This is a genomic window from Plantibacter sp. Leaf1, from assembly GCF_001421315.1.
Classification (GTDB): domain Bacteria; phylum Actinomycetota; class Actinomycetes; order Actinomycetales; family Microbacteriaceae; genus Plantibacter.
Genome location: NZ_LMJX01000002.1, coordinates 1049127 through 1162088 on the forward strand (window position 1 = coordinate 1049127; position 112962 = coordinate 1162088).

Below are 112962 nucleotides of genomic sequence, written 5' to 3' on the forward strand. Positions count from 1 at the left end.
AGCAGCTTCCGCTGGGCTGCGACCTCGCGCGAGGTGGCCTCGAGACGGACGGCCTCCGGCACCTCGGCGGTCTCCGCGAGCACGCGGAGCGTCTGCTGGAGTCGGATCGCGTTCCGCTCACTGGCGGAGAACTGACTGTCGCGCACCCATGAGGGCACCAGGTACACCAGCCACAGCATCGCCGCGACCAGAATGATCACCCCACCGCTCAGGAATCCGCCGTCCATGTTCATGACCGTAGCGGGTGGACGCCCGCAGACCGATCACCGGCGGGGTGTGTCCGCGGATGGATCTCCAAACCGACCGCCGTGCCGGCCCGCGGGGTCAACGCCCGGGGAAGGGTGCCGAAGCGGCGATGCGGTCCGTCTCGGGGATCACGCAGGCGTCCTTCGGGACCTGTCCGTCCAACCACCGGTTCAGGACCCCACCGGGGACCTCCTCGCGCACGAGCGCGAAGCAGAAGTGGTCGCGCCAGTCGCCGTCGATGTGGATGAACCGACGCCGGAGTCCCTCGTAGCGGAAGCCGAGCTTCTCGACCACGCGCAGGCTCGGCGCGTTCTCCGGGCGGATGCAGATCTCCAGGCGGTGGAGCTGCAGGGCGGTGAAGCAGTGGTCCGTCGCCAGGGCCGTGGCGATCGGCGTGGCACCGAGGCCCGCGAAGCGCTGCGAGACCCAGTACCCGATCGATGCGGACGCCAGGGAGCCGTAGGTGATGCCGGAGACGTTGAGCTGGCCGGCGAATTCGCCGTCGACCTCGATGACGAACGGGAGACCGGCACCGGAACGGGCGTGGTTCTGCAGCGACCGGATCGCCGCACGACTGTCGGCCGGAACGGGGCCGTAGGGGCTGGTGGCCTCCCACCGGCGCAGCCAGGCGCGGTTCTCCGCGAGCTCGCGCTCGAGGGGCCTCGCATCGCGGACCTTGATGGGCCGGATGCTGACTCGTCCGCTCCTCAAAACGGGTACGACCTGCACCACCTTGCCACCCCTCTCGCGTCCTGTGGCGAGCCTAGCGGAGCACTCCCCGGGTCACCGACGCAGCCGCGCCCCGACGCCCGCTTTCGCGGGCCCGGGGCGCGTCGTGCGTCGTCGGCCGTCCTCAGTCGAGGTCTCCGGCGAAGTCCTTGAGCCACGGCCGCAGCTCGGGACCGAGGTCTTCGCGGTCGACCGCGAGCTGCACGATCGCCTTGATGTAGTCGAGGCGGTCACCCGTGTCGTAGCGACGGCCTCGGAAGATGACCCCGTAGACACCGCCGGTGCCCTCGACGTCGGCGGCCATCTCCTGCAGCGCGTCGGTCAGCTGGATCTCGCCACCCTTGCCCGGCTCGGTGCGCTCGAGGATCTCGAACACCTCGGGCTTCAGCACGTAGCGGCCAATGATCGCGAGGTTGGACGGGGCGTCCTCCTTCGCGGGCTTCTCGACGAGGCCCGTGACCCGCACGACGTCGGCGTCGTCGGTCGCCTCGACGGCTGCCGCACCGTAGAGGTGGATGGAGTCGGGGTCGACCTCCATGAGGGCGATGATCGTCGCGTTCCGCTTGTCCTGCTCGTCGAGCATGCGCTCCAGCAGGACGTCGCGGGCGTCGATCAGGTCGTCACCCAGGAGCACGGCGAAGGGCTCGTTGCCGACGTGGCGCTTGGCGCGGAGGACGGCGTGGCCGAGGCCCTTCGGGTCGCCCTGGCGCAGGAAGTGGATGTCGGCGAGCTCGTTCGACTCGTTGACCTTCTCGAGGCGCTGGGTGTCGCCCTTCTTCGCGAGGTTGAGCTCGAGCTCCGTCACACGGTCGAAGTGGTTGGCGAGCGCGTTCTTGTTCCGGCCGATGATCATGAGGACGTCGGCCAGGCCGGCACTGACAGCCTCCTCGACGACGTACTGGATGGCCGGCTTGTCGACGACGGGGAGCATCTCCTTGGGCAGCGCCTTCGTGGCCGGGAGGAACCGGGTGCCGAGACCTGCTGCGGGGATGACTGCTTTGGTAACTCGAGTGGTCATAGGGGAAAACCTATCGTGTGGAGCCGGTGAAGTCGCCGAAGAGGGCCTCGAACGGGGGTGAAATCCCCTCAACCCCTGGACGAGGCGGCAGTTGTCGGGTAGGTCGCCGCGCAACGAGCCGACGCCGACGCCGAGCCGTTTAGAATGGGACCCATGACGAGCCCCGCAGAGCACGAGAAACGAGCGCTCCGCGCCGAGCTCCGCGAGCGGCGTGAGCTGCTCACCTCGCTCGAGAAGGAGCGGTCGACGACCGGGCTGACCGACAACCTCAGAGCCCTCGTCTCCCGACTCGGAGCGACCTCCCTGGCCTGCTACCTCGCCTCACCGAGCGAACCGGACACGCGTCCGTTCCTCCAGTGGGCCCAGGAGGCCGGCATCCGCATCCTCTTCCCCGTCACCCGCACCGACGGACTCCTCGACTGGACGATCGGCGAGGACGGCATCGAGACGGTCGGCTTCGCCGGCACGCCTGAGGTCGTCGGCACCACGCTCGGTCCCATCGCCATCAACGACGTCGATCTGATCCTCGTGCCGGCGGCGGCCGTCGACGGCAGTGGCATGCGGATGGGCTGGGGTCGCGGCTACTTCGACAAGACGCTCGGTTCGATGGAGCGCTGCCCACCCGTCTACGCGGTCCTCTACGACACCGAGATCCTCGACGAGGTCCCGAGCGAGATCCACGACGAGCCCGTCGGCGGCGCGGTCACCCCGAGCCGCATCATCGACTTCGACCAGGTCCGACCGCGCCGCTGAGCGCGCCGACCCGCCACATCCCAGGAGACCCCGTGCCCACCTACGCGTACCGCTGCACCGAGTGCGGCAATGCCTTCGACATCCAGCAGGCGTTCACCGACGACTCGCTCACCGAGTGCCCGGCCTGCTCCGGCAAGCTGCGGAAGCTCTTCAGCGCGGTCGGCGTGACCTTCAACGGGTCCGGCTTCTACCGCACGGACTCCCGCGCCGGTGCCGGCAAGGGGTCGAGTTCCATCCCCGCGTCCTCGGGCAGCTCGGAGAGCTCGTCGAAGTCCTCCTCGTCCGACGCCAAGGGCTCCTCCGGTGCGTCCTCGTCGTCGAGCCCGGCTCCCGCGTCGACTGGGAGCAGCTCGTCCTGAGCCGGTAGCGTAGCGAGGGTCCGTTCCATCCCCGATCATCAGGGAGACCCCCATGCTCAAAGGTTTCAAGGAGTTCATCCTCCGAGGCAACGTGATCGACCTGGCCGTGGCCGTCGTGATCGGGGCCGCGTTCACCGCGATCGTCAACTCGCTCGTCGAGAACATCTTCAACCCGCTGCTCGGCGCACTCTTCAAGGCCGAGAGCCTGAAGGACGCCTTCGTCGTCAAGATCCCGACGCTCGACGGGCAGACGGCCGACTTGCAGTTCGGCGCCTTCCTCGGTGCCGCGATCCAGTTCGTGCTCATCGCAGCCGTCGTCTACTTCGTCATCGTGCTGCCGATGAACCACTTCAAGCGCGTCACGACCAAGCCGACGATCGCGGACGAAGCGGCGGCTCCGAGCGAGTTGTCCCTGCTCACCGAGATCCGCGACGTCCTGAAGACCGGCACGAGCGCACCCCTGCCGCCCGCACGCGACGACACGACCGACGGCCGCTAGCCTGCAGCCTGGCAGTCCTGTCGACGTCCCGTCCCACTCACCAGTGGGGCGGGACGTTGCGTTGCAACTCGGCGTCGTTGCCACCGCCGCCGGCGGGTTTCGCCGGACCGCCCCAGGCCTCGTCGGTGTCCTCGGTGGCCTTCACCGGGCCGGCCGGGAGCTGTGGCGCCGGATCCGTCCCGGGAGCGCCGGGACGGATCGCCCGCCTCGACCCTCGCGGGCGGACGATTCGCGGCTCCTGATCGTCCTGCATGATCAGCGTCCGATCATCAGTGGCGTGGGACCTGCACGGCGATCGGCGCGGTGTCGAGGTGTTCGGTCGTCGTGAGCCCGAGCACGCCGGCGACGCGCTGGGCGACCGCCTCCGCGTCGGCGAACAGGTCGAAACTGTGCACGCGGACGTAGTGCCAACCGAGACGGCGGAGGACGTCGGGGCGGAGCCGCAACGACTCACGAAGGCTCGCGTCACCGAGTTCCTCGTCGCACTCGACGACGACGGCCCGGCCACCCCATGAGGCGACGAGGGCGAGCTTGCCGCGGTAACCCATGTCGACCCGCATCCCGAGCGTCTCAAGACGCGTGGCGAGGTCGACGAGCATCGGCTCGGCCTCGTGCGTCGCCTGGTCCTCGGAGGCACGGCGGGACGTGTCCGTGAGGATGCGGGCGAGCGCGAGGATGCCGTGCTGGATCCGGTTCTGATCGAGGTCCTCAGGACGCACGCAGGAGACGATCACCATGGACCGTCGGGCGCGCGTCATCCCGACCGCGAGCAACCGGTCGCCACCGGGCTGGCCCAGCGCACCGAAGTCCGACAGGACGCGACCGTGCGGCGTCAGTCCGTATCCGATCGAGAAGATGACCCGATCGCGGCTCTCGGCCACGGACTGCTCGAGCGTCAGGACGGTGAACGGTTCCGCGCGCTCGCGGAGAAGGAAGTCGGAGAGGTCGGCACGACGCGCGAAGGCGGCGAGGACGGCCTGCTGGACGCGCACCGCGTGCTTGTCGCTCGCCGTGACCACCATGAGCGACTCGCGCGGACGGTTCGACGCGTGCTCGAGGACGAGTTCGACGACCCGTTCGACCTCGACGTCGACGCTCTCGACGGCCCCGGTGACGGGGTCGGGCATGCCGAGTCCACCGGGCACGTAGTCGAGGCTCAGGCTGCCGTGCCCCAGGAACGAGCCCGCCCACGGGAGGGAGTCGATCTGGCCGCCGTAGAAGCGCTCGTTGACGAGCTCGGCGAGGTCCTCGCCGCCGGCGCGGTAGGACCGCGTCAGCATGAGGGTCGGGAGGACGGAGCTCAGCTGCTCGAGCGCGGACTCGCGGTGCAACTCGGCGAGGTCGGCGTGCGGCTCCGACGTCGCCTCCTGATCCGTCAGGCGGATCTCGAACGGGGACGGGCTCTGCGTGACCGGGTCGCCGAACGCGACGACCTGACGAGCGCGGCGGATGGCGTCCACGTTCTCGGCGAGCAGGGTGGCCCCGGCGTCGACGAGGAAGACGGCGTCGAAGGACGCGCTCTCCGGGATCCGCGGCACCTCGTACGGCGAGACGAGCCAGACCGGCGCGAGGACGCGTGAGAGCGTGGGAGCCGCCTGCTCGAGCTCGGCGGCTCGGAGCGGTCGGTCGCGCTTCAGGAGCGACCGGAGGGCCATGCCCTCGGTCGCGTGGTCGACGAGGCCGATCTTCCAGGTGTCGGCGAGCAGCGAGGCGAGCAGCTGACCGGAGGCGGAGGCGTGCGCTTCGTCCACGAGTCGGAAGTCGGACTCGAGGCGCTCGACGACACTCGTGTTCGCACCGAGCAGACCGCGGTCCTCCGTGAGGACGAGTTCGAGCAAGGACTGCCACCAGGCGAGTTCGAGCTCGTCGGCCAGGCGCGTCCGCGGCACGTGCCGCTGGGACAGGTCGATGATGAGTTCGCCGAGCCCCTGCTCACGCAGACCCGCGAGGATCGCGGTGCGCTCCTGGAGGTTGTGCAGCACCTCGGATTCGGCGGCGAGCTCGGAGATCGTCCGGACGAGGCTCGGGATGGCGAGGCGTCCGAGGCGGTCCGGGGTGTCGGCGATGCCGAGCGGCTGGTCGACGAGCTCGAGCTTCCCCGCGACCATGGTGTACGTCTGCTCGACGTCCGCGATGCCGAGCGGCACCTCCGGGGGCGCGCCGGTCGTCACGTAGCGCTGCCAGAGGGTGCGCTGCTGCTGGATCCTGCGGAGCGCGGCGTTCATGTCCGGCACGTGCGCGCCGGGTCGCAGGTACTCCTTGGCGAGCGCCTTGAGACGACGACGGCTGGCCGAGGACATGGCCGTCGAGTCCTTCCGTGGGCTCGTCGCGACGATGAGGTCGGCGAGCGAACGGTCGAAGACGTCGGGCTGGAAGCGGTCGAGCGTCTCGCGGATGTCGGCGAGGAGTCGGAGGTAGATGCCGAGTTCGTCGATCGACTCGAAGGGACGCATCTGCGTCTGGCCGATGAGTCCGTAGGCGCGCTCGAGCAGCTGCGGCAGATCCTTGCGGTGCAGACGCTTGGCGAGCTCGTGGGTCTCCTGCGCCTCGGCGGTCGTGTCGAACGAGGCGCCGTACCACGGCGAGTCGCCAGGACCGTATCGGAACTCACCGAGGGCGGCTGCGCCTTCGAGCGCCTCGGCCGCGCGAGAACGACCGGCGGCGAGCCCCACGAGCGTCTGGCGGTCGAGGCGGACGAGGGTTCCGGGCGGGTTCGGCAGCTTGGAGAGCTTGGAGAGCGCCTCGAGGGCGTCGATGACGGAGACCCGGAGGTCCGGGTCCTTCGCCTGCAGCGAGGTGCGGTAGTCGATGAGGACCCGACGCAACCGCACGAGGGCGTCGTCGACCTCCCCCACCTGCGGCGGGATCGCGCGCTCGTTCCGCGTGATCGCCTGGATCAGGTCGCGGCGGAGGGTCGACGGCGACGCGCACAGGCCGGGAAGTCCGACCTTCGTCAGCCGGTGGCGGATGCCCTCGAGGGTGGAGCGGCGAGGGCTCACCACGAGGACGCGCTTGTGCTGGGACGCGAGCACGCCGATGGCGTTCACGATCGTCTGGGTGCCGCCGGTGCCCGGGAGCGTGGTGACGACGAGCGAGTTGCCGGCGCCGATCTGCGCGATGACATTCTCCTGCTCCACGTCGGCGTCGAGCAGCAGGGTGTCGGTCGACGGCGGGCGGTCGTCCTGTCCGGGCGCGTCCACCGGGGTGAAGCTGCTGCGAACGAGACCGACGGCGCCCTCGTCGCCGGCGACGGCGTCGAGGATCGGGTGGTCGAGCTTCGCGGCGTCGTCCAGCAGCGAGTGCCCGACCGCGGCGAAGGACGAGACGAGCAACCGGGGCTGGACCGTGAACCATTCGAGCCCTGCGGCGAGCGAGCGGAGGCGGTCGATCACGGGCTGCGGCTTGAAGACGCCACCGGACTCGCTCAGGGCGACGAACTCGTCCGGGTCGAGGACGATGCCGAACTGCTCACGGAGCGCACGGACGAGCTCAGGGTTCGCCGTCGTGGTGCCGCGGAGTTTGACCTCGAAGTCGCGGCCGTATCGACGGATGGCGAGCGGCCGCAGGAGGACCGGGGCGCTGAAGTCCTCACCCTGGTGCGTCCACTGGGCCAGCCCGACGGCGAGGTGCACGGCGTCGATGCCGCGGACGGTCGCAAGCTCGATGCCCTTCGTGGTGATGCGGTCGGCGGCACGCTTCGCTCCGCGGAGGGCGATCTCGTCGCGGATGAGGTTCGACAACAGCGTCGACTTCCCCGAGATGAACTGCGGCAGGCCGCCGGGGTGGGTGGAACTCAGTTCGACCCGGGTCGTCGGAGCATCGACGAAGTGCAGCAGGGGCGAGGGTCCGCCGACCGTGCTGAGCTGCTGACGCCACGCGTTCAGCGCCGTGTCGACCACGCCCGCCGATGCCGCGACGGGACCCTCGCGGAGTTGCGACTCCGCTGCTTCCCGTTCGACTCCGGACGTCACGTCGCCGTCATCCCGTCTCTTCTCTAGCCGCCACACCCTTGCACCATACGTGCCAGGTAGGCGAAACGCCGGGAAGCAGTGCGGTTTTTCGTCGAGTCCGTCCAGGAATTGTGCGACGCGCGCGGCCGGCGTCCGTCAGGAGACGCCGAGGAGGCCGGAGAGCACCATCACCGCGGTCCCGCGCAGGACGATGTCCGAGCCCTGCTCGCTCATCCGGATGCGGACACCGCCGTGGAACTCGGTCATGGTCCGCGCCCGGACGGTCTCGATCGCCGCGTCCAACAGCACGCCGCCGAGCAGCTCCTCCGGACCGCTCACGACGATCTCCGAGAGGTTCAGGGCACCGACGATGGCGGCGAGCGAGATGCCGAGGCGTTCCCCGGCCGCCCGGAGGATCTCGTCGCGGCGACGTTCGACCTCCGCGATCGGCAGGCCACTCCCGTCGACCTCGTCGAGCAGTTGCCGGAGGTGCGGGACGGCCAACCAGGCCTCGAGGCACCCGCGCTTCCCGCAGGCGCAGAGGGGGCCACCATCGGTACCGACGACCACGTGGCCGATCTCGCCGGCCGCGAACCGACTGCCGAACAGCGGGTGGCCGCCGACGAGCAACCCGGCGCCGACACCGTTGCCGACGCTCACGAGCATGAGGTCGCCATCCGCCCCGCCGAAGCTGTACTCCGCGAGCACCGCCGCGTTGGCGTCGTTCGCGACGAGCACCGGGACCTGGGCGACCTGTTCGATCGCGCCCTGGAGGTCGACGTCCGTCCAACCGAGGTTCGGGGCGCTGCGCACCGTGCCGGTCATGTCCACGACACCCGGCGAACCGACGCCGAGTCCGAGCACCTCCACCGTCGCCTCGTCGACGAGGTCGGCGGCGAGCGCCACCGCCTTCGCGATCGCGGCCTCCCCCGTCGCCCCGTCGAGCGGCACCTGCAGCATCGTCACGATGTCGCCGTCGAGCGTGAGGACGGCACCGCGGAACAGCTCGGTGTCGGAGAGGTCGAGGCCGACGATCTGGAACTCGGCGCGGTTGATGTCGATGAGGGTGGCGGGTTTACCCGGGCGTGCGGTCTCCCGCAAGCCGACCTCGACGATGAGGTTGTCGGCGATGAGCGAGGCGACGAGATCGGAGATGCTCACCCGGGTGAGGCCGGTGGCACGCGCGATGTCGGCACGGCTCATGGCGCCGCTCGCGAAGAGCGTCTGGAGGACGAGCGCGCGGTTGTGGCCGCGGGCGTGCTCCGGCAGGACCTTGGCGTTCGGCCGCAACCGCCGGGCCGGGGTGTAGGGGAAGGACTCGATGCGCTCCGACGCGATCCCGCCGCCGTGTCCGAATCCGCCTGCAGTCATGCGATAAGTAAAGCAGGCTGCGCTTCATCGTGCGGCACCGCGATGTCACCCGATGGTCACCGACGCGTCTCCTCTCGGGCACCTCCGGGACCCGTCCGGCGCGGAGCATCGTGGGTGTGAGGATCGCAATCGTGACCGAGTCGTTCCTGCCGCAGATGAACGGCGTCACCCACTCCCTGCTCCGCATCATGGAGCATTTCGCGGACCGCGGTGACGAGGTGCTCGTCATCGCCCCGGGTGCCGGCGCCTCGACGCCGAGCCACCACGAGGGGTTCCGGGTCGACGGCGTGCCGTCGATCCCGCTCCCCCGGTACCGCAACGTGCGGGTGGCCGCGGGTGGTGTCGGCCGTATCACCGAGCTGCTGCGCGGCTTCCGGCCGGACGTCGTCCACCTGGCCTCCCCGTTCGTGCTGGGGTGGCGCGGGGTGCAGGCGGCCGAGCGACTCGGCGTCCCGACCGTCGCGGTCTACCAGACCGACATCCCCGCGTACGCCGGACGCTACGGGTTCCCGGTGGCGGAGTCGCTGCTCTGGCAGCACGTCGAACGCCTCCACGGCAAGGCGACGATCACCCTCGCACCGTCGCGACAGTCGATCGCGCAGCTGGAGGCGCACGCGATCACCCGCGTCCGCCTCTGGGTCCGCGGTGTCGACGCGGCCCGGTTCTCACCGGAGCGGCGCAGCGAGGCCTGGCGTCGGTCCATCGCGCCGAACGGTGAGCGGATCGTCGGATACGTCGGGCGTCTCGCCGCGGAGAAGCAGGTCGCCGACCTGGCGGTCCTCGGCGGCCTCCCTGGCGTGAAACTCGTCGTCGTCGGCGAGGGACCGCTCCGCGCCGCACTCGAACAGCGGCTCCCCGACGCGGTCTTCACCGGGTTCCTCGGCGGCGAGGAGCTCGCGGTCGCGATGGCGGGACTCGACGTCTTCGTCCACCCCGGGGAGTCGGAGACGTTCTGCCAGACGATCCAGGAGGCGATGGCGTCAGGCGTGCCCGTGGTCGCGACCGGGCGCGGTGGTCCCGTGGACCTCGTCGACTCCAGCCGGACCGGGTGGCTGTACGAACCCGGCAGGCTCGAACAGCTGCGCGGCTTCGTGCAGGACCTCGTCGGCGACGAGGTGAAGCGTGCGGCGTTCGGAGCTGCGGCCCGAGCCGGCGTCCTCCCGCGCAGTTGGAAGAGCGTCAGCAGCGCGCTCATCGGCCACTACAGCGATGCCATCGAACTCCACCAGGGAGCGCGGGCACAGCGCGGTGGACTCGACCCTCGGTCGCCGGTCCCCCGCGTCATTCGTCCGGGTAGCGGACGCCGATCTGACGCCTGACCTCGTCGAGCGTCTCCATGATCGCGACCGTCTCGGCCAGCGGCATGATCTCACCGGAGAGACGACCCTCCGAGACGAGCCGTTCGAGCTCCCAGGCCTGGAAGTGCATGCCGCGACCCTCGACCTCGGAGCGGTAGGTCTCGACGACCTCCCCGCTCGTGTCGAACACCCGGAACGTGGTCGCCGTGTACCAGACCCGATCGAACTCGATCCATCCCTCGGTGCCGACGATGGCGGCGCGGTTCGGGCCGACGGTGTTGCTCGCGGAGAGGGTGTTCGCCACTTGACCGTCCGCGTAGCCGAAGAGCGTCGCGACCTGCATGTCGGCGCCCGTGTCGCGCAAGGCGGCGGTCGCCTGGATCGACGTCGGGGTGCCGAAGACCGCCGAGGCGAAGGAGACGGGGTACACGCCGAGGTCGAGCAGGGCACCGCCGCCCAGTTCGAGGTTGTTCATCCGGTGCTGCGGGTCGTCGGAGAGCAGCTGTGTGTGATCGGCGACGAGGCTGCGCGGCTGACCGATCACACCGTCCGCGAGCAACTCGCGGAGGCGGATCATGTGCGGGAGGAACCGGGTCCACATCGCCTCGAGGACGACGAGGCCGCGCTCTGCGGCGAGCGCGACGACCGCCTGCGCCTCGGCCGCGTTGAGGGTGAAGGGCTTCTCGATGAGGACGTGCTTCCCGGCGTCGAGGGCGAGGACCGCCTGCTCGGCGTGGAACGGGTGCGGGGTCGCGATGTAGACGACGTCCACTTCGGGATCGGCGACGAGGGCCTCGTACCCGACGTGGACGTTCGGGATGTCGAACTCGGCGGCGAACGCGGCCGAGGTCTCGGCGGACCGCGAGGCGACGGCCCTGACGTCGAATCCGTGTCGGCGGAGGTCGGCGGTGAAGCTCTTCGCGACGCCCGCGGGGCCGAGGATGCCCCATCGCAGGCCGGCTGAGGAACCCGCGGCTGCACTCCCCGGGGATGGCTGGTCGGTGTGCTGATCCGTCATGGCTCTCCTTCGATGCGCGTTCCAGCAGCCTACTGGAGGGCGTCGATCAGGCCTCCGGGTTCGGGGATAGCCCTGCTCGCTCCAGCCGTGCTGCGCCGTAGGCTGAAGACTCGACCACGTCCGCCATCCCGCCGCGGACCCGGTCCGGCTGTTGGGGGAAGCACTGTGGGGGCAATCGAATCGAGCGGACGCCGACGCGCCGTCCGCAGCGCCCGGGCCGTCGCGCTCGGTGTCGCCGGGCTCCTCGCGCTGAGCGCCTGCGTCGCAGCGCCTGCAGCACCGCCGGTCACCGTCGTCGTCACCGAGCGGCCTGACCCGTCGCCGTCCGTCGCTCCCGTGCCGACCCAGACGGCGCGCGACGCCCTGCCGCCCGAGCCGGCACCCATCGTCCCGAACGCCCCCGCGGAACCGGCGGAACCGATCCCGGAGGGTCCGGCGTACGACCTCGGACCGCGCGACGGGGCGCTCGGTCCGGTCGTCTCGGACGCCGACGGCAATCCCGTCAGCTACACCGTGGTCGCGGGTGACGTGTTCTTCGACATCGCCCAGCGCTTCGACCTGCCGCAGCAGCAGTTGCTCCGGATGAACCCGTCGATCCCGGGGTTCGGTCTCGACATCTACATCGGCGACATCGTCAACCTCGATTGGACGACCACGCGCTGAGTGCCCGGCCGGCCACCGCCGGTCAGCCTGCCGCTCAGCCGAACGGGATCGTGCCGACGAGCACGCCCACCACGAGCATCACGAGGGACACGATCGCCGCCCGCCAGAGGACCTTCTTGTGGTGGTCGCCCAGGTTCACACTCGCGAGCGAGACGAGCAGGAGGATCGCCGGGACGAGGGGGCTCTGCAGGTGGACCGGCTGCCCGGTGATCGACGCCCGCGCCATCTCGACCGGTTCGATGCCGAACGTCGACGCGCTCTCCGCGAGGACCGGCAGGATGCCGAAGTAGAACGCGTCGTTGCTCATGAAGAAGGTCATCGGGATGCTGAGCACGCCGGTGATGACGGCGAGGAACGGCCCGAGCTCGTTCGGGATGATGTCGACGATCCAGTCGGCCATCGCCGTGACCATGCCCGTCCCGTTGAGCACGCCGATGAGCACGCCGGCCGCGAGCACCATGGAGACGACGCCGACGATGCTCGGCGCGTGGGCGACGATCTCCTTCGACTGCTGGGCCAGCCGCGGGAAGTTCACCAGCAGTGCCACCGCGGTGCCCACCATGAACACGTAGGGCAGCGGCATCAGGTCGACGACCAGCAGGGTCATGACGGCGATGGTCAGGACGAGGTTCACCCAGATGAGCCGCGGTCGGAGCGTGTCGCGATCGGGGTCGAGCATGGTGTCGGCCATCGCGGTGTCGTCGGGCCGCACCAGGGTGGCGAGGCGCCCGCGGGCACTGGTCGAGAAGGTGGTCGCCATCCCACCGGTGAGCGGGTGGTCGGCGGGTCCCGAGCCGGAGCCCGGTGCTGCGACGCCCCTCGGGTCCGCTCCGAGGAGGTCGACGCCGGCGAGTCGTTTCCGCTCGCCGAGCCCGAGGAACCAGGCGAAGACGAAGACGAGGACCAGACCTGCGGCCAGGGACGGCAGCATCGGCACGAAGATCTCCGTCGGCGAGACGCCCAGTGCGGAGGCGGCACGGACGGTCGGCCCGCCCCACGGGACGATGTTGAGGGTGCCGTTCGCGAGCCCGGCGACACAGGTGAGCACGACGGGGTTCATCCCGAGGCGCAGGTAGATCGGCAGCATCGCCGCCGTGGTCACGATGAAGGTCGTGGATCCGTCGCCGTCGAGGGAGACCGCGCCGGCCAGGAGTGCCGTGCCGACGACGATCTTGGCCGGGTCGTTGCCGAGGGCGCGGACGATGAACCGGACGAGCGGGTCGAAGAGACCGACGTCGATCATGATCCCGAAGTACATGATCGCGAACATGAGCAGGGCGGCGGTGGGCGCGAGGCTCCCGATGGCCTCGATGACCATGTCGCCGAGACCGAGGCCGGCACCCGCGAAGAGTCCGAAGACCGTGGGGACGATGATGAGCGCCACCATCGGGGTGAGGCGCTTCGTCATGATCAGCACCATGAAGGTGAGGATCATCGCGAATCCGAGAATGACCAGCATGTCGACTCCTTCGTCTGCGTGCACCGCGGTGTGCACGACGTGACCCGTCGCGGTGGCGCGCACGAGGCGCCGGCTGCTGCGGGTGTTCACGGAACCGTACGGGAGCGGCGCCGAGCTGTCTCGCTTGTGGGCGTTCGGCGCGGATCTGCCAGTTCCGTCGACTTCTGCGCGTTCTGCTCATCCGGTCGCCTTCGGCACCGTCACCGCGAGCGCCGTACCATCGGAGCCATGATCGGCGATGGAGCGGCGAGGCCGGAACGGCGGCGTGCCCGACGCTCGAGCTTCGCGGCGCAGGTCCTCGTCCTCCAACTCATCGTGGTCACGGCCGTCGTCGTGGTGTGCACCGGGGTCTACGCCTGGATGAGCAGCGAACGCCTCGTGCAGGAGGCCCAGTCGACGGCCTTGGCGATCGCCCAGAGCGTCGCGAGCGACCCGGACGTCCGATCGGCCGTGACCCTCGAGGCGCGCACCCCCGGGACGCCCGAGACCGCCGAGCTGCGGACCTCCACCCTGCAGGCGCTCGCTGCCGAGGTCCGTGCACGGACCGGCGCGCTCTTCGTGGTCGTCACCGACGAACGCGGGATCCGTCTGGCGCATCCCGATCCCGACGAACTCGGACGCCAGGTGAGCACGAGCGCCGAAGCGGCGCTGTCCGGCCGGGAGTCCGTGTCGTGGGAGACCGGGACCCTCGGTCCTTCCGCGCGGGCCAAGGTGCCCGTGTTCGCGGCCGAGTCGACGGACACCGCGGGTGCCGTCGTCGGCGCAGGCGCCGGGGAGGTCGTCGGAGAGGTCAGCGTGGGGTTCGCCCCGCAGCGGGTCTTCGCCGACGTCGCGCGGGAGACGACGCTGGTCGCGGGGGCAGCCCTCCTGGCGTTGACCATCGGCCTGGTCGCGTCCATGCTCATCCGGCGCCGACTGCGGCGATTGACCCTCGGCCTCGGCCCGGAGGAGCTCGCCGCCCTGGTGCAGAACCAGGCCGCTGTGCTCGGCGGCGTCGGCGAGGGGGTCGTCGGGGTCTCCCCGCGCGGGATCGTGACGGTGTGCACCGATCAGGCGGCCCGCCTGCTCGGCGTCGACGCGACCGTCGGACGCCCCTTCGCCGAGCTCGATCTGCCCGAGCGACTCATCGCCCTCGTGGCGGACGACGCACCCGCTCAGGTCCCGACCCAACTCGTCGTCGGCTCCCGGGTCCTCTTCATCGACGTCCGGACGGTGTCGCAGGACGGCGTGGACCTCGGCCGGGTCGTCGTCGTGCGCGACCGCACCGACGTCGAGGCGCTGACCCGCCGACTCGACGCCGTCGCGACGATGACCACCGCCCTCCGCGCGCAGCGGCACGAGTTCGCGAACCGTCTGCACGCGATCTCCGGCCTGCTCGAGACCGGTCAGGACGACGAGGCCCGTGGGTACCTCGCGAACGTGCTCGACCACGGCCCACTGCGATACCCCGTCCAGCACGCCGATCGACTCACGGAACCGTACCTGCAGGCGTTCCTCGGCGCGAAGGGGGTCGAGGCCGCGGAACGCGGGGTGCTCCTGACCATCGGATCGGAGACCCTCGTCACCGGATCGCTGTGCGATCCTGAGGACGTGACCACCGTCCTCGGGAACCTGCTCGACAACGCCGTCCGGGCCGCCGTCGCCGGTTCGGCACGACCGGCCTGGGTCGAGGTCGAGGTCCTCGACCACGGCTCCGAGCTCCACTGCTCCGTCATGGACTCGGGCGACGGCATCGTCCCGACCCCCGAGATCGGTGAGCGACCCCCGCCCGAGGAGCCCACCGTCGAGGATCCGGACGCGATCCACGGACAGGGGTTCGGTCTCCCCCTCTCCCGGGACATCGCGCGCCGACGCGGCGGCGAGGTGTGGCTCGCATCGCCTGGCGCCCCAGGCAGCCACGGCGCGGTGTTCTGCGCGCGCCTGCCGGGGACCGTGGATCCGATCTCGCCCGAAAAGAACGACGACTGATGCCCACCGAACTCACCGTCCTCGTCGTCGACGACGACTTCCACGTCGCCCGTCTGCACTGCCGGATCGTCGACGAACTGGACGGGTTCCGTGCCCTCCCGCCCGTGGGGTCCGCCGCGGAGGCCGCGCGGACCGTCGCGACGGAGCGTCCGGACCTCGTCCTGCTCGACGGGTACCTGCCCGACCGGAACGGCCTCGACCTCCTCGTCGACCTCCCGGTCGACACCATCGTCGTCTCGGCCGCATCGGACGGCGCATCGATCCGGAGGGCATTGCGATCCGGAGCGCTGGGATACCTCGTGAAGCCGTTCGCCCCGCAACTGTTGCAGGACCGACTCGCGGCGTACGCCCGCTTCCGGAACGTCCTCGGCGAGGCCGTCAACGCCGACCAGGAGACCATCGAACGGGCTCTGAGGATCCTCCACTCCGGGGACACCGCAGCACCGACGCGGTCGCGGTCCGCGACGGAGACGGCCGTCCTCGAGGCGGTGTCGGCCGTGGACGGCGAGCGCTCGGCAGCCGAGGTCGCGGAACTGGTGGGCGTCTCCCGCGCGACCGCCCAGCGGTACCTGTCGGCCCTGGCGGGCCGGGGCCTGCTCACGACGCAGCTGCGGTACGGAACGACCGGTCGGCCGGAACACCGCTACGCCCTCACCGACCGTTCGCGCTGACGCGGATCATGCCGGCGGCTGGGCGATCCCCCCACGACATCGCCCAGCCCGGCACGTGAACCAACTCTCCGCCGATGGATGACGACATGCCCCCGCACGTCCGTGATCCATCCGTCGTCACACGACGATCAGCAAAGTGAGTTAATCACCCTACTGATTCTAGAGTCGCGCTCCGACGAGGGCGTCAGGGCTATCCCCTAACGTGCGTTCAGGCTTCGGTGGCCTGCGGGTCGAAGGCCGCATCCAGGACGGCGAGCACCTCCGGCTGTCGGTCCACGACGATGACCGCCGTGATGAGCAGGCGCCACATGGCGTCGACGGCGTTCAGCAGATCGCTCCGACCCGTCAGCATGCTCGAGATCAACTGGGTTCCCGTGAAGAACGCCACGAACGACCGGGCGAGATCCGAGGGGTCCAGCGAGGAGCGCAGCTCTCCCAGCTCGATCGACGCCTGCACCTGCTGCTCGACGTTCGCGATCCACCGCTCGTGGAAGTCGGAGGTGGGAGCCTGAATCACGCCCTGCTCCAGCGACAGGCGGAGCCCCGCCCGTGCGATGGGGTCGGTGAGCAACAGTTCGGTGATCATCCGCGAGGCCTGCACGAGCGCACCGAACGGCGACGACGCCGTGGTCGGGGCGGTCAGGGCAGCGATGGAGCGCTGGCTCTGCTCGTTGATGACGGCGAGCGCCAACTCCTCCTTCGAGGGGAAGTAGAAGTAGAGCGAGCCCTGCGTCGTCCCCGCTTCGCGGGCGATGTCCGACAGGCTCGCCTGTCCATAGCCGACCCGGTCGAACATGCGCGCGGCACCTTCGACGACGGTCTGGCGTCGTTCATGACCTCGCTGCTGCTGTGGTCGTCGTTCGGGCATGTGCGTATCCTGCTTCTGTCATCCCCCGATTCAGACACCAGCGTAGCGACTCCGAGCTGGGAAGTCGGTGACGAATGCGCCGGAACGCAGGAACAAGTCGACCGACTTGTGTCCAGAGAACGCCCGGTCCCAGAGGGAAAGGACGCGCCAGGATGCCGACCGGGCCCGGCGGGCGCCACCGTCGCACCGACGCCCGACCCGCTCGTCAGCCCGTCGGGATCACTCGCGGCGGGTGACGAGTGCGAACCGCTCCCGAAGCTCGGGGGCGTCGGCGAACGGGCGCCAACAGAGGCCGTCGCCCTCGCGCATGGCCGCGACCGGCCGGAGTGCGACGAGTCGCTCGCCGAAGCGGAGCGCGTCGAGGAACAGGGTGTCGTTGCCGGCGTCGATGGTCAACGAGCGCGGGTACCAGCCGCGGGCGGCGAGTGCTCCGGCCAGCCACGCCGAGTACTCGGGGTCCTTGCCGGGCTCCGGGCGCAGTAGCTCCTGATCGGCGAGGTCGGACCAGTCGATGGCGTCCTTCTTGGACAGCGGGTGCGCGGCACGCATGACGACCCCGAGCGGCAGCGCCGCGATCTCCTCGGCAGCGAGCGCCTCGGGCAGATCGATGGGCAGGCGCACGATGGTGGCGTCGAGGCGCCCCGTGGTGACGAGGTGGAGCTGTTCGACCGGCTCGATCGCCACGGCGACGGCCGGCACGTCGATACGACGTCCGGCCTCGGACACCACGGCGTCCCAGGTCGTGGGTGGACGACCGACCCGGATGTGTCGCGCGGGGGACGCCGGGTCCATGTCGGCGACCACGTCGATGAAGGTGCGGGCCTTCAACAGGAAGCGCTGCCCCTCGCGGGTCGGACGGTACTCCTCGCCGAGCACACTGAAGAGCTCGACGCCGAGCGCGGCCTCGAGCCGCCGCAACTGCTGGGCGAGACTCGGTTGTGCGACGCCGAGCAAGTTGGCCGCCGCCCCCAGGGTCCGCGTGTCCGCGACGACGACCGCTGACCGCAGCTGGCGGAGCGTGATGGCGTCGCGTTCGAGTTGGCGGTTGAGGTCGTGCGTCATGCTTCGAGCCTACGGCGTGCTCGACGCCCTATCCGACAGCCGACCCCCGACGTGAGACCGCCTGAGTGACCCCAGCGCTCCGGGAGGGTGTCGCCGTTCGCGGGCCGTGCCCTGATGGTGCCCCTGGAGGGACTCGAACCCCCAACCCTTTCCTTAGGACGGAACTGCTCTTCCATTGAGCTACAGAGGCTGACCCCGTCGAGTGTAGCCGGTCGCTCAAGCAGCCGGCGCCAGGTACTGCTCCCAGTCGGGCTCCGAACGCTCGACACCGCGCACCATCCACTGGGACCCGTGCGGCGTCCCGGGCGACACACCCAGGCTCCAGTTCATCTCCGCCAGGGTGCGGTCACCCTTCACGTTGTTGCACCGCAGACAGCAGGCGACGAGGTTCTCCCAGCTGTCGACGCCTCCGCGCGACCGCGGCTGCACGTGGTCGATCGTGGTCGCCGCCTTCCCGCAGTACGCACAGCGATGACCGTCGCGCCGCAGCACGCCCCGTCGGGTGACCGGCACACGACGGGCGTGCGGGATCCGGACGTATCTGGTGAGGAGGATGACCGACGGCCGATCGTACGAGCCGCTCGCCGCCACGACGGGGTGCGAGGAGTCGATCTCGACGACGCTCGCCTTGTGGCTCATGACGAGCACGAGCGCCCGCTTGAACGAGACGATCGCGAGCGGCTCGTAGCCCGCGTTCAACACCAGTGTGCGCATACACGTTCCCTTCCGAAGGGCCGCGACGGCTGCCGCGACCGGTCGACGATCAAGACCTGCAGAACCACTGCGACATCGGATCGGGTCGTTTCCGGGCGACAAAAAAGGGCACCGTCGTCATGACGGCACCCTCTTGACCCACGGCGGAGCCGCGGCACGCTTGGCTGGAATGACGCAGCACGTAGAGGTCGCGACCGTTCGCGACCACCTGGCGGCATCTAGCGTGCATCAGCTCCTGAACCTCTCCGAGTTGCAGAGCACCAGATTAACCCACGAGGCCGGGATTTCCGCGGGTTCGGAGAGATTTCCTCTGCGCGCCATGTCGCCGTCGCCTTCGGGCGGTGTCCGCCACCCGTCGACGGTCGGTCCGTGGACGACGAAGGACCGCACCCTCCGATGGAGGATGCGGTCCAGGTCGAGCGCTCAGGATCAGCCGACACCCGGTGGGTAGAGGTAGAGCGCCACGGCGCTCGCGGCGATGGTCCGCGTGTTGTAGCTGTGGCGGGCCGAACCCCAGTTGTACTCCTCCAGGGTGACCGTTCCGTCGGCATTGACCGACTGGACGTACGCGACGTGGTTGTAGTTGAACCAGGCGACGGAACCGGCGATGGCGTTCGTCCCCTTGTTGTACTGCCAGGAGTCCGCCCAGCCGTACGCGCTGCTCGGGGGCAGGCCGTTCCCCCAGGTGAAGGCCCAGTTGCCGCTCGGCGTGCCCGCGTCGCGGTTCAGGCGCCAGGCGACGAAGTCCACGCACTCGCGGTAGTAGTACCGCAGGGGCGACAGTCCGCCGCCCTCGTCGTCGGTCGCCTGGTCGAACCAGGGGTAGTCGTCGCCGGACTGGCGCGCGCCGACCGTGATCGAATAGGTGGCGTCGCTGGCGGCGGCTGCGGCGTCGAGCTTCCGCTGACGCTCGGCCAGTTCGTCCGGGGTGGTCGCGGTGTACAGGTCGCGGGAGATCGGTGCGTCGGCGACCTTGTCGGAGGCGACGACACTCTGGGCACCGGAGGTCTTGAGCTGCTCCGACGCGGATGTGCCGTACTCCGTCTGGGCATTGCTGCTCGCCGCGTACGCGGGCAGCGCGACGGTTGCGAGCAACGCGGGCACCAGGAACGCCATCGTGGCGACTCCTCGGACCGAGCCGGGGCGGGCTCCGGTCGGCTTGGGCTTGCGGACGGCGATCGCCGGGGACACTGCCGTGTTCGGCTTCGGCTTGCGCGCGACGCGCTCGGCGCCGGTGCGCAGCGGCGCTGCGGTCGCGAGCGGGGAGCCAGACGTGGTGGAGACGGTGAACGACTGCTGGGGCGTCACCGCTGGAGCCGACGGCTTCGTCAGCGGTCGGTCGTCGAGGGCGATCTCACCGGTCGCCGCCGCGTCGTCGGTCTCCTCGACGAGTGCGTCGTCCAGGACGATCTCCGGGTGCTCTTCGACCGCTGCCTGCTCGGCATCGGCGGGAGTGGTGGCGGGCTCGGACGAGGCGGAGGACGCCTCCGCCTGCTTCGCGGCCTGCTCCTGGAGTCGGAGTTGCTTTCGGGTGAGGGGGACGTCCGGGGTCGTCTCGGCCTGTTCGGGGCCGCTCGCACCAGCTGCTGTCACGTGGATTCCTCCGGCACCCCGCATGAGCGACACGGATCACCGCAAGGCGATCGGCATGGCGCAGCCCCATCCGACGATTGATGTCGGTTCGTGTGGCCGAGGGACGGGCTAGGGGGTGCCTCGGTCGTCTTCCTCCGGCCAGATCATGGCCTGCAGGACGAGTGACAGCCTACGGGTTACCCCTCGGAAAGTCACGTTTCCATCACGGGAAACACGGCACATGAAGGGAATCCTCATGCACGTCTCATGCTCACGCCTTGGGGGTCTCCACGAAGATGTGGGTGGCGAGTTCGTTCGGCAGTTCGAGGCCGCCGTCGACACCGTCGATGGTGACGAGCACGTAGCCCCCGGCAGCGGCGAAGGTGCCGGTGCGCCCCGGCATGACGCCGGCCTGCTTCAGCTGGAGCAGGAGTTCGGGGTCCACCTGCGCGGGTTCGCCCAATCGGCGCACGGTCGCCGTGACCGGCTCCGAGCGTCCGTCGACGAGACCGACGATGTTGATGACACCCTGCGAGAACGCGACCGCAGGGCTGTCACCGAACTCGTCCAGGCCGGGGATCGGCGTGCCGTACGGGGACTCCGTCGGGTGGTTCAGCATGTCGAGGAGCTTGCGCTCGACCTGCTCGCTCATGACGTGCTCCCAGCGGCAGGCCTCTTCGTGGACGAACTCCCACTCGAGGCCGATGACGTCGCTCAACAGTCGCTCCGCCAAGCGGTGCTTGCGCATCACGTGCACGGCCTTGCGCCGCCCGGGCTCGGTGAGCTCGAGGTGGCGATCGCCTGAGACGACGACGAGTCCGTCGCGCTCCATCCGACCGACCGTCTGGGACACCGTCGGCCCGGAATGCCCGAGGCGCTCGGAGATCCGCGCACGAAGCGGGATGATGTTCTCCTCCTCGAGCTCCAGGATGGTGCGGAGATACATCTCTGTGGTGTCAATCAAATCGGTCATCGACGCCCTCCCTGCCCGATTGCACGTTCCCGGTAAGCCTAGTGCGCGGTGACGCCGTTCCAGCGCCAAGCCACTCCGCCCCGTGTGGACGTCTCCGCGCGGGGTCGCACGACGCCGCACGGCCTCCGCCTCTAGAATCGGCCTATGCCGGAGATCACGATTCCCACGTCCCTGCTGCCCGCCGACGGTCGATTCGGGTGCGGCCCGTCGAAGATCCGCCCCGAGCAGATCGCGGCCCTGGCCGATGCGGGCCGGTCCCTCCTCGGGACCTCCCACCGCCAGGCTCCCGTCAAGCAGCTCGTCAGCCGCGTCCGCGCCGGCCTGTCCGAACTGTTCCGCGCGCCGGACGGCTACGAGATCATCGTCGGCAACGGCGGCTCGACCGCGTTCTGGGACGCGGCCGCCTTCGGGTTGATCGAGCAGCGCAGCCAGAACCTCGTCTTCGGCGAGTTCGGCGGCAAGTTCGCCAAGTCGGCTGCGGCGCCGTGGCTCACCGCGCCGGACGTCCGCGAGGTCGCCGGCGGCTCCCGCGTCGACCCCGAGGCCGTCGAGGGCGTCGACGTCTACGCCTGGCCGCACAACGAGACCTCCACCGGCGTGATGGCACCGGTCCGCCGCGTCGCCGGCGATGCGGGCGCACTCACCGTGATCGACGCGACGAGCGCCGCCGGCGGCGTCGACTTCGACGCCGCTCAGGCGGACGTCTACTACTTCGCACCGCAGAAGAACTTCGCCTCCGACGGTGGACTCTGGTTCGCCCTCTGCTCCCCCGCAGCGATCGAACGCATCGAGCGCATCGCGGCCAGCGGACGGTACATCCCCGAGTTCCTGAGCCTCAAGAACGCGGTCGACAACTCCCGACTCGAGCAGACGCTGAACACCCCGGCGCTGTCGACGCTCGTCCTCCTCGACGAGCAGATCTCCTGGATCAACGGGAACGGCGGGCTCGCCTGGGCGTCGGCGCGCACGGCGGAGTCCTCCGGTGCGCTCTACGACTGGGCGGAGCGGACCTCGTACACCACCCCGTTCGTCACCGACCCCTCGCACCGTTCGCAGGTCGTCGTCACCATCGACTTCGACGAGGCCATCGACGCTGCACTCGTCGCGAAGACCCTCCGGGCGAACGGCATCGTCGACACCGAGCCCTACCGGAAGCTCGGTCGGAACCAGCTGCGCGTCGCGACGTTCACGGCCATCGACCCGGCGGACGTACGGCAGCTCATCGCCAGCATCGAACACGTCGTCGGCGCGCTCTGAGCCGTCCAGCCTGAACGCCGAACGGGCGGTCGCCCCCACTGGGGTCGACCGCCCGTTCGTCTGTCGGGATGTGGGTGTGGACTACTCGTCCTCGAAGCGATCGTCGTCGTCGTCGTCGTCGGAGTCGTCATCATCGTCGGAGTCGTCGTCCGACTCGTCATCGTCGGAGTCGTCGTCCTCGTCCGCGTCGTCCGACTCGTCGTCGTACTCGAGTTCGATGCCGTCACGATCCCGATCGCGCGGATCTCCGGACAGGGCGACGTCGTCCTCGTCGTCGAACTCGTCCGCCTCATCGCCGTCGTCGAGCGCCTCATCGGCAGCCGCCGCGGCCGCGGCCTCCTGAGCCGCCCGGTAGTCCGCGAGTCGCTCCGACCACGGGACCCACTGCGGCGCGAGCAGCGCGCCGTCGCCAGGCATGAGCTCCGTCTCGAGGATGTTCGGCTCGGCGTCGTCGGACGTCCGCGACAGGGTGACCGTCCAGAACCAACCGGGGTACCCGGGCATCGTGTTCGCGAACAGCAGCGAGACCACGTGGTCGTCGACCACGACATGGCCGGCGGGTTCGCCGACCGTGCTCACCGGCGTGATCGACTGCAGCGCCTCGCGAGCCAACGCGACGGCCGCGATCAGCGTCTCGTCGGGCACCGGCGGCGGCGCCGTTCCGTCGTCCTCGGACGCCGTCGGCCCATCCTCCACGGATGCCACGGTGCGCTCGGACTCCCCGATCGTCTCGTCGGGGACCGTCACCTCGTCGCCTGAGACCTGGTCCTCCGCGTCACGCATCCAGTTCGTCCGCGACCTTGCGCAGGACGGCAGCGATCTTCTTGCTGTGTCCGCTGTTCGGGTACTTGCCGCGTCGCAGGTCGCCGCCGATGCCGTCGAGGAGCTTCACGAGGTCCTCGACGATGATCGCCATGTCGTCGGCCGGCTTGCGCTTCAGCTTGACGAGGCTGGGCGGTGCCTCGAGGACGCGGACGGAGAGCGCCTGGGCGCCACGCTTCCCGTCGGCGATGCCGAACTCGAGCCGCGTCCCCGGCTTCACGCCGGCCGTGCCCGCGGGCAGTGCGGAAGCGTGCAGGAAGACCTCCTGGCCGTCATCGGAGCTGATGAAGCCGAAGCCCTTCTCCTCGTCGTAGAACTTGACCTTGCCGGTGGGCATGGGAACCTCGCTGTGTGTCGTGCGCAGAAATGCAGCGCCGTGCGGTGATCGCGCAGGAAGCACGATCGAGAGGACCATCGGTCCTCGGTCCCCAGCCTATTCGGTGCAGCAGCCGCGTGCCTCTATCCTGGGATCGTGACTGATGAGCAGACGCCGAGCATCTCGCGTCCCGAACGGATCCTGGCCTTCATGGTCGTGACGATCGTCGCCGTCTCGATCGCCGCCTTCGTCGCGGTCATGATCGGTACCGCCACCGGACTCGAGCAGGGCGATTTCGCCGTCGGTGCGTGGCCGGTCGTCACGATCCTTCCGCTCGTCGGGCTCCCGATCGCGTTCCTCATGCTGATCACGCTCATCATCGTGGGAGCCGTGCGCCGGTCCCGCGAGTCGCGCGGACCGTCGACGCGCTGACCACCATGGGCGAGGCCTTCGCGATCGCGCGCCGCCTCCGGGACCTCCCGGACGACGCGTTGCGCGGTCTGCTGGCCGACCGCAAGACCTCCACGGCACGCATCGGCGATTTCTTCGACCTCGCCGAAGCCTTGCTGGACGATGCGAGCGTCGCGCGACGGATGGCCCTCCTCGATCGCGACACCCTCGCGGTCCTGGCCGCGGCATCGGACGGATCGGATCGCCGGTCGCTCGCAGCACGGCTCGACCGCTCCGCACCGGAGGTGGAGGCCGCCGTCGCGCGATTGGAGGACGCCGTGCTGGTCGTGATCGACGAAGACGGCTCGGTCCGACCCGTCCGCGCCGTCGAGCCGGTGTTCGAGGGATGGGCGGCGGAGGGCCGGCCGTCCCGAGCCCAGCTGCAGCAGGTCTCCGCCCCACCCACACCGGCACGGACTCCGACGTCGACCGACACCGATGCCTTGGCGAGCGAACGGGCGGCCGGGACCGTCGGCATCATCGGCGAGAGCCTCCACGAACTCGACCGGGAACCCGCGCGACTGCTCGGCCGCGGTGCACCGTCCATGCCCGACCTCAAGCGACTCGCCGCCGCTGCGGTGAGCACCCCGGAACAGATCGAACTCGCCCTTTCCGTGGCATCGGACGCCGGGCTGACCGTCGCCGCCGGCGCCGCGATCCGATTGAGTCAGGGGGGCGAGGACTGGCTCGCGTCGACGACGTCGGCGCGGTGGTCGCGGCTCGCCACGGCCTGGCTGGAGGCGATCCCGGCCGCCCTCCGCGAGCGCATCCTCGCAGCCTACGGTCGCGACGCCACCGACCTCGTCGAGGAGCTCAGCTGGTGGTATCCCCTGGCCGGAGAGGCCGTCACCACCCCGACCCGCGCGGTCGAGGCGGCGGCCGACCTCCTCGGTATCACCGCCGGGGGCGTGACCAGCGGGTTCGGTCGACTCCTCATCGCGGGCGACCCGGACGGCGCTGCGGCGCTGCTCGCGTCGACGCTGCCGGCGGAGGTGTCGCAGGTCGTGCTCCAGGACGACCTCACCGTCATCGCCCTCGGCCCCCCGACCGCCGAACTCGACGTGCGCCTCAGGGCGCTCGCCGAGCCCGAAGGCCGAGCCCAGGCGTCGAGATACCGCATCACCCCCGAGAGCGTCACCCGTGCCCTCGCCGACGGCGACACGGCTGCCGGCCTCCTCGAGTACCTCGAGTCCATCTCGCTGACTGGCGTCCCGCAACCGTTGCGCTACCTCGTCTCCGAGGCCGAATCACGGTTCGGCCTCGTCCGGGTCGGCACGATCCGAGCCTCCGCGGACGCCTCGGCCGATCCGGGGCGCAGCAGCTACGTCCGCTCCGACGACACCGGACTGATCGCGGCGGTGTCCGTCGACCAGAGCCTCGTCGCCCTCGGACTCCGACCGAGCGACGCCAACCGACTCACCAGCCGGAGCGACGCCGCCACCGTCTACTGGGCGCTCCACGACGCCCGCTATCCGGTGGTGGCCGAGGATGACCACGGCGCTCCGCTCCGCATCCGTCGACAGCCACTCATCCGGACAGCCTCGACCAGCGCCAGCCCGGAACCGGGGCCGGATCTCGTGTCCCGGCTGCGAGCCGACGACCTCGGCGACACGAGCACCGCGTGGCTGGCGAAGCAACTGGAGGTCGCCGTCCGCGACCACACCCCGGTGACCGTCCAGCTCCAGCACGGCGAGCGCCGGTCAACCTTCACGATCGAGCCGGTGAGTCTCGCCGGAGGCCGCCTCCGAGGGCTCGACCGGGCTGCGGACGTCGAGCGGACCCTGCCGTTGGCCATGATCACGGAGGTCCGGGTCGCCGGTTGACGCGCGGTCACGGGGGTTCCACGCTGAATCCGCCGGTAGACTCGACCGTTATGTCTGATGGACCACTGATCGTCCAAAGCGACCGCACCGTCCTGCTGGAGGTCGCTCACCCGCTCGCCGAGGACGCCCGCCACGATCTCTCCGTGTTCGCGGAGCTCGAGCGCGCGCCCGAGCACATCCACACCTACCGGATCACGCGCCTCGGTCTGTGGAACGCGAGGGCGGCCGGGCACGACGCGGATCAGATGATCGAGACGCTGGAGCGCTACTCGAAGTTCTCCATCCCGGCCTCGGTGACCATCGACATGCGGGAGACGGTCAACCGGTACGGCCGCCTCGTGATCGAACGCTCCGAGGACGGCGAACTCGTCCTCCGCTCGACCGATCTCCCGATCCTGACGGAGGTGGCGGGCGCCAAACGCATCGCCCCGCTGCTCATCGGGCACCCGAGCCCCGACACCTTCCTCGTGGAGCCCTGGGCCCGTGGCGCGCTCAAGCAGGAGCTGGTGAAGCTCGGGTGGCCTGCCGAGGACCTCGCGGGGTACACCGCCGGGACCCCCCACCAGATCGACCTCGTCGAGGACGGTTGGCACCTGCGCGACTATCAGCAGCAGGCGGTGGACAACTTCTTCTCCGGCGGCTCCGGTGTCGTGGTGCTCCCCTGTGGCGCGGGGAAGACCCTCGTGGGTGCCGGAGCGATGGCGACGGCTTCCACCAACACGCTCATCCTCGTGACGAACACGGTGTCCGCCCGGCAGTGGCGGGACGAGCTGTTGAAGCGAACGTCCCTCACCGCCGAGGAGATCGGCGAGTACTCCGGGCAGGTGAAGGAGGTCAAGCCGGTCACGATCGCGACGTACCAGATCCTCACGGCCAAGCGGAAGGGCGAGTACGCGCACCTCGCGCTGCTCGACGCCATGGACTGGGGGCTCGTGGTCTACGACGAGGTCCACCTGCTGCCGGCTCCGGTCTTCAAGCTCACCGCCGAGCTGCAGGCCCGACGCCGGCTCGGTCTCACGGCGACCCTCATCCGCGAGGACGGCCGCGAGGGCGACGTGTTCTCCCTCATCGGGCCGAAGCGGTTCGACGCCCCGTGGAAGGAGATCGAGGCACAGGGCTTCATCTCCCCCGCCGCCTGCTTCGAGGTCCGCGTCGACCTCCCGCAGGCCGACCGACTCACCTATGCCGCGTCGGCCGACGACGAGCGGTACCGCCTCGCGGCGACCGCGCCGGCGAAGCTCGACGTCGTCCGGCAGTTGGTCGAGCGGCATCGTGGCGAGCAGATCCTGGTCATCGGTCAGTACCTCGACCAGATCGAGGAACTCGCCGAGACCCTCGGTGCACCGAAGCTGACGGGCGCCACCCCGGTCGACGAACGCGAACGGCTCTACCAGGCGTTCCGCGACGGCACCGAGCAGGTCCTCGTGGTGTCGAAGGTCGCGAACTTCTCGGTGGACCTCCCTGAAGCCACGGTCGCCATCCAGGTCTCCGGCTCGTTCGGATCCCGCCAGGAGGAGGCGCAGCGACTCGGACGCCTGCTCCGCCCGAAGTCCTCCGGACTCACGGCGAGTTTCTACACCCTCGTGTCCCGCGACACGGTCGATCAGGAGTTCGCCCAGAACCGGCAGCGTTTCCTCGCTGAGCAGGGCTACAGCTACACGATCCTCGACGCACACGCCCTGCAGACCGCCTGATCCTCGCTCTCAGAAAAGTCTCAAGAAACGTGCAGATAATGGAGTCATGACCGGACCCCGCATCCTCATCGTCGACGACGAACCGAACATCCGCGACCTCCTCACCACCAGCTTGCGTTTCGCCGGATTCGCCGTGCGAGCCGTGGGCAACGGTGCAGCCGCCATCTCCGCGGTGCTCGAGGAGGAACCCGACCTCATCATCCTGGACGTCATGCTCCCGGACATGAACGGCTTCGGCGTGACCAAGCGTCTCCGCAGCGCGGGCTACACGGCTCCGATCCTGTTCCTCACCGCGAAGGACGACACCGAGGACAAGATCACCGGGCTCACCGTCGGCGGTGACGACTACGTCACCAAGCCGTTCAGCCTCGACGAGATCGTCGCGCGCATCAAGGCCATCCTGCGCCGCACCATGCAGGCCGACGAGGATGCGGTCATCCGCACCGGCGAGCTGACGATGGACCAGGACACCCACGAGGTCCTCGTCGGCGACACCCCGATCGATCTCAGCCCGACGGAGTTCAAGCTCCTCCGGTACCTCATGCTGAACCCCAACCGGGTCCTGTCGAAGGCGCAGATCCTCGACCACGTCTGGGAGTACGACTTCAACGGCGACGCCGGCATCGTCGAGAGCTACATCTCCTACCTGCGGCGCAAGCTCGACCAGTTCTCGAGCGAGCCGCTCATCCAGACGAAGCGCGGATTCGGCTACATGCTCAAGGCCGGGAAGGCGTAGCCCCCACCCGATGGCCGATTCCCTGTCCACCTGGTGGAGCAGCGTCTCCCTCCGGACGAAGATCACCGGGGTGACGGTGCTCGTGCTCGCGTTCGGTCTGCTCGTCGCCGGGATGGGCACCACGCCCCTTCTCAAGGAGGTCCTGACCCAACAGGCGAACGACAGTCTGTTGACGGCGGCCAAGGGCAAGATCGTCGGCGAGATCTCCGAGGACGGTCAGCTCCAGCTGGACGCACCCTCGACGCTGTTCGTCGCGGTCTACGACACGAACGGTGAACTCCGGGCCTCCTCCGGCTGGGACGACAGCATCGCGCCCGAGCACCCGGCGCACCTCAGCGCGAACGACGTCGCGGCGAGCGGCAACCAGGTCTACACGACCACGAACTCGAGTGGCACGATCGTCTACCACGCGGTGTCCGTCCCGGTCACGCTCGACGGGTTCCGGACGGGAGCGGCGTGGGTCGCGATCTCCATGCAGGGCACCGACAACACGATCGCCACCTACCTCACCATCTTTTTCGTGCTCGGCGTCCTCATCATCGTGGTGGGCGCCCTGCTGACGCGGTGGTTGGTCACCGGTACCTTCGAACCGCTCCGGCAGGTGGAACGCACCGCTGCGGCCTTCGCGGACGGCGACTTCAGCCAGCGTCTGGCCGGGTCCACGCCCAACACCGAGGTCGGGCGTCTGAGCCGCTCCCTCAACACCATGCTCGCCCGGATCGACCGCGCCTACTCCGATCGAGGGAAGACCATCGAGCAGATGCGCAACTTCGTCGGCGACGCCAGCCACGAACTCCGCACTCCCCTCGTCTCGGTCCGCGGCTATGCCGAGCTCTACCGCATGGGTGCCCTGCAGACCCCGCAGGACGTCGCCCAGGCGATGGAGCGCATCGAGAAGGAAGCCATCCGGATGGGTGCGCTCGTCGAGGACCTCCTCCAGCTCGCCCGTCTCGACGAGACGCGTCCGCTGAACGTCGCTCCGGTCGACCTCCTGCCGGTCGCCCGCGACGCAGCCCTCGACACCACCGCACAGGCGCCGGGGCGCACGGTCCGGGTCGTCCGCGACGAGCGGATGATGTCCCTCGACCAGTTGACCGTCGAGCAGGGCGGCGAGGCGTCCGCTGCCGCCGAGACCCCTCCTCCGGCCGGTGCGACGGGCCCGATCTTCGGTGCGACCTTCAACCGTTTCCGTCGCCGGCCGAAGCCCTCAGGCGAGGCCGTCGCCCCCGATGCGAAGCCGGCCGTGGAACCCCTCACGTTGGCCGTCCCGCCGATCGTCCTCGGCGAGGAGAACAAGATCCGCCAGGTCGTCACGAACCTGATCGGCAACGCCCTGCGCTTCACGCCCGACGACAGCCCCATCGAGCTCGCCGTCGGCACCGACGCGCGCGCCGGCACGGCCAGCATCGCCATCGTCGATCACGGCGAGGGCATCCCTCCGCAGATCCGCGAGAAGATCTTCCAGCGCTTCTGGCGTGCGGACAGCTCGCGCACGCGGGAGACCGGCGGCAGTGGGCTCGGCCTGGCGATCGTGGCCTCGATCGTCGCCGCGCACGGCGGCACGGTCGACGTGACGGAGACACCGGGAGGTGGGGCGACGTTCCGCGTCATCCTGCCGCTGGCCCCGACCGCCGCGACGGCTCCGGTCGTCATCGCCGGCCCGCCGGCCTGATCCGCCCACCGCTGCCGACACCGCTCCACAGGGCCAGGCTCAGGGTGCCTGAGCGTCGGAACCGCGGTCGTCGCCCCGATGGCGTGAGCTGAACTCCTAGCGTCTCGGTAACGGCGGTGACCGGCACCGCCCGGACGAACGGAGTTCCCATGGCCACCTTCCAGGTCGACAGCGACGCGGTCGAGCACGCCTCCAACGCGGTCAGAGTGACGATCGAGCAGATCCAGAGCGAGGTCGCCCGCCTCCACGCCCAGCTCGCCGCTCTCGACGGTCAGTGGACCGGTGCCGCAGCGGCGGCCTTCCACGGCGTCGTGGAACGCTGGCGTGGCACGCAGCGGCAGGTCGAGGAGAACCTCGGCGAGATCAGCAGGGCGCTGTCCGTGGCGAGCACGCAGTACGCCGAGATCGAGCGGGCGAACGCGAGCATGTTCAGCGGTTGACCACCGCTCGGGTCGTCCGGCCCGGGACTCCGCTCCCGGGCCGGGCCCCGCGGGAACAACGGCGCAGGGCGCCTCCCGAAGGAGACGCCCTGCGCGTGTGCTGCTGTCGGACTTAGAAGTCCATGCCACCGGTCGGGTCGCCGGCCGGAGCCGGGTTCTTCTCCGGCTTGTCGGCGACGACGGCCTCGGTGGTGAGGAACAGGCCGGCGATCGACGCTGCGTTGAGCAGCGCGGAGCGCGTGACCTTCACCGGGTCGTTGATGCCGGCTGCGAGCATGTCGACGTACTCGCCGGTCGCGGCGTTGAGGCCGTGTCCGACGGGCAGGTTGCGGACCTTGTCGGCCACGACACCGGGCTCGAGGCCGGCGTTCAGCGCGATCTGCTTGAGCGGAGCGTCGATGGCGACCTTGACGATGTTCGCACCGGTCGCCTCGTCTCCGACGAGCTCGAGCTTCTCGAAGGCGGTCTTGCCGGCCTGGATCAGGGCGACGCCACCACCGGCGACGATGCCCTCTTCGACGGCAGCCTTCGCGTTGCGGACGGCGTCCTCGATGCGGTGCTTGCGCTCCTTGAGCTCGACCTCGGTCGCTGCACCGGCCTTGATGACCGCGACACCGCCCGCGAGCTTGGCGAGACGCTCCTGGAGCTTCTCGCGGTCGTAGTCGCTGTCCGTGTTGTCGATCTCCTTGCGGATCTGGGACACACGACCGGCGATGGCCTCGGCGTCGCCGGCACCTTCGACGATGGTGGTCTCATCCTTGGTGATGACGACCTTGCGGGCGCGGCCGAGGAGGTCGAGGGTGACGGTCTCGAGCTTGAGGCCGACCTCCTCGGAGATGACCTGACCACCGGTGAGGATGGCGATGTCCTGCAGCTGCGCCTTGCGGCGGTCGCCGAAGCCCGGAGCCTTGACGGCGACGGACTTGAAGATGCCACGGATCTTGTTCACGACGAGCGTCGCGAGTGCTTCGCCGTCGACGTCCTCGGCGATGATGAGGAGCTGCTTGCCCGACTGGATGACCTGGTCGACGATCGGCAGGAGGTCCTTGATCGCGGAGATCTTCTGGTTGGCGATGAGGATGTAGGGGTCCTCGAACACCGCTTCCTGGCGGTCGGGGTCGGTCACGAAGTACTGCGACAGGTAACCCTTGTCGAAGCGCATGCCCTCGGTGAGCTCGAGCTCGGTGCCGAAGGTGTTCGACTCCTCGACGGTGACGACGCCTTCCTTGCCGACCTTGTCGATCGCCTCGGCGATGATCTCGCCGATGGTGGTGTCGCCGGCGGAGATGGAAGCGGTCGCAGCGATCTCCTCCTTGGTCTCCACCTCCTTCGCGTTGGCGATGAGCTCGACCGTGACGGCCTCGACGGCCTTCTCGATGCCGCGCTTGAGGCTGATGGGGTCGGCGCCTGCGGCGACGTTGCGGAGGCCCTCGCGCACGAGCGCCTGAGCCAGCACGGTGGCGGTGGTGGTGCCGTCGCCGGCGACGTCGTCGGTCTTCTTGGCGACCTCCTTGACGAGCTCCGCGCCGATCTTCTCGTACGGGTCGTCGAGTTCGATCTCCTTGGCGATGGACACGCCGTCGTTGGTGATCGTGGGGGCGCCCCACTTCTTCTCGAGGACGACGTTGCGACCGCGCGGCCCAAGGGTGACCTTGACCGTGTCAGCAAGAATGTTCAGTCCACGCTCGAGGCCGCGACGGGCCTCCTCGTCGAAAGCAATGATCTTAGCCATGTGTGTTTTTCGTCCCTCCCGGACGTCATGAACGTTTTTAGCACTCAATGAGTACGAGTGCTAAGTCGATTCTGGCACTCAGGGGGTGGGAGTGCAAGTGAGCGTCAGCGCACTGAGCGAACTCCCGGGAACGGCCCGGAGACGACGAACGACGCCGCCCACCGGAGTGGGCGGCGTCGCAGGAATCCCGTGTCCGATGGGCGCTTACGCCAATCGGACGGCCTCGGCCTGGGGCCCCTTCGCTCCGGTGCCGACCTCGAAGACGACCGCCTGGCCCTCTTCCAAGGACTTGTAGCCGCTCATGTCGATCGCCGAGTAGTGGACGAAGACGTCCTGTCCACCCTCGTCGACCGTGATGAAGCCGAAGCCCTTCTCAGCGTTGAACCACTTGACGGTTCCGTTCGCCATTTCATACTCCCATTGCTGCGTGCTCACAGGCGTCGGCTGCTGCCGAACCCGGACCTGCCGTCCGGAGTCGGGACCCCGGCGGCCACCCTGCGCCAAAACGGACTCAGGGGCGAGTCGAGACGGGACGGGATGAGCGGCCAATTCCAGATCCTAATCCGGGGCGTTGTCCCGGATCACCCCGAAATCGACAATCGTCGCGGAGTATTACGACAACTCAACATGGAGGAAACACCCCGGAAACACTGGCCGGTCGGACGAGCCGACGAGCTCCGGCGGGGACGCTGCGCTCAGGCGGCCGGCTGGTAGTCGGCGCCGACCACGACGACGATGCGGAGGACGGGAGCCTCGCCCTCCTCGACGGGGATCGCGTACTGGTCCGTGATCTGGATCGGGATGCCGCCGAGCGCGTTCGCGATGGCGCGTGCCACGCCCTCCTGCGAGGGGTCCTGATAGTAGACGCCGCTCGCCGTGACGTCCTCCGTGCTCGCGTCGCTCGTCGGGATCTGCTGGGTGAACCCGGCGGCAGCGATCGCGGCCGCCGCCGATGCCGCCAGACCCTCGGTCGGCGTCCCGTTCAAGACGAGGATGCTCGCCGCGGGATCGACCACGGGCGCCACCTCCGTGGGCGTCGGCGTGGGCGTCGGCGTCGCGCTCGGGCTGGCAGCACCGCCGAAGAAGTCGATGCGGTCGTTCAGCCCGAACAGGGCGAAGGTGCCGATCCCGACGAGGACCAACGTCGCCACGACGGCGACCAGGAAGGCGATCCAGCCACGCCCCTTCGGCGCCGGGGCACGGTGCGCGCCGACGCGCTTGAGGTCCGGGACCTCGTCGAAACGGTCGGGCGGGAAGGATTCAGCCATGGTGTGTTCTCCGTGAGCTGCTCAGCCGTCGGTACGTGGAGCTGAAGCTCCTCGTGCCGAGAGTCGGGCGTCGCGGGTGCGCTGCAGCCGCTTGATCAGCATGGGGTCGTGGGCGAGAGCGGACGGCGAGTCGATGAGCGCGCCGAGCAGTTGATAATAGCGGGTCGGCGAGAGTGCGAAGCGGTCGCGGATGGCGGCCTCCTTCGCCCCGACGTGGCGCATCCAGTGGGACTCGAACTCGAGGATCTCTCGTTCGCGTTCGCTGAGGCCCGGGGCGGGGACCGACGCGTCGCCGCCGTCGGGCGTGTGCGATGCAGGCTGCATGCTCGACCCCCTCCTGATCGGTACCGTGCCGCGAGCCCGGGAGGACTCCGCCCGGACGATTCCTCAGTCTATTCAGCGGAGCGTCACCGAGTCGCATCCGGTCCGGCGCGGAGGCACGTTCACCGGGAAGGATCAGCGACTCCCCAGTGTTGAGCTGGAAGTCGGAGGCCGCAGGTACGACGCGGCCCCGCGCGTAGGATGACCGAGAACGAATGGAGCAGCATGACGTACGACGTGTCGAAGACCGACGAGCAGTGGCGCGAGGAACTCACGCCCGAGCAGTACCAGGTCCTCCGCGGAGCGGCGACCGAGCGGGCCTGGACGGGTGAACTCCTCGACGAGTCGCGCGCCGGCCTGTACACCTGTGCCGCCTGCAACGCCGAACTCTTCAAGAGCGGGACGAAGTTCGACTCCGGCTGCGGCTGGCCGAGCTTCTACGAGTCCGTGAACCCCGACGCGGTGCAGTTGATCGAAGACCGCACGCTCGGCATGGTCCGGACCGAGGTGCGCTGCGCCTCGTGCGGATCCCACCTGGGGCACGTCTTCGACGACGGCTTCGGTACGCCGACCGGGGATCGCTACTGCATGAACTCCATCGCGCTCAACTTCGCAGCAGCCGACACCGCTGAGCCGAAGGAGTGACGGAGCCCGCCGAGAGCCCCGTCCTGGCCGCCGTCGCCGGGCGGCGTTCGTGGTCGAAGGTCACCGACGTCGCTCCGAGCGACGAGGAGCTGCTGGAGATCATCGGCGCCGCCGGCCGTGTGGCCGATCATGGAGCCCTGCGCCCGTGGCGGGTCATCGCCCTCCGGGGTGACGACCGGGTGAAGCTGGGCCGGGCGCTCGCGAAGGCGGACGGCGATTCCAAGCCGTCGACGAAGCCCCTTCGTGCTCCCCTGCTGCTCGCGGTCGTCGTGAGCGTGAAGAAGTCGAAGGTCGCCTCCTGGGAGCAGGAGGCCGTGGCCTCCGGCGTCGCCCACATGATCAGCCTGCTGCTCGACGACGCCGGATGGGGTGTGTTCTGGCGGACCGGCGGCGCAACCCGCGCGAAGGCCGTCAGGAAAGCGCACGGCCTGCAGAAGGGCGAAGACCTCCTCGGGTGGCTCTACGTCGGCGGCAAGCCGGGGAACGGCCGGACCGGGCGTCGGAAGACGATCAACGCGAAGGCGCACTTCAGCCGGATGCCGTGATCCGCTCCGTTCAGGACCCGGCCGGCGCTGCGGGTCGACGGCGGAACCGAGCCGATGCGATCGCCACCGCCGCGAACGCGAGCAGCGTGCCGACGACGGTGGACACGTGGACACCGCTGTCGTCGGTCGGCAGGAAGACGTCCAGGGCGAGCGCGCTCAACGTCTGACCGGCGACCGTCCCGAGCCCGAGGATGAGCACCCCCGTGTGCTGGACGAGGAACGCCGCCACGGCGATGAAGACGCAGCCGATCGGTCCGCCGAGGTAGAGCCACCACTCCCCCGGTAGCGCTCCGGGCGGTGCGACGAACAGCGCGTGGAGCACCGCGGCCACCACGAGCACGACGGTTCCGACGATGAAGTTGATGAAGGTCGCCGCGAGCGTGCTCTGCGCACGCATCTTCACCCGCCCGTTGACCGCCTGCTGCCAGCCGATCCCGATCCCCGCGAGCAGCGGCAGGACGAGCAGGCCGAGCGGGATGCTCCCGCCGAGCTCTCCCGAGACCGCGACACCGACGGCGACGAGGGCGACGACCGCCCCGAGGACGCGCTGCACGGTGAACCCGACGACGCCTCCCGGGCCGAAGCCGATGCGGTCGAGCACGAGGCCGCTCGCGGTCTGGCCGGCGACGACCGCCACGGTGAACAGGGCCACCCCGAGTGCTGCCGCGGTGAGCCCCTGCGACAGCACGAGGAAGGCGCCTGCGCACCCGCCGAGGACCGTCCACCACGGCATCTCGCGACGACGCACCGCCGTCGCGACGGTCGCCAGGCCCCGCCTCCCGGTTCGGGAGACGGCCAGCCCGATGCTCAGAATGATCAGCCCGCCGCCGAAGGAGATCGCGGCGGCGGTGAAGCCGTCGCCGAGCCGCGCGCCGAGCTCGCCGTTCAAGCGGGCCTGGACGGCGATGAACGCGCCACTGACCACGGCGATCAGGAGTGCGAGCGATGCTGGGATGCGGTTCACGAACGGTTCCTTCCACACGGAACCGCCCGCCAGCAGCGCTGACGGGCGGTTCTGGGTTGGAGCCGACGACGGGACTTGAACCCGTAACCTACGCTTTACAAGAGCGTTGCGCTACCAATTGCGCCACGTCGGCCGACAGGGGCGAACCCCGGTCTGGACCATCCTACGATGGCGGCGGATCAGCCGTTGGTCGCGGGCGACTCGCTCGGGCTCGGCGACGGGGTGTCGGTCGAGTAGCTCTCGCTGGACACGGCGAGCACGAACGCGGCGAACTGCTCGGCGTCGGTCAGCGAGCCGGTGTACTGCTTGCCGTTCACCAGGATGGTGGGCGTCCCCTCGACCTTGGCGACGTCGGTGCCGGGCAGCGGGCCACTCCGGGCGCGGTCGGTCGAGTCCTTCACCCAGGACTTGTAGGTGCCGTCGTCGATGCAGGCGTTGATCTTCTTCTCACCGCCGGAGATGACGCCCTTCGCGATGGACTTCAGCTCCTTGTCGGTCAGGCCCTCGGTGTTCTCCTTGGGCTGGTTCTCGAACAGCGCGGTGTTGAAGGAGAAGAAGTCGTTCGGCGAGTACTGCGCGACGCAGGCCGCGGCGTTCGAGGCACGCAGTGAGTACTGCGTCCCGAGCGACAGGTTGCTCAGCGTGGCGAGGGGGTGCACCGTGTATGTCGCCGCTCCGGCCTCGAGCCACCCCTTGACCTGCTCGGCGTTCGTGGTCTCGAACTGGCCGCAGTAGGGGCACAGGAAGTCCTGGTAGACGGAGATCTCGACGCCCTCGGCCGTCGGGGTCTCCGTTGCGGCGGGCGTCTCGGCCGGTGCCGGCTCGGCCGCGTCGGTGGCGGTCGGCGTGGGCGTCGGCGCGTCGGCGGGCGCGCCGACGAGTTGCAGACCCGCACCGACGGTGAACCCGTCGTTCTGCGCAGCCGTCGGGACGGGGCCGGCGGGCTTGATCGACGTCACGATGATGATCGCCACGGCGGCGACGATCGCGAGCGCACCGAGCACGATGCCACCCTGCAGCAGCACGCGGTTGCGGCGGTCGCGCCGCTTCTGCTGCTCGCGCAGCACGCGTGCCTTCTCGCGGGCCGCGTCGCGGCGTTCGTTCTTCGTCGGTCGGTTCTGCGATCCAGCGCCAGACATTGATCCTCGTTTCGGGGGGATTGCGCTACGTAGACCCAGCAGCGCCAAACATATCAATCGTAGACCTGCCGCCTGGGAGAGGCCCAAACCAGGCAGGGAGGACGCTGTGCGTCCACCGAGAGACCGATCCACCCGGCACCCTTCCATTCCCAGGGGCCCATGGCATACTGGAACGGCGAGTCGGCCATCGTCGGCGGGCTCGCGTCCATTCACAACGGATCGTCCGGCACGTACCTGCCGGTGAAGGAGAACAACCATGGCGTCTGTGACGTTCGACAATGCAACCCGTTTCTACCCGGGCGGCACCCGCCCCGCGGTCGACAAGCTGAACCTCGAGGTCGCCGACGGCGAATTCCTCGTCCTCGTCGGCCCGTCCGGCTGTGGCAAGTCCACCTCGCTCCGCATGCTCGCCGGCCTCGAAGAGGTCAACGACGGCCACATCTTCATCGGCGACCGCGACGTCACCGACGTGCCGCCGAAGGACCGCGACATCGCGATGGTGTTCCAGAACTACGCGCTGTACCCGCACATGACCGTCGCCGAGAACATGGGCTTCGCGCTCAAGATCGCCGGCGTCGGCAAGGAGGAGCGCGCCACCCGCGTCCTCGAAGCCGCGAAGCTCCTCGACCTCGAGGACTACCTGACCCGCAAGCCGAAGGCGCTCTCCGGTGGTCAGCGTCAGCGTGTCGCGATGGGTCGCGCCATCGTCCGCCAGCCGCAGGTCTTCCTCATGGACGAGCCGCTGTCGAACCTCGACGCCAAGCTCCGCGTCCAGACCCGCACCCAGATCGCGTCGCTTCAGCGTCGCCTCGGCGTCACCACGGTCTACGTCACCCACGACCAGACCGAGGCGCTCACCATGGGCGACCGGATCGCGGTCCTGAAGGACGGCATCCTGCAGCAGGTCGGCACGCCTCGCGACCTGTACGAGAAGCCGAACAACGTGTTCGTCGCCGGCTTCATCGGCAGCCCCGCCATGAACCTCTTCGAGGGTGAGATCGCCGACGGCGGTATCAAGCTCGGTGGATTCATCATCCCGGTGGAGCGCGAGATCACCGACGCCGCCCCGTCCAAGAACGTCACGGTCGGCGTGCGCCCGGAGGACATCACCGTCTCCAGCAACTCCGGCTCCGGCATCGAGGTGACCGTCGACCTCGTCGAGGAGCTCGGCGCCGACGGCTACCTGTACGGCCACACCGAGGTCTCCGGCAAGCGCACCGACATCGTCGCTCGCGTCGACGGCCGCAACCACGCCCACATCGGCGACACCGTGTTCCTCGCGCCGACGCCGCACCACGTGCACGCGTTCGACTCGGCTTCGGGCGAGCGCCTCGGCAACAAGCCGGTCGTGTCCTCCTCGATCTAGTAGTTCCGCCGACGATGGTCGAGCGGTCGGTCTCCGATCGCTCGACCATCGTCGTTTTCGTCTGTCCCACGTCAGCTCGATCCCTCCCGAGGAGCGCATCGCACCATGTCCGGCGCATTGAACATCACCGCAGCCACCGTCGACCCGGCGCTGCTCGACCTGCCCTGGGAGCTTCCGCTCGAGAACTGGCCGAACGAGGCCATCGCGTCGCTGCCGAAGGGCATCTCCCGCCACCTGGTGCGGTTCGCGAACCTCTCGGGGTACGTGATCGCCGTCAAGGAGACCACCGCCGAGATGGCGAAGGGTGAGTACGACATGCTGCGCACCCTGCAGCGCCTCGACATCCCCTGCGTCGACCCGCTGGCGGTCATCACCAACCGCTCCGACCGGAAGGGCCGGGAACTCCCGAGCGTGCTCGTCACCCGGCACCTGAAGTTCTCCCTCCCCTACCGCGCGCTCTTCCAGGGGACGCTGCGTCCGGACACCGCGACCCGCCTGGTCGACGCCCTCGCCGTCCTGCTCGTCCGCCTGCACATCGTCGGGTTCTTCTGGGGCGACGTCTCGCTGTCGAACACGCTCTTCCGACGCGATGCGGGAGCCTTCGCCGCCTACCTCGTCGACGCCGAGACCGGCAAGCTCTACGAGGGAGGCCTGTCGAACGGACAACGTGAGAACGACCTCGAGATCGCGCGGGTGAACATCGCCGGTGAACTGCTCGACCTCGAGGCCGGCGGGCGGGCCGACGTCGAGCTCGACCCCGTGACCGTGAGCAACGGCATCGTCGCGGCCTACCGTTCGCTCTGGAAGGAGCTCACGGGGTCCGAGTCCTTCGACGCCTCCGAGCGCTGGCGCATCACGGAACGCGTGCACCGCCTGAACGAGCTGGGCTTCGACATCGAGGAACTCGCGATCAAGACGACCGACGAGGGCTCCACCGTCCGCATCCAGCCGAAGGTCGTCGACGCCGGACACCACCAGCGTCGGCTCCTGCGACTCACGGGCCTCGACGCCGGGGAGAACCAGGCCAGGCGTCTGCTCAACGACCTCGACGCGTACTCGGCGTCGTTCGGGAAGGACGGCTTCGACGAGGAGATGGCCGCACACGAGTGGTTGATCCGCGTGTTCGAGCCCGTCGTGAAGGCGATCCCCCGCGAGCTCCGCGGCAAGCTCGAGCCGGCGGAGATCTTCCACCAGCTCCTCGAGCACCGGTGGTTCCTCGCGCAGAACGAAGGCCGCGACATCCCGCTGGCCGAGGCGGTCGGATCCTACGTGAACACCGTCCTGCGACACCGTCGCGACGAGGCGACGATGATCGTGCCGCCCACCGAGGCGATCAGCATCCCCGCCGCCATGACCGGCCCGGTCGACTGGCGCGACCTCGTCTGACCGACGCCGCTGGCCCCGACGATCGAAGGCCCTGGGACGGTGATCCGTTCCCAGGGCCTTCGGTCGACGCGTTGCAGCGTCGAGGTACTGCCTACTCGGCGCTCCGTCGACGCGCGATCTCGTAGAGCGTCACGCTCGCCGCGATGCCCGCGTTCAGCGACTCCGTCGCAGCGGAGATCGGAATCGAGACCACCGCGTCGCACGTCTCGGTGACGAGGCGAGAGAGCCCCTTGCCCTCGCTGCCGACGACCACCAGGATCGGCTGGTCGGCGAGTTCCAGGCCGGGGAGCGACACGTCGCCGTCGCCGTCGAGGCCGATCACGAAGACGCCGCGCTCCTTGAACGCCTTGAGCGTCTGCGTGAGGTTGGCTGCCATCGCGACGGGCGTGCGTGCTGCCGCACCCGCCGAGGTCTTCCACGCCGAAGCAGTGAGCCCGACGCTCCGACGCTGCGGGAGGATGACGCCGTGCCCGCCGAACGCGGCCGTCGAGCGGATGATCGCACCCAGGTTGCGCGGGTCGGTGATGCCGTCGAGGGCGATGAACAGCGGGTTCTCGCCCCGTGCGATGACCTGGTCGAGCAGCTCCATGGGGTGCGCGTACTCGTACGGGGGCACCTTGATCGCGAGCCCCTGGTGGACGCCGTCGAACCCGGCCATGCGGTCGAGTTCCGGCCGCATCACCTCGAGGACGGGGATGCCGCGGCGGGTGGCGAGACTGAGCGCCTCCTTCACCCGGTCGTCCATCTCGATGCGCGTCGCGACGTACAGCGTGGTGGCCGGGATCTTCGCGCGCAGGGCCTCGAGGACGGAGTTGCGGCCCGTCACGACCTCGGACTCGTCGCTCGACTTCTGCTTGGTGCGGCCGTTCGTCGACGGTCGCCCGTTCTGGCCGGCCGGCTGCTTGGGCTTGCCGGTGCCGCCGGAGGCCGCGTAGCGCTCCTGCGCGGCCTTCCGCTTGCCGGCGGGGTGCCAGGCGCGGTCCTCGGCCTTGGGGGTCGGCCCACGACCTTCGAGCGCCTTGCGGCCGAGGCCACCAGTGCCCTTGGTGGGACCCTTCTTCGCTTTCTTCGGCCCGGTCGGGCGGGAAGGCTTACTTGCCACTGATACTCCAATGTGCTCCGGACGGGGTGTCTTCGATGGTGATCCCGGCCGCGGTGAGTTCGTCGCGGATCCGGTCGGCCGCTGCGAAGTCCTTGGCGACCCTGGCGTCAGCGCGATCGACGAGCAGACGCTCGACGAGTGCGGACAGGGATCGGTGAGTGATGGGGTCGGTGCCCGACGACCACGACGGGTCGGTCGGGTCGATACCGAGGACGCGGGTCATGTCGAGCACCGCGACACTGCTCTCCCGGGCGACGTCGTGATCGTCGCCGCGGTCGAGGGCGGCGTTGCCCACGCGGACGGCTTCGTGCAGAGCCGCCAGGGCACGAGGGATGTTGAGGTCGTCGTCCATCGCCTCGACGAACGCGGCCGGGAGCGTTGCGCGATCGGGTGCGCGGTCCGCCTCGTCGAGGAGGCCTGCGCGACGAGACCGGTCCAGGAAGCCCTCGATACGACCGAGCGCCGCCTCCGCTTCGGCGAGTGCGCCGTCGTGGAATTCGAGGGTGGAGCGGTACTGCGCAGCACCCAGGTAGTACCGCACGACCAGAGGCCTCGCCTCGGCGAGGAGGTCGGCCGCGTAGACGGAGTTGCCGAGCGACTTGGACATCTTCTGTCCGCCGGACACCGCGACCAGGCCGTTGTGCAACCAGTACCGCGCGAACGGGTCGCCGGCCGCACTCGACTGGGCGAGCTCGTTCTCGTGATGGGGGAAGCGCAGGTCGAGTCCGCCGCCGTGGATGTCGAACTCCTCGCCGAGGTACTTCGTCGACATCGCCGAGCACTCGATGTGCCAGCCGGGTCGGCCTTCACCCCAGGGTGACATCCAGCTCGCCGAGCGCGGCTCGCCGGGCTTCGTGCCCTTCCACAGCGCGAAGTCGCGCGGATCGCGCTTCCCGCGGGGATCCGCGTCGGTCGCGGCCTCCATGTGCTCGGCGCTCTGACGCGTCAGCTCGCCGTACCGGCTCCACGATGCGGTGTCGAAGTAGACGTCTCCGGACTCGTCCGGCGCGGGGTACGCGTGCCCGGCGTCGACGAGTCGCTCGATGAGCTCCTGCATCTCCGGGATGCTCGCGGTGGCGCGCGGCTCGTAGCTTGGCGGCAGGATGCCGAGCGCGCGGTAGGCCGCGGTGAACTCCAGTTCGTACCGGTAGGCGAGCGCCCACCATTCCTCCCCGGGCAGGGCGAAGCCGCCCTCGGAACCTGCGGCGGCGTTCGCCAGGATCTTGTCGTCGATGTCGGTGACGTTGCGGACGAGCGTGACACGCAGCCCCGAGGCGGTCAGCCAGCGTCGGAGCTGGTCGTAGACGAGCGCGCTGCGCAGGTGGCCGATGTGCGGCGAGGACTGCACCGTGGGTCCGCAGACGTACAGCCCCGCCTCGGCTTCGCGGAGCGGCACGAAGTCCCGGAGGGACTGCGTTTTCGAATCGTAGAGTCGGAGGGCCACGAGACCAGACTAGCCGCCGCCGTCGCGGCATGATGGTCGCATGACCACTGGGCCGAACGAGCCGCGCGTTCTCGAGGCGCGCCTCGGCGCGCAGCTCCTCCAGGGAGGGCCGCGGCGGTCTCCGGCCGCGGTCGTGTCCCGACTGCTCGCCGTCCAGGCGCAGGACCTGGCCTCCGGACTGTGGGCGATCGGCGTCCGCTCGCCCGGTTCGACCCTCGCCGAGGTGCTGAGCGCCCTCGAAGACGGGTCGGTGGTCCGGTCCTGGCCCATGCGGGGCACGCTCCACCTCGTCAGCGCCGAAGACCTCGGCTGGATCCTCGGCCTGGGCGTCCCCCGGGTCCGTTCGACGATCGCCGCGCGCCACCGCCAACTGGAACTCGACGCCGAGACGTTCTCGCGATCCCGCGACCTCACCGAGGCGATGCTCGGCGGTGGCCGCCGAGCCGGTCGAGACGAGCTGCTGGCCGCCCACACGGCCGCGGGCATCCCGGTCACGGGGCAGCGCGGCTCCCACCTGCTCATGGAGCTCGCCATGCGTGGCGTCGTCTGTTGGGGACCGCCGGCGGGCAAGCAGCAGTCACTCGTCCTCTCCGAGGAGTGGATCCGCTCACCGCGGGTACTCGAACCCGACGAGGCCCTCGGCGAGTTCGTCGTCCGGTACCTCGCTGGCCATGGACCGGCGACCGTCGCCGACCTCACCTGGTGGTCGAAGCTCACGGTCGCCCAGGTCAACCGCGGGCTGGAGATCGCGGGCGACCGGGTCGAGGAGCGCGAGCAGGAGGGTGTGCTGCGTTGGTCGGCCGTCGAGACCGCGTCGGCCCCGCACCCCACCGGGGCGCCGTCGGTCCTGGCCCTGCCCGGATTCGACGAGCTGCTCCTCGGCTACCGGGATCGTGGACTGTCGCTCCCCGCCGAGCACGCGGAGCGCGTCGTCCCCGGGGCGAACGGGATCTTCCTCCCGATGATCACCGTCGACGGTCGGATCGTCGGCACGTGGCGACGACGGATCGGGCCGAAGACCGTGACGATCACGCCGGAGCCGTTCACCCCGCTCGGCCGACGCGTCGAAGCCGGCTTCCGCCGCGCGGTGACGGCCTACGGACGGTTCCTCGGGCTGCCCGTCGAACTCGTCGGCCAGACGACCTCCGATTGACGCGGCGGCCGCGATCGGTCACCGGTGGTCAGCGGCGCTCGATCAACGCCGTCGCCACGGCGGTGACACCCTCGCCACGACCCGTGAAGCCGAGCGAGTCCGTCGTCGTCGCCGCGATGCTGACGGGTCCGCCGACGAGCGCACCCAGCACCGACTCCGCCTCGAGGCGACGGGGCGCGAAGCGAGGGCGGTTCCCGACGAGCTGCACCGCGACGTTCACGACCTCGTACCCGGCGGCGCGCAGTCGCTCGACCGCCGTCTCCAGGAAGACCGAGCCTCGAGCTCCGGCGAAGCGCGGATCGTCGGTGCCGAACATCGAACCGATGTCGCCGAGCCCCGCCGCGGACAGGAGCGCGTCGACGATCGCGTGGGCGACCGCGTCACCGTCGCTGTGACCGGCGAGCGCCCGCTCCCCCGGCCATGAGAGGCCGGCGAGGTGCAGCTCGCCCGCCTCAGCGAAGGCGTGGACGTCGATACCGATGCCGGTCCGGATCCGGCCGGGCTGCGGCGCCGGCGACGACGACGGTGACGACGACGGCAAACCGGTGTCGGCGCGGTCGGCGAGGGCATCGGCCGCAGCCGGTTCGGTCAGGAGCCGTTCCGCGCGCTGAGCGTCCCACGGCGTCGTGATCTTGAACGCGGCCTCCGAGCCCTCCACCGTCACGACCGGATGGCCGGCGTCAGCGTAGAGGGCCGCGTCATCCGTCGCGGCGGCGAGCCGTTCCGCGGCGACGCGGAACGCCGCGACCAGGGCGTCCCTCGGGAACGCCTGCGGCGTCTGGACGGCCCGCAGCTCGGCACGGTCGATCGTCCGCTCGACGACGGCGCTCGCGTCCACCTGTTTGATCGTGTCGGTCACCGGGAGCGCGGGCACGACACCCCAGCCGGTGCGCGCCGCGGCCTCGATCACCCGCTCGAACTGTGCCGTCGGCGTGAGCGCACGGGCCGCGTCGTGGACGAGCACGGTGCGGACCCCGGGCCACAGCGCGGCGAGCCCGTTGAGCACCGATTCCTGTCGCGTGCCACCGCCGACGACCACCCTGAGGTGGTCGGAGGCACGCCCGGCCGCCCTCCGCCCGATCGTCTCGGCCTCGCCCACGCGGTCGGCCGGCACGACGAGGACGAGCTGCACAGGCTCGCGGAGCCGGAAGACCGGTGCGAGCGCGTGCTCGAGCACGGTGCTGCCCGCGAGGGACACGAACGCCTTGGGGATCCCGGCACCGAGACGCGTCCCGCTCCCGGCGGCGACGACGATCACCCCGACGGCGGGACCGTCCAGAGAGGTCTCCGCAGCGGCACTCGGTTCGTAGATCGCAGCCATGTGCCGAGCCTACTTCTCCCGTGCGATCCGCGAGCAGCGGGCCGGCTCAGGACGCGAGGACCTCGTCGAGGACGGAGGACGCCTGTTCCTCGTCCGTCTGCTCCGCGAGCGCCAGCTCGGAGACGAGGATCTGCCGCGCCTTCGCGAGCATCCGCTTCTCGCCCGCGGAGAGACCGCGGTCCTGGTCGCGACGCCAGAGGTCGCGGACGACCTCGGACACCTTGATGACGTCTCCCGACGCGAGCTTCTCGAGGTTCGCCTTGTATCGACGGGACCAGTTCGTCGGCTCCTCGGTGAACGGCGCGCGGAGCACGTCGAACACGCGGTCCACACCCTCCTGGCCGATGACGTCGCGTACCCCGACCAGGTCGACGTTCTCGGCCGGGACCTCGATGACGAGGTCTCCCTGGGTCACACGGAGCTTCAGGTAGAGCTTCTCCTCGCCCTTGACGACGCGGGTCTTCACCTCGGTGATGGTCGCGGCACCGTGGTGCGGGTAGACGACGGTCTCGCCAACTTCGAAGATCATGGGTGTCGGTCCCTTCGGCGTCTCCCAGAATACCATAGGACCCCTGGTCAGAGCCGGGTACGGTGCCCGCGGCAGCACCGACAGACAGCGCCTAGATCGGTACTCCGCACCGACCGCGTCCCTGTGCGAGGGTGGGCTAGACTCGAACCCGGATCCCGGGACACCTGTCACTCGTCTGCGCCCGGGGCCACCACATCTTGGAGGGTTCTGTGAAGGCGCGTCTCATCGCTTCCATCGTCGTCGCCGGTGCTGTCGCACTCGGCATGAGCGGGTGCAACCTGATCGCCCCGCAGGCGACCCTGAAGCAGTACGACGCCTCGGACGGCGTCGGTGTCACCGTCGGCTCGGTCGCGGTCCGCAACGCGATCGTCATCTCCGACGACGGCGAGACCGGCAACCTGGTGTTCAGCGTCGCGAACCGCGACGACCGCGCACACACCGTGCTCGTCGAGGTCGAGGGCATCGACGAGCAGTTCCAGGTCCTCGCCGAACCCGGTCTCACGAGCTTCGACGGCACCGGGGCGAACGACCCCCTGCGCATCGAGTCGCTCGGTGTGCAGCCGGGCGCGATCCTCGACGTCTTCTTCCAGTACGGCGAGGAGACCGGCGCCACCGCGAGCGTCCCGGTCCTCACCGGCGAGCTGCTCGAGTATTCGACGCTCGTCCCCACGCCGCAGCCGACCGAGGAGCCGACGGTGGAGCCGACCGACATCCCGACCCCGCTCGCGACGCCCACGACGGAGCCGACCGAATAGTCGAGCGACGATCACCGCTGGTACGACCGAACGCCCCGCCTCTCCTGAGAGGCGGGGCGTTCGTCGGTGTTGCCGGACGACGCGGTCAGGCCTCGAACCGGTAGCCGAGTCCGCGGACGGTGACGAGCATCACCGGCTCCGACGGGTTCGCCTCGATGCGCGAACGGATGCGCTTGATGTGGACGTCGAGCGTCTTGGTGTCGCCGTAGTAGTCACTCCCCCACACGCGGTCGATCAGCTGTCCGCGGGTGAGCACGCGCCCGGCGTTCCGCAGCAGCAGCTCGAGCAGCTCGTACTCCTTGAGTGGCATGGGGATCGGTGCACCGTTGACCTCGACGACATGGCGCTCGGTGTCCATCCGGACCGTGCCGGCCTCGAGCAGCACCTCCTCCTGGGCCTGGTCCGCATCGACACGGCGGCGCAGGACCGCACGGATCCGTGCGAGCAGCTCGCGGGTGGAGTACGGCTTCGTGACGTAGTCGTCGGCTCCCAGTTCGAGACCCACGACGATGTCGACCTCGGAGTCTTTCGCGGTCAGCATGATGATCGGCGTGCTCGACACCGCGCGGATCTGCCGGCAGACCTCCGTGCCCGGAATGCCGGGCAGCATGAGGTCGAGCAGTACGAGATCGGCGCCGCGAGCGGTGAACGACTGGACCGCCGACGGACCGTCCTCGGCCACCTCGACCTCGTAGCCCTCCCGCTCGAGCAGATAGCTCAACGGCTCACTCAACGATGCTTCGTCTTCGACGAGCAGGATGCGGGTCACAGGGTACTCCTTGCCGTGCCGGTGGAGAGATCCTCCGGCGGGGTCGTTGCTCTGGGCAGGCGGATGGTGAAAGTCGAACCGCGGCCGAGTTGCGACCAGACCTTGACCTCCCCGCCATGGTTGTGGACGGTGTGCTTGACGATACTCAGCCCGAGGCCGGTGCCGCCGGTGTGCCGGGACCGAGCCTGGTCGACGCGGAAGAACCGTTCGAACACGCGGTCGCGGTCCTCCTCGGCGATCCCGACCCCCTGATCGGTGACGGCGATCTCGACGACGTCGTCGACCGCGCGGACCCCGACCCCCACCTGGGCGCCGGTCGGCGAGTAGTGGATCGCGTTCGAGATGAGGTTGTGCACGGCGACGACGAGCATCGCCTCGTCGCCGTAGACCTCGAGGTTCTTGCCCCCGCGGACCGACAGGCCGACGCCGGTGGCGTCCGCCGGGACGCGGTTCTGGTCGACCGCGGCGGCGATCACGCGGTCGAGCCGCACGAGCTCCGGCTGATGGAGCGCGTCGGCCGCCTGCAGCCGGGACAGGTCGATGATCTCCGCCGTCATCCGCGTGAGTCGATGGGACTCGGTCGCGAGTCGGCTGGCGAACCGCTTGACCCGTTCCGGGTCGTCGGCCGCGGTGTCGAGTGCCTCGGAGAGGAGGCCGATGGCACCGATCGGCGTCTTCAGCTCGTGGCTGATGTTCGCGATGAAGTCCCGACGGACCTCGTCCAGGCGGCGCGCCTCGGTGTGGTCTTCGGCGAGCAGCAGGATGAAGCGGGAGCCGAGCGGCGCAGCGCGCACCCGGAGGTGTCTCGTCGCCTCACCGAACCGGCCGAGGGCCAGTTCCAGGTCGCTCGTCACGGCGTCGCCGGTGCGGCGGACCTCGAGCGCGAGGTCGATGAGTTCCTGATTGTCGAGCACGCGGTCGCGGACCAGGCCGAGCGCGAAGGCTCCGGGCGACGCCTTGAGCACGTTGTTCGACGGGTCGACGACGATGCCGGCGCTGTCGAGGGCCTCGAGCACCTGGTCGACCCCATCCGGCACGACCGGGTTCACGACCGTCGCAGCGCGCTCGCCACGGCGGAGGGCGAGGGTGATGAGGGCGACGAAACCGCCCCCGACGATGAGGCCGAGTGCCAACGCGATCAGCACCAACCACATGGTGTCCATGGGTACTACGTTACTCAGTCCGCTGGAGGCCGAACTCGCGAATACCCCGCCACTTCGACGACTGTTCACGCGCGGGGCCCCAACTGTTAACCTTGGTTCGGCATCATCGGCGGAGCGGGCATCTGCCTGCCCACCGCCAGGTCACGGAAGGACGGCACCCAGAGCCATGCGCGAGGTATTCCAGCAGTCACTGCGAGAGGTCCAGGATCGCCTGGTCGAGATCGCCGAGCTCGTCACGATCTCCATCGAGAAGGCGACGCAGTCCTTCGGCAACTCGGACGTCGCCGTGGCCGAAGAGGTCATCGCCAACGACAACCGCATCGACCAGCTCGCCATCGAACTCGACGAACTCGCGATCGACATCCTCGCCCGCCAGCAGCCGGTGGCCCGCGACCTGCGCATCGTCGTCAGTGCCCTGCGGATCAGCGCCTCGCTCGAGCGGATGGGCGACATGGCCGAGCACATCGCCCAGCTGTCGCGCTACCGCTTCCCCGACAAGGCCGTCCCGAAGGGGCTGCGCACGACGTTCGCCGAGATGGGCCGCCTCGACGTGTCCATCGCGCGCAAGCTCACCGAACTGCTCCGCACGCAGGACCCCCGCATCGCGGACGAGATCCGGAACGACGACGACGACGTGGACGAACTCCACGCGAGCGTCTTCGAGAAGGTGCTCGGCGACACGTGGAAGGGTGAGCCGGTCGCGACCGTCGACGCCACCCTCGCTTCGCGGTACCACGAGCGCTTCGCCGACCACGCAGTGTCCATCGCCAAGAAGGTGCAGTACCTGGCCACCGGCGACTGGATCCCCGAGACCACGACGCCGGTCCACCACTGAGCGACGTCCACCGGACACCCCGACGAGCGGTGTCGACCCGGATCCGGGTCGGCACCGCTCGTCCGTTGTCGCGGGACTAGCCGATCTGACGGCGACGGACGATCGCGCCACCGGCCAGGAGCAGCAGACCCAGGACGGTCGCCAGTCCGGCGAGCGGCAGGAGTCCGGCCGCAGCGCTTCCGGTGTCGGCCAGGGCCGGCTCAGTCGAGCGCGGCGCCGAAGCCGTCACACCCGAGCCGGACTGCGACGGCGTGGCGGCACTGACGACGACGGTCGTCGGGCTGCTCGGCGTACCGGGGACCACCGGGATGGTGGGGTCCGTCGGGTCCGTCGGGTCGGTCGGGTCGGTCGGGTCCGTCGGGTCCGTCGGGTCCGTTGGGTCGGTCGGGTCGGTGACCCCGGGGCCACCGGTCTCGCTGTCACCGATCACCGCGATGGCGTTGCCGCCCACCGTGACGGGCAGGCCCAGATCCAGGATCACCTGGTTCCCACCGGCGACGCTGCCGTCGCCGACCGTCGTGGACGTCCCGTTCCCCGACGTGGCCGGGGTCGTGGTCGCTCCGCCCGTCGACTCGGCGTCACCGATCACGCTGACGGCATTGTCGACCAGCGAGACGGGGAGCTCGACGTCTCCGATGATCTGGTTCCCACCGGCGACACTGTCGTCACCGGTCGTCGTCGACGACCCCGCCGGAGCAACCGCTCCACCGGGCGCAGCCGCAGGCTGACCCGCCTGCTCACTGCTCGAGTCGCCGATCACCGAGATGGCGTTCCCACCGACCGTCACCGGTACGGTCACCACGGGCGACACCTGGTTCCCACCGGCGACACTGTCGTCACCGGTCGTCGTCGACGACCCCGCCGGAGCGACCGCTCCACCGGGAGCAGCCGCAGGCTGACCCGCCTGCTCACTGCTCGAGTCGCCGATCACCGAGATGGCGTTCCCACCGACCGTCACCGGGATGGTGACGGGCAGCTGGACCTGGTTCCCACCGGCGACACTGTCGTCACCGGTCGTGGCCTGACCACCCGTGGGAGCCGTGGTCGACTCCCCGGCCGGCGCAGCCGCACCACTCGACTGCTCGGCGTCGCCGATGATCGAGATGGCGTTGTCCTCGACCGTCACCGGGATGGTGACGGGCAGCTGGACCTGGTTGCCGCCGGCGATACTGTCGTCACCACTGGTGCTGGTGGCTTCCGGCTCCGGGGCGGGAACCGGTGCCGGCTCAGGTGCCGGTGCCGGGTCAGGTGCCGGTTCAGGTGCCGGTGCCGCTGGCGCGGGCTCCGGCACGCTGGTCGCCGACGAGTCGCCGATGACACTCACCGCGGTGTCGACGATCTCGACCGGCGCTTCGAGGACCACGTCGACGAGGTTCCCGCCGAGGATGCTGTCCTCACCCGAGGTGTCGGCGTTGGCCGCCGTGGCTCCGAGGAACGTGAGTCCCGCGACGAACAGGCCGCAGTAGAGGCCTTTCTTGACATACGAATTCATGATTCCTGCTCCTTGCAGAATGACTGGTGTGCTCCCGGTGTCGGGAGACTTCGGACTGTCGAACCACCCGATGGGTGGGCCTCCGCCGAACAGGGCGGAGTCGTCCGTCGTCAGTCAGGAGCAGTGTCTGCAGGGAAGGTGGGAGAGGCTGGTAGATCGTCGTCTCGAGCGATGGCGCGTCGATCGACACCGGGTGCGGGGATCGCGACCTCGGCGGACTGCTCGCCGCTCACCGGGCCGTTGGCCGCCGCGCCCGAGCCGGACGAGCTGGACCCGCTCGGCGAGACCGCCCAGTGATCGTCAGCGGCCGGCAGCGCCGGCAGACCGCCGGGTGTCGCAGGAAGCGTGGTGGTGCTCGGCGCGACGGCGTCGGCCGACGGGTGGACGGAGGCACGCTCGCGATCCGTACCGGCGTCCGAGGACGCGAGGTCTCCGAGCGGTGCGGATGGCGGCCCGAACACCGGAGCCGGAGCGCTCGTCGGCGCTGGAGCGGTCGGCGTGTCGCCGGCCTGCTCGGGCGCGGGCCCCACCGGGGCCGGGCTCGACGGGACAGGAACGGTCGGAACGACGACGGGAACACTGGGGACCGGGACGGCCGCGACCACGTCGCCGAGTCCATCGACGGTGTCCTCGACCGTCTGCACGACCGGTTCGACGATCGTCGCCACCGGCTCCGGGCCAACGGTCTCCTCGACCACCGTGTTCGCGACCGGGACAGCCGCCACCGTGTCGTCGACGACGTCCACCACGGGCTCGACGACAGTGGTGTCCACGACGTCGACCACCGCTGCGACGGCGTCGATCGGTCGATCGAGCGAGTCCACGACCTCGGTGACCGCTCCGAGGAGTGACGGGTCCGCACCGTCGTCGGCGTGTGCGGACGACGGAGTCCCGAAGAGGGCGATGGCCGTGAACGCCGCAGCGGCGAACCCGCCGAGGGCGAGGGCGCGCCACAGGGGGAAACGGGTGCCGTCGGTCGACTGCTCCATGCGTATCCCCCCAATCGGGTTACAGTGCAGTCACTGTACGCCCAACTCGGAACGCGTTCAAGCCCTTTTTCGCGCAAGGGAAAACCCCGGCCAGAGGCGCATTCACCGCAGATGCGGTTGAGTCGTCCTCGTGGCCGGGGCGCTGGTTTGGTGGGGTTTCCGCTACTTCTTGCCCTGCGCTGCGACGGCCGCGGCACCGGCGGCGGCGGCCTCCGGGTCGAGGTAGCGGGCCGGTGCGATCGGACGGAAGTCCGCGTCGAGCTCATAGACGAGCGGGATGCCGGTCGGGATGTTCAGCTCCGCGATCTCGTCGTCCGAGATGTCGTCGAGGTGCTTGACGAGGGCGCGGAGCGAGTTCCCGTGCGCCGTGACGAGCACCGTCTTGCCGGCGGCGAGGTCGACCGTGATGTCGGACTCCCAGTACGGCAGCATGCGGTCGATGACGTCCTTCAGGCATTCGGTGCGCGGCAGCTCGCCGTCGATGCCGACGTACCGCGGGTCGTCCGCCTGCGACCACTGGTCGTCGTCCGCGATCGGCGGCGGCGGGACGTCGAAGGACCGACGCCAGGTCTGGAACTGCTCCGGACCGTACTCGGCGAGCGTCTGCGCCTTGTCCTTGCCCTGCAGTGCGCCGTAGTGACGTTCGTTGAGACGCCAGCTGCGCTTCACCGGGATCCACATGCGGTCGGCGGTCTCGAGGGCCAGGTTGGCCGTCTGGATCGCGCGGGAGAGGACCGAGGTGTAGAGCACGTCGGGGGTGATGCCGGAGTCGGCGAGCAGCTCACCCGCGCGCTTGGCCTCGGTGACACCGAGTTCGCTGAGTCGGACGTCGACCCAACCGGTGAACAGGTTCTTCTGATTCCAGTCGCTGTTGCCGTGGCGCAGCAGGACGAGGGTGTAAGTCTCAGGCATGCCTCCAGCATACCGACGGCGCGTGGCCGCGAGGTGGACCCGGAGGTCTCGTCGGTGAGGGAGAATAGGCCCATGCCCGTCGGATCGATCACTCGCGGGACGACGAACACGAACCGACTCCGTCGGGTGGACCGCTGGATCTCGACCCTCCCCGCGCTCAGACGGACGACGAACCCCCTGGTGGTGGACCTCGGCTACGGCGCGAGCGGGATCACGACCCTGGAGTTGCACGAACGGCTCCTCGCCGTCCGACCCGAGCTGCGGGTCATCGGTCTCGAGATCGAGCCGGGCCGCGTCCGCACCGCCGATGCGCAACTGCGACTGGTCCGCGACGGTGCGACCCGCTTCTCCCCCGCCGCTCGGGTGTCCTTCGCGCTCGGCGGCTTCGAGGTCCCGACCGGTGAGGACCGCCCGGTCGTCATCCGCGCGTTCAACGTGCTCCGCCAGTACGACGAGTCGGAGGTGGCGGACGCCTGGCACCTGATGGCGAAGCGACTCCAGCCGGGCGGGACACTCGTCGAGGGGACGTGCGACGAGATCGGACGCGTGTCCAGCTGGGTCGCCGTCGACGACCAGGGTCACCCGGAGTCGTTCTCGATCAGTCTGCGGCTGGCCGACTTGGAGCTCCCGTCCATCGTGGCGGAACGGCTGCCGAAGGCGCTGATCCACCGCAACGTCCCCGGGGAACGGATCCACGCACTCATGACGGACCTCGACCGTGCCTGGCGCGTGCACGCACCCCTGGCGGTCTACGGTCCCGTGCAGCGCTGGTTGGCGACCGTCGGCACGCTCGTCGACACCGGGTGGCCCGTGACGGCGGGGCGCTCCCGCTGGCGTCTCGGTGAGCTGACGCTGCCGTGGTCGGCCGTCGCCCCCGCCCCGACGCCGGTCGCCTGAGCAGCGTCTCGCGTCGCGGATCAGACCGGGGGAAGCGCCGCCTGGGCGTCCGCCGTCGGCAATCCGGTCGCCGTGAGCAGATCGACGAGGTACGGACGGAGGACGAGGACGAGCGCCTGCTCCGACACCGAGGCCTCCGGCAACACGGCGACCGGGTCGAGGTGCTTGGCGATCTCGAGGAGAGACTGCCTCGCGACCGGCTGCTGCGCGATGTCCCCGATCGACTGCGACAGGATGCCGAGCGCGACGGAGGTGCGAGCGAGCAGGTCCGCGAGCTCGGGCCGGCTCGTGGCATCGCGAGACACGTAGTCGATGCGCCGGGCGATCACCCGGAGGTTGCGGGTCGCGAGGTCCATGCCGTCGAGCATGGTCCGCTGTCGCTCGAGGTCGAAGACGGCCTTCCTGAGGAACGGGGAGATGCGCGCGATGGCGAGCCCCGAGTCGAGGGTGCCGCGCCACGCGTCCAGTGCCGGCTGGGTGGCCCTCGCCCGGGCGAGCGCACGGTCCGCCTGCTCCAGATCGCCGAGACGGAGGGCCGCCACGAGGGATGCCAGCGTCCGGACGTGTTCGTCGATGAGCCGCTGGCCGTCCCGGCGAGCGCTCCGGCGCGGGTCGCGCGGGATGAGTGCCGTCGCGAGGAGGGCGAAGACCCCGCCGATCAATCCGTCGAGCGTCCGGACGAACGGTCCGCCGTCGGGGACGGGCAGGAGCATGACGAGGACGGACTGCACCGCCGCCGCGATCGCGAACGATGCCGCCGGCGACAGGAACCGGGCGACGAGCAGCGTGAGCACGAGCGCGACCGCGAGTTGCCACGTGCCCTGGCCGAAGCCGAGGAGCAGGATCTCGGCCAGCGCGATCCCGACGCTCATCCCCACGGCCGTCTCGAGGACCCGGATCGGGCGGGCGTCGCGAACGAACCCGAGACTCGAGATCGTCACGGTCAAGGCGAGGAGTGGGACGGCGTGCCCGAGCACGTAGTGGGAGAAGGCATAGGCGGCGATCGCGGTGAGGCTGACCTGCAGCACCGCCGGAACGGAGGCGACCAGGCGGTGCCAGGCGTCACCGAGGGCGATGCGCCGCAGGAGCGCCGCCGTCCAACGGTCGCGACCCGGTTGCTCCTCGGACGCGTTCTGCCTCACCACTCCGGTCAGCGCCGGACGGCGCCGAGTCGCGGGAGTCGGGGGACGTTCGCCGTCGCGCCGGCATCTGCCGGGACCACGATCTCCTGCGACGCCGCGACGTCGACACCCTCGGCTTCGACCGTCAGCACGGCGGCCGGATCCGTGGAGCGTTTGACGACCGCCAGAGCGACCGGGCCGAGCTCGTGGTGGATCGCGCTCGAGGTGATGCTCCCGACGGTCTTGCGGACCGGCTCGTCGCCACCGGTGACGAGTACGACGTCCGACCCGGCACTCGGGAGGACCGCGTCGGAGCCGTCGAGAAGGAGCATGACGAGCCGGCGTGGCGGGTGCCCGAGGTTGTGCACCTTCGCGACCGTCTCCTGTCCCCGGTAGCACCCTTTGTTCAGGTGCACGGCGGAGCGGAGCCAATCGAGCTCGTGCGGGATGCTCCGCTCGTCGACCTCGGCCTGCAGCCGTGGACGCCAGGCGGCGATCCGCAGCGCCTCGGCGGCCAGGGAACCTGCGGCGGAGAACGCGCCCGCACGGACCTGCTGCGCGAGCGCGTCGAGGGTGGCGCGCTCGACGATGGTCTCGGTCCACGTCCAGGTGGCACCCGGGTGCTCGCCCGTCGCGTACTGGTGACCGCCGACGGCGACCTCCGACCACGGGTCGTGCCAGACGAGCGGCAGCCCGTTGGGGGCTGCGGCGTCGATGGCGAGCCCCGCCGCTGCGCCGATCACCGCGTACTGCTCCGTCGCGATGGCCACCTCGACGCGCAACATGAACCGCATGCGGTCCAGCCAGGCGTGGAGTGGAGCCGCATCGTCAGCCTCGGTGATGATCCAGGTGGTCGTTCCGTCGTCGAGCAGCTTGGCCGCGTGCTCGATCCGCCCGCTCTGGTCGAGGAAGAGCGTCTCGGTGGAGGTGCCGGCCGGCAGGGAGCGGAGGTCCTGGCTCGTGATGGAGTGCAGCCAACTCAATCGGTCCGGCCCCGTGATCGTCACGACGCCACGGTTGGAGAGGTCGACGATCGCCGTGCCACGGGAGATCAGTCGCTGCTCGATGTTCGGGCTGCCGTAGTGCGAGGGGACGCCGTGGTCGAACGCGTCCGCCTGTTCGACGGCGCCGGGGAGGGTGAGGAAGGGTGAGCCGGGAACCGCGCTCGGAACGGCCGATCCGATGGATGTCGACACGTCAGTCGGCTTTGGCCAGGCGCGCCGAGGCGTGCGTGCGGAGATCCTGGCCGAGCGCGGCGATGTCCCACGCCCACAGCAGGTGGTTCTCGACGAGCCCGTACAGGCGCGTGGCTGCGGCGTACTCCTTGGCACCCGCAGTGCGCACCACGGCGTCGGTCGCGAGGTCGATGCGCGGGCCGTCGATCTGCCCCAGGTAGAGCTCGCTCACGCCGTTCGGGTGGACGATCGACACCTGCAGCGGGAAGGCGCCGGTCGAGGTACGCAGTGCCTCCACCGACTGGGCTGTGCCGAACGGCCTCGGCCCCTGGCCGGGGAGCATGCCCGGGCCCGGATCGCCTTCGATGAGGGGTCGTTCCAGACGCCAGTAGCCGGTCTCGGTGACGAGCGGTTCAGGCGCGGCCAGCGGATCGAGCGGAGCTTCCGTCGCCTCCGGCCCGGCGTCGTCGTCGGAGAGGCTGTCGGCGTCCGTCGTCGAACCACCCTCGGCATCGGCCGCAGGCTGCTCCGGGAGGAGCCAGGTGTACGAGTTGTAGTTCAGGTAGGGCAGGCCGTCGTGGCTGAAACTGACGCGCTGACCGAACTCGCGGGTGATGGTCTCGTCACCGATCTTGTAGTCGATGACCCCGGTGCCCTCCCAGACACCGATCAGCCAGGACAGCGGCACCAGTTCGCTCGGCAGGCCGCTCGGGATCTCGATCATCGAGGAGCCCGACTAGCGCTGTCCGCGGTACAGGTTCTTCAGCACCACGACCGCGGTGAACGCGATGGCGAGGCTGGCGAGGACGAGCAAGCCGATGAAGAAGATTTCGAGAGCGAGCAGCATGGGGAAAGTCTACCCCGCAGCCAGTGCGATGAGGCCATACACGGCGCCTCCGAGCGCGAGGATCAGCACCGAGCCGGTCACGCTCGTCGACATGCGGTCGACGAACCCGATCTTCTGGCGGGTCAGCAACTGAGCCGAGAACGCGGCGAGGGTGCAGAGACCGAGCGTCGCGGACAGCCCGTAGTAGGTCTCCCCCGGGCTCCAGAGCAGGCCGGACACGACGACACCGACGAGCGCGAGCGCCCAGATGGAGACGACGCTGATCCAGCGCAGCCGGGGAGAGAGGGTGGTTTCGCTCACGGACCCATTGTCACAGAGCATGGAGCGGCGGACCACCTCAGGTCGCCGGTGCGACGGCGGGCGCAGTCGTTCGCCTAATATGGTTCCAAACTCAGTCGGGAGGATGCGCGTGGCGCAAATTTTGGTCTTGACCTCCATGGTCGGCACCGAGGTCCTCCCATCCCTCGGACTCCTCAGCCACCGCACCCGGCAGATCCCGGCCGATCCGTCGCAGCTCGTGAACGCGCCGAGTTCGGACCTGGTGCTGGTCGACGCCCGGCAGGATCTGGCGAGCGCGAAGTCGCTGTGCAAGATCCTCGGGGCGTCCGGCCTGTCCGTCCCCCTGCTCCTGATCCTCACCGAGGGCGGACTCACCGCCGTCAGCACCGACTGGGGCGTGAACGACGTCATCCTCGAGTCGGCCGGGCCGGCGGAGGTCGACGCACGGATCCGGCTCGCCATCGGCCGCGCCTCGCAGGAACACTCGGCGAGCAAGATCCAGGCCTCGGGCGTGGTCATCGACGAGGCCAGCTACTCCGCGAAGGTCCACGGCAAACCGCTCGACCTCACCTTCAAGGAGTTCGAGCTGCTCCGGTTCTTCGCGACCCATCCCTCCCGGGTGTTCACGCGCGAGCAGCTGCTCAGCGAGGTCTGGGGCTACGACTACTTCGGCGGCACCCGCACCGTCGACGTGCACGTCCGTCGGTTGCGCGCGAAGCTCGGAGACCTCGAGCAGCTCATCGGCACCGTGCGGAACGTCGGCTACCGATTCAACGTCTACGAGGATGATCATGCCCCGGCTGACGCTGTCGGTTCGTAACGTCGAGGACGCGCCGACGCGCGCCGCGCTCGACCGCCTCGTCCGGACGGCGTCGCTCGTCGACGGCCAGCCGCCGTTCAGCGACCAGTCGCTCATCGACGTCGCCTCGGGGGCCCGCACCCTGATCCTCGCGGTCGAGCCCCAGGATCCGCCCGTCGACCCGGACGACTTCGCCGTCGTCGGCGCGGCCATCGTCGGGCACGGGGAACTCGAGTTCGTGATCGAGCCCGAGTGGCGAGGGCACGGGTACGGCCGCGCCGCACTCCGCGGAGTCCTCTCGAACTGCCCGCCGAACGTCCGCATCTGGGCGCACGGCGACCACCCCGCCTCCCGGGCGCTCGCCGAGGAGTTCGGATTCTCGTCCGTCAGGACGCTCCTGCAGCTGCGCCTGACGAAGGCGCCGGCGAACCGCGCCCGATCGGCGACCGCCGCGCACGCGGACGTCACGATCGAGACCTTCCGGCCAGGTGTCGACGAACAGGAATGGCTCGAGGTGAACGCGCTCGCGTTCGTCGGCCATCCCGAGCAGGGGCGGATGACCCTCGACGACCTCCGCGCGCGCGAGGCCGAGTCGTGGTTCGACGCCGGCGACTTCCTCCTGGCCCGCGGCTCCGACGGCGACCTGCTCGGGTTCATCTGGCTCAAGATCGAGGAGACGGTCGGTGAGGTGTACGCGGTGGGCGTGCACCCGGCGGCCGGCGGCCGCGGACTCGGCCGACTCCTGATGGAAGCCGGGATGGCGCGGCTGCGCGACCGTGCGGTCGACGCCGTCACGCTCTACGTCGAAGCGGACAACGTGCCGGCGGTCTCGCTGTACCGATCCCTCGGATTCACCGACCACACGATCGACGTCCAGTACGCGAGAACCGACGCCTGATCCCGCTCCACAGCACGCCGGGGCGACCGCATTTACAGAGTGTTCACCGCAGTCGTCGCGACCACCGCCGTCACGGTGTCATGATGAAGGCATGCCAGCAGACCCAACCGTGCTCGACGTCGGCCTCGATGGAGACGACGAGGACTTCGATCCCGCGTTCGAGCGCAACGATCCGGCGCTTCCCGAGCACCGCTACCTCGACCGCGAACTCAGCTGGCTCGCCTTCAACCAGCGCGTGCTCGAGCTCGCAGAGGACCCGGCGCTCCCCGTCCTCGAGCGCGCCAACTTCCTCGCGATCTTCGCGTCGAACCTCGACGAGTTCTTCATGGTCCGGGTCGCGGGTCTGAAGCGACGCATCCTCACCGGCCTGGCCGTCCCCACGAACGTGGGCAACGCCCCGGCCGACGTCCTCTCCGAGATCTCGCAGCAGGCCCACATCCTCCAGGAGCGGCACGCCCGCGCCTGGCACGACCTCGTGCGTCCCGACCTCGCGGAACGCGGCGTCACCGTCGTCACCTGGGACTCGCTCGACGCCGCAGACCGCGACTACCTGAGCGAGTACTTCAGCAACCAGGTCTTCCCCGTCCTCATGCCGCTCGCGGTCGACCCGGCCCACCCCTTCCCCTACATCTCGGGGCTCTCGCTGAACCTCGCGGTGCGGGTGCGGAACACGCGCAGCGGGCGCGAGGAGTTCGCCCGGCTCAAGGTGCCCCAGATGATGCCGCGCTTCGTCCGCGTCGGCCCGGCCGAGCGTCGCTCCGCGGCACTCGACACCGCCCCGAGCGTCCGCTACATCGCGCTCGAGGAGGTCATCGCCAACCACCTGGGCCATCTGTTCCCCGGCATGGAGATCGTCGATCACCACGTGTTCCGCGTCACCCGCAACGAGGACATGGTGATCGAGGAGGACGAGACCGAGAACCTCATCCAGGCACTCGAGAAGGAGCTGCTGCGTCGTCGGTTCGGCCCGCCGATCCGCCTCGAGATCACCGACGACATGGACGACGTCACGCTCGGCCTGCTCGTCCGCGAACTCGACATCACGGAGCAGGAGGTCTACCGCCTCCCGTCGCCGCTCGACCTCGGTGGGCTCTTCAGCCTCGCCGGTATCGACCGTCCCGACCTCCAGTACCCGAAGCGGGTGCCCACGACCGCGCTGCAGTTCCAGCCCGACGAGCCGAACGGCAAGCCCGACCTCTTCCGGTCGATCGCGAGGGAGGACGTCCTCGTCCACCACCCCTACGAGTCCTTCGCCACGAGCGTGCAGGCCTTCATCGAGCAGGCGGCGGCCGACCCGCACGTCCTGGCGATCAAGCAGACCCTGTACCGGACCTCCGGCGACAGCCCCATCGTCGAAGCACTGATCGACGCCGCGGAAGCGGGCAAGCAGGTCCTCGCCCTCGTCGAGATCAAGGCGCGCTTCGACGAGCAGAACAACATCTCCTGGGCCCGAAAGCTCGAGAAGGCGGGCGTGCACGTCGTCTACGGGCTCGTCGGCTTGAAGACCCATTGCAAGCTCGCCCTCGTCGTCCGTCAGGAGCGGGGCGTGCTGCGCCACTACAGCCACATCGGCACGGGTAACTACAACCCGAAGACGAGCCGGATCTACGAGGACCTCGGCCTGTTCACGGCCGACGACCAAGTGGGCAAGGACCTCACGCGGCTCTTCAACGAGCTGTCCGGTTACGCCATCGAGAAGAAGTTCAAGCGCCTCCTCGTCGCGCCCCGCCACCTCCGCAAGGGACTGCTCAAGCACATCGAGCAGGAACGGACGAACGCGGAGGAGGGCAAGCCCTCCGGCATCCGCATCAAGGTCAACTCCATGGTGGACGAGGCGATCATCGACGCCCTGTACCGCGCGAGCCAGGCGGGCGTGCCCGTCGACCTCTGGGTGCGCGGCATCTGCGCGCTGAAGCCCGGTCAGCCGGGCATGAGCGAGACGATCCGCGTGCGGTCCATCCTCGGGCGGTACCTCGAGCACTCCCGCATCTTCTCGTTCCACAACGACGGCGATCCGCACGTGTTCATCGGCAGCGCCGACATGATGCACCGCAACCTCGACCGCCGGGTCGAGGCACTCGTGCGCCTCACCGATCCGAAGCATCTCGCCGCGACCGCCGCCATGTTCGAGCAGGCCCTCGACGAGCAGACCTCGTCGTGGTGGCTCGACGCCGACGGGGTGTGGACACGCCACGCGGTCGACGCTGATGGCCAGCCGCTCACGGATCTGCAAGACTCCCTCATGCTCGAGACCGCGGCGCGCCGGCGCCCGAGGAGTCGTCGCTGACGATGCGGCACCGCGACCTGGACGAGCACCACCACACGACGAGGTAGAGACCATGACGACGACGGCAATCTATGCAGCCGGTGCGGTGTGCTGGCGTCTCATCGACGGGAAGGTCCACCTCCTCGTCATCCACCGCACGGTGTACGGCGACATCACGATCCCCAAGGGGAAGGTCGACCCGGGCGAGACCCTCGCGGAGACGGCCGTCCGGGAGATCAAGGAGGAGACGGGCCTGAGCGTCCACCTCGGGGTCCCCCTCGGTGTCTCCACCTACCCGCTGTCCAGCGGTCGCGAGAAGATCGTCCACTACTGGTCCGCCGAGGTCACCGAGCAGGCCGTCCGCGAGAGCACGTTCATCCCCAACGGGGAGGTCGCCGCCCTGGAGTGGGTCAGCATCAAGCGTGCACGGAGCTACCTCAGCTACGAGCGCGACGTCGAGATCCTCGAGACGTTCGCCGCGCTCGTCGAGGAGGGCGTGACCGCGACCTTCGCCCTCATCGCCATGCGGCACGGCAAAGCCACGTCCCCCTCCGAATGGCCTGGCGAGGACGCGACCCGGCCACTCGCCGCCCGAGGCGTCAAGCAGGCCGCCGGCAACGTCGCGACCCTGCTCGCCTTCGGTCCGCGCAAGATCGTCACCAGCACGGCCGTGCGCTGCGTCAGCACGGTGAGCCCCATCGCCGCCGCCGCGGGCATCGAGCCCAAACGCTCCGAGCTGATCAGCCAGGACGCGTACGAACGAGGAGAGGCCGACGTCCGCCGGGTGGTCGGGCGCCGCGTGCGCGCGCTGAAGACCGCCATCCTCTGCAGCCACGGTCCCGTCCTCCCCGAGATCCTCCGCGAGATCGCCCTGGCGACCGGCTCGACCCGCGGGTCCTACCTCGGCAGCGCGGCAGCACTCGAGACGGGTGCGTTCTCGATCGTGCACCTCTCACGGACCAACCCGAGCTCCGGCATCATCGCGATCGAGACCCACGAACCACGCGTCTGAGCGGTCCGCGCACCCAGAGCGACCGGAGCGGCCCCCGAAGGGGGGCCGTTTCGTGCGTTTTCCCGGCGTCGCGCAAGGAAGCCGTCGATCTCCGTTCACCCGTTGTTTACCAGCGCGGGGGATGCTCGTCATGCCGCATGGTTAGCGTCACTGACGAGCCAGCACCGGCTCGCACCCACACCAATGAATGGACATCCCTGTGAAGTTCTCACGTTTCGGCCGCGTCGCGGTCGTAGCAGCAGTCGCAGCCGTCGCACTGACCTCCTGTGCGGCCAACGAAGGCGGCGCCACCGCCACGAGCGCAGCCGCCAGCGACCTCAAGGGCAGCCTGGCCGGCAGCGGCGCTTCGTCGCAGGGCAGCGCCCAGGAAGCCTGGGTCGCCGCCTTCCAGACGGCCAACCCGGACGTCACCATCAACTACTCCCCCGACGGCTCCGGCGCCGGCCGTAAGGCGTTCATCGCCGGCGGCGTGCAGTTCGCCGGTTCGGACTCGGCCCTCTCCGACGAGGAGCTCTCGAGCACCTTCGCCGCGTGTGCAGCCGACTCCAAGGCGATCGACCTCCCGGTCTACATCTCCCCGATCGCGGTCATCTTCAACGTCGAGGGCGTCGACGAGCTGAACCTCGACGCAGCGACCATCGCGAAGATCTTCGCCGGTCAGATCACCAGCTGGGACGACCCGGCGATCGTCGCCCTGAACCCTGAGGCGAAGCTGCCGTCGACGGCCATCACCGCCGTCCACCGTTCGGACGACTCGGGTACGACGAAGAACTTCGCCGACTACCTGAACAAGAACGCACCGGACGTCTGGACCGCAGAGCCGGCCGACACCTTCCCGTTCCAGTCGGGTGAGGGCGCCAAGGGCACCTCGGGTGTCGTCGACACCGTCAAGGGCGGCACCGGCACCATCGGCTACGCCGACGCGTCGAAGGCCGGCGACCTCGGTGTCGCGAAGATCAAGGTCGGCGAGGAGTTCGTCGAGTACAGCGCCGAGGGTGCTGCCGCCGTCGTCGAGGGCTCGCCGCTCGTCGAGGGCCGTGAGGCGAACGACATCGCGATCAAGCTCGACCGCGAGACCACTGACGCGACCCACTACCCGATCGTGCTCGTGAGCTACCTCATCACCTGCCAGGAGTACGCGGACCCCAAGGCCGCCGACCTCGTCAAGGCGTACGCCGGCTACATCGCCAGCGACGCCGGCCAGGAAGAGGCTGCGAAGTCGGCCGGTGCTGCGCCGCTCTCCGCCGACCTCGCCAAGAAGGTCCAGGACGCGATCGCGTCCATCAAGTAGTCCGACGGTCGAGCGTGCCGGGTCCTGCCCGGCACGCTCGTCCTGCGTCACCAGCACCCGCAGTACCCGCAGTACCCGCTCCCCGAACTGTCGAGGGGCACCACCATCGCATCGAGAGAACGGGAACCCATGGCTGTCGAGGCCCTAGCTGCGAGACCCAAAGCCAAGCAACGAGTCGGCGACCGCGTCTTCTCCACGCTGTCCGTCGTCTCCGGATCACTCATCCTCGTCATCCTGGCGGCGGTCGCGATCTTCCTCATCGTCCAGGCGTTCCCGGCCCTCACGGCCGACTCCTCGTCGTTCACCGGCGCACCGACGAGTTTCTGGGCCTATGTCGGCCCGTTCGTCTTCGGCACCATCTGGGCCGCGGTCCTGGCTCTGGCGATCGCCGTGCCGCTCTCCCTCGGGATCGCGCTCTTCATCACCCACTACGCGCCGCGCCGCCTCGCGGTCGCCCTCGGCTACGTGATCGACCTCCTGGCCGCCGTGCCGTCGGTCGTGTACGGCCTCTGGGGCGCGCTCGTCCTCGCCCCCTTCGTCCAGCCCTTCTTCGCCTGGCTGTCCGAGAACCTCGGCTGGATCCCGCTCTTCGGCGGCACCGTCTCCGGCACCGGCCGGACGATCCTGACGGTCGCCCTCGTCCTCGCCGTCATGATCATCCCGATCATCACGGCCATCTCCCGCGAGATCTTCCTCCAGACCCCGAAGCTCCACGAGGAAGCCGCCCTGGCACTCGGCGCCACGCGCTGGGAGATGATCCAGATGGCCGTCCTGCCCTTCGGCCGCCCTGGCATCGTGTCCGCGTCCATGCTCGGCCTCGGCCGCGCGCTCGGCGAGACCATGGCCGTCGCCCTCGTGCTCTCGCCGGCGGCCGTCTACTCGTTCTTCCTGCTCACCTCGAGCAACCCGAACACCATCGCGGCGAACATCGCCCTCAACTTCCCCGAGTCCTTCGGCATCGACGTGAACAAGCTCATCGCCACCGGCCTGATCCTGTTCATCATCACCTTCGTGGTGAACTTCATCGCCAGACTCATCGTCAACCGTCGTAAAGAATTCTCGGGAGCGAACTGATGACCGCCACGACCGACCGCCGTCAGGCGACCATCGCCACACCGTTCTCCAACTCGCTCACCGCGGGCAAGCTGCCGAAGTTCGCTCCGCTCACCATCCTCGGCGGCAGCCTGATCGTCAGCGGACTCATCTTCCTGCTGGTGCAGCAGTCCAGCACCGACAAGAGCTACAACGTGCCCGGAGCCGTCGTGCTCGGTGCCGCGCTCTACGCGGTGACCGTGTACGTCGCCTCGCTCCTCGTCGAGGGCCGCCGGAAGGCGAAGGACCGTCTGCTCACCACGCTCGTCACCGCGGCGTTCGTGATCGCACTCCTGCCACTCATCTCCGTCGCCATCACCGTCATCTCCGCCGGCGCGGCCCGCTTCGACATCAACTACTTCAGCCTGTCGATGCGGAACGTGGTCGGCGAAGGCGGTGGAGCACTGCACGCCATCACCGGAACGCTGCTCATCACCCTGGCGACGTCGGTCATCTCCATCCCGATCGGCATCCTGACCGCCATCTACCTCGTCGAGTACGGCCGCGGCCGACTGGCGCAGGGCATCACCTTCCTCGTGGACGTGATGACCGGCATCCCCTCGATCGTCGCCGGCCTGTTCGCCTTCGCGCTCCTCGCGATCTTCTTCGGCCCCGGCGTCCGACTCGGCATCGGCGGCGCGATCGCCCTGTCGCTGCTCATGATCCCCGTCGTGGTGCGATCCAGCGAGGAGATGCTGAAGCTCGTCCCCAACGAACTCCGTGAGGCCTCCTACGCCCTCGGTGTGCCGAAGTGGCTGACCATCCTGAAGATCGTGCTCCCCACCTCGATCGCCGGCATCATCACCGGTGTGACGCTCGCCGTCGCCCGCGTGATCGGTGAGACCGCCCCGCTCCTCATCATCGCCGGGTTCACGCAGAGCATGAACTACAACCTCTTCGACGGCCCCATGATGACCCTGCCGGTCTTCGTGTACACCCAGTACGCGAACCAGGGCACCGACGGAGCCTCCTACGTCGACCGCGCCTGGACCGGCGCGCTCGTCCTCATCCTCATCGTCATGGCGCTGAACCTCATCGCCCGCCTCATCGCCAAGATCTTCGCCCCCAAGTTCGGCCGCTAGGCCGCGAGCAAAGGAACCCCGTGTCCAAGAGCATCGAAGTCAACGACCTCAACGTCTTCTACGGCAGCTTCATGGCCGTCGAGGGTGTCTCCCTCCAGATCCAGCCCCGCACGGTCACCGCGTTCATCGGCCCCTCCGGGTGCGGCAAGTCGACGTTCCTCCGGACGCTCAACCGCATGCACGAGGTCATCCCCGGTGCGCGCGTCGAGGGTGAGGTCCTGATCGACGGCAACAACCTCTACGGACCGGGCGTCGACCCCGTCCTCGTTCGCCGCCAGGTGGGCATGGTCTTCCAGCGCCCGAACCCGTTCCCGACGATGAGCATCAAGGAGAACGTCCTCGCCGGTGTGAAGCTCAACAACCGGAAGATGTCGAAGTCTGACCAGGACGCGCTCGTCGAGCGCTCCCTGCAGGGCGCCAACCTGTGGAACGAGGTCAAGGACCGCCTCGACAAGCCCGGTTCCGGGCTCTCCGGCGGTCAGCAGCAGCGTCTCTGCATCGCTCGCGCCATCGCGGTGTCCCCCGACGTGGTGCTGATGGACGAGCCGTGCTCGGCGCTCGACCCGATCTCCACCCTCGCCATCGAGGACCTCATCGAGGAGCTCAAGCAGGAGTACACGATCGTCATCGTCACGCACAACATGCAGCAGGCGAGCCGCGTGAGCGACAAGACGGCGTTCTTCAACATCGCCGGCACCGGCAAGCCGGGCAAGCTCATCGAGTACGACGACACCACCACGATGTTCTCGAAGCCGTCGGTCCAGGCGACCGAGGACTACGTCTCGGGTCGCTTCGGTTGATCCGACGCTGACATGACGAAGGCCCCGCCCGGGATTCCCGGGTGGGGCCCTCGTCATGTCAGTGCGGTCGGCGGACGGTCCCGCGACCTGCGTGCAACGGGCTACGCCGTGTCGATGACCATGATCGGGTCGGTGGTCGGCTGCTCGGAGCCGCCCTGCGGTTCGACGGTCACGCCGACCTTGTCCCCCGCGCTCATCGCGCCGTCGAGGACCCGCCAGGTGGTGCCGTTCGCCGCAGAGAACGTTCCGGCGGACACCGGACCCTGTTCGCCGATGTACCAGAGTTCGTACACCTTGTCGGCCGGCAGCGAACCGAGCCCGTCGACGAGGAGCGCGGACTTCCCGAGCTCACCGGACCACACGAGGGTCGCGGTCGCGTCGTCCATGGACACCTTGGCGCGCTGGACGTCGGACGCCGCGTTGATCTCCGCGAGGGCGACGGTCTGCGTGAGGGATCCGCCGCCGAAGGTGTTCGCCAGTCCGACGCCACCGAAGATGAGTCCGACCGCCGCTGCGGCACCGACGACCATGCCGACGGCACCCCGCCGCCACCGAGAGGCGGCCTTGCGCTCCGCAGCTCCCGCGATCGGCGTCGGGGTGGCGGGAGACGAGGTCGTCTCCGGCGCGACGTCGGCCTCAGGGGTCGTCGTCGCTTCGACCCGCGGGATGGTCGGGATCGCATCGTCTTGCACGACCGGGGTCGTGACCGGGGCGTCCACGGGGAGCTGCGGCAGGGTCTGGATCGCCGCCATGAGGGAGTTCTTGAGCGCGGCCGACGGCTGCACCGGTGGTGCTGCGAGGTCGAGCATGGCTACGGTCTCCTCGAATACCGCCGCTTCCTCGCGGACGGACTCGTGTTCGGCGCGCAGGCGGTCGAACCGCTCCTGCTCGCGCGGGGTCAGGGTGTGCAGCGCATTGCCGGCTGCCAGGTCTGCTGCATCGTCTCGCTCGGTCATGTACGCACCCCCAACTCGTCTCGAAGTCTGATCATTCCGTCCCGCAACCTGGTCTTGACCGTACCGATCGGTACGCCGAGCAGGTTCGAGATCTCGCTGTGACTGTAACCGCCGTAGTACGCGAGCGTCACCGCTTCGCGCTGCAGCTCGCTCAACCGCACGAACGCGCGCTTGACCCGCTCATGTTCGATGCGGATCTCGACCGTCTCCTGCACGTCGTCGACACGCTCGTCGAAGTCGCGGATACCGATCTTGAGGTCGCGGTCGCGGCCGGCCTGCGAGGCACGGACGCGGTCGATCGCCCGACGGTGGGCCATGGTGAGCACCCAGGTCGTCGCGGTGCCCTTGCCCGCCTCGAACTTCGTGGCGTTCTGCCAGACCTCGAGGAACACCTCCTGGGTGACCTCCTCGGACTGGGCGTGGTCGACGAGCACCCGTTTGACGAGTCCGAGGACCCGAGGAGCGATGTGGTCGTACAACTCACTGAAGGCGACCTGGTCGCCACTGGCGACGCGGACGAGCAGTGCGTCGAGGACGTTCGCCAAGGACGGCTGCGGTGCAGCGTCGGCTTCCGGTCCCGTGGTCACAAGTCTTAGCTTCTCACGGACACCGACGGTTTGCGCGACGCCCGCCCGAGGACGGGTCTGCGTGTACAGTGCGGTGGTCATGCACGTAGTTCGGCGCGGGGCCGGGATCCGATTGGAGCAATCGGCACGACGCACCACCCCAGTTCCGGTGTCATCACGGAGCCAGGGTCCCGGGGACGAGCCCGAGGGGAAGAAGTGCCAGGCCGCAGGAACGCCTCTCGGCGCAAGGCCGCTCGAAGCGGCGATTTTTGGAGCCCGGGGTTACTGCGGCCCGGCTGAATCAGTGTAGCAAGCGATCGCCTGTGTGTATTCCCAGGTGCAGGAGCTTGACCCGACGCTGAGGTTCAGTCAAGCGAGTCGGTGCGCCAGAGGCGGGCGCACCCGGCGAGTTCCTCGGCGATGGTGCCGAACCGGGCGGCCTTCGTCGTGAGCCGCGCGGCGTCGGCCGGATCGACCGCGTCGCGGTCGTCCGCCAGCGAGGAGCATCCGACGGCGTTGATGCGGCAGAAGGACGCCGCCCGCTCGAGCGCGATCGCGAAGTCGCCGGTGTAGAGGCCACGGAGGATCTGGTCGGCGAGCACGATGATCTCCTCCGGACCGGTGGGCTCGGCAGCACCGGCGATGACCGGGTCCACCGTCGTGATGAGTTCGGTCCCCCGCTGGAAGCTGTAGCTCGTGGCGACCGGGTCCTGACGGATGAGGAGGCGCAACAGGTAGATCCGCCAGAGCGCTCCGGGCAGACTCCTCGGACTCGCATGTGACCAGAGTTCGGCGATGGCGTCGATCCCGTGCTCGTCCGTGTAGGTGACGAGGCGGTCGACCACCGCGGGATCGGGGTCCGCCCGCACGCGGGTGAGCAGCGCGACCGCGGTCTCGTGGGTGATCCTCGACACCGCCTCGGGGTCGAGGCCGCCCTGGATGGCCTCGAGCATCGACGGCGGTAGCTTCGTCGGACGGTGGAATCCCTCGGTCATGCGTCCTCCTCCCGTGCGCCACGCTCCGCGCACCCGACCACGGTACCCGCCTCGAGCGGGCGCGGCTCCCCGAGACGATCACGCGACGCGTCAACGTCGCGCGCCCGGATCTCGTAGAGTAGAACCCGTATGGGCCTGTAGCTCAGTTGGCAGAGCATCGGACTTTTAATCCGCGGGTCGTGGGTTCGAGCCCCACCGGGCCCACCAGCGCGACACCATTCGTCCGCCGCAGCACCGTCGGCCTGAGGACCGCCGCCCCTCAGCGGGCGAGGAGCTCAGGAAGGCCGGTCACCGTCGCCTCGTCGGCGAGGCTCGCCTCGACCGAGACGAAGGCCAGAACCGCCACCGCGACACCGAGCCTCGCCGCAGCCTCCAGCTTGTGGTGACCGTCGAGCACGACGTGCACGAGCCCTGTGTGGGCCTCGACGCTGTCGGACGGCTGCGTCCGGTCGACGACGGAGACGGCGAGCACGGTCGCCGCTCCCCCGGCGCGGAACGCGGTCTCGTAAGCGTCCACGCGGGCTCGATCGTTCCGGCTCGGCGGCAGCATCGGCACGAGGAACTCGAACAGGGTCTCGTGATCGCCGATCGTCCGGGTCGAGCCGCGGTAGTACTCGGTCGCCGGGTCCTCCGGCGCACCCAGGTTCGGATCGATCCCGCGGTGCACCACCTGTTCGTGTGAGAAGTAGTCGAGGTCGCCGCCCGGAGCGACGAGGACCGGCTCGACGGACAGCAGGAGCGGGAGGTAGGTCCCGGCAGGGAGGAACGTCGACACGAGCTCGCGCAACGACAGGTCGTCGATCGCCGGCACGTGCTCGTCGAGGTGGTGGTGCAGCGTTGCCTCGGCGAGCGCCCGGGCGCCCGCGTCCAGTCGACGGAAGAGCAGCGCACAGGTGCCGCAGGGGAAGCTCAGCTCGAACGCCGGTATGCCGTCGACGATGAGGTGACGTCCGCCCGGCTCACGGGGGCCGGAGAACCGCAGCGGGGCGTCCACCGTTCCGAGTCGGACCGGTGGAGCGTGATCGATCAGCTCGGTACGAGGTCTGATCGGCCCTTCGGTCATCGGGCTACTTCCGGACGGCCGGCATGATGACGCCGTCGATCACCGACACGAGGAAGTCCCGCGTGACCGGCTCTCGCAACATCAGCACCCGGTAGCTGACCATCGCCTGACTGATGAGCGACAGCGTCTCGACGTCCGCGTCCTCACGGATCTCCCCGCGGTCGATCGCGCGCCGCAACAGGAACCGGTTGACGGCCATGCGCGGCTCCACGATGGCGGAGTGCACGGACTCGGTGAGCTCTGGAGCGTCCGAGATCATCGACATGACCCCGGCGAAGACGCGCATCTTGCGTTCACCGTCGGCGATGGACGGCGCCTTGATGAGCGCGACGAGGTCGCCCCGGAGCGAGCCGGTGTCGGGCAGCTTCGAGAAGTCCGGATCGATCTGCTTCATGCATGCGACGGCGTCGATCACGAGTTCGGACTTGGACGCCCAGCGCCGGTACAGCGTCGCCTTGCCCGCTTTGGCGCGGGACGCGACCATGTCGACCGTCATCCCGGCGTAGCCCGTCTCGGCCAGGACGTCGAGTGCCGCCTCGAGGATCTCGGCGTCGCGGGAGTGGTCACGCTTGCGTCCGAGCTTCGGGGCGTCTGGCGGAGTCTCGAGCTGCGTCATCGCGGCTCACCTCCCTTTCGTCTCGAGGAACAGCATAGTTCAGGAACTCACCCGTTCTGGAACTTACCGGTTCCGAAACTGTACGGTTCCGTATATGCTCCTCAGCATGACCTCGACTCTCACCGCCGGAACCCCGGCCGTCTCCTCACGTCGCTGGTGGACGCTCGTCACCGTCGGCCTCGCGCAACTCATGGTCGTGCTCGACGCCACGGTCGTGAACATCGCGATGCCCGCAGCCCAAGCCGACCTCGGCTTCTCGGACGGCGACCGCCAGTGGATCGTCACCGCCTACTCGCTCGCCTTCGGCAGCCTCCTGCTGCTCGGTGGACGCCTCTCCGACCTCATGGGCCGCAAGCGGGCCTTCATCATCGGACTCATCGGCTTCGCGATCGCCTCGGCGCTCGGCGGCGCCGCCGACTCGTTCGGGATGCTCGTCGCCGCACGGGCACTCCAGGGCGTCTTCGCCGCACTCCTCGCCCCGACCGCACTCGCCATGCTCACCACCACCTTCACGATCCCGAAGGAACGCGCCAGGGCCTTCGGCGTCTTCGGCGCGATCGCCGGTGCGGGTGGCGCCGTCGGACTCCTCCTCGGCGGGTTCCTGACCGAACAGTTCGACTGGCGTTGGAACCTCTCCATCAACGTGTTCATCGCCGTGATCGCGATCGTCGGCGCCGTCGTCTTCATCACCACGCCGAAGGCGACCGGTCCGCGTCCGAAGCTCGACGTCCCCGGCACCGTGCTCGTCTCAGGTGCGCTGTTCAGCCTGGTGTACGGCTTCGCGAACGCGGAGACCGACGGCTGGGACTCGCCACTCAGCTGGGGGTTCCTCACCGCTGCCGGCGTGCTGCTCATCGCCTTCGTCCTCTGGCAGCGACGAGCCGCACACCCGCTCCTCCCCCTGTCCATTGTCCTCGACCGCAACCGCGGAGCGGCGTTCATCTCGGTGATGATCGCCGGAGCAGGGATGTTCGGCATCTTCCTGTTCGTCACGTACTACCTGCAGGCCTCGCTCGGGTACTCACCGCAGCAGACGGGCTTCGCCTTCCTGCCGATGATCGCCATGCTCGTGCTCGCAGCACAGCTCGGGACGAACCTCCTCGTCCCGCGCTTCGGGCCGAAGGTGATGGTGCCGTTCGGCATGACCCTCGGAGCGGTCGGGATGCTGCTGCTCACCAGACTCGACCTCGACAGCTCCTACGTGGGCGACGTCATGCCCGCGCTCATGGTGCTCGGCTTCGCGATGGGGTCGATCATGCCCGCCTCGATGCAGACCGCGACCCTCGGCGTGGATCGCGCGTTCGCCGGCGTCGCCTCGGCGACGGTCAACACGAGCCAGCAGGTGGGCGGCTCGATCGGTGTCGCCCTGCTCAACACCCTCGCGGCGAGCGCCGCGACGGCCTACGTCACGGACAACGCCCCACCGACGGCCGAGGTGCTCGCCCAGGCGGCCATCCACAGCTACCAGACGGCGTACTTCTGGGGTGCCGGCTTCTTCGCGGTCGGCGCGGTGACCGCGGCGCTGCTGTTCCGTCGTCGCAACCAGGGACTCGCCCTGCACCACGCCCCCGAGGCGTCGACGGAGCCGGTGCTCGCGCACTGAGCCGTCGTCGTAAGACCGTCGGCCGTCGCGCGAGCGCGCGGCGGCCGGCGGTGCCGGGGCGGGCGAGCGCGTGCCGACCGGTCAGGCGGGTTCGCGGAGGATGGAGGTCATCTTCTTGCCCTTCGCGACCTCGTCCACCAACTTGTCGAGCTGGCGGATCCGCTGCATGAGCGGATCCTCGATCTCCTCGACGCGGATGCCGCAGATGAGGCCCGTGATGAGCGAGGCGTTGGGGTGCATCGCCGGGGCTTCGGCGAAGAAGGTCTCCATGTCGGTTCCGTCGGCGACCACCCGCTCGATCCCGGCGGCGTCGTAGCCCGTGAGCCACGTGATGACCTGATCGACCTCGGCCTTCGTGTGCCCCTTCCGCTCCGCCTTCGCCACGTAGTGCGGGTAGATGCTGCCGAAGCTCGTCGTGAAGATGCGGTGTCCTGCCATAGCCGCCAGTCTCCCACCGGCAGTCACCTTGGGCCAGACCGCCCGCTCGATCCGTCGCGGGTCGTCCGCCGTCCGTCGCTGGTCGTCCGCCGCTCGGGGGACGCGTCGGGCCGGAGGGCCTGCCTACGCTGGCTGCATGACGGATCCCGGACAGCTCCCGCAGACGACTTCGCCGTCCTTCTCGACGGCGCCTCCCGCACAGGCGGACACGGTCGAGCCCCCGCGGCGGACGGCGACGTACGACCACGCCCTCCGAGCCGCGCCCGCCTGGTGGCGAGGTGCGCTCGCTCTCCTCCTGCTCGTGGTGGGTTTCCTCATCCTCTCCATCGCCTTCGGAAGCGTCGCCCTGATCATCGACGTCGCCACCGGGGCGTACACGCTCGACGACGTCGCGAACGGCCTGATGACGTTGACGCCGGTCACGATGCTCGCGAACAACCTGTCGCTCGCAGCACTCATCCCCGCGTCGATGCTCATCCAGTGGGCGATCTTCGGCGTTCGGCCACGGTGGCTGTCCTCGGTGGAGGGGCGGTTCCGTTGGCGCTGGTTCGGGCGGCTCGCCCTCATCATCATCCCGGTCTGGGTGGTGTACGTCGGAGCGTCGTTCCTGCTGTCCCCCTTGGAACCCGTCGTGGTCGACGGCACCATGATCGCCATGCTCGCCGTCGTCGTCCTCACGACACCGCTGCAGTCGGCCGGTGAGGAGTACGGTGCGCGCGGCCTCATCCAGCGCTCCGTCGGCTCCTGGTTCAGCCGCCCGATGACCGCCTTCGTCGTCGGCACGATCATCTCCGGCGCCGTCTTCGCCTCGGTGCACTTCGCGGGCGACCCGTGGCTCATCGCCTACTACTTCGTGTTCGGCGCCTCGATGTCCTTCGCCGCCCGAGGCACGGGCGGCCTGGAGGCGCCGGTGCTGATCCACGCGACGAACAACCTCCTCCTGCTCGTGCCCACGGCGCTGATGTCGCAGACCGACCAGGTCTTCGAGCGGGGCGATGGGGCCGGCGGACCGTTCATGCTCATCCCGATGGCGTTGTGCGTCGCCGCAGCCGTGGTGAGCACCTGGTGGGGCCGCAGGAACGGCGTCGTCGCGACCGCTCCGCTGCCGCCGAGCCGGGTGACGAAGCAGCACGGCACGCCGCCGACCGCGACGGCCGCTCCGATGGCTACGCCGACGGTGCGCCCGACGACGACGCAGGATCCGTCGGAGGCTCCACCGCGATGACCTGCCCGCCGGTCACGCGCACGAGCTCCTCGAACGTCGTGGGGAAGACCGTGTGCGCGTGGCCGGCCGCAGCCCAGACCTCCGGGTACGCGGCGAGCGCCTCGTCCACGTAGGTACGGATCGGCTCGGGGTGACCGACCGGCGCCACACCACCGATGACCTGGCCGGTCGCCGCCTTGACGACCTCGGCGTCGGCGCGCTTGAGCCGTCCGCCCAGACGCTCACCGAGCCAGGCCGTGTCGACCCGGTGCGCGCCGCTCGTCAGGATCAAGGTCGGTTCACCGTCGAGGGTGAACACGAGGGAGTTCGCGATGGCGCCGACCGCGACCCCGAGGGCCTCCGCTGCGAGGGCCGCCGTTCGAGCGGCGTCGTCGAGCCACGTGACCTCCCCCTGAGCGCCGCGATCCCGGAGCGTGCGCTCGACGATGGACACGGCCGGGTGCGTTCGATCACTCATGCGACCATGGTGCCGCATCGGGTCGTCCGTGCGCGAGGATCGGTGATCCGGAACCGCTCGGCGCGTCAGTCCCCGAGTGGCACCAGGGTGACCGGCAGCCCGGCCTCCCTGAGGCTCGCCACGATCTCGGGCGAGGCACCGTCGTCGGTCAACAGGGCGTCGAAGGCGTCGAGTCCGGCGATCCGGCCGAGCTGTCGCACCCCGAGCTTCGAAGCGTCGGCGACCACGACCACGCGTTCGGCCGCGCGGACCATCCTGGCCTTCACCTCGGCTTCGGGCAGGTTGACGTTGGTGACGCCATGCTCGGCGTCGACCCCGTTGCACCCGATGAAGGCGAAGTCGGCGTGCACCTGCCCGAGCAACGACCCGGCGAGGGGGTCGACGAGCGAATGCTGGAGTGGCCGCAGCGATCCGCCGGTCACGATCACCGAGAACCTCGGTATCTCCGACTCGAGCTCGAGGGCGATGGTCAGGCCGTTGGTGATCACGACGAGGTCGGAGAGGTCCCGTCGCGCCTTGAGTGCTCGGGCGAGGGCGAGACCGGTGCTGCCGACGTCGACGATCACGCTCTGTCCGGAGCGCACCATCGCCGCGGCGGCCTCACCGATGCGCTGCTTCGCGTGCGCCGAGGTCGCGGTCGCGAGTTCGATGGGCGACTCGACGGCTCCACGGCCCAACACCGGCATCGCGCCACCGTGCACACGGACGGCGTCGCCCTGGTCGACGAGGGTGTCGAGGTCGGTCCGTGCGGTCACCCGGGAGACACCGAAGTCCTCGGAGATGTCGGCCACGCGGACGAAACCGCGCTCGTCCAGGAGCTCACGGATGCGGTCGCGGCGCAGCGGCGCAGGCAGCTGGATCGGCTCATCGACGGACATGCTTGAATCTTCGCCGACTTGCCTATACTTTTCAAGACGAAACGTTGCACGTTTCCGTTCGACAACCCGTTCAGAGGATCCCCATGCCCCAACTCGACGACAGCTTCGTCATCGACCCGGCGATCGCGAGCAGCACCCAGCGCCTCGCCGACGGCCGCGAACTCATCTACTTCGACGACGTCGACACGACGTTGCCCGCGGAACGGCTGCCGGACACCCGCGACCTCGCGGCACGCCCCCCGACCGCGTCCATGCGCCAGGATCCGCTGACCGGCGAATGGATCTCGATCGCCGCGGCACGCCAGAACCGCGTGATGCTGCCGCCCGCCAACCTCGACCCGCTCGCCCCCGCGAGCCCGTCGAACCCCTCCGAGATCCCCGATCAGTACGACGTCGCGGTCTTCGAGAACAAGTCGCCGTCCTTCGGCCCGCTCCTCGAGGACGAGAACGCCCCCGTCGACCTCGCCGACCTCGCGACCATCGGCATCGGGCGGACCCGCACCTCGGTCGGCCGCTGCGAGGTCGTGAGCTTCAGCCCGTCGAGCACCGGCTCCTTCGGCTCCCTCTCCCGCACCCGTGCACGCACGGTGATCGAGGCCTGGGCGCGCCGCACGCACGCGCTGTCGCAGATCGACTCGATCCAGCAGGTGTTCCCGTTCGAGAACCGCGGTGAGCAGATCGGCGTCACCCTCCTCCACCCGCACGGCCAGATCTACTCCTACCCGTACGTGACGCCGCGTACCCAGCGGCTCATCGCAGCGAGCGAGGCGTACGGCCCCGGCCTCTTCGCCGACATCCTCGCGTCGGAGCAGGCCGACGAGCGCGTCGTCCTCGCGGGCGAGCACTGGACGGCCTTCGTCCCCTTCGCCGCCCGCTGGCCCGTCGAGGTGCACCTCATGCCGCACCGGCACGTCCCGGACTTCGCCGCCACCTCCCTCGCGGAGCGCGACGAACTCGCCGTCCTCTACCTGCGGCTGCTCCGCGGCGTCGACGCCCTCTACGACACCCCGACCCCGTACATCGCCGCCTGGCATCAGGCACCCACGCGCGTCCACCGCGACGAGCTCCGACTCCACCTGCAGCTCACCTCGCCGCGCCGTGGCGCCGACCGCCTGAAGTACCTGGCCGGCTCCGAAGCCGCCATGGGTGCGTGGATCGGCGACGTGCCTCCCGAGTCCACCGCCACCGCCCTGCGCGCCGCGATCGCCGCAGCCGACGAGGAGAACCCCGTATGACCGACCTCCAGCAGACCGCCACGAGCGGATTCGAGCGCACCTTCGGCAGCGAACCGAACGGCCTCTGGTCGGCGCCCGGCCGGGTGAACATCATCGGCGAGCACACCGACTACAACGACGGCTTCGTGTTCCCGATGGCGATCGACCGCCGCACGGTCGCGGCCGTCCGCCGACGCGACGACGACCGCATCAGGGTGTCCAGCAGCTTCTCGCCCGAGGTCGTCGAGGCCTCCCTGCGCACGCTCGACCCCGACGCGCTGCAGGGCTGGTCGGCCTACCCGCTCGGCGTCGTGTGGGCGCTCGGGCAGTTCGGCGCGCCCCTTGCGGAGTTGTCCGGCGTCGACATCTACCTCGACTCCGACGTCCCGGTCGGAGCGGGCCTCTCCTCCTCCGCGGCGATCGAAGCGTCGGTCGCCGTCGCCCTCGACGAGATCTGGCACCTGGACCACGACCGCAAGACGCTCGCGAAGATCTGTCAGCTCGCGGAGAACCGCGCCGTCGGAGCACCGACGGGCATCATGGACCAGTCGGCGTCCCTGCTCGGTCGTCCGGACTGCGGGGTCTTCCTCGACTGCCGCTCGCTCGAGACCGACGTCATCCCCCTCGGCTTCGACGAACACGACCTCGAACTGCTGGTCATCGACACGCGCGTGGAGCACGCCCACGTCTCCGGCGGCTACGCGGCGCGACGGGCGTCCTGCGAGGCCGGAGCGGCGGCCCTCGGCGCCGACTCGCTCCGCGACGTCACGGTCGGCGACCTCGATCGAGCCCGCGAGCTCCTCGACGACGAGACGTTCCGCCGCGTCCGCCACGTCGTCACCGAGAACCAGCGCGTGCTCGACACCGTCCGCACACTGCGCGAGCACGGTCCGACCGCGATCGGCGAGCTGCTCGTCGCCTCGCACGCCTCCATGCGCGACGACTTCGAGATCTCGGTCCCCGAGCTCGACCTCGCCGTCGAGACGGCCATGGCGGCCGGCGCGATCGGTTCGCGGATGACGGGTGGCGGCTTCGGCGGCGCGGCGATCGCGCTCGTCCCGGTGGCGCTCGCTGCGACCGTGTCCGAGGCGGTCTCGGCCGCGTTCGCCGAGGCGTCGTTCACGGCCCCGACGATCTTCGCCGTGCGACCCGCGGCCGGCGCGACCCGCGAGGTCTGAGCCCCGACGACGACGGCCCGGTCCCACCAGCGCGAGCTGACGGGACCGGGCCGTTCCAATGCGGAGCGCTACTCGGCGGGCGTCGCCATGCGGACCACGTTCGCGAGGAGACCCACGCGGGTCATCGGTCCGACCCCGCCGGGGTTCGGGCTCATCCACGAGGCGACCTCGGCGACGTCCGGTGCGACGTCGCCGACGACGCGGGACTTGCCCGTCTCCGGGTCGGTCTCGCGGCTCACGCCGACGTCGAGGACGATGACGCCCGGCTTGACGGCGTCGCGCGTGACGATGCCGGGGACACCGGCTGCCGCGACGATGACGTCGGCCGTGCGCAGGATGTCGTCGAGACCGACGGTGCCGGTGTGGGTCAACGTCACGGTGGCGTTGACGTCACGGCGCGTCAGCAGCGGGCCGATGGCCCGACCGACGGTGACCCCGCGGCCCACGACGACCACGTGCTTCCCCGCCCAGCTGAGCCCGTGTCGCTCGACCAGCTCGACGACACCCTTCGGCGTGCACGGCAGCGGGGTGTGGATCGGCCGGTTGACGTTGAGCACGAGCCGCCCGAGGTTCGTCGGGTGGAGCCCGTCGGCGTCCTTCTCGGGATCGATGCGCTCGAGGATCGCATCGGTGTCGATGTGCTTCGGCAACGGCAGCTGCACGATGTAGCCCGTGCAGCTCTCGTCGGCGTTGAGCTCGTCGATGACGGCCTCGAGCTCCTCCTGGGACACCGTCTCCGGCAGGTCGCGACGGATGGACTCCATGCCCACCTCGGCGCAGTCGCGGTGCTTCCCGGCGACATACCACTGCGAACCCGGGTCGGAACCGACGAGGACGGTTCCGAGGCCGACCGAGATGCCGCGCTCCTTGAGCGCGGCCACCTCGATCGCGATCTCGGACTTGATGACGGAGGCCGTGGCCTTGCCGTCGAGGATCTGTGCGGTCATGCTCCGGGGCCCTACTGCTGGAGGCCGGCGTAGAGCGGGAAACGCTCGGCGAGCGCCGTGACGCGCTCGCGGAGCGCACCGGACTCGGCACCGTTGCGGAGCGCGAGGGCGATGATGTCGGCGACCTCGGCGAACTCGGCGTCGCCGAAGCCACGCGTCGCGAGCGCCGGCGTGCCGATCCGGAGCCCCGAGGTGACCATCGGCGGCCGCGGGTCGAACGGCACCGAGTTGCGGTTGACCGTGATGCCGACCTCGTGGAGGAGGTCTTCGGCCTGCTGCCCGTCGAGTTCCGAGGTCCGGAGGTCGGCGAGCACCATGTGCACGTCGGTGCCACCGGTGAGGACGTCGATGCCGGCGGCCTTCGACGCGTCGGTGGTGAGCGCCTCGGCGAGGAGCTTGGCGCCACGGAGCGTGCGCTCCTGACGGTCCTTGAACTCGGCCGTCGCGGCGAGCTTGAACGCCGTGGCCTTCGCGGCGATGACGTGCATGAGCGGCCCACCCTGCTGGCCGGGGAACACGTTCGAGTTGAGCTTCTTGGCGAGTTCCATGTCGCGGCTGACGATGAAGCCGGAGCGCGGTCCGCCGATCGTCTTGTGCACGGTCGAGGAGACGACGTCGGCGAACGGCACGGGCGAGGGGTGCACGCCTGCGGCGACGAGTCCGGCGAAGTGCGCCATGTCCACCCAGAGCTTCGCGCCGACCTCGTCGGCGATCGCACGGAAGGCGGCGAAGTCGAGCTGACGCGGGTAGGCGGACCACCCGGCGATGATGACCTGCGGCTTGTGCTCGAGCGCCTTGTCGCGCACGACGTCCATGTCGACGAGGAAGGTCTCGGGGTCGACGCCGTACGAGACGGCGTTGTAGAGCTTGCCCGAGAAGTTGAGCTTCATGCCGTGGGTGAGGTGGCCACCGTGGGCCAGCTCGAGCCCGAGGATGGTGTCGCCCGGGGTGGCGATGGCCGAGAGCACCGCGGCGTTCGCGGTCGCTCCCGAGTGGGGCTGGACGTTCGCGTACGCGGCACCGAAGAGGCTCTTGGCGCGCTCGATCGCGAGGGACTCGGCGATGTCGACGAACTCGCATCCGCCGTAGTACCGGCGGCCGGGGTAGCCCTCCGCGTACTTGTTCGTCAGCACGCTGCCCTGCGACTGCAGGACCGAGACGGGCACGAAGTTCTCGCTCGCGATCATCTCAAGGGTGTTGCGCTGGCGGCCGAGCTCCTGCTCGAGGACCGCGGCGATCTCGGGATCGACCTCGGAGAGTGGCGCGTTGAAGGTGTCGGACAAGACTGGCTCCCTTTTGTGACAGAACGGATGTCGGTGATGTGCCGTTTCGGCCCAGGCGTGCGGCCGAATCCGCCCTTGTCTTCAAGGTGCAGGGTCGCTCCCCGATGGTGAACCATCTGAGGCGGAGCGGGCTCCGTCTATACGCCAGTTGCGACTGCTAGCAGCATAGCAACGGGACGGCTGTCGCGCACCGTCCCGGACCGGGTCCCGACGCCGCTCCCGCACCCTCCGCACGGGCTGTGACAGGATGGTCCGAGCTGTGTTCATCGTCCGAACAAACCCGCTCGGACGGATCCGCACGCCCGCCGGCCAGCGAAGGAACCACCATGAGTCTGCTCCCCCGCCCCCGCTCGCAGCGCTCGGATCCGTCCGCCGAACCGTTCGTGCTCGAGTCGGGGACCAGGGTGATCACCAGCCCCGAAGCCGCCACGCCGGCCCGGCTGCTGGCCGAGGCGCTGCGGACGTCGACGGGGTACGCGATCCCGGTCGACACGGTCGCGGCGGACGAGCGCGGTGCGGATCACCTCGCGGCCGGCGGGTGTCCTGCGATCACCCTCAGCATCGACGAACGGCTCACTCCGACACCTGAGGCCTATCGACTGACGGTGACGGCGGAGGGCGTCGACCTGGTCGGTTCCGACGCGGCGGGCGTCCTCCATGCCACACAGACCCTCCGCCAGTTGCTCCCGCCCGCCACCTGGGCGCCGCAGGCCAGCGCGCAGGTGTGGGAAGTGGCCGCCGTCGTCGTCGACGATGCGCCGCGCTTCGCCTACCGCGGCGTCATGCTCGACGTCGCACGGCACTTCTTCACGGTCGCGCAGGTGCAGCGGTTCATCGACCAGCTGGCGAGTCTCAAGCTCAACCACCTGCACCTGCACCTCAGCGACGACCAGGGCTGGCGGCTCGAGATCGCCGGCTGGCCGAAGCTGACCGGCATCGGGGCGGCGACGGCCGTGGGCGGTGGCGAGGGCGGCTTCTACACCGCCGCGGACTACCGCGCCATCGTCGACTACGCCGCCGACCGCGCGATCACGATCGTCCCGGAGATCGACGTGCCCGGCCACACCAACGCGGCCCTCGCGGCCTACCCCGAGCTCAATGCGGACGGGGTCGCGCGCGAGCCCTACACCGGCACCGAGGTCGGCTTCTCGAGTCTCGCCATCCGTTCCGAGACCACGTACGCGTTCCTCGAGGACGTCTTCGGCCAGCTCGCGGCGCTCACACCGGGACCGTACCTCCACCTCGGCGGCGACGAGGCGCTCGCGACCCCGGAGGCCGACTTCCGCTGGTTCGCCCGACGGGTGTCCGAGCTGGTCGCCGCCACCGGCAAGACCGCCGTCGCCTGGCATGAGTTCGGCGCATCCGGCGAGCTCGCGCCGGGCACCGTCGGCCAGTACTGGAACTACGTCGCACCCGAACCGGGTCACGCCGAGCAGCTGCGGTCGTTCGTGCGACAGGGCGGGCGGGTGATCATGTCGCCGGCCGACGCCGCCTACCTCGACATGCAGTACCCCGACGACGACTCGGCCGGACTCACCTGGGCGGACGGCCCGACGAGTGTGGAACGCTCGGCGGCCTGGGAACCGACCGACGTCGTCGCGGGCGTCGGCGAGGAGGACATCCTCGGTGTGGAGGCGCCGCTCTGGACCGAGACCGTGGGCGACGTCGAGACACTGGAGTTCCTGGTGTTCCCGCGCATCGCCTCGATCGCCGAGATCGGTTGGTCCGAGCGTCGCGCCGCCGACTGGCCCGACTTCCGGGATCGTCTGGCGGAGATCGCCCGCGGCTGGTCGGCATCGGGGATCGCGTTCCACCGCTCGCCCGAGGTCGACTGGCTCAGCTGAACGGATCGGATGAACGGAAGGTGGCCGGGAGTGGCGCTCGCCCCCGAGCACCACTCCCGGCCGATCGACGGGTTCGCACGATGGCGCCCCCTCCCGTCGAGATCTGCAGCGGTTCGGGTCCGCCGCCCGATGCGCACCGGCCGCGGCACGCATCGTGGCCGTCCGAGGACGACCCGGCCGAGCCCCCGAGGTCGGGAACCCTGCCGTTCACCCTGAGAGAGCGACCCGGCAGCACTTCATGACGCGGGTTCCCGACCCGATCCGTGGATGAGGTCCGTCCGGGACGGTCGCACCGCCGCTCCCCCGTGCGAAGATGAGGATTCCGCGTCATGATCCCGCCCCACCCGACTCTCTCGGGCGGGCATGGTGCCCGGCAGTGCGCAGCATGCAGACGGAGGCATCATGAGCGTGGACCTGACCCCGGCGGTGCCGCTCGCCGAGCGCTCCGACGCGGAGCTGATCGACGGCACGCGCGCGGGCTCGCAGGACGCGTACGGCGAGCTGTGGCGCAGGCACGCGAACGCCGGGCGGACGGTCGCGCGGTCGATCACCTCGAGCCTCGACCCGGACGACCTCGTCTCGGAGTCGTTCGCCCGCATCTATCAGGCGGTCGGTCGCGGGAAGGGCCCGACGGGCGCGTTCCGCCCCTACCTGTTCACCACCATCCGGAACACCGCGGCAGCGTGGGGTCGCTCGCGCCGGGAGACCTCACTCGACACCCTCGACTCGTTCGAGGACCCCGACACGAACGAGGCCTCGTCGATGGAGGCCCTCGACCGCAGTCTGAGTGCTCGGGCGTTCCGGAGCCTGCCCACGCGCTGGCAGGAGGTCCTCTGGTACACGGAGATCGAGGGCATGACGCCCGCCGAAGTGGCGCCCTTGCTCGGCATGAAGCCCAACTCGGTGTCCGCGCTCGCCTACCGGGCTCGTGAGGGGTTGCGGGAGGCCTGGATCCAAGCGCACCTGCAGGCCGTCGACGACGACTCCGAGCACGCCTTCACCGTCAGCCGACTCGGCTCCTACGCGCGCGGCAACCTGAGCGCCCGCGACACGGCGAAGGTCGAAGCACACCTCGACGCGTGTCAGCGGTGCACGATCGTCGCCGCTGAGGCGAAGGACGTCGGGTCCCGCATGGCGCTCGTCCTCCTCCCCCTGGTGGCCGGGGCCGCCGGAGCTACCGGCTACCTGGCCTGGTTGCAGACGGACGGACCGGCGTCGACGGCGGTCGTCGCGATGCCGGCGACGGTCACGGGCGGGGCTGCCCTGACCGCGCACCTCGGTGGCCATGCCGCGTCCGGTGCCGCAGCCGGCGGATCCGGTGGGGCCGGGGTCGCCGCCGGGGGTACCGTCGGGGCGGCCACGGCCGCCGGCACGGCAGGCCTCTCGGGCGGACTCGTCGCGGCGATCGGAGTGGGGGTCGTCGCGGCCGTCACTGCCGCAGCCCTCGTCCTCAGCCCGCTCGTGTTCCCATCCGCCGACCCGGGCACCTCGGTGGCCGCCGGCGAGACCGTGGATCCGCCTGCTGCAGCACCGAACGCACCGTCGTCCACCGGCCCGACCACGCCGGCCACCCCGCTCCCCATGCCGCAGCCGACACCGGACCAGGATGAGACGACCGATCCGACGCCGACGCCCGTGCCGGCGATCCCGGCGACGCCACCGGCGACCACGCCGCCGACTGCTCCCCCGACCGGCTCCGTCGACCCGACCGACCCCGTCGACCCGACCGATCCCGTCGATCCGGTGGGCCACACCGAGCCCGTGCCGCCGACGATGCTCGCGGATTCCGGCGGAGGGTTCCTCTGGCCATCGTTCACCGGCACCGGAGCACCCGGCGCCACCATCGACATCCTGGAGGGTGACACGGTCCTCGCCTCGACGACCGTCGCGGCCTCGGAGACGCAACGGGCGACCGAGAGCGGCTGGTCGATCGGGCCGGTCGACCTCGGGCGCACCGGGACGTTCGTGCTGACCGTCCGACAGACCCTCGGCGACGTCGTGACCGTCGGGGCGGAGCCGGTCACGGTGACTGTGGCCGGTCCCGATGTCACGGGTCTCCTCGACCTCCGCGTGCTGCGTGTCCTCGAACTGGGGGCGTCGCTCGTCGTCGTCGGCGCTCCGAACGGCTCCATCGGCTACACCGTCGATGGTGGCGACGAGCAACGCGTCACGCTCGACGCCGCGGGTCGGGCGGTGCTCTCCGGAGACGCGGTCGCGATCGGGCTCCACGAGCTGAGCGTCTGGGGAGCCGACCCCGCCGATCCGTCCCGGCGAGGTCCGTCGGTCTCGGTCGACTACCTCTCGATCGCAGGACTCCTGACGACGGACGTCGCCCTCGCCCTGGACGCCGCTCCGCTGGACGCCGCCCAGCTGTCGGCCGTGGCAGCATCCGCCGCCGATCCCGCATCGCCGGCGACCCCGGTTCCGGCAGCGACCGATCCGGCACTCCCCGCTGCGCCCGACGCAGCGCCCACCGCAGAGACCACGGCGGATCCGGCAGCGACGGACACCACCGCGGCGCCTGGGGGAAGCACGGCTCAGGAGCCGACGGAGGCGACGCCGGGTCCGGAGGCCGCCCCGGCCGAGTCGGGCATCGCCGTCGAGCCGCCGTCGGACGACCCTCCCACAGCGACGGACACGCCGACCGCGCCCTGACGCCCGCGCCGGGTGATCAGACGGTGACGCGCTTGCGGGTGCGGAGCACGTCCGCGGCCAGGAGCGAGGTCGCGACCACCGCCAGCACGACGTAGACCCAGGGCAGCACGCCGAGTCCGACCTCGGCGAGGAGCAGTGCGCCGAGCGCGGATCCCCCACCGATACCCGTGTTGAACGCCGTCGTGTAGAACGCGTTCGCCGTGTCACGGATGCGCGGGCTCGCGGCATGCAGGAGTCGGGTCTGCATGAGCGGCGGCAACATCCCGAACGCCGTGCCCCAGAGGAAGAACGCGACGAGCGCGCCGGGCAGCCAGTCCGTCGAGAGGGTGAGGGCGCTCACCATGGCCGCTGACACCGTCAGCGCGACGAAGAGTCCTGTCGTCGCCCGCTTCGCGAAGACGCTGCCGGTGAGGATCAGGCCGATCGCACCCGCGACACCGTAGACGAGGAGGAGGAGACTCAGCTGGCCCGACGGGACACCCACCTCGCCGATGAGGAAGGGGGCGATGTAGGTGTAGAACGCGTAGTGTCCGGCCATGATCACGCCGACGGCGATGCACACGATCGCGACGGGGACGACGCTCGGATCGCGACCCGTGGCACCGGCGGAAGCCGCATGCGACTCCTCCCGTCCGACGGGCGGCAGTTTCCACCAGACCACGAGGGCACCGAGGAGCATCGCCACGGCCAGGACGCCGAATGCGAGCCGCCAACCGAGGGCGTGCCCGAGCGCCGTGCTGAGCGGGACGCCGAGGACGAAGGCGAGCGTGCCACCGGCGATCGTCACGGACACGGCCCGGGCGAGCTGCTCCTTGGGCACGAGGTGGCCCGCGTAGGCACCGACGACCGCCCAGAAGACGCCGTGGGCCAGTCCGCCGAGGACACGCGTCGCCACGAGGAGCTCGTAGTTCGGCGCCAGCGCGCCGAGGCCGGTGCTGACACCGAGGACGGCGATGACGGCGACGAGCAGCGCGTGCCGTGGGACGCGCTTGGTCAGATGGATGAGGGCGGCACTCGACAGCACGACCGTGAACGCGAACACGCTCACGAGGAGTCCGATCTGGGACTCGGTGACGCCGAGCGACGTGCTCATCTCCGGGAGGAGCCCGGTCGGGATCATCTCCCCGGTGACCGAGAGGAAGGTCCCGGCCGCGAGCGCGATCAATCCCACCCACGGGAACGGGGGCGAGGTCGGCTTGGTCGGTTCGGCGGGGCGCGCCGAGGAGGGAGGAGAGGAGGTCATCGGATCGCTCCAACGATGGCGTTCACCCGTCGGCCGACACGGCGGACGAGTTCGTCTACGCGCTGATGTGCGCGCCCAGGGCCGACCGACATCCGGCGACCGCGGACGAGTCTACCCGAGGCCGGGAATGCGACGGCCTCGGTCCGACGTTGCACGTGAGGTGAAGGTGACAGAGAGGCCGCACATGCGCATCGCAGAACTCGCTGAACGGACGGGCGTCCCGGCGTCCCGGCTCCACTCCTACGAGCAGGAGGGCCTGCTGGCCCCGGTGCGGGCCCCGCACGCGCTCGACGAGTACGGGCCGTCCGCGGTCGACCACGTGATCACGGTCGACAACCTGGTCGACGCGGGTCTCACGACCCGACTCGTCCGCGTGGTCCTCGACCTCGACGACACCCGTGCCTCGCGGCCTGTGGCGGACTGCTCACGGGCGACCGCCGAATCCCTCAGGACGCAGATCGCCTCGATCGACGACCGCATCGACTGCCTGCAGCGCAGCCGCGAGACCGTCCGGTCCTACCTGCGGCAGTCCTCGCACGCCGACCTCGTGGACGAGCGGTCCGTCCCGGCGGCCTGAGCCTCCCCCGGCCGGTACCCTGGGGCGGTGACGAACTCGACCGACCCCACCGCCGCGCCCGCCGCTCCGCACGAGCGCTCCGTCCACTGGGTCCTCTCCATCATCTGCGAGGACCGCCCGGGCATCGTGCACGCCATCAGCGGCGCGATCGTCGAGGCCGACGGGAACATCACCGAGAGCCAGCAGTTCTCGAGCGACGACACCGGGCGGTTCTTCATGCGCCTGCAGGTCGAAGCGGCGGTCACCAGGGACCGGTTCGAGGCGGCCATCGCCCCGGTCGTCGAGCGTTACGAGCTCGACTGGCGACTCGATGTGGTCGGGCGACCGCTGCGGACGCTCGTCCTGGCGTCGACGGCCGCGCACTGCGTCAACGACCTCCTGTTCCGCCAGCGCGCCGGCCAGCTCCCCGTCGAGATCCCGCTCGTCCTCAGCAACCACGGCTCGCTCCGCGACCTCGCCTCGTTCTACGGCGTGCCGTTCGAGTCGCTGCCCGTCACGGACGCCGCTTCCAAGGCGGCGTTCGAGGCCCGGGTCATCGCCGCGGTCGAGGAGTACGACATCGAGCTCGTCGTCCTCGCCCGGTACATGCAGATCCTCTCCCCCGAGCTGTGCGAACGCCTCGCCGGGCGCGCCATCAACATCCACCACTCGTTCCTCCCCGGGTTCAAGGGCGCGAACCCGTACAAGCAGGCGCACGCCCGCGGGGTCAAGCTCATCGGGGCGACCGCCCACTTCGTGACGAGCGACCTCGACGAGGGGCCGATCATCGAGCAGAACGTCGTCCGCGTGGACCACTCGCGTTCGCCGGCGGAACTCGTCGCGATCGGGCAGGACGAGGAGAGCCGCACCCTGACGCAGGCGGTGAAGTGGTTCGCCGAGGACCGCGTCCTGCTCGACGGGGCACGGACCATCATCTTCCGCTGAGGCGGGCCGGGACTCCCACCACGCGCCGTAGAATCGTGTGGTGTCTGAACGAACTCCCGCCGACGTGAAGATCGGCCCCACCGAGATCCTGCGCTTCTTCCTCGACCTCTTCGCCTTCTTCTCGCTCGGGTTCTGGGGCGTCGCGGTCTGGCCGTTCCCCCTCAACGTCGTCGTCGGCATCGCCGCACCGGTGGTTGCGATCATCCTGTGGGCGCTGTTCCTGTCGCCCCGCGCGGTCATCCGGATCGACCTCTACGGCCAAGCCGTCGTGGAACTCCTCATCTTCGCCGCGGCGGCCCTTGCGTGGCTGCACCTCGGGCAGCCGATCATCGCGGCGGTCTTCGCCATCGTCGCCGTCGCCAGCGGCGTCATCCGCGGACGGAAGCAGCTCGCATGACCGACCTCCTGATCCACTCGGCCACCAAGGTCGACGTCGACGGCCAGATCGACGCCTTCTGGTTGCACGCGGTCGACGGGGTCATCCGCGCGACCGGGTCCGGCGACGACTGGCGGTCGCTGTCCCTCGGCGCCGATGCCCTCGTGCACGATGCCGACGGGCACCATCTGACGCCCGGGTTCATCGACCTCCACGTGCACGGAGGTGGTGGGGCGTCGTTCGACGACGGTCGCGACGCCATCGAGCGCGCCCTCGCCGTCCACCGCGCGCACGGCACGACCCGATCGCTCATCAGCCTGGTGTCCAACCCGGTCGACGCCCTCGTCGCGAGTCTCGACGGCATCGCCGACCTCGTCGCCGCGGACCCCCTGGTGCTCGGCGCCCACCTCGAGGGGCCGTTCCTGTCCCCGGTCAAGAAGGGCGCACACGACCCCACCGCCCTCATCGACCCGAGCCCGGCCATCGTCGAGCGGCTCATCGATGCGAGCCGCGGCACCCTGCGCCAGATCACGATCGCCCCGGAGCTGCCGAACGCGCTCGAAGCGATCCAGGTGCTCGTCGAGGCCGGTGTCATCGTCGCCGTCGGGCACACGGACGCCGACGAGGCGCTGACGAAGACGGCCTTCGACCTCGGTGCACGTCTCGTCACCCACGTGTTCAACGCGATGAACGGGATCCACCACCGCGCGCCTGGGCCGATCATCGCCTCCTTCGCCGACGAGCGGGTGACGGTCGAACTCATCCTCGACGGTGAACACGTGCACCCCGACGTGGCCAAGCTCGCGTTCGAGCAGGCTCCAGGCCGCGTCGCCCTCATCACCGACGCGATGGCGGCGGCCGGGTCCTCCGACGGCCGCTACCTCCTCGGCGCCCTCGAGGTCCAGGTGACGGACGGCCTCGCGAGGCTCGTCGAAGGCGACTCGATCGCCGGCTCCACCCTGACCCTCGACCGCGCGCTCCGCCTGGCGATCGGAAGTGGGATCCCCGCCGCGGAGGCCGTCGGAGCCCTCACCAGCACCCCCGCCCGCGTCCTGGGCCTCGGCGAGCGCTTCGGACGCCTGGCCGTGGGATACGCCGCGGACGCGGTCCTCCTCGACCACCGCTGGTCGGTCCAGGCGGTCTGGGCCGACGGAACCGCCCTGCCGCGATGACCACGCCGAACGTCCTCGACGCCCTCCGCGACGCCCTCGGCGACGCGGTGTCGACGACGGATGCCGACCTCGCGGCGGCGCGAACCGACAAGTCCGGGCACGTGTCGGACGCCGCGCCCATCGCCGTGGTCTCCGCGCGGTCCATCGAGGACGTCCAGGCCGTCATGCGGATCGCGACGGCGACCGGGACACCGGTCGTGACCCGGGGCGCGGGCACGGGACTCGCCGGCGGCGCACTCGGCGGAGCGGGCGAGATCGTGCTGTCGACCCTCGGGATGACGCGGATCCACGAGATCAACGAACCCGACCTGCTCGCCGTGGTCGACCCCGGCGTGATCAACGGCGCCTTCAACGACCTCCTGCTCGCCCGTGGGCTCTGGTTCGCCCCCGACCCTGCGAGCCGGGCGATCTCGACCGTGGGCGGCAACATCGCCACCGGCGCCGGCGGCCTCCTGTGTGCGAAGTACGGGGTGACCCGGGACGCCGTCCTGGCGCTCAAGGTCGTCTTGGCCGACGGCCGACTCATCAGCGTCGGTCACCGGAGCATCAAGGGCGTGACCGGGCTCGACCTCACGAGCCTCATGGTCGGATCCGAGGGCGTCCTCGGCGTCATCGTCGAGGCGACCGTCCGCATCAGGCGGATCACCCCCGGTACCGTCGCGACGATCGCCGCGTACTTCCCGGACGTCGTCACCGCTGCCGGTGCCACGGCGGCCGTCACCGCGGCGGGCATCCAGCCGTCCATCATGGAACTGCTCGACCCCGTCGCACTCGTCGCCGTCCACCGGTACCTGCAGCTCCCGACGCCGAGCAGCGGCGAAGCGCACGTGGTCATCCAGACCGACGGACCGAGCGCCGAGCTCGAAGCAGCGGCCGTCCTCGAGGTGTTGCGTGCCGCCGGTGGCCGCGCCGAGATGTCGACCGACCACGCGACCGGCGAGCACCTGCTCGCCGTCCGTCGAGCCCTGCACCCCTCACTGGAGTGGTTCGGCACCCCGCTCATCGAAGACGTCTCCGTGCCCCGCAGCCAGCTGGCGGCGATGTTCGCCGAGATCGGCGACATCGAGCGCCGCTACGGGATCACCATCCCGACGGTCGCGCACGCCGGCGACGGCAACCTCCACCCGAACTTCGTCTTCGAGGGCACCGAGGTACCGGACCACATCTGGCAGGCGGCCGAGGAGCTGTTCACCGCCGCGCTCCGTCTCGGCGGGACGCTGACGGGTGAGCACGGGATCGGACTGCTCAAGAAACGCTGGCTGGGCGACGAACTCGGCGCCGATCAGCTCGGACTCCAGCACGGGATCAAGCGGCTCTTCGATCCGCAGAACCTGTTGAACCCCGGCAAGGTGTTCTGAGCGTCAGCCCTTCGACAGGCCCAGGGACCACCCTTCGACAGGCTCAGGGACCACGACAGGCCCAGGGTCCGGAGATGTCCGTTCCCTGAGCCTGTCGACGGGTTGCCCGGCTAGGAGAGCGTCGCCTGCCGAGCGGTGACCTGCGCGAGCACCGCCGGAGCCAGCGGGTGCTCGGGCGCGAGCCCCGTGACCTCCTCGACGAACGCCTCGGCAGCCAGGTCGTGCAGCTTGGCCTGCAGCTCGACGCTCTGCTCGTCGTCACTCACGTCGAACTCCAGTGCAGCTCCGATGGCAGCGACGAGGGCATCGTGACCCATCCCGCGCTCGGCGAGCTCGGCGGCGGGTCCGATGAACCGCTCGGTCCGGCTCAGCTTGCGCAGCGGCTGGCGACCGACGCGCTCGACGGTGTCGGGCAGGTGCACATTGGCGAACCGACGCAGGATCGTCTCGCGGTACTCGCGCTGCGCGTCGACATCGAGGCCGTGCTTCGCCACGAGCAGGGCGGAGGTCTCCTCGAGCACCGCACCGACGGCCGCCGCGATGGACGGCTCGGCGAGCGCCTCGGCGATCGTCCCGATACCGGCACGCGCGCCGAAGTAGGCGACGGAGGCGTGACCGGTGTTCACCGTGAACAGCTTGCGCTCGATGTACGGGGCCAGCTCCTCGACGAAGTGCGCGCCGGGGATCGACGGGAGGGAACCGTTGAAGGCCGGGGTCTCGATGGCCCACTCGTAGAAGGTCTCGACGGTGACGTCGATGCCCTGCCCGGCGGGCTGGCCGGGGACGATGCGGTCGACGGCCGTGTTCGCGAACACGGCACGGCCCGCCAGCGACTCCCAGGCGGTGTCGCCGACTGCCCGCCGCACCTCTGCGGCGAGCAGGTCGGTCGCGTTGATGGCGTTCTCGCAGGCCATGACGGCCAGCGGTGCCGCGTCCGACGGACGGGCGGCGATGCCGCGGGCGATGACCGGCGCGACGAACCGCAGGATGGTCGGGCCGACGGCGGTGGTCACCACGTCGGCGGCGGCGATCTCCGCGACGAGTGCCTCCTCGTCGGTCGCGCTGTTGATGGCGCGGAACCCGGTGACGACCGTGTCCTTCGCGCCGTCGCCCACCTCGTGGACCGTGTAGCTGTCGGCCGCGGCGATGGCCCCGATGAGCTCCGCGTTGACGTCCGCGAAGACCACCTCGTAGCCGCCCTCGTGGAGGAGGAGGCCGACGAACCCGCGTCCGATGTTCCCGGCGCCGAAGTGGACGGCCCGCATCACTCGTTGACCTCGCTCAGGAGTGCGTAGAGCTCCTCCGCGGTCTCAGCGGCGAGCAGCTTGGCGACCTCGTCGTCCTCGGAGAAGATGATGGCGATCTTGGAGAGGATCTCCATGTGGCCACCGTCCTTGCCGGCGATGCCGACGACGAAGCGCACCTCTTCGCCGTCCCAGTCGATGGGGGTCTCGTAGCGGGTGAAGGAGAGGGCGGAATCGCGGACCGCCTCCTTCGCGTCGTTCGTGCCGTGCGGGATCGCGAGGAGGTTGCCCATGTAGGTCGACACCGACTGCTCACGCGCGAGCATGGCCTCGAAGTACTCGTCGGTGACCGCTCCCGCCGCCTCGAGGGCGTCGGCCGCGCGTCGGATGGCCTCCTCCTGCGTCACCGTCCCGGTGACGATGGTGATGCGGTCCTGGGTCAGTACCTGCGACATGGCTTCCTCTGCATTCCTCGTGGAGGGCTCCGCCTGAGCGGCAGGGAGCCCGGTGAAGGGTGGTGGGTGTGGCCCGGGGTGCACGCCCTTCGCGCGCACCCCGGGATCGTTCCGTTGCTAGTGTGCTCCCTCTCCGCGGAGCAACTCCACCACCTCGTCGTACTTCGGGGAGTTCATGAAGTTGTCCACCGACATGTGGACGGCGCTCGGCGTCTTCTCCTTCGCGCGATCCGTGAGCTCCCGCTGGGTGATCACGAGGTCGACGTCGTCGGCGAGGTTCGCGATCGCCTTGTTCGTGACGGTGATCTCGTCGATGCCGGCCTTCTTGATCTTGTTGCGGAGCACCGAGGCGCCCATGGCACTGGACCCCATACCGGCGTCGCACGCGAAGACGATGTTGCGGATCGGACCACGCTCGAGGGTGGTGACGACGCCCTCGTCGACGACGTCGGCACCGGCGGCGGCGCTCCCGGCCGAGAGGTTGCCGAGCACGCTGGACTTCTTGCCCTTCGCGGCCTCGGTGGCTGCGACGGCGGCCGAGAGGTCACCGGCGTTCTCGTTCTCCAGGTCGCGCTTGCGGCTCGCCCGGAGGATGATCGCGGAGATCGCGAACGACACGGCTGCCGCGACGATGACCGAGAGGATCACGCCGATGTAGCTGTCGGGAGCCGTCTGGATGAGCACGGCGATGATGCTGCCCGGCGAGGCCGGGGCACGCAGACCCGTGTTGAACGCGACGTTCGTCGCCACACCGGCCATACCGCCACCGATCGCCGCGAAGACGAGCATCGGCTTCATGAGCACGTACGGGAAGTAGATCTCGTGGATGCCGCCGAAGAACTGGATGATGACCGCGCCGGGAGCCGAGGCCTTCGCGAGACCGATGCCGAAGAAGCAGAAGGCGAGCAGGATGCCGAGGCCCGGGCCGGGGTTCGCCTCGAGGAGGAACAGGACCGACTTGCCGGTCTCCTCGGACTGCTGGACGCCGAGCGGGGTCAGCACACCGTGGTTGATCGCGTTGTTCAGGAAGAGGATCTTGCCGGGCTCGATGAAGATGCTCGCGATCGGCAGGAGCGAGTTGGCGACGAGCCAGTCGACGACGCCCTCGAGGAAGCTGCTGAGCGCGGTGACGATCGGCGCGATGCCGTAGAACCCGCCGATGGCGAGGAGCGCGCCGAGGATACCGGCGGAGAAGTTGTTCACGAGCATCTCGAAGCCGGCCTTGATCTTGCCGTCCCAGAGGCGGTCCGCCTGCTTCATGAGCCATGCGGCGAGCGGGCCCATGATCATCGCGCCGATGAACATCGGGATCGCGCTGCCGACGATGACGCCCATGGTCGCGATGGAGGCGACGACGCCACCACGCTCACCGTAGATCATCCGGCCACCGGTGTTCGCGATGAGCAACGGGAGCAGGTAGGTGATCATCGGGCTGACGAGGCCGACGTACTGCGGGAAGGTCGTGCCGTCGTCGGCCTGCGCGAGTGCCGTCGCGGCACCCTGCCACCCGATGACGTCGGCGTTGCCGAAGCCGCCGAGCACGCCGTTCGGGAGCCAGCCGGTGGCGATGAAGAACGCGGTGATGAGGCCCCAGGCGATGAAGGCCGCGATGTTCGGCATGACCATGCCGGAGAGGAAGGTGCCGAATCGCTGAACGCCGACTCGTGCACCTCCCGGCTTCTTGGGAGTAGACGTCGTTGTCATGATGATGTTGCCTCTTTCATTTCGGGAGTGGTCGCGGCGGTGGCCGCTGCCCTGGCCTCGGCGGCGCCGTCGGTGGCCAGTGCTGCTGCTGCGATGCGTCGGGCGTCGTCGAGCGTGTACTGCTGGAGGGAGTGCCGGACGTCGGCGAGCGCCGACGGCGACATGGACAGGGTGGTGGCGCCGAGTCCGACGAGGACGACGGCGAGGAGCGGGTCGGCGGCTGCTTCGCCACAGATGCCGACGGGCTTGCCGTGATGCCGGCCGGCTTCGCCGACGAGCTGCACGAGACGGAGGACCGCCGGGTGCCACGGGTCCTGAAACGCACCGACGGAGCCGAGCAGGCGGTCCGCGGCGAGGGTGTACTGCGTGAGGTCGTTCGTCCCGATCGACGCGAACCCGGCATGGGCGAGGACGCGGTCGGCGAGGAGTGCACTCGACGGCACCTCCACCATGACGCCCGGCGTCTTGAGGCCGTACTCGGCGGCGATCGCCATGAAGTACTTCGTCTCCTCGACGGTCGACACCATCGGCGCCATGACCCAGAGGTCCGCGTCGGTCGCCGCGTCAGCCTGGGCGAGTGCGGTGAGCTGCTCGCGCAGGATGTCCTCGCTCGCCCGGAGCGCGCGGAGTCCGCGGAGCCCGAGCGCCGGGTTGTCCTCGTGCGCGTCGTTCAGGAACGCCAGCGGCTTGTCGGCACCGGCGTCGAGCACCCGGACGACGACCTTCTTGCCGGGGAAGGCGCGCAGCAGCTTCTCGTAGTGTGCACGCTGCTGTTCGACGGTCGGCGCGAGCGCCTGGTCGAGGAAGAGGAACTCGGTCCGGAAGAGGCCGACGCCCTCGGCACCGAGCTCCGCTGCGGCGTCGGCGTGTTCGGCCGACCCGAGGTTCGCGAGGAGCGGCACGGAAGTGCCGTCGGCGAGCGCGCCGGGGATGGCCGGGGCGTTGACCAGGGCGAGCCGGTCGGCGATGCGCTGCTCCGTCTCGGCCACCAACTCGGGCGTGGGGTCGACGGTGACCGCGCCGGTCGCCGCGTCGACGACGAGCGTCGTGCCGTCGGTGAGGTCTGCGGCGCCGACGACGCCCACGATGGCGACGATCGACTTCTCGCGGGCGAGGATCGCCGTGTGCGAGGTCGGGCCTCCGTCGCTCGTGACGAGTCCGAGCACCAGGTCGAGGTCGAGCAGGGCGGTGTCGGCCGGCGCGAGGTCGCGGGCGACGAGGATGAAGGGGTGACCGGGCGAGGGGACGCCGGGCGCCGGAACCCCCATGAGGTCCGCGATGACCCGCTGCGACACGTCGTCGAGGTCGGCGGCGCGCTCGCCGAGGTACCCGCCCATCGCCGCGAGCTGGTCGCGGAACGACGCGAACGCGGCGTAGACGGCCCATTCCGCGGTCTTGCCGTCGGCCAGGCGGGTGGCGATCTCCTCGGCCAGCGTCGGGTCCTCGGCCATCATGGCCTGCGCCTCGAGCACGTCGCGTGCGGCACCACCGGCGGCTGCACCGCGGGCTTCGAGCTCGCGGGCGACGGCGGCGAGGGAGGTGTTCGCGCGCTCGGTCTCGGTCGCGAGGTCGAGGGTGCTGGCGACGTCCGCCGGCGCCGGGAGCGGATCGGCCATCCGGGCGATCGGGCCGACGGCGACCCCCTGGCCGATGCCGATGCCCTGGAGCGCGCCCACCGGACTACTGCTCGTCATGGTCGGTCACCAGGAGCTCGGAGAGGGTGTCGAGGGTGCCCTCGGCTGCTGCGCCTTCGCCCTCGACGGACAGGGTCACGTAGTCGCCGTGTTCGACGGCGAGGGCGATGACGCCGAGGATGCTCGCCGCGTTGACGGCCTTGCCACTGCCCTTGGCGATGGTCACCGGGACCCCGGATTCCTTCGCAGCCTGCGTGAACAGCTTCGCGGGCCTGGCGTGCAGGCCGTGCGACGAGCCGATGCGGACGGTTCGAGTTGCCATGGGGGTTACCTCCTGGTTGGTGACTGGATCGAGAGGACGAGTTCGAGGGCTCTGGCGCCGCCTTCGACGCCGAAGACGTCGCCGGGGAGGACGGCCACGGCGGTGCCGAGTGGCTCGGCCACGGCGCGGAGCGCGGGCTCATGATCGGCGAGGTGGGCTCCGACGAGCAGGACGTCGACACCGTCGAGGGTGAGCGTGCCGGTGAGCACCTGGGATTCGGCGCCGGCCTCGACCGAGACGTCGAGGGACTGGTCGGCTGCGGCACGTCGGAGGCGTTGCGCCATGAACGTGCTCGACGCACCCGCGCCACAAATCACCAGGATCTTCATCGAACCTTCTCCAGAACCGCCGATTGCCTACCGAACCATCATTCCCTCGGGCGGGTCGCCGCTCCACCAGAAGCTCTTCCGGCGGGGCGGAAAGGTCCTCGAACGCGCGGAAGCGCGTCGGATGATGGTTGACTCGGTGAAGCGGTTCGCCCGGACCGCGCGAGGACCGTCCGCCGGAGAGGGGCATCGTGGCACGCGAGAAACACGACCGCATGCTCGGCTACCTCGCAGGCCGCGACGGCTGGACGACGGCGACCGAGGTCGCCGAGGTCCTCGGTGTCACCCCACGCAGCGTGCGCAGCTACGTGACGGCGGTCAACACCCGCACCGCACCACACGACGTCGTCGAGTCGGGTCCGAACGGCTACCGGCTGAACGCGGACGGGTACGCCGTGTACCGCCGGCGAGCGGCGTCGGCCTTCGAGTCTGAGACGCCTCGGGACCGACTGTACGGTCTCGTCCGCCTCCTCATCAGCGCGCCGACCGGCATCGACGTGCACGAGACGGCGCAGCGCCTGCACGTCAGCGAGTCGACCGTCGAGGGTGATCTCGGCCGCGTCCGCGCCATGTTGGCCGACACCGCACTCACGCTCGACCGGTCGGGGGCGACCGTCACCATGGCGGGCGGCGAGACGGAGCGTCGCCGACTCCTCAGCCGCATGTTCCGCGACGAGACCGACCGGGGCATCGTCGAGCTCGAAGCGCTCCAGCGGGCCTTCGCGCCGAACGAGTTCAGCCCGTTCAAGGGCGAACTCCTCGACGCCTTGACCGCCCGCGGTTACTACGTCAACGAGTACGGGATCGCGAACGTCCTCCTGCACATCGCGATCGCGATCGACCGCGTCACCAAGGACCGCCCGGCGGAGCCGACGGACCACGCGCCACGGACGCCGGAGGTCGAGGCGGTCGCGGAGGACCTGCAGCGGCTGGTCGACGCCCACTTCCACGTCGCCCTCGGGGAAGCCGACCTCGTCTACCTGAGCTACCTGCTGGTCACGCGCGTGGTCACCCCGGGGAGCGGCGCGTCCGCCGAGGTGCTCGTCGACGACTACGTCGACCAGGCCGACCTCGCGGCGGTCCGTCAGGCCGTCGACCGCGCGGGCCGCGAATACCTCGTCGACCTCTCCGACGAGGACTTCATCGTGCGGCTCACCCTGCACGTGCAGAACCTCATCCGCCGGGCGCAGGACCAGTCCTACTCGCGGAACCCGCTCACCCGGTCGATCAAGACCTCGTACCCGATGATCTACGAGCTCGCGGTCTTCATCGCGAGCCAGCTGCAGCGCCACGGCTCCATCGTCATCAACGACGACGAGATCGCGTACATCGCCATGCACGTCGGTGCCCAGCTCGAACAGACGGCTCGCAAGGAGGCCCTGCTCGGCTGCACGATCGTCTCGGCCGGCTACTACGACATGCACGAGGTGCTCCGCCGACGCGTCGAGTCGCAGCTCGGCGACGTCCTCGACGTCCGATCCGTGATCACCCGCACCGACGTCGACTGGTCGGCCATCGACAGCGACCTCGTGCTCACGACCATCGAGCCTCCTACCCCGGCCGACGGCATCGTCGTCGTCCAGCCCTTCCTCACCGCGGCCGACGTGGAGCGCGTCCGCGGCGCGGTCAGCCGGGTGCGCCGCTCCTCCCGTCTCTCGGAGATCAGCGACGAGCTGCTGCAGTACTTCCACCCGGACCTCTTCCTCCGCAACGCGCACGCGGCCGACGAGGAGGCGATGATCCGGCTGCTCGGCGAACGCATGATCGATCGCGGGATCATCGACGAGAGCTACCTCACGGCGGCGATCGAGCGGGAGCGCATGTCGTCGACCGCGTTCACCGACACCCTGGCGGTGCCGCACGCGATGACGATGACGGCCCACTCGACGGCCATCGCGATCGCCGTGAACGAGACACCGATGGAGTGGGGTGGAGCGCGCGTGAGCGTCGTCGCGCTCGTCGCGTTCAGCGAATCGGGTCGCGCCGCCTTCCAGACCGTCTTCGACCAGTTCGTCGAGGTGTTCTCGGAGCGGTCGAGCGTCGCCCGCATCATCCGGCGCTCCGACGACTTCGCGGGCTTCATCGACGAGCTCGTACACGTCATCGACGCCTGAGCGCCCACCGAGCCGTCCCGCCCACCGAACCGCCGCGGTCGCCGAGCCTGTCGAGGTGCTCAGACGTGTTCGGTCACCACGACGGCCGTCGTACCCGGCTCGAGTGCTTCGAAACGGTGCGGCACGTCGCCGGCGTGGGAGAGGTAGTCCCCTGGCCCGAGTTCGACCTCCTCGCCGACGGGGCCGATCGACGCCCGGCCGGTGCTGATCACCCAGTGCTCGATGACCCCGGGCGAGTGCGGTTCGGACAGCCGCGGCGCCCCCGGCTCGACGACGATGCGGTAGATGTCCCGCCGGGCGTTCGGCGGGCAGGCCGACAGCACCGTCGCGACGTAGTTCGCTCCGGACGCGGCGAGCGTCGGCCCCTCCCCCGCCCGGATCACCTGGACGGGCCGTCGCACCGGCTCGACGAGGCGAGCGAACGGGACGTCGAGGGTGACGCTCAGCGACCAGAGGGTCTCGAGGCTGGGATTGCCGAGTCCCGCCTCCAGCTGGGACAGGGTCGACTTCGCGATCCCCGCGCGACGGGCGACCTCGGCGAGGGAGAGTCCGGCTCGCTGCCGCTCGCGGGTCAGTGCCGCTGCGACCGCGGCGTGCGGCGCTCCGTCGTCCGGTTGCTCCACCTGGGACATGCGTTCACTCCAATGGGCCGTGCGTTCGATTTGACGAACGATGGGCGGTCGTTCAATATAGTGTACGTGCGTTCGATATGGATCCTGCTCGGTCGGAGGACCACCCGCGCCATCGTGCTCGTGTGCGTCGCCGACGGACTCGTCGGCATCTCCTACGGCGCGGTCGCCGTCCACTCCGGCCTGCAGCCCTGGGTGGTGTTGGTACTCGCCCTGCTCGTGCTCGCCGGCGCCTCGGAGATCCTGTTCGTCGGCATCGTCGCGGCCGGAGGCAGTCCGCTGACGGCCGCACTGGCCGGCCTGCTCGTCAACGCGCGACACCTCCCCTTCGGCCTCGCGATCCACGAGGTCGTCGGCACGGGCTGGCGCCGGATCCTCGGGACGCACCTGCTCAACGACGAGTCCGTCGTCTTCGCCCTCGACCAGGACACGCTCGACCGCAAGCGCGCCGCCTTCTGGGCGTGCGGGCTCGGCATCCTGCTCTGCTGGCCCGCCGGGGCGGCGCTCGGGGCGTTCGCCGGTTCGGTCGTCGAGGATACGGACGCGTTCGGGCTCGACGCGATGTTCCCGGCGGTCCTCCTGGCGCTCATCTTCCCCGCACTCCGCGAGCGCCGCACGAGGCGAGCCGCACTCGTCGGAGCCGTCGTCGCCGTCGCTGCGACCCCGTTCCTGCCGGCGGGCGTGCCCGTGCTCCTGTCCCTCGTCGGCTTGCTTCTCGGGTTCGGCCGCCGACGGCCGACGAAGCAGGTCGCCTCGTGAACCAGTCCCTCATCGTCCTGGCCGGGATCGTCATCCTCGCGGCGGGGACCTACGCGTTCCGTCTGGCCGGACCACTCCTCCGCACCCGCGCCGAGGTCTCGGAACGCGTCGAGACCCTCCTCGCCGATGCCGCGATCGTCCTCCTCGCCGCCGTACTGGCGACCACCGCACTCACGCAGGACCAGCAGTTCGCCGGTGTCGCGAGGCTCTCGGGCGTGCTCGTCGCCGGCGTCCTCGCGTGGCGGGAGGCGCCGTTCGTCGTGATCGTGCTGGCCGCGGCCGTGAGCACCGCGCTCCTGCGCCTGGCCGGCGTCGCCTGATCCGTCCCTGACCCACCGACCGGTCCCCGACCCACCGACCGGTCCCCGACCCACCGACCGGTCCCTGAGCCTCTCGTAGGGCGACCGCCTCGGGTATCGCGGTCAGATCCCCTGCCAGGCCGGCTTGTTCGCGTAGGCGTAGCGGTAGTAGTCCGCGTGCTGGAGCTCGGACGCCGCCGCCTCGTCGATGACGACGGTGGCGCGCGGGTGCAACTGCACGGCGGAACCGGGCAGGCTCGCCGACAGCGGCCCCTCGAGTGCGGCGGCGATGGCCGCCGCCTTCCCGGCGCCGAACGCCAGGAGCACGAGATGCCGCGCCCGCAGGATGGTGCCGAGCCCCTGGGTGATGCAGTGCATCGGGACGTCGTCGATCGAGTCGAAGAACCGCGCGTTGTCGCGACGGGTCTGCTCGGTGAGCGTCTTCACCCGGGTCAGGGAGGCGAACGACGAGCCGGGCTCGTTGAACCCGATGTGGCCGTCGGTGCCGATGCCGAGGATCTGCAGGTCGACGCCACCGGCGGCTTCGAGCGCCGCCTCGTAGTCCGCACCCGCATGCTGGATGGTCTCCGTCGCGCCGTTCGGCACGTGGATGCGCTCCGGCACGAGTCCGAGCGGTTCGACGACCTCGCGGGTGATGACGGACCGGTACGACTCGGGGTGTCCGGCCGGCAAGCCGACGTACTCGTCGAGGGCGAACCCGCGCACCTGCGACAGGTCGAGTCCGCGCGCCCGCTCGGCGAGCGCCGCGTAGACGGGTACCGGCGTGGATCCCGTCGCCAGCCCGAGGACGGCGTCGGGCCGCCCCGAGATCAGCGCGACGACCGCCTCGGCGACGAGCTCGCCTGCGGCAGCTGCATCCTTCACGATCACGACTTCAGCCATGTGATGACGCTCCTCTTCCCACGAGTGCCGCGCCGACCGCCGCGACGGGTGACCCCGTCGGCACGAAGCGCACCCGCTGTTCCAGGTGGAGTGATTCGACGAACCGGGACCCGGCGGCGGATTCGGCCAGGGCCTCTCGGATGACGGCGAGCAGGCGCCCGCCGAGAGCGGTGAGTCCCCCACCGAGGACGATGTCGTCGGCGTCGACGGTGAGGGTCAGGATGCGGACGGCCGCCGCGGCGCCGTGGCCGAGACGCGCTCGGAGGGCGATGGCGCGCGGGTCTCCGGCGTCGGCGCGGTCGAACATCTCGAGCACGGGGAACGCTGCGCTCCCACCCCAGGCGGTGGCGACGGCGCCGCCGGCGGCCATCGTCTCGATGCAGCCGCGCTGGCCGCATCCGCAGCGATCGCCGAGGGGGTCGACCGACAGATGCCCCACTTCGCCGGCGACGCCACTCGACCCCTGCCACAGGCGACCGTCGGTGATGATCCCGGCGGCGACGCCCGTGCCGAGGTTCAGGTAGGCCATGGTGCCCGAGCCGTCGAGCAGCTGCCAGGCTCCGAGCGCGGCCGCCTTGACGTCGTTCTCCACCGCGACCGGCACGGCGAGGTGCCGGTGGAGGATCGCGCCGAGCTCGAGCTCCTCGACGTCGAGGTTGACGGCATGGGCGACGACACCGGTGCCCGGCACCACCAGGCCGGGGATGCCGACACCGATCGAGGTGAAGCTGTCGATCGGACGGTCGACCGCGAGGGCGAGTGCATGGACGGCCTCGAGCGCCGTCTCCACCACGGCCTGAGCGCCCCGCCCGGTCGGGCGTCGGAGACGGTGCAGCAGGGCTCCGTCGTCGGTGACGACGACGGCGTCGGTCTTCGTGCCGCCAATGTCGAGTCCCACCCTCACGCGGGTCGTCCGCGGAGATCGTCGTGGCTCGTGTGCATGGCGTGATTCCTTCAGTCCCGGGTGCGAGCTGCCCCCACCGGTTTGTTTGCCAAGCTTACAAATATTCGTGGCGCAAGTCCATGCCGCAGCCCGCCGTCCGACGCGATGACGCCCGATCCCCGCCAGGTGTCGGCCTCCAGCGGTACCCTGGAGACCGGCCCGCAGCGCGCGGGCGGCCCGGTGACGGGCACCGAACACGGGGGACCCACACCACCATGAAGAAGAACGCAGCAGCATTCCTCGGCGCGATCGCCGTCGCGGGCCTGCTCCTCACCGGCTGTGCCGGTGGCGCCCAGAGCAAGGCCGACGCCTGCAAGGTGATCGAATCCGAGGTGACCGACTCCGCAGCCAAGCTCCAGTCCGGCCTCAGCTCGCTCTCCTCCGACCCCGAGGGCGCCGTGACGCAGCTCGACGACTTCGCGGACACCTTCGAAGCGGCCGCCGGCAAGGTCACGAACAAGGAGGTCAAGGACTCGGCCGACGCCTCCGTCGACGCCCTCCAGGCCTTCATCGAACAGGCGAGGACCGCCGTCAGCGACCCGGCGACCGCGGACCAGGCCGCCCTGACCGACTCCCTCTCGAAGCTCCAGTCCGAGTTCACGGACCTCGGTACGACCTGCAGCCTCTGAGTCCTCACCGTCACGGAACGGGCCCCGGATCACCTGATCCGGGGCCCGTTCCTGGTTCACTGCATCCGGGCCGCCCGCAGCGTGAGGATCTCGAACGGGCGCAGGCGCAGCTCCACGGACCCGTCGGGGGCAAGTCGAGGCTGTTCGCCGTGCTCACGCTCGAGGAGGTCCGTCCGTCGGACCGACCGGACCGGGAACCCGAAGGACACCCGACCGGCCGACCGGCCGCCGGTGGCCTCGTAGAGTCGGACGACCAGATCGCCTGAGCGGTCCTCCGCGAGCTTGACGGCCTCGACGACGATGCCGGGGCGGTCGACGACGACGATCGGGTCCACCGCCGCACCCTGGACCGGCCGAAGCGGCAGGTTGATCCGATACCCCTCCGCCGCGGCGTCGAGGATCCTGGCGCCGACCGTGAGGGTCGACCGGAGGACGTGCTCCCCCTGGTCCGCCGTCGGGTCCGGGAACCGGGGCGCCCGCAGCAGCGACTGCCGGACGAGCGTCGTCGTGCCCCCATCCTCCCGCGTGGTGCGGGTGACGTCGTGTCCGTAGGTGGAGTCGTTGGCCACCGCCAGGCCGTACCCGGGCTCCCCGACGTGCACCCACCGGTGCGCCGCCGTCTCGAAGCGGGCGGCATCCCAGGAGGTGTTCACGGCCGTCGGACGGTCGACGTGGCCGAACTGGATCTCGGAGCTCGCGACGTCGGCCCGGACATCCACTGGGAAGGCGAGTTTCAGCAGCTTCTGGCGCTCGTGCCAGTCGACGGCCGTCAGGATGTCGACGGTCGGACGCCCTGCGTCGAGCGCGATCGTCTGGGTGACCGAGGAGGACCCGAAGCTCCGACGGACGAGGACCGCGACGCGCCCAGGCGTCTCGAGCGCGACCTCGACGACGTCGGCCCGGTCCAGCACGGTCCAGTGCGTCCGATCAGCCAGGTCCACGTCCCAGGCGTCCCACTGATTCGGGGTGTCGCGGAAGACCTGCAGCTCCGCAGCAGCGGCACCGGGCGCGACGACCTCCCGGTCCGCCGCGAGGTCGAGGACGGAGGTGACGCGCCCGTCCGGGTCGACCGTGACGCGGACGAGGCCGTTGTCGAGGACGAAGCCACCGTCGGCCCGCCCGGACAGGACGGCTCGGCCGGCCGTGGTCGTGGCCGCGACACCGAGGGCCGGTACGCCGTCGACGACGAACGGTGACGCGTTCGCGAACCGGGCCGGTCCGCCGCCTCCCGGCGCGGTGAGCGCACGGAGTGACTCGTCGACGAGCGCGGTCAGACGTTCGGCCACAGCTTGGTAGTTCGCCTCCGCGACCTGGTGGACCCAGGCGATCGACGAACCCGGCAGGATGTCGTGGAACTGCTGGAGGAGGACGGTGTGCCACGCCTCGTCGAGGGCGTCGTAGGGGTACTCGGCACCGGTCCTGATCGCCGCCGTCGCCGCCCAGAGCTCCGCCTCGCGGAGCAGATGCTCGCTCCGGCGGTTGCCACGTTTCGTTCTGGCCTGCGAGGTGTAGGTCCCCCGGTGGAACTCCAGGTAGAGCTCCCCCGACCACACCGGCGGCGAGGGATAGTCGGCCCGGGCTGCTGCGAAGAACGCACTCGGCGTGCCGATCTCGACCGTGGGCGAGCCCTCGAGCGACCTCGTCCTGACGGCGGCAGCGAGCATCTCGCGCGTCGGTCCGCCCCCACCGTCGCCGTGACCGAACGGGAGCAGCGAGACGTTCGACTCACCCTTCTCCTGGAACTGCCGCTGCGCACGGTGGAGGTCGGTCGCCGCGAGCGCCGAGTTGTAGGTGTCCGCCGGCGGGAAGTGGGTGAAGACCCGGGTGCCGTCGATCCCCTCCCACAGGAAGGTGTGATGCGGGAAGCGGTTCGTCTCGTTCCAGGAGACCTTCTGCGTGAGGAAGTCCGTGGCGCCGGCTGCGGCGACGATCTGCGGCATCGCCGCGGAGTACCCGAAGGAGTCCGGCAGCCACACCTCCGTCAGGTCCAGCCCGAACTCCTCCAGGAAGAACCGTTTCCCGGCGACGAACTGGCGGGCCATGGCCTCCCCTCCCGGGAGGTTGGTGTCCGACTCCACCCACATGCCGCCCACGGGCACGAAGCGTCCCTCCGCGACCCGCGACCGGATGCGCTCGAAGAGCTCCGGGTAGTGGTCGCGCATCCAGGCGAACTGCTGGGCGGAGGAGCAGGCGAACACGAAGTCGGGGTCGTGGTCCATGAGGTCCAGGACGTTCGAGAAGGTGCGCGCACACTTGCGGATGGTCTCCCGCACGGGCCACAACCAGGCCGAGTCGATGTGGGCGTGACCGACGGCGACGATGCGGTGCGCGCTCGCGGAGGCGGGAGCGGCGAGCAGCGGCGCGAGCACGTCGCGGCCGAGCTGCGCGGTCCCGGCGACGTCGTCGGGATCGACCTCCTGCACGGCCCTGCCGAGACCACGCAGGAGCTCGGCCCGCCGAGGCTGCTCCGGCCCGAGTTCACGTCGGAGGCCGTCGAGCGTCCAGCAGTCCTGCAGCAGCTCCCAGACCGTGACGTCGAGCTGGACGACGTCGACGCGATTGAGGCGGTAGATCGGATTCGTGCCGGCGGTCGCGGGATCGCCGAGCGGGGTGGGCGCGAAGTCCCACACTCCGGCGACGTCCGGGTTCGAGGCCGCCTCCACCCAGACGTCGACGACGCCGCCCGCGCCGACCTGCACCGGGACGTGCATGTTCAGAGGTTCGAGCGCCTTCACGATCCGGCCGCTCGGGTCGTACACGAGACCCTCCGCCTGGAATCCGGGTTGAGCGATGGAGAACCCGAGGTCGATCAGGAGCTCGATGCGCGTCCCCGGCTTGTCCCACCCGGCGGGCACGGTCCCCGTGACGTGGAACCAGGTGGTCCCCCACGGTCTCCCCCAGGCGTCGCCGACGGCGAACGGCCGGTGATCCGCGGCGACGGCGGTCTCGAACGGCACGGGCTCACCCGGGACCTCCCACGCCGTCACGTCGAGTGGCGCCGACCTCCGGAGGAGCGCCGGGGTGAGCCGCTCCCGCATGAAGCGGACGATCCGGGCTTCGGTGAGCGCGTCGTCATGGTGCATGGTGGAGCCCTTCGTTCGAGACGGTGGTACCGGGTCGGACGCGGCCGACTACTTCACGGAGCCCTCCGTGAGCCCGCCCCGCCAGAACCGCTGGAGCACGATCATCGCGATCGCGAGCGGGATGATCGACAGCAGTGCACCTCCGGTGGTGAGCTCGTAGAACTCCGGGAGGCGGTCGACCTGGCTCCGCCAGTTGTTGAGTCCCAGCGTGATCGGATACAGGGAGCTGTCCGACAGCATGACGAGCGGCAGGAAGTAGTTGTTCCAGATGCCGACCAGTTGGAACAGGAAGACGGTCACGAGCGCCGGCGTCAGGATCGTCAAGCCGACCGTGTGGAAGATGCGCAACTCGCTCGCGCCGTCGATCCGGGCCGCCTCGATGAGCGAGTCGTCGATCGTCGCGTCGGCGTAGATCCGACAGAGGAACAGGCCGAACGGCGAGACGAGCGACGGGAGCAGCACCGCCCAGTACGTGTTCGCGAGCCCCAGCTGGCTGAAGAGCAGGAAGAGCGGCAGCGCCGTCGCGGTACCGGGGACGAGCACCCCGCCGAGGATGGTGCCGAACACGAGGTTCCGACCCCGGAACCGGTACTTCGCGAGGGCATAGCCACCGGCTGCTGCGAGGTAGGTCGCGACGAGCGCGCCGACACCCGCGTAGAGCACCGAGTTGCCGAACCACCGGACGAAGATACCGCCGTCGTAGGTGAGCACCTCGTGCAGGTTCGACCAGAGGGAGAACTCCGAACCGAGGAGGAACCCGTTGCTCCCGAAGAGGTCCTCGGTGCTCTTCGTGGCCGCGACGACGACCCAGTACACCGGCACGAGGAAGTACACGGCGACCACGACGAGGACGCCCGTCACGATGACGCGCGAGGCCCGGGAGCCGCCTGGGCGTCCGTGCCGGTCCGTCAGCCGCTGCGACCGCTTCGACGCGGTCGCGGTCGTGATGCTCCTGGTCGTGCTCATGACGCCCTCCTCGAGGTCAGTCGGAGGAAGGCGAACGAGAGCGCGAACGCGACCACGGCGATCAGCACGGCCTGCGCGGCCGCCACGTTGTAGTCGTTGTAGGCGAAGGCGGTCGTGTATGCGCTGAGGTTCGGCGTGTACTCGTTGTCGATCGCCGGGGAGACGGTCTGCAACACCTGCGGCTCGGCGAAGAGCTGCAGTGTCCCGATGATCGAGAACACCGTCGTGAGGATGAGCGCCGGTCGGATGAGCGGCAGCTGGATGCTCATCGCGACCCGGAACGGTCCGGCGCCGTCGACCTTCGCCGCTTCGTACACCTCACCGGGGATGGCCTTTAACTGGGCGACGATGATCATCATGTTGTAGCCGGTGTAGGTCCACGTCACGATGTTGGCGATGGACCAGAGCACGGTGCCTGCGCCGAGGAAGTCGAGTTCGATCCCCATCGCACCGGCGATGTCGATGATCGGGCTGAGCCCTGGGACGTAGAGGAACGACCACAGGATCGTCGCGATCACGCCGGGGATGCCGTAGGGCAGGAAGTACACGGCCCGGAAGAACCCGGGCCACTTCGCGGAGGCGGACTCGAGCAGGAGCGCCAGCAGGGTGCACAGGGCGATCATGACCGTGACCTGCACCACGCCGAAGAGGAGCATCCGGCCGATCGAGGCGATGAAGTTGCCGTTCTCCAGGGCTTGGACGTAGTTGGAGAACCAGGCGAACTCGGTGGTGACCCCCTCCTCACCGAAGACGCCCTTCCGCGAGACGCGAAGGAAGCTGCTGCCGATCGCGACGATGATCGGCAGGATGAAGGTGAGGATGAAGAGCGCCAGGAACGGTCCGAGGAGGACCCACGGGGCCGCGACCGAGGTCCGGCGTCGGCGCTGCGCTCCCGGGCGCGACGGGTCGCCAGACGCACCACGGTCAGGGCGTTCCGTGACGGCGGTCACGACGCCGCCTCGATCCGAAGCCCCTTGTTGCGGAACGCCGTGATGACGTCGCGCTGCCCCTGGACCACCGCGTCCACGAGGGTGCCGCCCGAGGTCTTGGCCCGGAACCCGTCGGCGAGGATGTTGAAGGTCTGCTGCGTCAGCGGCCACCACTGCCATTCGTCGTTCTGTTCCGTGGCCGCCGGCACGAAGACCTCCTCGTTGTAGTTCTGGCCGCCGAAGAACTCGCTCGGCTGCTGTCGGCCGGCACCGATGTAGGCGTCGTTCGGTGACCAGCCGATGCCGGAGTGCTCGATCATGGCGTCGATACCGGCTTCGCTCGTCGTCATCCACACGGCGAACTCGAGCGCCTCCCGCGGGTGGGCGCTGTTCGCCAGGACGGCGGCCGTGGACCCACCCTGGAAGGTCGAACCGTACCCACCGCTCGCCCACCGTGGCAACGGCGCGACCCGCCACTTGCCCTCGGCCCCGGAGACACCCTGCAGGAGGGCGTCTCCCCAGCTGGCGCCGGCGACCGATGCGATCGAGTCCTTCGCCGCAGCGGCGAACCAGGCCGGTGAGAACTGGCTGTAGGAGGTGGTCATGACGCCCTCGTCGATGGCCCGGTCGAAGAATCGCGCCGTCTCCAGGGTCGCGTCGTCCGTCATGTCGACGATCCATCGGTCGCCGTCGACGCGGAACCAGGACGCGCCGGCCTGGGTCGCCATGGCCGCGAACCACGACGCGTCGTCGAGGGCGAAGCAGTCCAGGTACATGCCTGCCTCGCGCACCGCCCCCGCCACCTCGAACCAGTCGTCCCAGGTGGTCGGCGGCTTCGCGCCCACCCGGTCGAGCAGATCCGGCCGGTAGTACAGCGCCATGGGACCGGAGTCCTGTGGGATCCCGTACACCCCGTCGACGTAGGAGACCTGGTTCCAGAGGGTCTCGTTGTACCGCGACGCGACCTCGTCGGCGCCGTAGCGCCGGAGGTCGATCAGCCCGTTCACGAGCAGGAACTCGGGGAGGGTCCGCATCTCGACCTGTGCGAGATCCGGGCCACCGCCCGCTGCGAGCGCCGAGTAGAGCTTCTGATACCCGCCGTCGTTGCCGCCGGGGATCCACACGGCCTCGACCTGGACGTTCGGGTGGTCGGCGTTCCAGACGTCCGCGACCTTCTGGAGGTCCTTCAACCAGGCCCAGTACGTGAGGGTGATCCGTTCGCCCGAGCCGATCGGGGCGATCGTCCGACCCGTGTTCGGCGACACCGTGCCCGGAGTGGAACAGCCCGCCAGGAGCGCCGTCGCCCCACCCGCCGCAGCCCAGGCGAGCAGCTGTCTTCTCGTCATCGGTGACATCGATGGTCCTCACTTCGTCGTCGAGGTGGTCCATCGACGCTAACACGACCGTCCGGAACCGCGTCGAGACCCGAACGGCGGACGGGGCCCGGGAGCGTGTGCTCCCGGACCCCGTCCGTGTCCTGCTGTGCCGTGTTCCGGCGATCAGGCCAGGCGCGCCTTCAGGTTCGCCGAGATCGTCTCGAGGAACTCCTCGGTCGTCTGGTAGGCCTGCTCGGGCCCGACGAGGAGCGCGAGGTCCTTCGTCATGGCGCCGGACTCGACCGTCTTGATGACGACGTCCTCGAGGGTCGCTGCGAACTCGATGAGCTCCTGGTTGTCGTCCAGCACGCCGCGGTGCTGCAGGCCACGGGTCCACGCGAAGATCGACGCGATCGGGTTCGTGGACGTGGGCTTGCCCTGCTGGTGCTGACGGTAGTGACGCGTGACGGTGCCGTGCGCCGCCTCAGCCTCGACGATCTTGCCGTCCGGGGTGGCGAGCACGCTCGTCATGAGGCCGAGCGAACCGAAGCCCTGGGCGACGGTGTCGGACTGGACGTCGCCGTCGTAGTTCTTGCACGCCCAGACGTAGCCGCCCTCCCACTTCATGGCCGAAGCGACCATGTCGTCGATGAGGCGGTGCTCGTAGGTGATGCCCGCGGCCTCGAACTGCTCCTTGAACTCGGCGTCGAAGATCTCCTGGAAGATGTCCTTGAAGCGGCCGTCGTAGGCCTTCAGGATCGTGTTCTTCGTGGAGAGGTACACCGGGTAGTTGCGGTTGAGGCCGTAGTTGAGGCTCGCCCGTGCGAAGTCGCGGATGGAAGCGTCGAGGTTGTACTGCACCTGGGCGATGCCGTCGCCCGGCGACTGGAAGACCTCGAACTTCTGCGGCTCCGAGCCGTCGTCGGGCGTGAACTCGACCGTGAGCTTGCCCTCGCCCTTGAAGAGGAAGTCGGTCGCGCGGTACTGGTCGCCGAACGCGTGACGGCCGATGATGATCGGCTTGTTCCAGCCCGGGACGAGCCGCGGGATGTTCGAGATGATGATCGGCTCGCGGAAGATGACGCCGCCGAGGATGTTGCGGATGGTCCCGTTCGGGCTCCGCCACATCTTCTTCAGGCCGAACTCCTCGACCCGCGCCTCGTCGGGGGTGATCGTGGCGCACTTGACGCCGACGCCGTGCTTCTGGATGGCGTGCGCGGCGTCGATCGTGATCTGGTCGTCCGTCTCGTCACGCTTCTCGATGCCGAGGTCGTAGTACTCGAGGTTCACATCGAGGTAGGGGTGGATGAGCGAGTCCTTGATGAACTGCCAGATGATGCGAGTCATCTCATCGCCGTCGAGTTCGACGACGGTGCCTTCGACCTTGATCTTCGACACTGGTTGTCCTTTCTGATGCCGCCCTGAGCCGAGCGGCCTACGGAGGTGCGCACGCGGTGGAGTGCTCCGCATGGCATGGAGGAGACCGCATCCGAAAGGTGGGACGGCACGGCCAGCACCTAGCTTACAAGACGCGCCAGGTCTCTTGACATCGAGACAGTTCCGGATCGCCGACCGGCGGAGCCCTCGCCGTCGACTGGGGATCCGCCGTGGGTGTGCGCGCCCGGGGGCGTGTCGGCACCCGGGCGGACTATCCGCGGTGGGCCGGACAGGTTAGCCTGAAGGCATGGCTGAGCTGCGTCTGGAAGAACTGTCCGCATCGACGATCGTGGCGGTCAACGCGCTCACCATGAAACCCGGGCAGGAGCAGTTCGTCGCTCCCGTGTCCTACGCGGTCGCGGCCGCCGTCGTGAACCCCGCGACCTCGTGGCAGCGCGTCATCCTCGACGGCGACGAGGTCGTCGGCTTCATCTCCGCGAACTTCGACCACGAGTCAATGCAGGAGGAGTTCCGCTCCGCCCTCTGGCGCATCAACGTCGACGCCGACGACCAGGGACGCGGCGTCGGCCGGTTCGCGGTCGCCTCGCTCATCGAGGAGGCCAAGAAGCGCGACTTCGACCACGTGAACGTCATCTACGAGCCCGGCGACCTCGGCCCTGAGGCGTTCTTCCTCCGGGTGGGCTTCTCCCCCGTCGGTGAGACACAGTACGGCGAGACCATCGGCAGCATCAGCCTCTGACCCGTGGGCGGGCAGCCGGCGATCAACACCGCTGAGGCCTTCGCCGAGGCCGTGTTGGCTGTGGTCGCCGACATCCCGGAGGGCTGTGCCCTCAGCTACGGGCAGGTCGCCGCGATCATCGGATCGAGGTCGGCTCGCGGGGTCGGGCGGGTGATGGCCCAGTACGGGCACGCCGTGCCCTGGTGGCGCGTCGTCCGCTCCGGAGGCCTGCCGCCGACCGGCCACGAGGAACGCGCGCTCGAGCACTACGAGGCCGAAGGCACACCGATCGTCCGGATGAGCGGCGGGCGGTACCGGCTCGGCCGGGAGGCCCTCCTCCACTGACGCGCCTGCGGCTCGGGTTCAGACGGGCAGCTCGATCGTGACGGCCGTCCCGCCGCCGCGAGGGCTCTCGATCCGCATGGCCCCGCCGACGGCGTCGACCCGGTCCGCGAGGCCGCGCAGTCCGCTCCCGCTCGCCGGGTCCGCGCCGCCCACCCCGTCGTCCGCCACGACCACCCGCAGGCGGCCGTTCGAGTAGCCGACGGTCACCTCGCAGCCCGTGGCCTCCGAGTACTTCGTGACGTTGGCCAGACACTCCGAGACGACGTAGTACACGGTGGACTCGATGAGCTGCGTCGGGCGCTCGCGGAGCTCGACGTTCACACGGGTGACGACCGTGCAACGCCGACCGAGTTCGGCGATCGCCGGCCCGAGACCACCATCGGCGAGGAGCGCCGGATGGAGCCCGCGCGCGAGCTCGCGGAGCTCCTTGATCGCGCTCGCGAGCTGCTCGATGGTCGTCTCGAGTCCTTCGGCGAGCGCGAGCTGCCCGTCGGCTCGCGCCGCATCGCTCGCCATCCGGAGCCGCAGGGCGACCGAGAAGAGCTGCTGCTGCGAACCGTCGTGCAGGTCGCGCTCGGCACGACGGCGCGCTTCGTCCGCCGCCTGGACGATGCGCAGCCGCGAACGGTTCACCTCGCGCAGGGAGTGCCGGAGTTCTCCGGTGAGCCGCTCGTTGTCGATCATGATGCGCAACGACGCCGACACCGAGCGCAGCAGTTGCGGGTTGTCGAGGAGCGCGGCGTCGTGCTCGATGTACACGAGCGGGGCGTCCGCGTCGCCGACGCTCGACATCGCCCGTCCCCGAGCGTCGCGACCCGTCGTCCGCTGCGACCCCGGCCACACGAGACGGGCCGAGCGGTCGCCGAGGACGGTCTTCACGGAGCTGTCCCAGCGGTCGTGGCCGGTCTCGCTCAGCCCGCCGGTCTGCACGAGGTCGACGGCCCTGGCGCGGATCGCCCGCATCCGGACGAGCCCCGTCGCATAGGCCGCCGGCACGAGCACCACCGAGAAGGCGTTGAGGTCCTCGACGGCGAGTCTGAGGTCCTGCGGCCAACCGCCCAGGCGCGCGAGGGACCATCCGACGCCGATGACGAGCCACAGGACGAAGGCCACCGGCATGATGAACGCCACCTGCCGGGCCGCGCCGCTGCTGCGCGCCCACCGCAGGAGCACCACGCCGGCGACGACCACGGCGAAGAGCCCCATGACGGCGGCATGCACCTGGCCGAGCACGGCGGCGAGCCCGCCGTTCGCCAGCACCGCGTAGGAACTGGGCTCGTGCTGCGCGTCGAGCGGGTATCGACGGGTCAGCACGAGGGTCGCGATCGCGTACGTGACGAGGTACACCGACGCCGTGATGACGAGCCGGCGGTCGAAGCCACGCCGCAGGCGGCCGGCGGGGAACGCCAGCGCCAGCCAGACCAGGGCGACCCCGGGGAGGACGGAGATCGACATGAGGAGCGGCCAGAGCCAGCCCGCCTCGACGCCGTACGCCCACATGTAGGCCGTCTCGGCAACGGTGTACCCGACGATCACCCACCCGGGGACCGAGGTCGGAGCCAGCCACCAGATGAGGCCGGCAGCGGTCAGCGCGGCGAGGTGACCGACGAGCCAGGGCAACCCGTTGCTGTCCGCGATGCCCGGCTGGCCCGCACCGAACACCACCGAGCAGACGCAGAGGAGCGCCGCCGCGACCAGGATGACGAGGCGGAGCGGCCACGGCAGTCGGCCACGACCGACGGGTGCCGGGATCGGCAGCGAGGTCGCCCGTCCGCGTGGGCGACCGTCAGCCATCCGTGTGTTCCAGCCAACGCACGACCGCGAGCACGCGGCGGTGGTCCGCCGGCGAGTCCTCGAGTCCGAGCTTGGCCAGAATGCGGCTGATGTGCGCCTCGACGGTTTTCAGGCTGACGACGAGCGCCTTCGCGATACCGGAGTTCGACCGCCCCTCGGCCATGAGGGTGAGGACCTCCCGCTCACGCTCGGTGAGGTGGTCGAGCCCGTCGGAACGGGTGCGTTCGGCGACGAGGAGGGAGACGACCTCTGGATCGACGACGGACTCACCGGCCGCGACCCGTTCGACCGCGTCGACGAGCGTCCCCGAGTCGGCGACGCGGTCCTTGAGGAGGTAGCCGGTGCCGCCGCCCGAGCCGAGCGCCCGGACCGCGTAGGCGGGCACGGCGTAGGTGCTGAGGAGGAGGACCCCGGCACGGAACCCCGTGGCCCGGAGCTGCTCGAGGGCCACGATGCCCTCGTCGGTGTGGGTGGGCGGCATGCGGATGTCGAGGACGACGGCGTCCAGCTGCAGTCCGTCGTCGATGCGCTCGACCAGCTCGACCGCGGAACCGAAGGACCCCACGACGTCGTGGCCGCCGGCCCGGAGGATCTGGACGACGCCCTCGCGGAGCAGCACGGCGTCGTCGGCGACGGCGACGCGCAGCGAACGCGGTTCATCACTGGTCATCCGCTCATTGTGGCAGGTCGGGCGGTCGAGGTGTAGTGCCCGGCGTCCGTCCGTCACCGGAGGACACCGGGCACCACACCCCAGCGCACCCGTCAGCCGAGGGAGGAGCGCCAGGCGGCGTGCATCGCGGCGAAGCGGCCGGTCCCGCCGATGAGGTCGGCCGGCGCACCGTCCTCGACGATCCGCCCGTACTCCATCACGAGCACCCGGTCGGCGATCGCGACGGTCGAGAGGCGGTGCGCGATGATGATCGCCGTCCGGTCGGCGAGCAGCGTCTGCAGCGCCTCCTGCACGAGTCGCTCGCTCGGGATGTCGAGCGACGCCGTCGCCTCGTCGAGGATGAGCACGGCCGGATCCGCGAGGAACGCCCGCGCGAAGGACAACAACTGCCGCTGCCCGGCCGACACGCGTCCGCCACGCTTGT

Annotated in this window: 109 protein-coding genes, 3 tRNA genes and 1 riboswitch (2 of these 113 running past the window's edge); of the genes, 48 read left to right on the forward strand and 64 right to left on the reverse strand. The window is 69.8% G+C overall.

The window, feature by feature from the left end; genetic code table 11:
• From ASE44_RS07145 to galU, 3 genes are all read right to left on the reverse strand, one after another.
• Window positions 1-227: the beginning of a hypothetical protein gene (locus ASE44_RS07145; protein ID WP_056778536.1), read on the reverse strand. Its footprint begins 799 nt before the window's first position; only the first 227 of its 1026 coding nucleotides appear in the window; its start codon is at window positions 225-227; its stop codon lies beyond the left edge, outside the window.
• 97 nt (window positions 228-324) lie between these two features.
• On the reverse strand, window positions 325-957 hold the full coding sequence (locus tag ASE44_RS07150) for a GNAT family N-acetyltransferase (RefSeq protein WP_056011413.1): 633 nt from the start codon (window positions 955-957) through the stop codon (window positions 325-327).
• A 142-nt stretch (window positions 958-1099) separates the two neighbouring features.
• Window positions 1100-1993: a UTP--glucose-1-phosphate uridylyltransferase GalU gene (gene galU / locus ASE44_RS07155; protein WP_056007664.1), complete on the reverse strand. Its 894-nt coding sequence runs from the start codon at window positions 1991-1993 to the stop codon at window positions 1100-1102.
• Between the two features lie 153 nt (window positions 1994-2146).
• Here galU and ASE44_RS07160 point away from each other — a divergent pair, with 153 nt between their 5' ends.
• The 3 genes from ASE44_RS07160 to mscL are packed head-to-tail and all read left to right on the forward strand — an operon-like array spanning window position 2147 to window position 3604.
• Window positions 2147-2746 (forward strand): 5-formyltetrahydrofolate cyclo-ligase, encoded by a 600-nt coding sequence (locus ASE44_RS07160; RefSeq protein ID WP_056780934.1) that lies wholly within the window; start codon window positions 2147-2149, stop codon window positions 2744-2746.
• A gap of 32 nt (window positions 2747-2778) precedes the next feature.
• Entirely contained in the window at window positions 2779-3105 is a 327-nt protein-coding gene (locus tag ASE44_RS07165; protein ID WP_056007667.1) for an FmdB family zinc ribbon protein, read from the forward strand.
• Between the two features lie 52 nt (window positions 3106-3157).
• On the forward strand, window positions 3158-3604 hold the full coding sequence (gene mscL / locus ASE44_RS07170) for a large conductance mechanosensitive channel protein MscL (protein ID WP_056778539.1): 447 nt from the start codon (window positions 3158-3160) through the stop codon (window positions 3602-3604).
• A gap of 37 nt (window positions 3605-3641) precedes the next feature.
• Here the strand turns inward: mscL and ASE44_RS07175 are convergent, their stop codons facing one another.
• From ASE44_RS07175 to ASE44_RS07185, 3 genes are all read right to left on the reverse strand, one after another.
• The gene (locus tag ASE44_RS07175; RefSeq protein ID WP_056007672.1) at window positions 3642-3857 is read right to left on the reverse strand and encodes a hypothetical protein; all 216 of its coding nucleotides are present in this window, start codon (window positions 3855-3857) and stop codon (window positions 3642-3644) included.
• A gap of 16 nt (window positions 3858-3873) precedes the next feature.
• The gene (locus tag ASE44_RS07180) at window positions 3874-7575 is read right to left on the reverse strand and encodes an AAA family ATPase (protein ID WP_235522565.1); all 3702 of its coding nucleotides are present in this window, start codon (window positions 7573-7575) and stop codon (window positions 3874-3876) included.
• A gap of 135 nt (window positions 7576-7710) precedes the next feature.
• A complete protein-coding gene (locus ASE44_RS07185) occupies window positions 7711-8925 on the reverse strand; it encodes an ROK family transcriptional regulator (protein ID WP_082455881.1) in 1215 nt (404 codons plus the stop codon).
• 116 nt (window positions 8926-9041) lie between these two features.
• On the opposite strand from ASE44_RS07185, the gene ASE44_RS07190 reads away from it, so the two are divergent.
• A complete protein-coding gene (locus ASE44_RS07190; protein WP_082455882.1) occupies window positions 9042-10244 on the forward strand; it encodes a glycosyltransferase family 1 protein in 1203 nt (400 codons plus the stop codon).
• Here the strand turns inward: ASE44_RS07190 and ASE44_RS07195 are convergent.
• Window positions 10207-11241, reverse strand: coding sequence for a Gfo/Idh/MocA family protein (locus ASE44_RS07195; RefSeq protein WP_056778541.1), 1035 nt, complete (start codon window positions 11239-11241; stop codon window positions 10207-10209). The two genes, ASE44_RS07190 and ASE44_RS07195, sit on opposite strands and share 38 nt — an antisense overlap.
• Window positions 11242-11406: 165 nt before the next feature.
• Between ASE44_RS07195 and ASE44_RS07200 the strand changes: the two genes are divergently transcribed.
• Window positions 11407-11904, forward strand: coding sequence for a LysM domain-containing protein (locus ASE44_RS07200; RefSeq protein ID WP_056778544.1), 498 nt, complete (start codon window positions 11407-11409; stop codon window positions 11902-11904).
• Between the two features lie 34 nt (window positions 11905-11938).
• Here ASE44_RS07200 and ASE44_RS07205 read toward each other — a convergent pair whose 3' ends face one another.
• Window positions 11939-13363: a CitMHS family transporter gene (locus tag ASE44_RS07205; RefSeq protein ID WP_056011421.1), complete on the reverse strand. Its 1425-nt coding sequence runs from the start codon at window positions 13361-13363 to the stop codon at window positions 11939-11941.
• 228 nt (window positions 13364-13591) lie between these two features.
• Between ASE44_RS07205 and ASE44_RS07210 the strand changes: the two genes are divergently transcribed.
• Complete coding sequence (locus tag ASE44_RS07210) at window positions 13592-15331, forward strand: ATP-binding protein (protein ID WP_056914184.1); 1740 nt, start codon at window positions 13592-13594, stop codon at window positions 15329-15331.
• Window positions 15331-16002 (forward strand): response regulator, encoded by a 672-nt coding sequence (locus tag ASE44_RS07215; protein ID WP_056007686.1) that lies wholly within the window; start codon window positions 15331-15333, stop codon window positions 16000-16002. The genes ASE44_RS07210 and ASE44_RS07215 overlap by 1 nt, the downstream gene beginning before the upstream one ends.
• A 208-nt stretch (window positions 16003-16210) precedes the next feature.
• Here the strand turns inward: ASE44_RS07215 and ASE44_RS07220 are convergent, their stop codons facing one another.
• From ASE44_RS07220 to ASE44_RS07245, 6 genes are all read right to left on the reverse strand, one after another.
• A complete protein-coding gene (locus ASE44_RS07220; protein WP_056007689.1) occupies window positions 16211-16870 on the reverse strand; it encodes a ScbR family autoregulator-binding transcription factor in 660 nt (219 codons plus the stop codon).
• Window positions 16871-17089: 219 nt separating this feature from the next.
• Complete coding sequence (locus ASE44_RS07225; RefSeq protein ID WP_056007693.1) at window positions 17090-17932, reverse strand: LysR family transcriptional regulator; 843 nt, start codon at window positions 17930-17932, stop codon at window positions 17090-17092.
• Window positions 17933-18047: 115 nt separating this feature from the next.
• A tRNA-Arg gene (locus ASE44_RS07230) sits at window positions 18048-18122 on the reverse strand.
• A 26-nt stretch (window positions 18123-18148) separates the two neighbouring features.
• Window positions 18149-18646 (reverse strand): HNH endonuclease, encoded by a 498-nt coding sequence (locus tag ASE44_RS07235; protein WP_056007696.1) that lies wholly within the window; start codon window positions 18644-18646, stop codon window positions 18149-18151.
• Window positions 18647-19075: 429 nt separating this feature from the next.
• Window positions 19076-20239 (reverse strand): CHAP domain-containing protein, encoded by a 1164-nt coding sequence (locus ASE44_RS07240; protein ID WP_056778551.1) that lies wholly within the window; start codon window positions 20237-20239, stop codon window positions 19076-19078.
• A gap of 250 nt (window positions 20240-20489) precedes the next feature.
• Window positions 20490-21191, reverse strand: coding sequence for a metal-dependent transcriptional regulator (locus ASE44_RS07245; RefSeq protein WP_056778552.1), 702 nt, complete (start codon window positions 21189-21191; stop codon window positions 20490-20492).
• Window positions 21192-21335: 144 nt separating this feature from the next.
• Here ASE44_RS07245 and serC point away from each other — a divergent pair, with 144 nt between their 5' ends.
• Window positions 21336-22448, forward strand: a complete 1113-nt coding sequence (gene serC, locus ASE44_RS07250) for a phosphoserine transaminase (RefSeq protein WP_056778553.1) — start codon at window positions 21336-21338, stop codon at window positions 22446-22448.
• An 81-nt stretch (window positions 22449-22529) separates the two neighbouring features.
• On the opposite strand, the gene ASE44_RS07255 is transcribed toward serC, so the two are convergent.
• Window positions 22530-23231, reverse strand: a complete 702-nt coding sequence (locus ASE44_RS07255) for a DUF3027 domain-containing protein (RefSeq protein ID WP_082455885.1) — start codon at window positions 23229-23231, stop codon at window positions 22530-22532.
• A complete protein-coding gene (locus ASE44_RS07260; RefSeq protein WP_056007705.1) occupies window positions 23224-23607 on the reverse strand; it encodes a cold-shock protein in 384 nt (127 codons plus the stop codon). Before ASE44_RS07260 ends, ASE44_RS07255 begins: the two co-directional genes overlap by 8 nt.
• 135 nt (window positions 23608-23742) lie before the next feature.
• Here ASE44_RS07260 and ASE44_RS07265 point away from each other — a divergent pair, with 135 nt between their 5' ends.
• The 6 genes from ASE44_RS07265 (at window position 23743) to ASE44_RS07290 (ending at window position 30401) form a co-directional block, all read left to right on the forward strand.
• Entirely contained in the window at window positions 23743-24018 is a 276-nt protein-coding gene (locus tag ASE44_RS07265) for a hypothetical protein (protein WP_056007708.1), read from the forward strand.
• Between the two features lie 5 nt (window positions 24019-24023).
• Complete coding sequence (locus tag ASE44_RS07270; RefSeq protein ID WP_056778559.1) at window positions 24024-25859, forward strand: helicase-associated domain-containing protein; 1836 nt, start codon at window positions 24024-24026, stop codon at window positions 25857-25859.
• Window positions 25860-25909: 50 nt separating this feature from the next.
• Complete coding sequence (locus tag ASE44_RS07275) at window positions 25910-27553, forward strand: DNA repair helicase XPB (protein WP_056007713.1); 1644 nt, start codon at window positions 25910-25912, stop codon at window positions 27551-27553.
• Window positions 27554-27599: 46 nt separating this feature from the next.
• Entirely contained in the window at window positions 27600-28289 is a 690-nt protein-coding gene (locus ASE44_RS07280; protein ID WP_056007716.1) for a response regulator transcription factor, read from the forward strand.
• A 10-nt stretch (window positions 28290-28299) separates the two neighbouring features.
• Window positions 28300-29961 (forward strand): HAMP domain-containing sensor histidine kinase, encoded by a 1662-nt coding sequence (locus tag ASE44_RS07285; protein WP_056007719.1) that lies wholly within the window; start codon window positions 28300-28302, stop codon window positions 29959-29961.
• Window positions 29962-30110: 149 nt separating this feature from the next.
• The gene (locus ASE44_RS07290; RefSeq protein WP_056007722.1) at window positions 30111-30401 is read left to right on the forward strand and encodes a WXG100 family type VII secretion target; all 291 of its coding nucleotides are present in this window, start codon (window positions 30111-30113) and stop codon (window positions 30399-30401) included.
• 112 nt (window positions 30402-30513) lie between these two features.
• Here ASE44_RS07290 and groL read toward each other — a convergent pair whose 3' ends face one another.
• From groL to ASE44_RS07310, 4 genes are all read right to left on the reverse strand, one after another.
• Window positions 30514-32133, reverse strand: a complete 1620-nt coding sequence (groL, locus tag ASE44_RS07295) for a chaperonin GroEL (RefSeq protein WP_056007724.1) — start codon at window positions 32131-32133, stop codon at window positions 30514-30516.
• 204 nt (window positions 32134-32337) lie between these two features.
• Window positions 32338-32541 (reverse strand): cold-shock protein, encoded by a 204-nt coding sequence (locus ASE44_RS07300; RefSeq protein ID WP_056007727.1) that lies wholly within the window; start codon window positions 32539-32541, stop codon window positions 32338-32340.
• 287 nt (window positions 32542-32828) lie between these two features.
• Complete coding sequence (locus tag ASE44_RS07305; protein ID WP_056778562.1) at window positions 32829-33401, reverse strand: LytR C-terminal domain-containing protein; 573 nt, start codon at window positions 33399-33401, stop codon at window positions 32829-32831.
• Window positions 33402-33422: 21 nt separating this feature from the next.
• A complete protein-coding gene (locus ASE44_RS07310) occupies window positions 33423-33725 on the reverse strand; it encodes a DUF3263 domain-containing protein (protein ID WP_056007733.1) in 303 nt (100 codons plus the stop codon).
• Window positions 33726-33947: 222 nt separating this feature from the next.
• Between ASE44_RS07310 and msrB the strand changes: the two genes are divergently transcribed.
• The gene (gene msrB, locus ASE44_RS07315) at window positions 33948-34367 is read left to right on the forward strand and encodes a peptide-methionine (R)-S-oxide reductase MsrB (protein WP_056011427.1); all 420 of its coding nucleotides are present in this window, start codon (window positions 33948-33950) and stop codon (window positions 34365-34367) included.
• Window positions 34364-34912 carry a nitroreductase family protein gene (locus tag ASE44_RS07320; protein WP_056007736.1) on the forward strand — a complete coding sequence of 183 codons (549 nt, stop codon included), beginning with the start codon at window positions 34364-34366 and terminating at the stop codon, window positions 34910-34912. Before msrB ends, ASE44_RS07320 begins: the two co-directional genes overlap by 4 nt.
• A gap of 10 nt (window positions 34913-34922) precedes the next feature.
• Here the strand turns inward: ASE44_RS07320 and ASE44_RS07325 are convergent, their stop codons facing one another.
• The 3 genes from ASE44_RS07325 to ASE44_RS07335 form a co-directional block, all read right to left on the reverse strand.
• The gene (locus ASE44_RS07325; protein WP_056914196.1) at window positions 34923-35876 is read right to left on the reverse strand and encodes a DMT family transporter; all 954 of its coding nucleotides are present in this window, start codon (window positions 35874-35876) and stop codon (window positions 34923-34925) included.
• A gap of 57 nt (window positions 35877-35933) precedes the next feature.
• Window positions 35934-36009: transfer RNA gene (locus tag ASE44_RS07330), tRNA-Thr, on the reverse strand.
• Window positions 36010-36055: 46 nt separating this feature from the next.
• Window positions 36056-37015, reverse strand: a complete 960-nt coding sequence (locus ASE44_RS07335; protein ID WP_056778565.1) for a thioredoxin domain-containing protein — start codon at window positions 37013-37015, stop codon at window positions 36056-36058.
• A gap of 256 nt (window positions 37016-37271) precedes the next feature.
• Here ASE44_RS07335 and ASE44_RS07340 point away from each other — a divergent pair, with 256 nt between their 5' ends.
• Together ASE44_RS07340 and ASE44_RS07345 are read left to right on the forward strand one after the other, a co-directional pair.
• Window positions 37272-38381: an ABC transporter ATP-binding protein gene (locus ASE44_RS07340; protein ID WP_056007742.1), complete on the forward strand. Its 1110-nt coding sequence runs from the start codon at window positions 37272-37274 to the stop codon at window positions 38379-38381.
• A gap of 105 nt (window positions 38382-38486) precedes the next feature.
• A complete protein-coding gene (locus ASE44_RS07345; RefSeq protein ID WP_056007745.1) occupies window positions 38487-39767 on the forward strand; it encodes a DUF4032 domain-containing protein in 1281 nt (426 codons plus the stop codon).
• Window positions 39768-39858: 91 nt separating this feature from the next.
• Here the strand turns inward: ASE44_RS07345 and rlmB are convergent, their stop codons facing one another.
• Complete coding sequence (rlmB, locus tag ASE44_RS07350; RefSeq protein WP_056007749.1) at window positions 39859-40869, reverse strand: 23S rRNA (guanosine(2251)-2'-O)-methyltransferase RlmB; 1011 nt, start codon at window positions 40867-40869, stop codon at window positions 39859-39861.
• A complete protein-coding gene (gene cysS, locus ASE44_RS07355; RefSeq protein ID WP_056007753.1) occupies window positions 40859-42313 on the reverse strand; it encodes a cysteine--tRNA ligase in 1455 nt (484 codons plus the stop codon). Before cysS ends, rlmB begins: the two co-directional genes overlap by 11 nt.
• Window positions 42314-42353: 40 nt before the next feature.
• On the opposite strand from cysS, the gene ASE44_RS07360 reads away from it, so the two are divergent.
• Window positions 42354-43466, forward strand: coding sequence for a winged helix DNA-binding domain-containing protein (locus tag ASE44_RS07360; protein ID WP_056778568.1), 1113 nt, complete (start codon window positions 42354-42356; stop codon window positions 43464-43466).
• Window positions 43467-43494: 28 nt separating this feature from the next.
• On the opposite strand, the gene ASE44_RS07365 is transcribed toward ASE44_RS07360, so the two are convergent.
• Window positions 43495-44787 (reverse strand): bifunctional 2-C-methyl-D-erythritol 4-phosphate cytidylyltransferase/2-C-methyl-D-erythritol 2,4-cyclodiphosphate synthase, encoded by a 1293-nt coding sequence (locus tag ASE44_RS07365; protein WP_056778572.1) that lies wholly within the window; start codon window positions 44785-44787, stop codon window positions 43495-43497.
• A 46-nt stretch (window positions 44788-44833) separates the two neighbouring features.
• Complete coding sequence (locus tag ASE44_RS07370; protein ID WP_056007762.1) at window positions 44834-45316, reverse strand: CarD family transcriptional regulator; 483 nt, start codon at window positions 45314-45316, stop codon at window positions 44834-44836.
• A 209-nt stretch (window positions 45317-45525) separates the two neighbouring features.
• Here ASE44_RS07370 and ASE44_RS07375 point away from each other — a divergent pair, with 209 nt between their 5' ends.
• A complete protein-coding gene (locus ASE44_RS07375; protein WP_056007765.1) occupies window positions 45526-46071 on the forward strand; it encodes a hypothetical protein in 546 nt (181 codons plus the stop codon).
• 85 nt (window positions 46072-46156) lie between these two features.
• Here the strand turns inward: ASE44_RS07375 and ASE44_RS07380 are convergent, their stop codons facing one another.
• Together ASE44_RS07380 and ASE44_RS07385 are read right to left on the reverse strand one after the other, a co-directional pair.
• A complete protein-coding gene (locus tag ASE44_RS07380; RefSeq protein ID WP_056007768.1) occupies window positions 46157-46840 on the reverse strand; it encodes a response regulator transcription factor in 684 nt (227 codons plus the stop codon).
• Window positions 46837-48003, reverse strand: a complete 1167-nt coding sequence (locus tag ASE44_RS07385) for a cell wall metabolism sensor histidine kinase WalK (protein ID WP_056007771.1) — start codon at window positions 48001-48003, stop codon at window positions 46837-46839. Before ASE44_RS07385 ends, ASE44_RS07380 begins: the two co-directional genes overlap by 4 nt.
• 166 nt (window positions 48004-48169) lie before the next feature.
• Here ASE44_RS07385 and phoU point away from each other — a divergent pair, with 166 nt between their 5' ends.
• Entirely contained in the window at window positions 48170-48838 is a 669-nt protein-coding gene (gene phoU, locus ASE44_RS07390) for a phosphate signaling complex protein PhoU (RefSeq protein WP_056007773.1), read from the forward strand.
• 76 nt (window positions 48839-48914) lie between these two features.
• On the opposite strand, the gene ASE44_RS07395 is transcribed toward phoU, so the two are convergent.
• From ASE44_RS07395 to ASE44_RS07405, 3 genes are all read right to left on the reverse strand, one after another.
• Window positions 48915-50330 (reverse strand): chaplin family protein, encoded by a 1416-nt coding sequence (locus tag ASE44_RS07395; RefSeq protein WP_056778575.1) that lies wholly within the window; start codon window positions 50328-50330, stop codon window positions 48915-48917.
• A 110-nt stretch (window positions 50331-50440) separates the two neighbouring features.
• The gene (locus tag ASE44_RS07400) at window positions 50441-51319 is read right to left on the reverse strand and encodes a hypothetical protein (protein ID WP_056778578.1); all 879 of its coding nucleotides are present in this window, start codon (window positions 51317-51319) and stop codon (window positions 50441-50443) included.
• Window positions 51320-51481: 162 nt separating this feature from the next.
• The gene (locus ASE44_RS07405; RefSeq protein ID WP_056007781.1) at window positions 51482-52231 is read right to left on the reverse strand and encodes a phosphoglyceromutase; all 750 of its coding nucleotides are present in this window, start codon (window positions 52229-52231) and stop codon (window positions 51482-51484) included.
• Between the two features lie 72 nt (window positions 52232-52303).
• Here ASE44_RS07405 and ASE44_RS07410 point away from each other — a divergent pair, with 72 nt between their 5' ends.
• Window positions 52304-53128: a class I SAM-dependent methyltransferase gene (locus ASE44_RS07410; RefSeq protein ID WP_056007784.1), complete on the forward strand. Its 825-nt coding sequence runs from the start codon at window positions 52304-52306 to the stop codon at window positions 53126-53128.
• 20 nt (window positions 53129-53148) lie between these two features.
• Here ASE44_RS07410 and ASE44_RS07415 read toward each other — a convergent pair whose 3' ends face one another.
• From ASE44_RS07415 to ASE44_RS07430, 4 genes are all read right to left on the reverse strand, one after another.
• Complete coding sequence (locus tag ASE44_RS07415; RefSeq protein WP_056778581.1) at window positions 53149-54270, reverse strand: aromatic acid exporter family protein; 1122 nt, start codon at window positions 54268-54270, stop codon at window positions 53149-53151.
• Window positions 54271-54278: 8 nt separating this feature from the next.
• A complete protein-coding gene (locus tag ASE44_RS07420) occupies window positions 54279-55445 on the reverse strand; it encodes a folate-binding protein YgfZ (protein ID WP_235522566.1) in 1167 nt (388 codons plus the stop codon).
• Window position 55446: 1 nt separating this feature from the next.
• Window positions 55447-56148: an FABP family protein gene (locus ASE44_RS07425; protein ID WP_056778584.1), complete on the reverse strand. Its 702-nt coding sequence runs from the start codon at window positions 56146-56148 to the stop codon at window positions 55447-55449.
• Window positions 56149-56280: 132 nt separating this feature from the next.
• The gene (locus ASE44_RS07430; protein WP_157579818.1) at window positions 56281-56571 is read right to left on the reverse strand and encodes a hypothetical protein; all 291 of its coding nucleotides are present in this window, start codon (window positions 56569-56571) and stop codon (window positions 56281-56283) included.
• Between the two features lie 109 nt (window positions 56572-56680).
• Here ASE44_RS07430 and ASE44_RS07435 point away from each other — a divergent pair, with 109 nt between their 5' ends.
• From ASE44_RS07435 to pstB, 8 genes are all read left to right on the forward strand, one after another.
• Window positions 56681-57370, forward strand: a complete 690-nt coding sequence (locus ASE44_RS07435; protein WP_200921028.1) for a response regulator transcription factor — start codon at window positions 56681-56683, stop codon at window positions 57368-57370.
• A complete protein-coding gene (gene mshD / locus ASE44_RS07440) occupies window positions 57342-58247 on the forward strand; it encodes a mycothiol synthase (RefSeq protein ID WP_056778591.1) in 906 nt (301 codons plus the stop codon). Before ASE44_RS07435 ends, mshD begins: the two co-directional genes overlap by 29 nt.
• 91 nt (window positions 58248-58338) lie before the next feature.
• Complete coding sequence (locus tag ASE44_RS07445) at window positions 58339-60534, forward strand: RNA degradosome polyphosphate kinase (protein ID WP_056778593.1); 2196 nt, start codon at window positions 58339-58341, stop codon at window positions 60532-60534.
• A 52-nt stretch (window positions 60535-60586) separates the two neighbouring features.
• Entirely contained in the window at window positions 60587-61525 is a 939-nt protein-coding gene (locus ASE44_RS07450; RefSeq protein WP_056778595.1) for an NUDIX domain-containing protein, read from the forward strand.
• A 199-nt stretch (window positions 61526-61724) separates the two neighbouring features.
• Window positions 61725-62816, forward strand: coding sequence for a phosphate ABC transporter substrate-binding protein PstS (gene pstS, locus ASE44_RS07455; protein WP_082456058.1), 1092 nt, complete (start codon window positions 61725-61727; stop codon window positions 62814-62816).
• A 129-nt stretch (window positions 62817-62945) separates the two neighbouring features.
• Window positions 62946-63890: a phosphate ABC transporter permease subunit PstC gene (gene pstC / locus ASE44_RS07460; RefSeq protein ID WP_056007810.1), complete on the forward strand. Its 945-nt coding sequence runs from the start codon at window positions 62946-62948 to the stop codon at window positions 63888-63890.
• A complete protein-coding gene (gene pstA / locus ASE44_RS07465) occupies window positions 63890-64990 on the forward strand; it encodes a phosphate ABC transporter permease PstA (RefSeq protein ID WP_056007812.1) in 1101 nt (366 codons plus the stop codon). Before pstC ends, pstA begins: the two co-directional genes overlap by 1 nt.
• A gap of 20 nt (window positions 64991-65010) precedes the next feature.
• Complete coding sequence (pstB, locus tag ASE44_RS07470) at window positions 65011-65790, forward strand: phosphate ABC transporter ATP-binding protein PstB (protein WP_056007815.1); 780 nt, start codon at window positions 65011-65013, stop codon at window positions 65788-65790.
• 101 nt (window positions 65791-65891) lie between these two features.
• Here the strand turns inward: pstB and ASE44_RS07475 are convergent, their stop codons facing one another.
• The 3 genes from ASE44_RS07475 to ASE44_RS07485 all read right to left on the reverse strand — a co-directional run bounded on the left by ASE44_RS07475 (window position 65892) and on the right by ASE44_RS07485 (window position 68307).
• On the reverse strand, window positions 65892-66746 hold the full coding sequence (locus tag ASE44_RS07475; protein WP_056778606.1) for an anti-sigma factor domain-containing protein: 855 nt from the start codon (window positions 66744-66746) through the stop codon (window positions 65892-65894).
• Window positions 66743-67414 carry an ECF RNA polymerase sigma factor SigK gene (gene sigK, locus ASE44_RS07480; protein ID WP_082455889.1) on the reverse strand — a complete coding sequence of 224 codons (672 nt, stop codon included), beginning with the start codon at window positions 67412-67414 and terminating at the stop codon, window positions 66743-66745. The genes ASE44_RS07475 and sigK overlap by 4 nt, the downstream gene beginning before the upstream one ends.
• Before the next feature lie 263 nt (window positions 67415-67677).
• Window positions 67678-68307 (reverse strand): hypothetical protein, encoded by a 630-nt coding sequence (locus ASE44_RS07485; RefSeq protein WP_056007821.1) that lies wholly within the window; start codon window positions 68305-68307, stop codon window positions 67678-67680.
• Between the two features lie 131 nt (window positions 68308-68438).
• On the opposite strand from ASE44_RS07485, the gene ASE44_RS07490 reads away from it, so the two are divergent.
• A tRNA-Lys gene (locus ASE44_RS07490) sits at window positions 68439-68514 on the forward strand.
• Window positions 68515-68566: 52 nt separating this feature from the next.
• Here ASE44_RS07490 and ASE44_RS07495 read toward each other — a convergent pair.
• The gene (locus ASE44_RS07495) at window positions 68567-69370 is read right to left on the reverse strand and encodes a hypothetical protein (protein WP_056778609.1); all 804 of its coding nucleotides are present in this window, start codon (window positions 69368-69370) and stop codon (window positions 68567-68569) included.
• 4 nt (window positions 69371-69374) lie between these two features.
• A complete protein-coding gene (locus ASE44_RS07500) occupies window positions 69375-69986 on the reverse strand; it encodes a TetR/AcrR family transcriptional regulator (protein WP_056007864.1) in 612 nt (203 codons plus the stop codon).
• A gap of 106 nt (window positions 69987-70092) precedes the next feature.
• On the opposite strand from ASE44_RS07500, the gene ASE44_RS07505 reads away from it, so the two are divergent.
• Window positions 70093-71589: an MFS transporter gene (locus ASE44_RS07505; protein WP_082456059.1), complete on the forward strand. Its 1497-nt coding sequence runs from the start codon at window positions 70093-70095 to the stop codon at window positions 71587-71589.
• Between the two features lie 81 nt (window positions 71590-71670).
• Here ASE44_RS07505 and ASE44_RS07510 read toward each other — a convergent pair whose 3' ends face one another.
• Entirely contained in the window at window positions 71671-72027 is a 357-nt protein-coding gene (locus ASE44_RS07510; RefSeq protein WP_056778614.1) for a DUF2200 domain-containing protein, read from the reverse strand.
• 136 nt (window positions 72028-72163) lie between these two features.
• Here ASE44_RS07510 and ASE44_RS07515 point away from each other — a divergent pair, with 136 nt between their 5' ends.
• Window positions 72164-73252, forward strand: coding sequence for a CPBP family intramembrane glutamic endopeptidase (locus ASE44_RS07515; RefSeq protein WP_056778616.1), 1089 nt, complete (start codon window positions 72164-72166; stop codon window positions 73250-73252).
• Here ASE44_RS07515 and ASE44_RS07520 read toward each other — a convergent pair.
• Together ASE44_RS07520 and ASE44_RS07525 are read right to left on the reverse strand one after the other, a co-directional pair.
• Complete coding sequence (locus ASE44_RS07520; protein ID WP_056778619.1) at window positions 73194-73709, reverse strand: YbaK/EbsC family protein; 516 nt, start codon at window positions 73707-73709, stop codon at window positions 73194-73196. The genes ASE44_RS07515 and ASE44_RS07520 overlap by 59 nt on opposite strands.
• A 65-nt stretch (window positions 73710-73774) precedes the next feature.
• On the reverse strand, window positions 73775-74587 hold the full coding sequence (locus tag ASE44_RS07525; protein WP_056778622.1) for a DeoR/GlpR family DNA-binding transcription regulator: 813 nt from the start codon (window positions 74585-74587) through the stop codon (window positions 73775-73777).
• Between the two features lie 83 nt (window positions 74588-74670).
• Between ASE44_RS07525 and galT the strand changes: the two genes are divergently transcribed.
• Together galT and galK are read left to right on the forward strand one after the other, a co-directional pair.
• Window positions 74671-75822 (forward strand): galactose-1-phosphate uridylyltransferase, encoded by a 1152-nt coding sequence (gene galT, locus ASE44_RS07530; protein WP_056007881.1) that lies wholly within the window; start codon window positions 74671-74673, stop codon window positions 75820-75822.
• On the forward strand, window positions 75819-76979 hold the full coding sequence (gene galK / locus ASE44_RS07535; protein WP_056778624.1) for a galactokinase: 1161 nt from the start codon (window positions 75819-75821) through the stop codon (window positions 76977-76979). The genes galT and galK overlap by 4 nt, the downstream gene beginning before the upstream one ends.
• A gap of 68 nt (window positions 76980-77047) precedes the next feature.
• Here the strand turns inward: galK and ASE44_RS07540 are convergent, their stop codons facing one another.
• Entirely contained in the window at window positions 77048-77926 is an 879-nt protein-coding gene (locus ASE44_RS07540) for a bifunctional methylenetetrahydrofolate dehydrogenase/methenyltetrahydrofolate cyclohydrolase (RefSeq protein WP_056778626.1), read from the reverse strand.
• 11 nt (window positions 77927-77937) lie between these two features.
• On the reverse strand, window positions 77938-79209 hold the full coding sequence (gene glyA / locus ASE44_RS07545; RefSeq protein ID WP_056007889.1) for a serine hydroxymethyltransferase: 1272 nt from the start codon (window positions 79207-79209) through the stop codon (window positions 77938-77940).
• Window positions 79210-79251: 42 nt separating this feature from the next.
• Window positions 79252-79369, reverse strand: a riboswitch (ZMP/ZTP riboswitch).
• 166 nt (window positions 79370-79535) lie between these two features.
• On the opposite strand from glyA, the gene ASE44_RS07550 reads away from it, so the two are divergent.
• Both ASE44_RS07550 and ASE44_RS07555 read left to right on the forward strand, forming a co-directional pair.
• Window positions 79536-81053 carry a family 20 glycosylhydrolase gene (locus ASE44_RS07550; RefSeq protein ID WP_056778628.1) on the forward strand — a complete coding sequence of 506 codons (1518 nt, stop codon included), beginning with the start codon at window positions 79536-79538 and terminating at the stop codon, window positions 81051-81053.
• Between the two features lie 402 nt (window positions 81054-81455).
• The gene (locus ASE44_RS07555; RefSeq protein ID WP_162235741.1) at window positions 81456-83708 is read left to right on the forward strand and encodes a sigma-70 family RNA polymerase sigma factor; all 2253 of its coding nucleotides are present in this window, start codon (window positions 81456-81458) and stop codon (window positions 83706-83708) included.
• Window positions 83709-83724: 16 nt separating this feature from the next.
• On the opposite strand, the gene ASE44_RS07560 is transcribed toward ASE44_RS07555, so the two are convergent.
• On the reverse strand, window positions 83725-84951 hold the full coding sequence (locus tag ASE44_RS07560; protein ID WP_056007896.1) for an MFS transporter: 1227 nt from the start codon (window positions 84949-84951) through the stop codon (window positions 83725-83727).
• Window positions 84952-85135: 184 nt separating this feature from the next.
• Here ASE44_RS07560 and ASE44_RS07565 point away from each other — a divergent pair, with 184 nt between their 5' ends.
• From ASE44_RS07565 to ASE44_RS07585, 5 genes are read left to right on the forward strand one after another with little or no spacing between them, the layout of a single operon-like run.
• Window positions 85136-85528 (forward strand): MerR family transcriptional regulator, encoded by a 393-nt coding sequence (locus ASE44_RS07565; protein ID WP_056778631.1) that lies wholly within the window; start codon window positions 85136-85138, stop codon window positions 85526-85528.
• 27 nt (window positions 85529-85555) lie between these two features.
• Window positions 85556-86452, forward strand: a complete 897-nt coding sequence (purU, locus tag ASE44_RS07570; protein ID WP_056778634.1) for a formyltetrahydrofolate deformylase — start codon at window positions 85556-85558, stop codon at window positions 86450-86452.
• A gap of 40 nt (window positions 86453-86492) precedes the next feature.
• Window positions 86493-86849: a YrdB family protein gene (locus tag ASE44_RS07575; protein ID WP_235522567.1), complete on the forward strand. Its 357-nt coding sequence runs from the start codon at window positions 86493-86495 to the stop codon at window positions 86847-86849.
• The gene (nagA, locus tag ASE44_RS07580; protein ID WP_056778640.1) at window positions 86846-88000 is read left to right on the forward strand and encodes an N-acetylglucosamine-6-phosphate deacetylase; all 1155 of its coding nucleotides are present in this window, start codon (window positions 86846-86848) and stop codon (window positions 87998-88000) included. Before ASE44_RS07575 ends, nagA begins: the two co-directional genes overlap by 4 nt.
• Complete coding sequence (locus tag ASE44_RS07585) at window positions 87997-89358, forward strand: FAD-binding oxidoreductase (RefSeq protein ID WP_056778643.1); 1362 nt, start codon at window positions 87997-87999, stop codon at window positions 89356-89358. Before nagA ends, ASE44_RS07585 begins: the two co-directional genes overlap by 4 nt.
• A 110-nt stretch (window positions 89359-89468) precedes the next feature.
• Here ASE44_RS07585 and ASE44_RS07590 read toward each other — a convergent pair whose 3' ends face one another.
• The 6 genes from ASE44_RS07590 to ASE44_RS07615 all read right to left on the reverse strand — a co-directional run bounded on the left by ASE44_RS07590 (window position 89469) and on the right by ASE44_RS07615 (window position 95046).
• On the reverse strand, window positions 89469-90623 hold the full coding sequence (locus ASE44_RS07590) for a mannitol-1-phosphate 5-dehydrogenase (protein WP_056778645.1): 1155 nt from the start codon (window positions 90621-90623) through the stop codon (window positions 89469-89471).
• Window positions 90623-91057 carry a PTS sugar transporter subunit IIA gene (locus ASE44_RS18930; protein ID WP_056007920.1) on the reverse strand — a complete coding sequence of 145 codons (435 nt, stop codon included), beginning with the start codon at window positions 91055-91057 and terminating at the stop codon, window positions 90623-90625. The genes ASE44_RS07590 and ASE44_RS18930 overlap by 1 nt, the downstream gene beginning before the upstream one ends.
• 117 nt (window positions 91058-91174) lie before the next feature.
• Entirely contained in the window at window positions 91175-92761 is a 1587-nt protein-coding gene (locus tag ASE44_RS07600; protein ID WP_056007923.1) for a PTS mannitol transporter subunit IICB, read from the reverse strand.
• Entirely contained in the window at window positions 92758-94455 is a 1698-nt protein-coding gene (gene ptsP, locus ASE44_RS07605; RefSeq protein WP_082455891.1) for a phosphoenolpyruvate--protein phosphotransferase, read from the reverse strand. Before ptsP ends, ASE44_RS07600 begins: the two co-directional genes overlap by 4 nt.
• The gene (locus tag ASE44_RS07610) at window positions 94442-94717 is read right to left on the reverse strand and encodes an HPr family phosphocarrier protein (RefSeq protein WP_056778648.1); all 276 of its coding nucleotides are present in this window, start codon (window positions 94715-94717) and stop codon (window positions 94442-94444) included. Before ASE44_RS07610 ends, ptsP begins: the two co-directional genes overlap by 14 nt.
• 5 nt (window positions 94718-94722) lie before the next feature.
• Window positions 94723-95046, reverse strand: a complete 324-nt coding sequence (locus ASE44_RS07615) for a PTS sugar transporter subunit IIB (protein WP_056007929.1) — start codon at window positions 95044-95046, stop codon at window positions 94723-94725.
• A 188-nt stretch (window positions 95047-95234) separates the two neighbouring features.
• Here ASE44_RS07615 and ASE44_RS07620 point away from each other — a divergent pair, with 188 nt between their 5' ends.
• Window positions 95235-97157 carry a PRD domain-containing protein gene (locus ASE44_RS07620; RefSeq protein ID WP_327078807.1) on the forward strand — a complete coding sequence of 641 codons (1923 nt, stop codon included), beginning with the start codon at window positions 95235-95237 and terminating at the stop codon, window positions 97155-97157.
• A 59-nt stretch (window positions 97158-97216) separates the two neighbouring features.
• On the opposite strand, the gene ASE44_RS07625 is transcribed toward ASE44_RS07620, so the two are convergent.
• The gene (locus tag ASE44_RS07625) at window positions 97217-97789 is read right to left on the reverse strand and encodes a helix-turn-helix domain-containing protein (protein WP_056007933.1); all 573 of its coding nucleotides are present in this window, start codon (window positions 97787-97789) and stop codon (window positions 97217-97219) included.
• A 66-nt stretch (window positions 97790-97855) separates the two neighbouring features.
• Here ASE44_RS07625 and ASE44_RS18440 point away from each other — a divergent pair, with 66 nt between their 5' ends.
• On the forward strand, window positions 97856-98545 hold the full coding sequence (locus ASE44_RS18440; RefSeq protein WP_056780955.1) for an AzlC family ABC transporter permease: 690 nt from the start codon (window positions 97856-97858) through the stop codon (window positions 98543-98545).
• Entirely contained in the window at window positions 98542-98865 is a 324-nt protein-coding gene (locus ASE44_RS18445; RefSeq protein ID WP_056007936.1) for an AzlD domain-containing protein, read from the forward strand. Before ASE44_RS18440 ends, ASE44_RS18445 begins: the two co-directional genes overlap by 4 nt.
• Window positions 98866-98967: 102 nt before the next feature.
• Here ASE44_RS18445 and ASE44_RS07640 read toward each other — a convergent pair whose 3' ends face one another.
• Together ASE44_RS07640 and ASE44_RS07645 are read right to left on the reverse strand one after the other, a co-directional pair.
• Window positions 98968-99747, reverse strand: a complete 780-nt coding sequence (locus ASE44_RS07640) for a glucosamine-6-phosphate deaminase (RefSeq protein WP_056007939.1) — start codon at window positions 99745-99747, stop codon at window positions 98968-98970.
• Complete coding sequence (locus ASE44_RS07645; protein ID WP_327078808.1) at window positions 99740-100645, reverse strand: ROK family protein; 906 nt, start codon at window positions 100643-100645, stop codon at window positions 99740-99742. Before ASE44_RS07645 ends, ASE44_RS07640 begins: the two co-directional genes overlap by 8 nt.
• A 260-nt stretch (window positions 100646-100905) precedes the next feature.
• Here ASE44_RS07645 and ASE44_RS07650 point away from each other — a divergent pair, with 260 nt between their 5' ends.
• Window positions 100906-101319 (forward strand): hypothetical protein, encoded by a 414-nt coding sequence (locus ASE44_RS07650; protein WP_056778657.1) that lies wholly within the window; start codon window positions 100906-100908, stop codon window positions 101317-101319.
• A gap of 56 nt (window positions 101320-101375) precedes the next feature.
• Here ASE44_RS07650 and ASE44_RS07655 read toward each other — a convergent pair whose 3' ends face one another.
• The 5 genes from ASE44_RS07655 to ASE44_RS07675 all read right to left on the reverse strand — a co-directional run bounded on the left by ASE44_RS07655 (window position 101376) and on the right by ASE44_RS07675 (window position 109011).
• Entirely contained in the window at window positions 101376-104402 is a 3027-nt protein-coding gene (locus ASE44_RS07655) for a glycoside hydrolase family 38 C-terminal domain-containing protein (RefSeq protein ID WP_056778660.1), read from the reverse strand.
• A 48-nt stretch (window positions 104403-104450) separates the two neighbouring features.
• The gene (locus ASE44_RS07660) at window positions 104451-105368 is read right to left on the reverse strand and encodes a carbohydrate ABC transporter permease (protein WP_082455892.1); all 918 of its coding nucleotides are present in this window, start codon (window positions 105366-105368) and stop codon (window positions 104451-104453) included.
• A complete protein-coding gene (locus ASE44_RS07665) occupies window positions 105365-106318 on the reverse strand; it encodes a carbohydrate ABC transporter permease (RefSeq protein WP_056007952.1) in 954 nt (317 codons plus the stop codon). The genes ASE44_RS07660 and ASE44_RS07665 overlap by 4 nt, the downstream gene beginning before the upstream one ends.
• Window positions 106315-107652, reverse strand: coding sequence for an extracellular solute-binding protein (locus tag ASE44_RS07670; RefSeq protein ID WP_056778661.1), 1338 nt, complete (start codon window positions 107650-107652; stop codon window positions 106315-106317). Before ASE44_RS07670 ends, ASE44_RS07665 begins: the two co-directional genes overlap by 4 nt.
• A 144-nt stretch (window positions 107653-107796) precedes the next feature.
• Complete coding sequence (locus ASE44_RS07675; RefSeq protein ID WP_056007958.1) at window positions 107797-109011, reverse strand: NADP-dependent isocitrate dehydrogenase; 1215 nt, start codon at window positions 109009-109011, stop codon at window positions 107797-107799.
• Between the two features lie 286 nt (window positions 109012-109297).
• Here ASE44_RS07675 and ASE44_RS07680 point away from each other — a divergent pair, with 286 nt between their 5' ends.
• Window positions 109298-109750: a GNAT family N-acetyltransferase gene (locus ASE44_RS07680; RefSeq protein ID WP_056007961.1), complete on the forward strand. Its 453-nt coding sequence runs from the start codon at window positions 109298-109300 to the stop codon at window positions 109748-109750.
• A 3-nt stretch (window positions 109751-109753) separates the two neighbouring features.
• The gene (locus ASE44_RS07685; protein WP_056778666.1) at window positions 109754-110074 is read left to right on the forward strand and encodes an MGMT family protein; all 321 of its coding nucleotides are present in this window, start codon (window positions 109754-109756) and stop codon (window positions 110072-110074) included.
• Between the two features lie 18 nt (window positions 110075-110092).
• On the opposite strand, the gene ASE44_RS07690 is transcribed toward ASE44_RS07685, so the two are convergent.
• The 3 genes from ASE44_RS07690 to ASE44_RS07700 form a co-directional block, all read right to left on the reverse strand.
• Complete coding sequence (locus tag ASE44_RS07690) at window positions 110093-111868, reverse strand: histidine kinase (RefSeq protein WP_056778669.1); 1776 nt, start codon at window positions 111866-111868, stop codon at window positions 110093-110095.
• Window positions 111861-112538 (reverse strand): response regulator transcription factor, encoded by a 678-nt coding sequence (locus tag ASE44_RS07695; RefSeq protein ID WP_056778673.1) that lies wholly within the window; start codon window positions 112536-112538, stop codon window positions 111861-111863. The genes ASE44_RS07690 and ASE44_RS07695 overlap by 8 nt, the downstream gene beginning before the upstream one ends.
• A gap of 92 nt (window positions 112539-112630) precedes the next feature.
• Window positions 112631-112962 carry the 3' portion of an ABC transporter ATP-binding protein gene (locus ASE44_RS07700; protein ID WP_056007973.1) on the reverse strand. Its footprint extends 1489 nt past the window's final position, so 332 of the gene's 1821 nt are visible here — the last part of the coding sequence; its start codon lies beyond the right edge, outside the window — the gene reads right to left on this strand; the stop codon is at window positions 112631-112633.

Bases quoted from the DNA above. Each gene is read 5' to 3' on its own strand.
- galU (WP_056007664.1), bottom strand. From the start codon at position 1,993: ATGACCACTCGAGTTACCAAAGCAGTCATCCCCGCAGCAGGTCTCGGC.
- ASE44_RS07160 (WP_056780934.1), top strand. From the start codon at position 2,147: ATGACGAGCCCCGCAGAGCACGAGAAACGAGCGCTCCGCGCCGAGCTC.
- mscL (WP_056778539.1), top strand. From the start codon at position 3,158: ATGCTCAAAGGTTTCAAGGAGTTCATCCTCCGAGGCAACGTGATCGAC.
- ASE44_RS07175 (WP_056007672.1), bottom strand. From the start codon at position 3,857: ATGCAGGACGATCAGGAGCCGCGAATCGTCCGCCCGCGAGGGTCGAGG.
- ASE44_RS07185 (WP_082455881.1), bottom strand. From the start codon at position 8,925: ATGACTGCAGGCGGATTCGGACACGGCGGCGGGATCGCGTCGGAGCGC.
- ASE44_RS07195 (WP_056778541.1), bottom strand. From the start codon at position 11,241: ATGACGGATCAGCACACCGACCAGCCATCCCCGGGGAGTGCAGCCGCG.
- ASE44_RS07205 (WP_056011421.1), bottom strand. From the start codon at position 13,363: ATGCTGGTCATTCTCGGATTCGCGATGATCCTCACCTTCATGGTGCTG.
- ASE44_RS07210 (WP_056914184.1), top strand. From the start codon at position 13,592: ATGATCGGCGATGGAGCGGCGAGGCCGGAACGGCGGCGTGCCCGACGC.
- ASE44_RS07215 (WP_056007686.1), top strand. From the start codon at position 15,331: ATGCCCACCGAACTCACCGTCCTCGTCGTCGACGACGACTTCCACGTC.
- ASE44_RS07220 (WP_056007689.1), bottom strand. From the start codon at position 16,870: ATGCCCGAACGACGACCACAGCAGCAGCGAGGTCATGAACGACGCCAG.
- ASE44_RS07225 (WP_056007693.1), bottom strand. From the start codon at position 17,932: ATGACGCACGACCTCAACCGCCAACTCGAACGCGACGCCATCACGCTC.
- ASE44_RS07235 (WP_056007696.1), bottom strand. From the start codon at position 18,646: ATGCGCACACTGGTGTTGAACGCGGGCTACGAGCCGCTCGCGATCGTC.
- ASE44_RS07245 (WP_056778552.1), bottom strand. From the start codon at position 21,191: ATGACCGATTTGATTGACACCACAGAGATGTATCTCCGCACCATCCTG.
- serC (WP_056778553.1), top strand. From the start codon at position 21,336: ATGCCGGAGATCACGATTCCCACGTCCCTGCTGCCCGCCGACGGTCGA.
- ASE44_RS07255 (WP_082455885.1), bottom strand. From the start codon at position 23,231: ATGCGTGACGCGGAGGACCAGGTCTCAGGCGACGAGGTGACGGTCCCC.
- ASE44_RS07260 (WP_056007705.1), bottom strand. From the start codon at position 23,607: ATGCCCACCGGCAAGGTCAAGTTCTACGACGAGGAGAAGGGCTTCGGC.
- ASE44_RS07270 (WP_056778559.1), top strand. From the start codon at position 24,024: ATGGGCGAGGCCTTCGCGATCGCGCGCCGCCTCCGGGACCTCCCGGAC.
- ASE44_RS07275 (WP_056007713.1), top strand. From the start codon at position 25,910: ATGTCTGATGGACCACTGATCGTCCAAAGCGACCGCACCGTCCTGCTG.
- ASE44_RS07280 (WP_056007716.1), top strand. From the start codon at position 27,600: ATGACCGGACCCCGCATCCTCATCGTCGACGACGAACCGAACATCCGC.
- ASE44_RS07285 (WP_056007719.1), top strand. From the start codon at position 28,300: ATGGCCGATTCCCTGTCCACCTGGTGGAGCAGCGTCTCCCTCCGGACG.
- ASE44_RS07290 (WP_056007722.1), top strand. From the start codon at position 30,111: ATGGCCACCTTCCAGGTCGACAGCGACGCGGTCGAGCACGCCTCCAAC.
- groL (WP_056007724.1), bottom strand. From the start codon at position 32,133: ATGGCTAAGATCATTGCTTTCGACGAGGAGGCCCGTCGCGGCCTCGAG.
- ASE44_RS07300 (WP_056007727.1), bottom strand. From the start codon at position 32,541: ATGGCGAACGGAACCGTCAAGTGGTTCAACGCTGAGAAGGGCTTCGGC.
- ASE44_RS07305 (WP_056778562.1), bottom strand. From the start codon at position 33,401: ATGGCTGAATCCTTCCCGCCCGACCGTTTCGACGAGGTCCCGGACCTC.
- ASE44_RS07310 (WP_056007733.1), bottom strand. From the start codon at position 33,725: ATGCAGCCTGCATCGCACACGCCCGACGGCGGCGACGCGTCGGTCCCC.
- msrB (WP_056011427.1), top strand. From the start codon at position 33,948: ATGACGTACGACGTGTCGAAGACCGACGAGCAGTGGCGCGAGGAACTC.
- ASE44_RS07335 (WP_056778565.1), bottom strand. From the start codon at position 37,015: ATGTCTGGCGCTGGATCGCAGAACCGACCGACGAAGAACGAACGCCGC.
- ASE44_RS07340 (WP_056007742.1), top strand. From the start codon at position 37,272: ATGGCGTCTGTGACGTTCGACAATGCAACCCGTTTCTACCCGGGCGGC.
- ASE44_RS07345 (WP_056007745.1), top strand. From the start codon at position 38,487: ATGTCCGGCGCATTGAACATCACCGCAGCCACCGTCGACCCGGCGCTG.
- ASE44_RS07360 (WP_056778568.1), top strand. From the start codon at position 42,354: ATGACCACTGGGCCGAACGAGCCGCGCGTTCTCGAGGCGCGCCTCGGC.
- ASE44_RS07365 (WP_056778572.1), bottom strand. From the start codon at position 44,787: ATGGCTGCGATCTACGAACCGAGTGCCGCTGCGGAGACCTCTCTGGAC.
- ASE44_RS07370 (WP_056007762.1), bottom strand. From the start codon at position 45,316: ATGATCTTCGAAGTTGGCGAGACCGTCGTCTACCCGCACCACGGTGCC.
- ASE44_RS07385 (WP_056007771.1), bottom strand. From the start codon at position 48,003: ATGGACACCATGTGGTTGGTGCTGATCGCGTTGGCACTCGGCCTCATC.
- phoU (WP_056007773.1), top strand. From the start codon at position 48,170: ATGCGCGAGGTATTCCAGCAGTCACTGCGAGAGGTCCAGGATCGCCTG.
- ASE44_RS07395 (WP_056778575.1), bottom strand. From the start codon at position 50,330: ATGAATTCGTATGTCAAGAAAGGCCTCTACTGCGGCCTGTTCGTCGCG.
- ASE44_RS07400 (WP_056778578.1), bottom strand. From the start codon at position 51,319: ATGGAGCAGTCGACCGACGGCACCCGTTTCCCCCTGTGGCGCGCCCTC.
- ASE44_RS07405 (WP_056007781.1), bottom strand. From the start codon at position 52,231: ATGCCTGAGACTTACACCCTCGTCCTGCTGCGCCACGGCAACAGCGAC.
- ASE44_RS07410 (WP_056007784.1), top strand. From the start codon at position 52,304: ATGCCCGTCGGATCGATCACTCGCGGGACGACGAACACGAACCGACTC.
- ASE44_RS07425 (WP_056778584.1), bottom strand. From the start codon at position 56,148: ATGATCGAGATCCCGAGCGGCCTGCCGAGCGAACTGGTGCCGCTGTCC.
- mshD (WP_056778591.1), top strand. From the start codon at position 57,342: ATGCCCCGGCTGACGCTGTCGGTTCGTAACGTCGAGGACGCGCCGACG.
- ASE44_RS07445 (WP_056778593.1), top strand. From the start codon at position 58,339: ATGCCAGCAGACCCAACCGTGCTCGACGTCGGCCTCGATGGAGACGAC.
- ASE44_RS07450 (WP_056778595.1), top strand. From the start codon at position 60,587: ATGACGACGACGGCAATCTATGCAGCCGGTGCGGTGTGCTGGCGTCTC.
- pstC (WP_056007810.1), top strand. From the start codon at position 62,946: ATGGCTGTCGAGGCCCTAGCTGCGAGACCCAAAGCCAAGCAACGAGTC.
- pstA (WP_056007812.1), top strand. From the start codon at position 63,890: ATGACCGCCACGACCGACCGCCGTCAGGCGACCATCGCCACACCGTTC.
- ASE44_RS07475 (WP_056778606.1), bottom strand. From the start codon at position 66,746: ATGACCGAGCGAGACGATGCAGCAGACCTGGCAGCCGGCAATGCGCTG.
- sigK (WP_082455889.1), bottom strand. From the start codon at position 67,414: ATGACCACCGCACTGTACACGCAGACCCGTCCTCGGGCGGGCGTCGCG.
- ASE44_RS07485 (WP_056007821.1), bottom strand. From the start codon at position 68,307: ATGACCGAGGGATTCCACCGTCCGACGAAGCTACCGCCGTCGATGCTC.
- ASE44_RS07495 (WP_056778609.1), bottom strand. From the start codon at position 69,370: ATGACCGAAGGGCCGATCAGACCTCGTACCGAGCTGATCGATCACGCT.
- ASE44_RS07500 (WP_056007864.1), bottom strand. From the start codon at position 69,986: ATGACGCAGCTCGAGACTCCGCCAGACGCCCCGAAGCTCGGACGCAAG.
- ASE44_RS07505 (WP_082456059.1), top strand. From the start codon at position 70,093: ATGACCTCGACTCTCACCGCCGGAACCCCGGCCGTCTCCTCACGTCGC.
- ASE44_RS07510 (WP_056778614.1), bottom strand. From the start codon at position 72,027: ATGGCAGGACACCGCATCTTCACGACGAGCTTCGGCAGCATCTACCCG.
- ASE44_RS07515 (WP_056778616.1), top strand. From the start codon at position 72,164: ATGACGGATCCCGGACAGCTCCCGCAGACGACTTCGCCGTCCTTCTCG.
- ASE44_RS07520 (WP_056778619.1), bottom strand. From the start codon at position 73,709: ATGAGTGATCGAACGCACCCGGCCGTGTCCATCGTCGAGCGCACGCTC.
- ASE44_RS07525 (WP_056778622.1), bottom strand. From the start codon at position 74,587: ATGTCCGTCGATGAGCCGATCCAGCTGCCTGCGCCGCTGCGCCGCGAC.
- galT (WP_056007881.1), top strand. From the start codon at position 74,671: ATGCCCCAACTCGACGACAGCTTCGTCATCGACCCGGCGATCGCGAGC.
- galK (WP_056778624.1), top strand. From the start codon at position 75,819: ATGACCGACCTCCAGCAGACCGCCACGAGCGGATTCGAGCGCACCTTC.
- ASE44_RS07540 (WP_056778626.1), bottom strand. From the start codon at position 77,926: ATGACCGCACAGATCCTCGACGGCAAGGCCACGGCCTCCGTCATCAAG.
- ASE44_RS07550 (WP_056778628.1), top strand. From the start codon at position 79,536: ATGAGTCTGCTCCCCCGCCCCCGCTCGCAGCGCTCGGATCCGTCCGCC.
- ASE44_RS07555 (WP_162235741.1), top strand. From the start codon at position 81,456: ATGAGCGTGGACCTGACCCCGGCGGTGCCGCTCGCCGAGCGCTCCGAC.
- ASE44_RS07560 (WP_056007896.1), bottom strand. From the start codon at position 84,951: ATGACCTCCTCTCCTCCCTCCTCGGCGCGCCCCGCCGAACCGACCAAG.
- ASE44_RS07565 (WP_056778631.1), top strand. From the start codon at position 85,136: ATGCGCATCGCAGAACTCGCTGAACGGACGGGCGTCCCGGCGTCCCGG.
- nagA (WP_056778640.1), top strand. From the start codon at position 86,846: ATGACCGACCTCCTGATCCACTCGGCCACCAAGGTCGACGTCGACGGC.
- ASE44_RS07585 (WP_056778643.1), top strand. From the start codon at position 87,997: ATGACCACGCCGAACGTCCTCGACGCCCTCCGCGACGCCCTCGGCGAC.
- ASE44_RS07590 (WP_056778645.1), bottom strand. From the start codon at position 90,623: ATGCGGGCCGTCCACTTCGGCGCCGGGAACATCGGACGCGGGTTCGTC.
- ASE44_RS18930 (WP_056007920.1), bottom strand. From the start codon at position 91,057: ATGTCGCAGGTACTGACCCAGGACCGCATCACCATCGTCACCGGGACG.
- ASE44_RS07600 (WP_056007923.1), bottom strand. From the start codon at position 92,761: ATGACAACGACGTCTACTCCCAAGAAGCCGGGAGGTGCACGAGTCGGC.
- ptsP (WP_082455891.1), bottom strand. From the start codon at position 94,455: ATGACGAGCAGTAGTCCGGTGGGCGCGCTCCAGGGCATCGGCATCGGC.
- ASE44_RS07610 (WP_056778648.1), bottom strand. From the start codon at position 94,717: ATGGCAACTCGAACCGTCCGCATCGGCTCGTCGCACGGCCTGCACGCC.
- ASE44_RS07615 (WP_056007929.1), bottom strand. From the start codon at position 95,046: ATGAAGATCCTGGTGATTTGTGGCGCGGGTGCGTCGAGCACGTTCATG.
- ASE44_RS07625 (WP_056007933.1), bottom strand. From the start codon at position 97,789: ATGTCCCAGGTGGAGCAACCGGACGACGGAGCGCCGCACGCCGCGGTC.
- ASE44_RS07640 (WP_056007939.1), bottom strand. From the start codon at position 99,747: ATGGCTGAAGTCGTGATCGTGAAGGATGCAGCTGCCGCAGGCGAGCTC.
- ASE44_RS07650 (WP_056778657.1), top strand. From the start codon at position 100,906: ATGAAGAAGAACGCAGCAGCATTCCTCGGCGCGATCGCCGTCGCGGGC.
- ASE44_RS07655 (WP_056778660.1), bottom strand. From the start codon at position 104,402: ATGCACCATGACGACGCGCTCACCGAAGCCCGGATCGTCCGCTTCATG.
- ASE44_RS07660 (WP_082455892.1), bottom strand. From the start codon at position 105,368: ATGAGCACGACCAGGAGCATCACGACCGCGACCGCGTCGAAGCGGTCG.
- ASE44_RS07670 (WP_056778661.1), bottom strand. From the start codon at position 107,652: ATGTCACCGATGACGAGAAGACAGCTGCTCGCCTGGGCTGCGGCGGGT.
- ASE44_RS07680 (WP_056007961.1), top strand. From the start codon at position 109,298: ATGGCTGAGCTGCGTCTGGAAGAACTGTCCGCATCGACGATCGTGGCG.
- ASE44_RS07690 (WP_056778669.1), bottom strand. From the start codon at position 111,868: ATGGCTGACGGTCGCCCACGCGGACGGGCGACCTCGCTGCCGATCCCG.
- ASE44_RS07695 (WP_056778673.1), bottom strand. From the start codon at position 112,538: ATGACCAGTGATGAACCGCGTTCGCTGCGCGTCGCCGTCGCCGACGAC.